This is a genomic window from Occultella gossypii (assembly GCF_019947135.1).
In the GTDB taxonomy this organism is placed as follows: domain Bacteria; phylum Actinomycetota; class Actinomycetes; order Actinomycetales; family Beutenbergiaceae; genus Occultella; species Occultella gossypii.
The window spans coordinates 227,385-340,956 of the sequence record NZ_JAGSHT010000012.1; the positions used below are offsets into that span (position 1 = coordinate 227,385).

Annotated in this window: 101 protein-coding genes (2 of these 101 only partly in view); 54 read left to right on the forward strand and 47 right to left on the reverse strand. The window is 70.8% G+C overall.

Annotated elements, in window-relative coordinates:
- The 16 genes from KCQ71_RS12830 to KCQ71_RS12905 all read left to right on the forward strand — a co-directional run.
- Positions 1–1,715 carry the 3' portion of a DUF11 domain-containing protein gene (locus tag KCQ71_RS12830; protein WP_223406436.1) on the forward strand. It extends 1,561 nt beyond the left edge of the window, so the window shows 1,715 of its 3,276 coding nt (coding positions 1,562–3,276); its start codon lies off the left edge, out of view; its stop codon occupies positions 1,713–1,715.
- A gap of 3 nt (positions 1,716–1,718) precedes the next feature.
- On the forward strand, positions 1,719–2,399 hold the full coding sequence (locus tag KCQ71_RS12835) for a Pvc16 family protein (RefSeq protein ID WP_223406438.1): 681 nt from the start codon (positions 1,719–1,721) through the stop codon (positions 2,397–2,399).
- A complete protein-coding gene (locus tag KCQ71_RS12840; RefSeq protein ID WP_223406440.1) occupies positions 2,396–4,633 on the forward strand; it encodes an ATP-binding protein in 2,238 nt (745 codons plus the stop codon). The genes KCQ71_RS12835 and KCQ71_RS12840 overlap by 4 nt, the downstream gene beginning before the upstream one ends.
- A gap of 199 nt (positions 4,634–4,832) precedes the next feature.
- Positions 4,833–5,618, forward strand: a complete 786-nt coding sequence (locus tag KCQ71_RS12845; protein ID WP_223406442.1) for an eCIS core domain-containing protein — start codon at positions 4,833–4,835, stop codon at positions 5,616–5,618.
- 237 nt (positions 5,619–5,855) lie between these two features.
- On the forward strand, positions 5,856–7,304 hold the full coding sequence (locus KCQ71_RS12850; RefSeq protein WP_223406444.1) for a phage tail sheath family protein: 1,449 nt from the start codon (positions 5,856–5,858) through the stop codon (positions 7,302–7,304).
- Positions 7,305–7,317: 13 nt separating this feature from the next.
- Positions 7,318–7,764: a phage tail protein gene (locus KCQ71_RS12855; protein WP_223406446.1), complete on the forward strand. Its 447-nt coding sequence runs from the start codon at positions 7,318–7,320 to the stop codon at positions 7,762–7,764.
- The gene (locus KCQ71_RS12860) at positions 7,764–8,213 is read left to right on the forward strand and encodes a hypothetical protein (protein WP_223406448.1); all 450 of its coding nucleotides are present in this window, start codon (positions 7,764–7,766) and stop codon (positions 8,211–8,213) included. The genes KCQ71_RS12855 and KCQ71_RS12860 overlap by 1 nt, the downstream gene beginning before the upstream one ends.
- On the forward strand, positions 8,210–8,368 hold the full coding sequence (locus KCQ71_RS12865; RefSeq protein ID WP_163541680.1) for a DUF6760 family protein: 159 nt from the start codon (positions 8,210–8,212) through the stop codon (positions 8,366–8,368). Before KCQ71_RS12860 ends, KCQ71_RS12865 begins: the two co-directional genes overlap by 4 nt.
- A 3-nt stretch (positions 8,369–8,371) precedes the next feature.
- Positions 8,372–11,551 (forward strand): hypothetical protein, encoded by a 3,180-nt coding sequence (locus tag KCQ71_RS12870; protein WP_223406450.1) that lies wholly within the window; start codon positions 8,372–8,374, stop codon positions 11,549–11,551.
- 13 nt (positions 11,552–11,564) lie between these two features.
- Complete coding sequence (locus tag KCQ71_RS12875; protein ID WP_223406452.1) at positions 11,565–12,002, forward strand: phage tail protein; 438 nt, start codon at positions 11,565–11,567, stop codon at positions 12,000–12,002.
- Positions 12,003–12,009: 7 nt separating this feature from the next.
- Positions 12,010–12,807 carry a CIS tube protein gene (locus KCQ71_RS12880; protein ID WP_223406454.1) on the forward strand — a complete coding sequence of 266 codons (798 nt, stop codon included), beginning with the start codon at positions 12,010–12,012 and terminating at the stop codon, positions 12,805–12,807.
- On the forward strand, positions 12,794–14,629 hold the full coding sequence (locus tag KCQ71_RS12885; RefSeq protein WP_223406456.1) for a VgrG-related protein: 1,836 nt from the start codon (positions 12,794–12,796) through the stop codon (positions 14,627–14,629). Before KCQ71_RS12880 ends, KCQ71_RS12885 begins: the two co-directional genes overlap by 14 nt.
- A gap of 13 nt (positions 14,630–14,642) precedes the next feature.
- Positions 14,643–15,053, forward strand: coding sequence for a GPW/gp25 family protein (locus KCQ71_RS12890; RefSeq protein WP_223406458.1), 411 nt, complete (start codon positions 14,643–14,645; stop codon positions 15,051–15,053).
- Position 15,054: 1 nt separating this feature from the next.
- A complete protein-coding gene (locus KCQ71_RS12895; RefSeq protein WP_223406460.1) occupies positions 15,055–17,004 on the forward strand; it encodes a putative baseplate assembly protein in 1,950 nt (649 codons plus the stop codon).
- A 10-nt stretch (positions 17,005–17,014) separates the two neighbouring features.
- The gene (locus KCQ71_RS12900; protein WP_223406462.1) at positions 17,015–17,548 is read left to right on the forward strand and encodes a phage tail protein I; all 534 of its coding nucleotides are present in this window, start codon (positions 17,015–17,017) and stop codon (positions 17,546–17,548) included.
- Positions 17,548–19,254, forward strand: a complete 1,707-nt coding sequence (locus KCQ71_RS12905; RefSeq protein WP_223406464.1) for a zinc ribbon domain-containing protein — start codon at positions 17,548–17,550, stop codon at positions 19,252–19,254. Before KCQ71_RS12900 ends, KCQ71_RS12905 begins: the two co-directional genes overlap by 1 nt.
- Here KCQ71_RS12905 and KCQ71_RS27645 read toward each other — a convergent pair.
- Both KCQ71_RS27645 and KCQ71_RS12915 read right to left on the reverse strand, forming a co-directional pair.
- Positions 19,199–22,348: an AfsR/SARP family transcriptional regulator gene (locus tag KCQ71_RS27645; RefSeq protein ID WP_223406466.1), complete on the reverse strand. Its 3,150-nt coding sequence runs from the start codon at positions 22,346–22,348 to the stop codon at positions 19,199–19,201. The genes KCQ71_RS12905 and KCQ71_RS27645 overlap by 56 nt on opposite strands.
- 173 nt (positions 22,349–22,521) lie before the next feature.
- Complete coding sequence (locus KCQ71_RS12915; protein WP_223406468.1) at positions 22,522–23,868, reverse strand: MATE family efflux transporter; 1,347 nt, start codon at positions 23,866–23,868, stop codon at positions 22,522–22,524.
- A 398-nt stretch (positions 23,869–24,266) separates the two neighbouring features.
- On the opposite strand from KCQ71_RS12915, the gene KCQ71_RS12920 reads away from it, so the two are divergent.
- From KCQ71_RS12920 to KCQ71_RS12930, 3 genes are all read left to right on the forward strand, one after another.
- Complete coding sequence (locus KCQ71_RS12920) at positions 24,267–26,882, forward strand: replicative DNA helicase (protein WP_223406645.1); 2,616 nt, start codon at positions 24,267–24,269, stop codon at positions 26,880–26,882.
- 330 nt (positions 26,883–27,212) lie between these two features.
- A complete protein-coding gene (mraY, locus tag KCQ71_RS12925) occupies positions 27,213–28,310 on the forward strand; it encodes a phospho-N-acetylmuramoyl-pentapeptide-transferase (protein ID WP_223406470.1) in 1,098 nt (365 codons plus the stop codon).
- Positions 28,311–28,580: 270 nt separating this feature from the next.
- Positions 28,581–29,423 (forward strand): phosphotransferase family protein, encoded by an 843-nt coding sequence (locus KCQ71_RS12930; protein WP_223406472.1) that lies wholly within the window; start codon positions 28,581–28,583, stop codon positions 29,421–29,423.
- A gap of 176 nt (positions 29,424–29,599) precedes the next feature.
- On the opposite strand, the gene KCQ71_RS12935 is transcribed toward KCQ71_RS12930, so the two are convergent.
- The 5 genes from KCQ71_RS12935 to KCQ71_RS12955 all read right to left on the reverse strand — a co-directional run bounded on the left by KCQ71_RS12935 (position 29,600) and on the right by KCQ71_RS12955 (position 33,777).
- Positions 29,600–30,049: a GNAT family N-acetyltransferase gene (locus KCQ71_RS12935; protein ID WP_223406474.1), complete on the reverse strand. Its 450-nt coding sequence runs from the start codon at positions 30,047–30,049 to the stop codon at positions 29,600–29,602.
- Between the two features lie 313 nt (positions 30,050–30,362).
- A complete protein-coding gene (locus tag KCQ71_RS12940) occupies positions 30,363–31,196 on the reverse strand; it encodes an alpha/beta fold hydrolase (protein ID WP_223406475.1) in 834 nt (277 codons plus the stop codon).
- A 61-nt stretch (positions 31,197–31,257) separates the two neighbouring features.
- Positions 31,258–31,566, reverse strand: a complete 309-nt coding sequence (locus KCQ71_RS12945; RefSeq protein ID WP_223406477.1) for an EthD domain-containing protein — start codon at positions 31,564–31,566, stop codon at positions 31,258–31,260.
- 43 nt (positions 31,567–31,609) lie between these two features.
- The gene (locus tag KCQ71_RS12950; RefSeq protein ID WP_223406647.1) at positions 31,610–33,190 is read right to left on the reverse strand and encodes a dihydrolipoyl dehydrogenase family protein; all 1,581 of its coding nucleotides are present in this window, start codon (positions 33,188–33,190) and stop codon (positions 31,610–31,612) included.
- 2 nt (positions 33,191–33,192) lie between these two features.
- Positions 33,193–33,777, reverse strand: coding sequence for a hypothetical protein (locus KCQ71_RS12955; RefSeq protein ID WP_223406478.1), 585 nt, complete (start codon positions 33,775–33,777; stop codon positions 33,193–33,195).
- A 129-nt stretch (positions 33,778–33,906) separates the two neighbouring features.
- Between KCQ71_RS12955 and KCQ71_RS12960 the strand changes: the two genes are divergently transcribed.
- A complete protein-coding gene (locus KCQ71_RS12960) occupies positions 33,907–34,488 on the forward strand; it encodes a TetR/AcrR family transcriptional regulator (RefSeq protein WP_223406479.1) in 582 nt (193 codons plus the stop codon).
- Positions 34,489–34,706: 218 nt separating this feature from the next.
- Here the strand turns inward: KCQ71_RS12960 and KCQ71_RS12965 are convergent, their stop codons facing one another.
- Complete coding sequence (locus tag KCQ71_RS12965) at positions 34,707–35,555, reverse strand: alpha/beta hydrolase (RefSeq protein ID WP_223406481.1); 849 nt, start codon at positions 35,553–35,555, stop codon at positions 34,707–34,709.
- 101 nt (positions 35,556–35,656) lie between these two features.
- Entirely contained in the window at positions 35,657–36,289 is a 633-nt protein-coding gene (locus KCQ71_RS12970; protein ID WP_223406483.1) for a ribonuclease FAU-1 family protein, read from the reverse strand.
- A gap of 63 nt (positions 36,290–36,352) precedes the next feature.
- On the opposite strand from KCQ71_RS12970, the gene KCQ71_RS12975 reads away from it, so the two are divergent.
- The 3 genes from KCQ71_RS12975 to KCQ71_RS12985 all read left to right on the forward strand — a co-directional run bounded on the left by KCQ71_RS12975 (position 36,353) and on the right by KCQ71_RS12985 (position 38,185).
- Positions 36,353–36,970 (forward strand): nucleotidyltransferase domain-containing protein, encoded by a 618-nt coding sequence (locus KCQ71_RS12975; RefSeq protein ID WP_223406485.1) that lies wholly within the window; start codon positions 36,353–36,355, stop codon positions 36,968–36,970.
- A complete protein-coding gene (locus KCQ71_RS27890; RefSeq protein ID WP_223406487.1) occupies positions 36,862–37,236 on the forward strand; it encodes a DUF4111 domain-containing protein in 375 nt (124 codons plus the stop codon). Before KCQ71_RS12975 ends, KCQ71_RS27890 begins: the two co-directional genes overlap by 109 nt.
- A 307-nt stretch (positions 37,237–37,543) precedes the next feature.
- Complete coding sequence (locus KCQ71_RS12985) at positions 37,544–38,185, forward strand: dihydrofolate reductase family protein (protein WP_223406489.1); 642 nt, start codon at positions 37,544–37,546, stop codon at positions 38,183–38,185.
- Here the strand turns inward: KCQ71_RS12985 and KCQ71_RS12990 are convergent.
- Positions 38,182–39,093 (reverse strand): phosphotransferase family protein, encoded by a 912-nt coding sequence (locus KCQ71_RS12990; protein WP_223406491.1) that lies wholly within the window; start codon positions 39,091–39,093, stop codon positions 38,182–38,184. The genes KCQ71_RS12985 and KCQ71_RS12990 overlap by 4 nt on opposite strands.
- A 124-nt stretch (positions 39,094–39,217) precedes the next feature.
- Here KCQ71_RS12990 and KCQ71_RS12995 point away from each other — a divergent pair, with 124 nt between their 5' ends.
- Complete coding sequence (locus KCQ71_RS12995) at positions 39,218–39,841, forward strand: histidine phosphatase family protein (protein WP_223406493.1); 624 nt, start codon at positions 39,218–39,220, stop codon at positions 39,839–39,841.
- A 30-nt stretch (positions 39,842–39,871) separates the two neighbouring features.
- On the opposite strand, the gene KCQ71_RS13000 is transcribed toward KCQ71_RS12995, so the two are convergent.
- On the reverse strand, positions 39,872–40,153 hold the full coding sequence (locus KCQ71_RS13000; RefSeq protein ID WP_223406495.1) for a P-loop nucleotide/nucleoside kinase family protein: 282 nt from the start codon (positions 40,151–40,153) through the stop codon (positions 39,872–39,874).
- Between the two features lie 138 nt (positions 40,154–40,291).
- Between KCQ71_RS13000 and KCQ71_RS13005 the strand changes: the two genes are divergently transcribed.
- Positions 40,292–41,521 (forward strand): nucleotide disphospho-sugar-binding domain-containing protein, encoded by a 1,230-nt coding sequence (locus KCQ71_RS13005; protein ID WP_223406497.1) that lies wholly within the window; start codon positions 40,292–40,294, stop codon positions 41,519–41,521.
- Here KCQ71_RS13005 and KCQ71_RS13010 read toward each other — a convergent pair.
- From KCQ71_RS13010 to KCQ71_RS13025, 4 genes are read right to left on the reverse strand one after another with little or no spacing between them, the layout of a single operon-like run.
- Entirely contained in the window at positions 41,514–42,278 is a 765-nt protein-coding gene (locus KCQ71_RS13010) for an ABC transporter permease (RefSeq protein ID WP_223406499.1), read from the reverse strand. The genes KCQ71_RS13005 and KCQ71_RS13010 overlap by 8 nt on opposite strands.
- Entirely contained in the window at positions 42,275–43,096 is an 822-nt protein-coding gene (locus KCQ71_RS13015; protein ID WP_223406649.1) for an ABC transporter ATP-binding protein, read from the reverse strand. The genes KCQ71_RS13010 and KCQ71_RS13015 overlap by 4 nt, the downstream gene beginning before the upstream one ends.
- 2 nt (positions 43,097–43,098) lie before the next feature.
- A complete protein-coding gene (locus tag KCQ71_RS13020; protein WP_223406501.1) occupies positions 43,099–43,461 on the reverse strand; it encodes a DUF1048 domain-containing protein in 363 nt (120 codons plus the stop codon).
- Positions 43,462–43,463: 2 nt separating this feature from the next.
- Complete coding sequence (locus KCQ71_RS13025; protein ID WP_223406503.1) at positions 43,464–43,814, reverse strand: PadR family transcriptional regulator; 351 nt, start codon at positions 43,812–43,814, stop codon at positions 43,464–43,466.
- Positions 43,815–43,962: 148 nt separating this feature from the next.
- Between KCQ71_RS13025 and KCQ71_RS13030 the strand changes: the two genes are divergently transcribed.
- The 5 genes from KCQ71_RS13030 to KCQ71_RS13050 all read left to right on the forward strand — a co-directional run bounded on the left by KCQ71_RS13030 (position 43,963) and on the right by KCQ71_RS13050 (position 55,492).
- Positions 43,963–44,613: an ATP-binding protein gene (locus KCQ71_RS13030; RefSeq protein WP_223406505.1), complete on the forward strand. Its 651-nt coding sequence runs from the start codon at positions 43,963–43,965 to the stop codon at positions 44,611–44,613.
- Between the two features lie 57 nt (positions 44,614–44,670).
- Positions 44,671–45,660 (forward strand): helix-turn-helix transcriptional regulator, encoded by a 990-nt coding sequence (locus KCQ71_RS13035; protein WP_223406507.1) that lies wholly within the window; start codon positions 44,671–44,673, stop codon positions 45,658–45,660.
- A gap of 186 nt (positions 45,661–45,846) precedes the next feature.
- On the forward strand, positions 45,847–52,593 hold the full coding sequence (locus KCQ71_RS13040) for a DUF5979 domain-containing protein (RefSeq protein ID WP_223406509.1): 6,747 nt from the start codon (positions 45,847–45,849) through the stop codon (positions 52,591–52,593).
- Positions 52,594–52,639: 46 nt separating this feature from the next.
- Complete coding sequence (locus KCQ71_RS27315; protein WP_223406511.1) at positions 52,640–52,849, forward strand: LPXTG cell wall anchor domain-containing protein; 210 nt, start codon at positions 52,640–52,642, stop codon at positions 52,847–52,849.
- Between the two features lie 108 nt (positions 52,850–52,957).
- A complete protein-coding gene (locus KCQ71_RS13050) occupies positions 52,958–55,492 on the forward strand; it encodes a polysaccharide lyase family 8 super-sandwich domain-containing protein (RefSeq protein WP_223406513.1) in 2,535 nt (844 codons plus the stop codon).
- A gap of 33 nt (positions 55,493–55,525) precedes the next feature.
- Here KCQ71_RS13050 and KCQ71_RS13055 read toward each other — a convergent pair whose 3' ends face one another.
- On the reverse strand, positions 55,526–55,915 hold the full coding sequence (locus KCQ71_RS13055; RefSeq protein WP_223406515.1) for a PLDc N-terminal domain-containing protein: 390 nt from the start codon (positions 55,913–55,915) through the stop codon (positions 55,526–55,528).
- Between the two features lie 221 nt (positions 55,916–56,136).
- Between KCQ71_RS13055 and KCQ71_RS13060 the strand changes: the two genes are divergently transcribed.
- On the forward strand, positions 56,137–56,463 hold the full coding sequence (locus KCQ71_RS13060) for a carboxymuconolactone decarboxylase family protein (protein WP_223406517.1): 327 nt from the start codon (positions 56,137–56,139) through the stop codon (positions 56,461–56,463).
- Between the two features lie 3 nt (positions 56,464–56,466).
- Here KCQ71_RS13060 and KCQ71_RS13065 read toward each other — a convergent pair whose 3' ends face one another.
- Positions 56,467–58,713, reverse strand: coding sequence for a winged helix-turn-helix domain-containing protein (locus KCQ71_RS13065; RefSeq protein ID WP_223406519.1), 2,247 nt, complete (start codon positions 58,711–58,713; stop codon positions 56,467–56,469).
- A gap of 227 nt (positions 58,714–58,940) precedes the next feature.
- On the opposite strand from KCQ71_RS13065, the gene KCQ71_RS13070 reads away from it, so the two are divergent.
- The gene (locus tag KCQ71_RS13070) at positions 58,941–61,307 is read left to right on the forward strand and encodes an arylsulfatase (RefSeq protein ID WP_223406521.1); all 2,367 of its coding nucleotides are present in this window, start codon (positions 58,941–58,943) and stop codon (positions 61,305–61,307) included.
- Positions 61,308–61,352: 45 nt separating this feature from the next.
- On the opposite strand, the gene KCQ71_RS13075 is transcribed toward KCQ71_RS13070, so the two are convergent.
- On the reverse strand, positions 61,353–61,838 hold the full coding sequence (locus KCQ71_RS13075; RefSeq protein WP_223406523.1) for an SRPBCC family protein: 486 nt from the start codon (positions 61,836–61,838) through the stop codon (positions 61,353–61,355).
- A gap of 1 nt (position 61,839) precedes the next feature.
- On the reverse strand, positions 61,840–62,154 hold the full coding sequence (locus KCQ71_RS13080) for an ArsR/SmtB family transcription factor (protein ID WP_223406651.1): 315 nt from the start codon (positions 62,152–62,154) through the stop codon (positions 61,840–61,842).
- A 232-nt stretch (positions 62,155–62,386) separates the two neighbouring features.
- On the opposite strand from KCQ71_RS13080, the gene KCQ71_RS13085 reads away from it, so the two are divergent.
- The 4 genes from KCQ71_RS13085 to KCQ71_RS13100 all read left to right on the forward strand — a co-directional run bounded on the left by KCQ71_RS13085 (position 62,387) and on the right by KCQ71_RS13100 (position 66,021).
- A complete protein-coding gene (locus KCQ71_RS13085; RefSeq protein WP_223406525.1) occupies positions 62,387–63,796 on the forward strand; it encodes a hypothetical protein in 1,410 nt (469 codons plus the stop codon).
- A gap of 67 nt (positions 63,797–63,863) precedes the next feature.
- Positions 63,864–64,430: a potassium channel family protein gene (locus KCQ71_RS13090; protein ID WP_223406527.1), complete on the forward strand. Its 567-nt coding sequence runs from the start codon at positions 63,864–63,866 to the stop codon at positions 64,428–64,430.
- A gap of 17 nt (positions 64,431–64,447) precedes the next feature.
- Complete coding sequence (locus KCQ71_RS13095) at positions 64,448–65,347, forward strand: phosphotransferase enzyme family protein (RefSeq protein ID WP_223406529.1); 900 nt, start codon at positions 64,448–64,450, stop codon at positions 65,345–65,347.
- Between the two features lie 110 nt (positions 65,348–65,457).
- Positions 65,458–66,021 (forward strand): hypothetical protein, encoded by a 564-nt coding sequence (locus tag KCQ71_RS13100; RefSeq protein ID WP_223406531.1) that lies wholly within the window; start codon positions 65,458–65,460, stop codon positions 66,019–66,021.
- 33 nt (positions 66,022–66,054) lie between these two features.
- On the opposite strand, the gene KCQ71_RS13105 is transcribed toward KCQ71_RS13100, so the two are convergent.
- The 7 genes from KCQ71_RS13105 to KCQ71_RS13135 form a co-directional block, all read right to left on the reverse strand.
- Positions 66,055–66,792 carry a DUF1345 domain-containing protein gene (locus KCQ71_RS13105; protein ID WP_223406533.1) on the reverse strand — a complete coding sequence of 246 codons (738 nt, stop codon included), beginning with the start codon at positions 66,790–66,792 and terminating at the stop codon, positions 66,055–66,057.
- A gap of 27 nt (positions 66,793–66,819) precedes the next feature.
- Positions 66,820–67,407 (reverse strand): TetR family transcriptional regulator, encoded by a 588-nt coding sequence (locus KCQ71_RS13110; protein WP_223406535.1) that lies wholly within the window; start codon positions 67,405–67,407, stop codon positions 66,820–66,822.
- A gap of 86 nt (positions 67,408–67,493) precedes the next feature.
- The gene (locus tag KCQ71_RS13115; protein ID WP_223406537.1) at positions 67,494–68,195 is read right to left on the reverse strand and encodes a DUF624 domain-containing protein; all 702 of its coding nucleotides are present in this window, start codon (positions 68,193–68,195) and stop codon (positions 67,494–67,496) included.
- 4 nt (positions 68,196–68,199) lie between these two features.
- A complete protein-coding gene (locus KCQ71_RS13120; protein WP_223406539.1) occupies positions 68,200–69,087 on the reverse strand; it encodes a carbohydrate ABC transporter permease in 888 nt (295 codons plus the stop codon).
- Positions 69,087–70,016 (reverse strand): carbohydrate ABC transporter permease, encoded by a 930-nt coding sequence (locus tag KCQ71_RS13125; RefSeq protein WP_223406541.1) that lies wholly within the window; start codon positions 70,014–70,016, stop codon positions 69,087–69,089. Before KCQ71_RS13125 ends, KCQ71_RS13120 begins: the two co-directional genes overlap by 1 nt.
- 73 nt (positions 70,017–70,089) lie before the next feature.
- Positions 70,090–71,394, reverse strand: coding sequence for an ABC transporter substrate-binding protein (locus KCQ71_RS13130; protein WP_223406543.1), 1,305 nt, complete (start codon positions 71,392–71,394; stop codon positions 70,090–70,092).
- 83 nt (positions 71,395–71,477) lie between these two features.
- Positions 71,478–72,485 carry a hydroxyacid dehydrogenase gene (locus tag KCQ71_RS13135; RefSeq protein WP_223406545.1) on the reverse strand — a complete coding sequence of 336 codons (1,008 nt, stop codon included), beginning with the start codon at positions 72,483–72,485 and terminating at the stop codon, positions 71,478–71,480.
- A gap of 185 nt (positions 72,486–72,670) precedes the next feature.
- On the opposite strand from KCQ71_RS13135, the gene KCQ71_RS13140 reads away from it, so the two are divergent.
- From KCQ71_RS13140 to KCQ71_RS13155, 4 genes are all read left to right on the forward strand, one after another.
- Positions 72,671–73,798: a LacI family DNA-binding transcriptional regulator gene (locus KCQ71_RS13140; protein WP_223406547.1), complete on the forward strand. Its 1,128-nt coding sequence runs from the start codon at positions 72,671–72,673 to the stop codon at positions 73,796–73,798.
- Between the two features lie 137 nt (positions 73,799–73,935).
- Positions 73,936–75,417: an FAD-dependent oxidoreductase gene (locus KCQ71_RS13145; RefSeq protein WP_223406549.1), complete on the forward strand. Its 1,482-nt coding sequence runs from the start codon at positions 73,936–73,938 to the stop codon at positions 75,415–75,417.
- 94 nt (positions 75,418–75,511) lie between these two features.
- The gene (locus KCQ71_RS13150; protein WP_223406551.1) at positions 75,512–76,801 is read left to right on the forward strand and encodes an APC family permease; all 1,290 of its coding nucleotides are present in this window, start codon (positions 75,512–75,514) and stop codon (positions 76,799–76,801) included.
- Between the two features lie 214 nt (positions 76,802–77,015).
- Positions 77,016–78,866 (forward strand): hypothetical protein, encoded by a 1,851-nt coding sequence (locus KCQ71_RS13155; RefSeq protein WP_223406553.1) that lies wholly within the window; start codon positions 77,016–77,018, stop codon positions 78,864–78,866.
- 31 nt (positions 78,867–78,897) lie between these two features.
- Here KCQ71_RS13155 and KCQ71_RS13160 read toward each other — a convergent pair whose 3' ends face one another.
- Positions 78,898–79,539 carry an NADPH-dependent F420 reductase gene (locus KCQ71_RS13160; RefSeq protein ID WP_223406555.1) on the reverse strand — a complete coding sequence of 214 codons (642 nt, stop codon included), beginning with the start codon at positions 79,537–79,539 and terminating at the stop codon, positions 78,898–78,900.
- A gap of 120 nt (positions 79,540–79,659) precedes the next feature.
- On the reverse strand, positions 79,660–80,469 hold the full coding sequence (locus KCQ71_RS13165) for an MBL fold metallo-hydrolase (RefSeq protein WP_223406557.1): 810 nt from the start codon (positions 80,467–80,469) through the stop codon (positions 79,660–79,662).
- Positions 80,470–80,512: 43 nt separating this feature from the next.
- Here KCQ71_RS13165 and KCQ71_RS13170 point away from each other — a divergent pair, with 43 nt between their 5' ends.
- The 6 genes from KCQ71_RS13170 (at position 80,513) to KCQ71_RS13195 (ending at position 85,653) form a co-directional block, all read left to right on the forward strand.
- On the forward strand, positions 80,513–81,157 hold the full coding sequence (locus KCQ71_RS13170; RefSeq protein ID WP_223406560.1) for a LysE family translocator: 645 nt from the start codon (positions 80,513–80,515) through the stop codon (positions 81,155–81,157).
- A 163-nt stretch (positions 81,158–81,320) separates the two neighbouring features.
- A complete protein-coding gene (locus tag KCQ71_RS13175) occupies positions 81,321–82,316 on the forward strand; it encodes an ABC transporter substrate-binding protein (protein ID WP_223406562.1) in 996 nt (331 codons plus the stop codon).
- Between the two features lie 10 nt (positions 82,317–82,326).
- Complete coding sequence (locus KCQ71_RS13180) at positions 82,327–83,238, forward strand: ABC transporter permease (RefSeq protein WP_223406564.1); 912 nt, start codon at positions 82,327–82,329, stop codon at positions 83,236–83,238.
- Entirely contained in the window at positions 83,238–84,029 is a 792-nt protein-coding gene (locus tag KCQ71_RS13185) for an ABC transporter ATP-binding protein (protein ID WP_223406566.1), read from the forward strand. Before KCQ71_RS13180 ends, KCQ71_RS13185 begins: the two co-directional genes overlap by 1 nt.
- A gap of 18 nt (positions 84,030–84,047) precedes the next feature.
- Positions 84,048–85,025, forward strand: a complete 978-nt coding sequence (locus KCQ71_RS13190; protein WP_223406568.1) for a hypothetical protein — start codon at positions 84,048–84,050, stop codon at positions 85,023–85,025.
- A gap of 25 nt (positions 85,026–85,050) precedes the next feature.
- The gene (locus KCQ71_RS13195; RefSeq protein WP_223406570.1) at positions 85,051–85,653 is read left to right on the forward strand and encodes a YdeI/OmpD-associated family protein; all 603 of its coding nucleotides are present in this window, start codon (positions 85,051–85,053) and stop codon (positions 85,651–85,653) included.
- Between the two features lie 84 nt (positions 85,654–85,737).
- Here the strand turns inward: KCQ71_RS13195 and KCQ71_RS13200 are convergent, their stop codons facing one another.
- Positions 85,738–87,114 (reverse strand): PA2928 family protein, encoded by a 1,377-nt coding sequence (locus KCQ71_RS13200; RefSeq protein ID WP_223406572.1) that lies wholly within the window; start codon positions 87,112–87,114, stop codon positions 85,738–85,740.
- A 183-nt stretch (positions 87,115–87,297) separates the two neighbouring features.
- Positions 87,298–89,625, reverse strand: coding sequence for a HelD family protein (locus KCQ71_RS13205; protein WP_223406574.1), 2,328 nt, complete (start codon positions 89,623–89,625; stop codon positions 87,298–87,300).
- Positions 89,626–89,832: 207 nt separating this feature from the next.
- Here KCQ71_RS13205 and KCQ71_RS13210 point away from each other — a divergent pair, with 207 nt between their 5' ends.
- Entirely contained in the window at positions 89,833–90,306 is a 474-nt protein-coding gene (locus tag KCQ71_RS13210; RefSeq protein WP_223406576.1) for a VOC family protein, read from the forward strand.
- Positions 90,307–90,368: 62 nt separating this feature from the next.
- Here the strand turns inward: KCQ71_RS13210 and KCQ71_RS13215 are convergent, their stop codons facing one another.
- Positions 90,369–90,761, reverse strand: a complete 393-nt coding sequence (locus tag KCQ71_RS13215) for a winged helix-turn-helix transcriptional regulator (RefSeq protein WP_223406578.1) — start codon at positions 90,759–90,761, stop codon at positions 90,369–90,371.
- A gap of 197 nt (positions 90,762–90,958) precedes the next feature.
- Here KCQ71_RS13215 and KCQ71_RS13220 point away from each other — a divergent pair, with 197 nt between their 5' ends.
- Positions 90,959–91,834: an SDR family oxidoreductase gene (locus tag KCQ71_RS13220; RefSeq protein WP_223406580.1), complete on the forward strand. Its 876-nt coding sequence runs from the start codon at positions 90,959–90,961 to the stop codon at positions 91,832–91,834.
- A gap of 57 nt (positions 91,835–91,891) precedes the next feature.
- Here KCQ71_RS13220 and KCQ71_RS13225 read toward each other — a convergent pair whose 3' ends face one another.
- The 8 genes from KCQ71_RS13225 to KCQ71_RS13260 form a co-directional block, all read right to left on the reverse strand.
- The gene (locus KCQ71_RS13225; protein WP_223406582.1) at positions 91,892–92,881 is read right to left on the reverse strand and encodes a DUF1266 domain-containing protein; all 990 of its coding nucleotides are present in this window, start codon (positions 92,879–92,881) and stop codon (positions 91,892–91,894) included.
- Between the two features lie 92 nt (positions 92,882–92,973).
- Positions 92,974–93,456 (reverse strand): nucleoside deaminase, encoded by a 483-nt coding sequence (locus KCQ71_RS13230; protein ID WP_223406584.1) that lies wholly within the window; start codon positions 93,454–93,456, stop codon positions 92,974–92,976.
- A 122-nt stretch (positions 93,457–93,578) separates the two neighbouring features.
- Entirely contained in the window at positions 93,579–94,448 is an 870-nt protein-coding gene (locus KCQ71_RS13235) for an ABC transporter permease subunit (protein ID WP_223406586.1), read from the reverse strand.
- On the reverse strand, positions 94,445–95,398 hold the full coding sequence (locus KCQ71_RS13240; protein WP_223406589.1) for an ABC transporter ATP-binding protein: 954 nt from the start codon (positions 95,396–95,398) through the stop codon (positions 94,445–94,447). Before KCQ71_RS13240 ends, KCQ71_RS13235 begins: the two co-directional genes overlap by 4 nt.
- A 239-nt stretch (positions 95,399–95,637) precedes the next feature.
- On the reverse strand, positions 95,638–96,294 hold the full coding sequence (locus KCQ71_RS13245; RefSeq protein ID WP_223406591.1) for a response regulator transcription factor: 657 nt from the start codon (positions 96,292–96,294) through the stop codon (positions 95,638–95,640).
- Complete coding sequence (locus KCQ71_RS13250) at positions 96,291–97,565, reverse strand: sensor histidine kinase (RefSeq protein WP_223406593.1); 1,275 nt, start codon at positions 97,563–97,565, stop codon at positions 96,291–96,293. The genes KCQ71_RS13245 and KCQ71_RS13250 overlap by 4 nt, the downstream gene beginning before the upstream one ends.
- 55 nt (positions 97,566–97,620) lie before the next feature.
- Complete coding sequence (locus KCQ71_RS13255; protein WP_223406595.1) at positions 97,621–98,490, reverse strand: hypothetical protein; 870 nt, start codon at positions 98,488–98,490, stop codon at positions 97,621–97,623.
- A complete protein-coding gene (locus KCQ71_RS13260; RefSeq protein ID WP_223406597.1) occupies positions 98,490–99,203 on the reverse strand; it encodes an ABC transporter ATP-binding protein in 714 nt (237 codons plus the stop codon). Before KCQ71_RS13260 ends, KCQ71_RS13255 begins: the two co-directional genes overlap by 1 nt.
- Positions 99,204–99,464: 261 nt before the next feature.
- On the opposite strand from KCQ71_RS13260, the gene KCQ71_RS13265 reads away from it, so the two are divergent.
- The 3 genes from KCQ71_RS13265 to KCQ71_RS13275 all read left to right on the forward strand — a co-directional run bounded on the left by KCQ71_RS13265 (position 99,465) and on the right by KCQ71_RS13275 (position 101,539).
- Complete coding sequence (locus KCQ71_RS13265; RefSeq protein WP_223406599.1) at positions 99,465–100,064, forward strand: hypothetical protein; 600 nt, start codon at positions 99,465–99,467, stop codon at positions 100,062–100,064.
- A gap of 109 nt (positions 100,065–100,173) precedes the next feature.
- Positions 100,174–101,073, forward strand: coding sequence for a sulfurtransferase (locus KCQ71_RS13270; protein ID WP_223406601.1), 900 nt, complete (start codon positions 100,174–100,176; stop codon positions 101,071–101,073).
- Between the two features lie 13 nt (positions 101,074–101,086).
- Entirely contained in the window at positions 101,087–101,539 is a 453-nt protein-coding gene (locus tag KCQ71_RS13275) for a SufE family protein (protein ID WP_223406603.1), read from the forward strand.
- A 26-nt stretch (positions 101,540–101,565) separates the two neighbouring features.
- On the opposite strand, the gene KCQ71_RS13285 is transcribed toward KCQ71_RS13275, so the two are convergent.
- The 5 genes from KCQ71_RS13285 to KCQ71_RS13305 are packed head-to-tail and all read right to left on the reverse strand — an operon-like array spanning position 101,566 to position 107,205.
- Positions 101,566–102,405: an HpcH/HpaI aldolase/citrate lyase family protein gene (locus tag KCQ71_RS13285; RefSeq protein WP_308116639.1), complete on the reverse strand. Its 840-nt coding sequence runs from the start codon at positions 102,403–102,405 to the stop codon at positions 101,566–101,568.
- Positions 102,402–102,908, reverse strand: coding sequence for a MaoC family dehydratase (locus KCQ71_RS13290; protein ID WP_223406605.1), 507 nt, complete (start codon positions 102,906–102,908; stop codon positions 102,402–102,404). Before KCQ71_RS13290 ends, KCQ71_RS13285 begins: the two co-directional genes overlap by 4 nt.
- The gene (locus KCQ71_RS13295; RefSeq protein ID WP_223406607.1) at positions 102,905–103,525 is read right to left on the reverse strand and encodes a biotin transporter BioY; all 621 of its coding nucleotides are present in this window, start codon (positions 103,523–103,525) and stop codon (positions 102,905–102,907) included. The genes KCQ71_RS13290 and KCQ71_RS13295 overlap by 4 nt, the downstream gene beginning before the upstream one ends.
- 46 nt (positions 103,526–103,571) lie before the next feature.
- On the reverse strand, positions 103,572–105,626 hold the full coding sequence (locus tag KCQ71_RS13300) for an ATP-binding protein (protein ID WP_223406609.1): 2,055 nt from the start codon (positions 105,624–105,626) through the stop codon (positions 103,572–103,574).
- Between the two features lie 7 nt (positions 105,627–105,633).
- On the reverse strand, positions 105,634–107,205 hold the full coding sequence (locus tag KCQ71_RS13305; protein WP_223406611.1) for a carboxyl transferase domain-containing protein: 1,572 nt from the start codon (positions 107,203–107,205) through the stop codon (positions 105,634–105,636).
- Positions 107,206–107,283: 78 nt separating this feature from the next.
- On the opposite strand from KCQ71_RS13305, the gene KCQ71_RS13310 reads away from it, so the two are divergent.
- Complete coding sequence (locus KCQ71_RS13310; RefSeq protein ID WP_223406613.1) at positions 107,284–108,006, forward strand: SACE_7040 family transcriptional regulator; 723 nt, start codon at positions 107,284–107,286, stop codon at positions 108,004–108,006.
- Positions 108,007–108,263: 257 nt separating this feature from the next.
- Here the strand turns inward: KCQ71_RS13310 and KCQ71_RS13315 are convergent, their stop codons facing one another.
- Positions 108,264–110,090 carry an HNH endonuclease signature motif containing protein gene (locus KCQ71_RS13315; RefSeq protein ID WP_223406615.1) on the reverse strand — a complete coding sequence of 609 codons (1,827 nt, stop codon included), beginning with the start codon at positions 110,088–110,090 and terminating at the stop codon, positions 108,264–108,266.
- Positions 110,091–110,459: 369 nt separating this feature from the next.
- Here KCQ71_RS13315 and KCQ71_RS13320 point away from each other — a divergent pair, with 369 nt between their 5' ends.
- Complete coding sequence (locus tag KCQ71_RS13320) at positions 110,460–110,783, forward strand: MFS transporter (protein WP_223406655.1); 324 nt, start codon at positions 110,460–110,462, stop codon at positions 110,781–110,783.
- Positions 110,784–110,855: 72 nt separating this feature from the next.
- Here KCQ71_RS13320 and KCQ71_RS13325 read toward each other — a convergent pair whose 3' ends face one another.
- Positions 110,856–112,454 (reverse strand): multicopper oxidase family protein, encoded by a 1,599-nt coding sequence (locus KCQ71_RS13325; RefSeq protein ID WP_223406617.1) that lies wholly within the window; start codon positions 112,452–112,454, stop codon positions 110,856–110,858.
- The gene (locus KCQ71_RS13330) at positions 112,451–112,999 is read right to left on the reverse strand and encodes a hypothetical protein (protein WP_223406619.1); all 549 of its coding nucleotides are present in this window, start codon (positions 112,997–112,999) and stop codon (positions 112,451–112,453) included. The genes KCQ71_RS13325 and KCQ71_RS13330 overlap by 4 nt, the downstream gene beginning before the upstream one ends.
- 156 nt (positions 113,000–113,155) lie before the next feature.
- Here KCQ71_RS13330 and KCQ71_RS13335 point away from each other — a divergent pair, with 156 nt between their 5' ends.
- Positions 113,156–113,572, forward strand: partial view of a sensor histidine kinase gene (locus tag KCQ71_RS13335; protein ID WP_223406621.1) — the 5' portion only. It continues 750 nt past the right edge of the window; 417 of the gene's 1,167 nt are visible here — the first part of the coding sequence; the start codon lies at positions 113,156–113,158; its stop codon lies beyond the right edge, outside the window.

Here is a 113,572-nt window from a genome sequence, read left to right on the forward strand (position 1 = left end):
CCCCGGTCACGGATACTTCCGCGGAGTGGTACGTCGGTGAGCCCGACTGGTCGCCGGACGGCCGGTACCTGGTGGGTACCAGTGGAATGGGGCTCGTCCTGATCGATCCAGAGACCACCGACCCCGCGAACTCGGCGATACCGCTCCTCCACTACCCGGAGGGCTGCCTGCCGGAATCGTGTTCACCCTCCACGATCGAGGGCCGGGCGCCGACGTGGTCACCGGACGGGACCACGATCGCTGTCGCCGATGCCTACATCCCGACGAACATGTCCAGCGCGGCGATCGCGGCGGTCTCGGTGCCGTTCGATGTGCGTGGCGGCATCGCGCTCATCACGTTGGATCCGGAGGACCCAACCGCGCCGTTCATCGACGCCGTCCCTGTTGTTGGGTTCGACGACGAGGGCGTCCCAACCGCGAGCCGCTTGGAACTGTCGGCGGCGACCGATCCCGCCTGGTCCTCGGACGGCTCCGAGATCTACCTCGCCGGTAAGCCCGCCGGGCTCGCGGACGACTGGGGAATCTACGCGGTCCGCCCAGACGGTGAGGGCCTGCGCGAAGTCGCCCAGGGTCCCGGACCGGAGACGGAGCCGACCGTCCAGCCAGACGTGGACCTGTCCCTGACGATGGCGGCGAGCCCGAACGTGGTGCCGGTCGGCGGCGCCAGCGAGCTCACCCTCACGGTGCGCAACGAGGGCCAACGCCCCGTCGGCACCTACCGGGTGCTGCTGGAGGTGCCGGCGGAGCTGCAGTTGGGTGAGCCTCCGCCCGGCTGCACGCTCGACGACCTGATCCTCACGTGTCTGCCGACCGAGCCGATCGGCCCGCTCGGCGTGAGCATCCTGACCCTCACCGTGCTCGGGCGCGTGCCGGGCACCACCGCGGAGGTCACCGCCGTGGTGCTGCCCGGCGGACCGGACCGGGACGCCGGCAACAACCGCGCCGCAACCTCGATCACCATCACTGGCAGCAGCGACCAGCAGACCGACCTCGACCTGACCCTCGCGGTGAGTCCCCCGACCGGGTACGTCGGTGGCCAACCGATGATCGCCAGGATCACGGTCACGAACAACGGGCCCGCGGCGATCACGAGTGCCACCGTCACGACCGGGTTCCCGGCCGGTGTGGTCCCGACCGCCCTGAACATCTCGTCCACGGCCCCGGACGATCTCGCGCCACCGGTGGACCTGACGGACCCCGCGACCGTGGCGTGCCTGACCGGAGCCGGGTCCTGCCCGATCGGCCCGCTCCTGATCGGCGACTCCGTCGTGCTGGAGGCGAGTCTGCTCCCGGTCGGGCCCGAAGGGACCGGCCAGCTCACCGCAACCGTGGCGCTGGAGGCGACCGCGGCGCATGTGGACGTGGACCCCACGAACGATGCGGCCACTGCCGTCGTGAGTGTCCTTCAGCCGGAGATCCGGTTGCTGCCGTCGGTGGCCCGCCCCGGTGACGCGGTCCTGGCCTACGGTGAGGACTTCCCGCCGGGGCAGGCGGTGATGCTGACCTGGAGCCAGGGCATCACGGTCAATCCGGGACCGTACGTGGTCAGTGCGGAGGGCCGGCTGGTCATCCCGCTGGTGCTCGTCTCCCGCGACCTCCTCGGGGAGCGGGACGTCATCGCGACCTCGCCGGCCGGCGCGTTCGGCGAGGTCCGCGGCCCGCTGCTGGTGGTCGCACGGTCCATCCAGGCACCCAACTTCCTGTTCAGGGGCTGAGGCATGATCACCGAGGTGGACACCGCCCTGCGCGCCATGGTGCGTGCGGCGCTCGGCGGCGCCGAGGCGGACGTGGTCCTCGACGCGCCGACGACCGAGTGGGCAGCGCGGCGCAACGCCCCGACGGTCAACCTCTACCTCTACGACCTGCGCGAGGACCTCCGCCGGCGGACGAGAGGAATCATCGAGACGCGGACGCCGGAAGGGGTCACCCGGTCCCACCCGCCGCGGTACTTCCGCATGTCCTACCTCGTCACGGCCTGGACGCAGCGGCCCGAGGACGAGCACCGGCTGCTCGAGGTGGTGCTCGCCCACCTCGTCCAGCACGAGGTCCTCCCGGACCATGAACTGCCGCTCCCGCCGGGTGCGGACCCGCTCATCCAGCTGCTCGTCGGTCTGCCGCCCCCGGAGGACCGTGGCTTCGCCGACGTGTGGAGCGCGCTCGGTGGGGAGCTGAAGCCGTCGATCGACGTGGTCGTGGTGGCGCCGCTCGCGGTACAGCCGGGCGAGGCGGCCGGCCCGCCCGTGCGCGAACCGCTCGTCCTCGATGCGCGGGACGTGCTGCCCGACGGCGGAGCGGACGTCGGGCGGAGCAAGCACAGTCCGCCGCCGCGCACCGAGGCGACCGCGGCTGCCGGCGCGCAGGAATCGTCGCCGAAGGCCAGGGCGCGGCGGCGCCGGTGACGACGACCCAGGACCCGGCCCGGGTCGAGTCGCCGCGGGCATCAGGCCCGACGGCCGATCCTGAACGGCTCCCGGCGGCGGGCGCGGGTGGGCCGGGCGACCGACCAGAGGGGGAGGCCAGCATCACGCACCTGCTCGGTCGACTCGGGGTGATCGAGGAGCGGATCCGCGGCCTCGTGACGCAGCGGCGGGCCCATGACCCGCAGCCCGACGATCCGTTCCGGGGGCTGTACCTCAGCGACGAGGCGGTCGAGGCGATTCTCGAGCGCCGCCCGGAACTGCCGCTCTCGACCACGGCATCCGCGCGCCTGACGGACTGCGAGCGTACGGCGGACACTGCGCAACGGTCCGGGGCTCGGCTGCGCCTACGGGAGGTTGCGGACCGGTTCGGCCTCGATGCCCTCGACGTCGACCTGCTCCTGCTCGCGCTGGCCGCCGACGTCGACCCTCGGTTCGGGCAGCTCTTCGGCTACCTCAACGATGACGTGACCCGGCGGCGGCCGACCGTTGCGACGGCGCTGACGCTGTGTGGCCGGCCGCTCGGGTCCGGAGCGGCCCGGGCGCATCTCGTGCACGGACCGCTGATCAGCGGACGCCTGGTGCAGGTTGACGACGCCGACCAGCCGCTGCCGGTGCGGACCCTGCGGATACCGGATCGGGTGGCCGCTCATCTGCTCGGCGACGACAACCCGGACCCGGCGCTCGTCGGCGCCCTGGTGTCGGCCCCGGATGCCGTGTGGGGGGACGTGGGACCGGTGGCCCGAGCGCTCGCCGCGGGTGTGGACCTCATCCACGTGCGCGAGGCGGCCACGGGTTCGGGGCGGCTGCTCGCCATCGGTGCGCTGCGCGAGCTCGGTCGGGACGCCGTCGTGCTCGACCTGCAGCACCTGGCCGAAGGTCCGGAGCCGGCCGAACTCGTGGACCTGGCGGTGCGGGAGGCGATGCTCGGCGGGGCCGGACTGGTGGCCGGTCCCGTGGAGGCGCTCGGCGAGGTGCCGTCGGCGCGAATCGCGCTCACCGGCCTGGCCGGGCGCCGCGGCCTGCCGGTACTGCTCGTCGGTACCGTCCCGTGGGACCCGGCGTGGGCGCCCCGGACGCCGTTGCTGGTCGATGCGCCGGCCAGTACCGATGCCGAACGTGCCCAGTTGTGGGCGCTCGCCCTGTCCGAACCGGGTGCTCCGGTGAACGCCGACGCTCCATCGGTCGCAGGCGACGCCGAGCCGGACGCCGACGCCACGTTCGAGGAGGAGGCGCTGGATGTCGCGGCAGCCACCTCGCAGTACCGGCTGAATCCCGAACAGGTGGTCCGGGCCGCGCGGGCGGCCCAGGTCCAGGCGCGGCTCGACGGCGGCCGGCTCGCGGCCGAGCACCTGCGCCGGGGTGCCCGGGCGGAGAACGGCACCGCGCTCGACCGGCTCGCCCGCCGGATCGAACCGGCCGTCGGCTGGGAGGACCTGGTGCTACCGTCGGCCACCCTGACCGGGCTGCGGGAACTGAGCCTGCGCGCGCGTCACCGCGAGCGCGTCCTCGGCGACTGGCGGATGCGGCCCGGTGGTGGCCGCGGACACGGGGTGGCCGCGCTGTTCGCCGGGGACTCCGGCACCGGGAAGACGATGTCCGCCGAGGTCGTCGCCGGGGACCTCGGCCTGGAGCTGTACGTCGTGGACCTGGCCACCGTGGTGGACAAGTACATCGGCGAGACGGAGAAGAACCTCGAACGGATCTTCGCCGGCGCGGCCCGGATGAACGCCGTGCTGCTGTTCGACGAGGCGGACGCCGTCTTCGGCAAGCGTTCCGAGGTCAAGGACGCCCACGACCGGTACGCGAACGTCGAGAGCGCCTACCTGCTCCAGCGCATCGAGAGCTTCGACGGCCTGCTCATCCTGACCACGAACCTGCGTGCCAACATCGACGACGCGTTCACCCGACGGCTCGACGTGCTCGTGGATTTCCCCCTGCCGGACCCCACCCACCGGCTCGCGCTCTGGGACCGCTGCCTCGGCACCGTGGTGCCCCGGGCGGACGACCTCGACCTAGCCTTCTGCGCGGACGCGTTCGCGCTCGCGGGCGGGGCCATCCGGTCCTCGGCGGTCACCGCCGCCTACCTCGCCGCCGCCGACGGCGCACCGCTGGGGATGGGCCATCTCGTCACCGCCGTCCAGCGTGAGTACCGCAAGATGGGGCGCCTGAGCCTACCCGCCGAGTTCGGTAGGTACTGGGACCTCATCGGCTGATGCGTGCCGCGCCCGGCGTCCGCTGGACCCCGGTGCCCCAGCGGGCCGCCGACCGCGCTGAGCGACCCGGCCGGCCTGCCCGGACGGTCCCCCCGCGGTGCCCGATCGGGCGCACCGGCGACCATGTGCCGCAGGGCCAGGAGATGGCAGCATCGCAGTCCACCGACCCAGGACTCCCGCGTCTGAAGAGGGGTGTGCGATGCACAGCCACGACCACGCCGACGAGATCGGCCCGGTCCGGCCGGGCTCGACCAGGCGCACCAGCGATGAGTCCGGCGCATCCCCGGGCGCCGCGCGACCTGGCCGCCCGGACGTGCTCGGTTCGGAAGGACTGCTCCGTCTGCAGCGCGCCATCGGCAATGCGGGGGTCTCCGAGCTGGTCGAGCAGGAGCGGTCCCCGGTCCTCGACGTGATCGGGTCGGGTGGCGGGAGCGCCCTCGACGAGGGCGTCCGCACCGACATGGAGGCGCGCCTCGGGCACGACTTCAGCGACGTCCGGGTGCACACCGACGGGGCCGCCAGCGACTCCGCAGCGGCCGTCAACGCCCACGCCTACACGGTCGGCTCCAATGTGGTGTTCCAGCGGGACCGGTACGACCCGGCCTCACAGGCCGGCCGCACGATGCTCGCGCACGAACTCACGCACGTGGTGCAGCAGCGCGGCGGCCCGGTGGACGGCACGCCCACCGGTGACGGGGTGCGCGTCAGCGACCCGTCCGACCGGTTCGAGCAGGAGGCGGCGGCGAACGCGGAGCGGGTCATGTCCGGGCCGGCGCCGGTGCAGCGCGAGGCCGAGGAGGAGGAGCTCCAGGGTGCGTTCGTGCAGCGCGAGGCCGAGGAGGAGGAGCTCCAGGGTGCGTTCGTGCAGCGCGAGGCCGAGGAGGAGGAGCTCCAGGGTGCGTTCGTGCAGCGCGAGGCCGAGGAGGAGGAGCTCCAAGGAGCCTTCGTGCAGCGCGAGGCGGAAGAGGACGCGCTCGACGCGTGAACCGAGGGTGCCCGTTCGCGCACCCGCTGCTTCCCGACTGCTCGTCCGCGCGGACACTGTGCCCGCCCTCGGTGCCCGGCAGGCTGGCCTTCCCACCATCGAAGCGCCCGAGGAGGCGACATGCCGACGTATCTCTCGCCAGGCGTATATGTCGAGGAGGTTGAGGCTGGGTCACGACCGATCGAAGGGGTCGGTACCTCAGTCGCAGCTTTCGTCGGCCTGGCTGCGAAGGGCCCGGTGAACGAGCCGACGCTCGTATCCAACTGGACCCAGTTCTCCGAGACCTTCGGGGACTTCATCTCGGGGTCGTACCTGGCCCACTCCGTGTACGGGTACTTCCTGAACGGCGGCGGCAACTGCTACGTCGTCCGGATCGGCGCGAACGGTGCCGACGGTGCCAAGTCGGGACGGTCGCGGGCACCGAAGGCGCTGCCCGCAGGGCCCGCCAATGCCCAGATCGGCGGCTACCGCGTGGTGGCCAAGGACGACGCACCGAAGGGCAAGAAGGTCAGCGTCGAGGTCGCCGACGCCGGCGGGGAGAACCCGCCGGACGACCAGTTCAAGCTGGTCATCAACGTCGAGGGCAAGGAGACGGAGACCTTCGACAACGTCACGACCAAGCGCGGTGCGGACAACGTCGCCACGAAGGTGAACCAGCACTCCAAGCTCATCACGATCGAGGAGGTGGCCTCCGGGAGCGCCCTCGCCAAGCCGGACAAGGGCACCGTGGCCCTCGTCGCGCCCGAGCCCGAGCCGGAGCCGCCGTCGACCACGGACCTCGGCGCCGACGACTACATCGGCGACGCCGCCGACCGCACCGGCTTCAGCGGCCTCGAGGCCATCGACGAGGTCACCATCGTGGCCGTCCCGGATCTGGTGGCCGCGCTGGAGCAGGAGGCGATCGATCTGGAGACGTTCCAGGCCGTGCAGCTGGCGATGATCGCCCACTGCGAGCTGATGGGCGACCGGATGGCGATCCTGGACCCACCGCCGAACCTCAACGCGCAGCAGGTCAAGGACTGGCGGGTCGGCGGAGCCGGCTACGACTCCAAGTACGCGGCGCTGTACTGGCCCTACGTCAAGATCTTCGACCCGGGTGACGGATCGACCAGGTTCGTGCCGCCGTCGGGCCACATGGCCGGCATCTGGGCCCGCAGCGACGGTGAACGTGGCGTGCACAAGGCCCCGGCGAACGAGGTCGTGCGCGGCGCCATCACGCTGCAGACACAGATCACCAAGGCCGAGCACGACCTGCTCAACCCGGTCGGCGTGAACGCGATCCGGACCTTCCCGGGCCGGGGCGTGCGGGTCTGGGGTGCGCGGACGCTCTCCTCCGATCCGGCGTGGCGGTACATCAACGTGCGGCGGCTCTTCAACTACCTGGAGGAGTCGATCCTCGGTGGCACCCAATGGGTGGTCTTCGAGCCGAACGACCGAGCCCTCTGGGCCCGGATCCGGCGCACGATCTCGGCCTTCCTGGTGAACGAGTGGCGCAAGGGCGCACTGTTCGGCAGTACCCCCGACGAGGCGTACTTCGTCAAGTGTGACGACGAGACGAACCCGGCGGAGGGCATCGATGCCGGCCAGGTCGTCTGCCAGATCGGGATCGCGCCGGTCAAGCCGGCCGAATTCGTCATCTTCCAGCTGTCGCAGTTCTCCGGCGGCACATCACTCGTGAGCGAATAGAAGGAGCCGAACAATGCCACTCGCAGACCCACTCGACTCATCATCCGCCTACGCCTTCAGGGTCACCATCGACGGCATCGAGATCCCCAAGGTGATCGAGGTCGGCGGCCTGAAGTCCGAGGTGGACAAGATCGAGATGAAACAGCAGATGAAGGACGGCAAGTACGTCGTCCGTCAGATGGTCGGCCGACCGAAGCCGGGGGAGTTCACCGTCACGCGGGGCCTCACCGACTCGAAGACGATCAGCGACTGGCTGAAGACCGTGATGCAGGGCGATATGGCCGGGTCACGCAAGACCGCCGCGGTCGAGCTGCTCGACTACCAGGACGGGCTGCTCATGACCTACAACTTCACCAACTGCTGGGTCCGAAGCCTCGAGGTGACCTCCCTCAAGGCCGGGGCCACGGAGCAGGCGACCGAGAAGGCGACCGTCTGCTACGACGAGGTCGCGATCGTCTGATGCAGCGCACACACGCCACGTTGGCGCCGGCCGATCCGGATCAGGAGGCGCTTGAGCCTGCTGCTCCGGATCGCTCGGCGCTGCGCACCGAGTTCGACTTCGAGTTGCCGCGCGGCTTCATGGACGGCGACGGAACGGTGCATCGTCGGGGCACGATGCGCCTCGCCACGGCGCGTGACGAGCTCCTGCCGCTCTATGACGCGCGGGTTCAGGAGAACCCGGCGTTCACCACCGTGGTCCTCCTGGGCCGCGTGATCACGTCGCTCGGCACCCTCGGGGTCGTCAACGCGAACGTGGTCGAGAACATGTTCGCCTCCGACGTGGCGTTCCTCCAGGACTTCTACCGGCGGATCAACGCCGAGGGGCACACCCGGGCGGCGGTCACGTGTCCGTCGTGTTCGCACCGGTTCACCCTCGACCTCTCGGGTGGCCGCCTGGGGGAATCGTGACGTACGCGGCCGATCGCATCTACCAGGAGGTCGCGTACGTCGCCTACCACTTCCACTGGTCCCGTGACGAGATCCTCGATCTGGAGCACCCGCAGCGGCTGCGCTTCGTGTCCGAGATCGCGGACATCAACCGGCGTCTTTCCGAGGACAGGTGAGCCATGCGATGGCCCTGGCAACGAGCGAAGGAGACGGCACCACCGACACCGGCGTCGCCCTCGCGCGGGCCGGCCGGCCAGGCGGCAGCTGAGCCCGGGCCGGCCGGGTGGGCGTTCCTCCCGCCCCTGCAGCGCACCATCGGGCCGGTCCAGCTGGTGCACCGCCCGACGGCGTTCCCGCACTCCCTGAGTTCCTGGTCGTCGCCGTCGTTCACGGGGGCGATGACGCACCTCGTGGACGCGTCCGCGCCGTCGGGGGTCGTCGACGGCGATCGTCGTGGCCTTCCAGGCACCGGTGCGCCGACCCACCGCGCCGCCGCATCGGAACTCACGCTGCTGCCACCCCCACCGCCCTCGCCCCGGGTCCAGCGGGCCGCCCTCGGCGCGGCGGGCCCCCTGACCCGGGCCGGCGCCGACGTGCGGGGACTGCCGGTGCCCCACCCCGTCGTCGTTCCAGACACGCCCGCCCGGATCGATCCAGGGCCGGACGCCGGGCCCAGCGATGACGGCGGGAGTGACCCGGTGGCGCCCGCGGCTGGACCCGAGGAGCCCGAGCCGGTCGCCGACGACCCGGTCGGATACTCCGAGGGCGGTGCGACGTTCGTGCCGATCGTCGCCGCCCCGCAGCCGCCGTCGACCCACGAGGGGATCGGCGCCGCGGGCATGCCCCTGCAGCGGACCGGCCCGGCGGCGCCCGCGCCGCTCGCGCGCCCCGCGTCGGAGGTGGTGCCCCCGCGCCTCGGGCTGGGTGCACCGCTGCCGACGGCGGATGTGCGGGACACTGTCGTCGCGCCTTCGGCCTCGGCCGGGTCGAGCTCATGGCCGACCCCGGCACAGGTGCCGGGCGCGGTGTCGTCCCCGGCGCGGCCACCCGGCAGCGGGTCGTCGCCGACAACCGCGCCGACCGCAGCCCGGGGAGAGGCGACCCAGGCAGTCGGTCCACCGACCCCGGTCGAGCCGAGCGTGGCGGAGGCGTCGGCGGCCGCATCGCCTGCGACGGCGGGCCTCCTGGGGCCGACGCCGGGCACGCTCGGGCCGCGACCGGGTGGCGCCACGAGCGGTCCGGCCCTGGGTTCTAGTGACCTCGCGGATTCGGTAGGTCCCGCCGCGACACCGCTGCCACTCCAACGGTTCACCCCCGGACCGGGGCCTATCGGTCCGGATGGCGGACCCACGCTCGGCTCGCCGGGCCCGGAGCCGGTGGGCTCGGCGACCCCGGACGACCCGATATCGACCACGGCACCGGGCCTCGTCGCAGCGCCGACGGAGGTACCCATCGTGGGCGGCATCGGTCCCGAACCGCGTGCGGTGGATCCGCCGATCGTCCCCTCGGTCGATCCACCGCACGCCCCCATGCCGCTCGCGTCGCCGGCCGTCACGGAGGCTCCCGGCAACGTGCCGAACGGGCCTGGAACCGTCGGCCTCGGAGCTGTCGTACCAGGTCCGGAGCCCCAGATCGACGCGGGGCGGACGCCCTTACAGCGTCTCCCGGAGCCGGGCGCCACGCCGGCGTCGAGTGTGCCGGCGGCGGGCACGACGAGCCGAGAGCCGGCATCGGCCGCCGTGCCCGCACCGGTCCTCGATGACGCGACCGGCGTCGGGTTCAGCGCGGGCGTCGGGTCCGGCACGGGTGCCGGGTCAGCAACGGGTGCAGGAACCGGGACGAGCGCCGGGCGCGCGGCAGATCGGCCGACGCTCGCGCCGCTGCAACGCGTGGCCGAGCAGTGGCACAGGGTCGCGGGCGCCGTCGGAGCCGGCGCGCCGCCCCAAGGTCATCCGGTGCCGGGCCACGCCGCGCAGCCCCCGCTGGTCCAGCGAGCAGCGGTGTCCCCAGGTTCCGCCGCCTCGGGTACCGCAACCCCGGGCGCTGCGGGCTCGGGCACCGCGGGCTCGGCCGAGGCGCACCACGCAGCACCGGTCCGTACCACCGGCGCCGCCGGGACCCCGGACACCCGAACGGATCCGGGCCCGGCCTCGGCGCCCGGCACCGCCCACGCGGCGAGCCCTTCCGACGAGGAGTCGGGCGGCGGCATGGACTCGAGTGCGCCAGTACCCGGCGACCCGATGACCACGTTCACGGACACCGGGATCCTCTCGCAGCGCACCGGGGCCGGCTCGATCGGGACGGATGCTGCACCCGACCCCACGCCGGGCCCGATCTCCGGCGGCCCCGGGGTCGGTGGGCCGGGGGTGGACCTGCCCGTCGCGTCGGTCGGCGGGCCGGCAGCCCCTGGAGCCGCGTCCAGTCAGGCGTCGGTCGGGACAGAGTCGTCAGTGGGGTCGTCGGTCGAGACCCAGTCGTCGGTGGAGACCCAGGTGGCGGTGGGCGCCCAGCTTTCGGGAACCCAGGCGCCGGCACCGACCCGAGCGCCTGGGGGAACACCGGCGTCGATGCCCCCGGTGGTCGCCCGAACCGTCGCCTCGGGGGCGGCCCTCGCCGGTACGCGGCCGGCAGGGCTTGTCCTGGCTGCGCCGCGGCCTGCGCGGTCGCCGCGGCCGGTCGGCCTGATCGGAGACACCGGCCGCGGTCCGCTCGCCATGCTCACCCGCACCTCCGACGGGATGGCCGCCGCCGGCCCGCGTGCCCCCGACCAGGCTCGGACTCCCAGCGCCGAGGCGGCCACGACTCTGGTCGCGCCGGACTGGGACCCGGCGTCAGCCGACTGGGCATCGCCCACCACGGTCGGCGACCCGGTCGTGTCCCGGACCGCGGTCGACGCCGAGGAGCTCCCCGTCGCGCGGGCGGTCGGCATCGATGGCATCGAGACCAGCGTCGCGCCGAACCGACCCCGCAGCCGTCCGTCCCCGCGTTCCCGTGGCGGATTCCTCGGCCGCCACCGCGGGCCTGGCGCGACCGCGCCTGGCGACGGCTCCGACGCCGCCCGGTCCGCCGCGATGCCGCTGAACCAACCCGCGGCCCAACCCGGCCCGCCGTCGACCGCCGCACCCGCGGCGAACCCGACCCCCGCCGTCGCCCCGGCTGCTGCCGCAGCCACGCCCGTGGTGACCACGGTCTCCCGCTCGGACCCACCGCCCGACGGCGGTTCGTCGGCCCTGCGCGACCTGTCCGCGGGAGCCGTCGACGAACTGGCAGATCGGTTGGCCGGCCCGATCCTGCGACGGCTTCGGACGCAACTGCTCGTTGACCGCGAACGCCGCGGGATGCGCACGGACCTCCGGTAGGGAGAGGACGAACATGCTCGAAGACATCGAGACCGGCATCGGGGTCCAGTACACCGTCAAACTCGACGGCGTCGACCTCGGCGCGTTCAGCTCGTGCAGTGGCCTGGGCTGCGAGGTGGTCATCGAGGTGCGCGAGGAGGGCGGCAACAACGGCAACCCGTGGCAGTTGCCGACCCGCCTGAAGTACCCGAACATCACCCTGTCCCGCCCGCTCGGCAAGGACACCACGAAGGTCGCCGAGTGGTTCTCCTCCATCGCGAAGGGGTACAAGCGCCGCACCGGCGCCATCGAGGCGAAGACCGTGGACGGGCGGGTGATCGCCAGCTGGGGGCTTATGGACATCGTTCCGGTCCGCTGGTCCGGCCCCACGTTCAACCCCGACTCCCCTGCCGTGCTGACCGAGTCGGTGGAGATCGCCCACCACGGGTTCCTCGCCCCCGGGTCGAAGTGAGGACGTCATGCCTCCCGCACCCGTAGCGTTCGAGGCCGCCGGGGCCGGCGGTGCCGGCTCCCCGGCGCGGCTCGAACACGCCTACCTGCAGCTGCACGAGCCGTCCATGGACGGGTCGCTGTCCAAACCCGGACCGAAGCTGGACCGCATCGACTTCCAGTTCAACCCCAAGGAACTGAGCCTGTCGAAGCGGGCGGTATGGAAGGAGAGCCCGGCCACCGGCAACAAGAAGGCGGGACCGCCGCAGTACACCGGGCCGCAGCCGACCTCGCTCACCCTGGAGATGTTCTTCGACGCCTCGGACACGCTCGACTCCTCGGTGGTGAAGAAGGTCGAGCGGTTGTTCTCCTGCTGCGTGCCGACGTCGGCGTCGTTCGGGCAGAAGAAGGCCTCCCCTCCTTGGGTGCTGTTCCGGTGGGGCGCGCTGACCGGGTTCCTCGCCTACATCGAGTCCGTCACGGCGACCTACACCCTGTTCACGTCCGCCGGGTTGCCGGTTCGGGCCACGTGCACGGTGACGCTGAACGAGATCGCCGGGGAGCAACCCGGGCAGAACCCCACGTCGGGCGGGCTCGTGCCGCGCCGGGAGCACGTGCTCCGGGCGGGGGACACGCTCGCCGGCATCGCCTATGCCGAGTACGGGGACCCGTCGCTCTGGCGGGCGGTGGCCGAGCTCAACGGGGTGGACGACCCGGTCCGGCTCCGGCCCGGGCGTCGGCTCCTGCTGCCTGCCGTCGACGAACTGCCGCGCGTGGCCGTGCCTCGCGGTGACCGAGCGCGGGAGGTGGCCCGTGCCGGCGACTGAGACCTTCACCTCGAGCCTGATCGTGACCGTGGACGGGTCGCCGCTGACCCCGGTCCTCGCCGCCGCGCTGGTCTCCGGCTCCATCGAGGACGCGATCCGCCTGCCGGCCGTCTTCTCGCTGCGGTTCGCCGACCCGCAGGCAGACCTGATCGACAAGGCGGGACTGAAGGTCGGGTCCAAGATCGCCCTGAAGGTGCAGTCCAGCGGCACCGGTGGACCCGACGAACTGCTCACCGGCGACGTCACGGCCCTCGAGGCGGAACTCGGGCCGGCCGGCATGTTCGCGGTCGTCCGGGGACTCGACGTCTCCCACAAGCTCCAGCACGGCACCCGGATCAAGGCCTACTTGAATGTCGGTCCGGGTGACATTGTGCGCACCATCGCCGGGGCACACGGGCTCGGCGTCGGAACCGTCGACGTGAGCACCCCGATCTTCACGCACATCACCCAGGACGGGATCAGCGACTGGGAGTTCCTCGCCAGGATCGGGGACCGGGTCGGTGCCCGGCCAGGTGTCCGAGCCGGGAAGCTCGACTTCCTCGCCCCGACCGACTCCTCAACCGCACCCGCGCCGGGTGGTCGCGACAACCCGCTGGTCATCGAGCGGGGCGTCGACCTCGAGTGGGTCCGGGCGACGGTGACCTCCACCGGTCAGGTGACCGGTGTCGAGGTCCGGGGCTGGGATCCTGTCCAGAAGCGGGAACTCGTCGCACATGCCCCGGCAAAGACCAAGGTGGGCAAGGTCGGCGCCGGGAACCAACCGAGCACGTTCGCATCGAGGGTGGGCGCATCCAGCCACGTGGTCTCCCGCGCGGCCTTGCGCACCCAGGCGGAGTGCGACGTCGAGGCGGCGGCGCTCGCCGAGCGGATCAGTGGTGGGTTCGCGGAGATCGAGGGCGGCGGATACGGTAACCCGGCGCTCGCGGCCGGGGTCGCCGTGCGCGTGGTCGGGGTGGGGAAGACCTTCGAGGGGACGTACACCCTCACCCAGGTCCAGCACGATTTCACCGCGGAGGGTTTCCGGACCTCGTTCACCGCCTCCGGCGCCTCCGAGCGGTCCCTGTACGGCGTCACTCGCGGTGCGGACCACTCCGCGGTTCGCTCGGGCGTGATCCCGGCGATCGTCACGAACCTCAAGGACACTGACGGCCGCGGGCGGGTGAAGGTCAAGTTCCCCACCTACTCGGGCGACTACGAGAGCGAATGGGCCCCCATGGTCCAGGTGGGCGCGGGCTCGAAACGCGGCACGGTGGTGCTGCCCGAGGTCGGCGACGAGGTCCTGGTCGCGTTCGCCGAGGGGGAGTTCGGCTCCCCGTACGTCCTCGGGGGCCTGTACAACGGCCGCGACCTGCCGGACAAGGCCTGGAGCGCGCACATCGGCAGTGATGGCAAGGTCACCCGGCGGGCGTTCGTCTCCCGCACCGGGATGCTGGTGGAGTTCCTCGAGGACCCGGGCGGTGAGTCGCTCGTGATCAGCACGAACGCCGGCCAGCAGCGCATCACCCTCACCCAGAAGCAGCAGGCGGGCATCGAGATCTTCTCCGAAGGGCCCGTGACCATCAAGGCGAAGCAGGACGTGGCCGTCGAGGCGCAGAACAACATCTCGGTGAAGAGTGTCGGTGGCGACATCACCATGGAGGCGATCAATATCAAGCTCAAGGCCACGGCAGGATTCGAGGCCGCAGGTGCCACTGCGAAGGTCGCCGGCCAGTCCACGGCGGAGGTGACCGCCGCCAACGTGAAGGTGAGCGGCCAGGCCCAGGCCGAGCTCTCGGGTGGCGCCATGGCCACCATCCGCGGCGCCCTCGTGAAGATCAACTAGGCGGGAGGCAGGCATGGGTCAGGAGTTCATCGGGGCCGGCTGGTCCTTCCCGCTGCGGCTGGACCGGACCGGCCGGGTCGCGCTGGTACGCGAGACCCGCGAGATCGAGGAGGCCATCCGGCTCATCCTCGCGACCTCGCCCGGGGAACGGCCGATGCGCCCGGAGTTCGGGTGCGCCATCCACGATTACGTCTTCGCACCGGCGAACGCCGCGACGGCCGGCGACATCGCCTACGTCGTGCGGGTCGCGCTCGAGCGGTGGGAGCCTCGCATCGACCTCGAGGACGTGGTGGTGCGGTTCGACGCCGTCGACGACGGCGTCCTGTACGTCGACGTCGTCTATTCCGTCCGCGGCACCAACGAGCCGCGCAACCTGGTCTTCCCGTTCTATGTGATCCCCACCCATGACGAGGCCGGAGCCTGACATGCTGCCCACCCCGAACCTCGACGACCGCCGCTTCCAGGACCTCGTCGACGACGCCAAACGGATGGTCCAACGGCACAACCCGGAGTGGACGGACCACAACGTGTCCGACCCCGGCGTGACCCTCATCGAGACGGTCGCGTTCATGACCGACGAGCTGTTCTACCGGCTCAACCGGGTCCCCGACCGGCTCTACCTCACGTTCCTCGACCTGCTCGGCATGAGCCTGCTCCCACCCACGGCTGCCACGGCGGACGCCACGTTCTGGCTCTCCGCCGAGCAGCCGGAGACGGTCGTGGTGCCGGAGGCGTTCGAGGTCTCGACGCTGCGTACCGAGGACGACCCGGCCACGAGGTTCGCGACCGTCCGCCCGCTGGAGGTGCCGCCGCGTCGCCTCGCGCATGTGCTGACCCACGGTGCCGAGGGCGAACCGCTCTCGCGCGACGATGACCTGCTCGGCGGGGACGGGTTCGACGTCTTCTCCGGGAAGCCGGTCGAGGACGACGTGCTTCTCCTCGGCCTCGACGAGCCGGCGCCGTCGTGTGCCGTGGTGCTGCGCTTCGAGTGCGACGTGCAGGGCGTGGGCGTCGACCCGCGGAACCCGCCGCTGGTCTGGGAGGCGTGGGACGGTCGGCGCTGGGTCGGGTGCGACGTGGACAGTGACGGGACCGGCGGGCTGAACCGGGCCGGGGACGTCGTGGTGCATGTCCCCGAGACCCACACGGCCTCGGTCATCGGGCGGATCCGTGCCGGCTGGTTGCGGTGCCGGGTGATCCCCGCGGACGAGGGCTATCCGTTCTACAGCGCGTCCCCGACGATGAGTGCCGCGAGCGCCTTCACGATCGGTGGCACGGTTGCGGTGGTCCACGCGGAGACCATCGACGAGGAGGTCCTCGGCCTGTCCGAGGGCACGCCCGCGCAGGTGTTCCCGCTCGAGCACCGCCCGGTCGTGGCGGGCGGCCCGCCGATCGAGCTCGATGTGGCCGACGGCGGTGGCTGGCAACGCTGGACGGAGGTGGACTCGTTCGCCGGTGCCGGCCCCGACGACCACGTCTTCTGGGTCGACCGGGCGCAGGGGGCGGTGCACCTGGGTCCGGCGGTGCGTCAGGTGGACGGTTCGCTGCGTGGGTACGGTGCGGTGCCGCCCAAGGGCGCGCCGCTGCGGGTCCGCAGCTACCGCACCGGGGGCGGCCCGGCCGGCAACGTCGGCGCCAGGACGATCGGCGTGATGCGTGCCACGGTCCCGTTCGTGGACCGGGTCGAGAACCGGCGCCCGGCGCTCGGTGGAGTCGCGGCGGAGTCGGTGGCCGAGGCACGCCTACGTGGACCGCTCGCGCTGCGGACCCGGGACCGGGCGATCACGGCCGAGGACTACGAACAGCTCGCCCGCGCTGCGGCGCCCGGCATCGCGAGGGTCCGGTGCGTGCCCGCCGTGGGTGACGACGATGCCGGTGGCGTGCGCGTGCTCGTGGTGCCCTCGGCAGTTCCGGACGACGAGGGCCAGCTCCGGTTCGAGGACATGGTGCCCTCCACCGATGACCTTGCCGCCGTGGCCGCCTACCTCGACGACCGGCGGCCCGTGGGCGTGCGCGTGCTCGTGGAGCCACCGTTCTATCAGGGGGTCACCGTGGTCGCCCGGCTGAGTCCGCGACCACGCACGACGGCGCACGTGCTCGAGCGGGACGCCGTCCGGGCCCTGAACAGGTACTTCGACCCGCTCACCGGAGGGCTCGACGGCCAGGGGTGGCCGTTCGGGAGGCCGGTCCAGGCGGGCGAGGTGTACGCCGTGCTGCAGCGGCTGCCCGGCACGGAGCTGGTCGAGGACGTCAAGCTGTTCGCGGCGGACCCGATCACGTCCCGCCGTGGGGAGCCGGTGCAGCGGATCGAGCTGGACCAGCACGCGTTGGCGTTCTCCTACCGTCACCAGGTCCGCGTCACGGCGGGGGACTGAGATGCGCGGCATGATCCCAGGGCTCGTCCCGGTGGTTCCGATCGGCTCACGGCTGCCCGGCGTCTACGGCGACGACGAGACGATGCAGCTGTTCGCCCGGGCGTTGGACGAGGTGCTCGCGCCGACGTTCACCACGCTGGACTCGCTGTGGACCTACATCGACCCGCACGTCGCGCCGGAGGACTTCCTGGACTGGCTCGCGGACTGGGTGGGGGTGGAGGTCGACGACTCCTGGTCCCTCGAGCGTAAGCGCGAGATCGTCGCGCAGGCCGCCCAGATCCACCGCCGCCGCGGCACCGTGGCCGGAGTGGAACTGGCCGTGCGGCTCGTCACCGGTGGCGAGGTCACCGTCACGGATTCCGGCGGCACCATCTGGTCGCGAACCCCCGGCGCGGACCTGCCCGGGCGGGCGCCGGCGGAGCTGACGGTGACGGTGGAGGTACCCGACGTCGACGCCGTGGACCTGCGCCGGGTGGATCGCGTGGTGCGTGACGTCAAACCTGCGCACGTGCCACACGTCGTGGAGATCGTGGAGGTGGCCTGATGGTGATCTGTCCCGAATGCGGCACCCGCAACGAGGTCGGGGAGCAGTTCTGTGGTGGCTGCGGCACCTACCTGGAGTGGGAGGATCCCGCGGCTGCCGAGCCCGAAGCCGGACTCGAGGAGCCCGAGCTCGAACTCGAACTCGAGCAGCCCGCGCCGGAACCGGAGCCCGCACCGGAACCGGCGCCTGCTCCTCCGCCGAGACCTCTGCCGGTTCCCGACCCCGAGCCGGGACCTGTGCCGGTTCCCGAACCGGAGCCCGTCCCCGAGCCGGCGCCGCGGGCCGAGCGGCGCACCGCCGTCGAGTCGCCTCCCCGGACCGGGCAGCACGCTGCGGCGGCCACCGCCGCTACCGCCGAGACGGCGCCGGCAACGCAGCCGGACACGGCTGCCACCGCCGAGATGGCGCCGGTGACCCAACCCGCCGGCGAGTCCACGGCGAACGCGCCGACCGAGGCTGCGCCATCGGGCAGTGGCGAGGCCGCGCCGTCGGGCGCCAAGGAGGCCGAGCCGTCGAGCTCCAACCAGGCTGCGCCGTCGAACGCTGGCGAGGCTGCGCCGTCCAGCACTGGCGAGGCCGCGGCTTCGGGCCACGATGACGGTGCGTCGTCGGGCAGCGGCGAGGTTGCGCCGTCGGGCGTCGCGGAGGTCCCGGCCCGCCGGGCCGACCAGCCGCACCCGAACGGCACCCCGACCCGGGAGACCATCGAGCAGGCGAAGCCGGCGGCGGCGATCGCGCCCGCGCTCGTCGCGCCTCCGGCGCAGCGCCGACGCCGAACCACCAGGTCCGCAGGCGAACCGACCTCAGCCGCCGGCGGGCAACGCCCCGGCGCGCCCCGCCCGACCGCCGCCGGCGCGGACGAGCCGTCCGCGCGGACGCCGGGTGCCCCGATGGCGGTACGGCCGGGGGCCGCGAAACCCCGCCCGGCGCCCCGACCCGTCCCCGAGGACGAGCCACCGCCCGCGCCGGGTGACCTCATCTGCGGCAGCTGCGGCACCGGGAACGTGCCCACCCGCAAGTTCTGCCGCCGGTGCGGTACCAGTCTCGCCGAGGCGAAGGTGCAGCCGAGCCGGTCCTGGTGGCGGCGACTCCTGCGGCCCGACGCCAAGCCCGGGCCGGTGGCCGGCACCCGGCCCAAGACGCGACGGCGCCGGTTCCCGACGAAGCTCGTCAGCACCGTCGTCATCCTCGGCCTGCTCACCGCCGTCGGGCTCTACTTCCGGCCCGAGCTCGAGCGCGCCTACGAGGCCGTGCTGGACCGTGCCCAGGGCAACGCCGCCGTGAACCCGACCGGATTCACGGCCTCCAGTGAAGGCGCCGAGACACCCGTGACGAACGTGGGCGACGGCACCTTCGACCGGGCCTGGACACCCGCGGCGCCGGGAGCCGGCGCGGGCGAGTGGGTGGACCTGACGTTCGCTCAGCCGTTCCGGCTGGTCCGGATCCTGATCACGCCGGGCGCGTCCACCGTGCAGGAGGACTTCCTGGCCGCGGACCGGCCACAGACCCTGACCGTCACCACGACCACGTCCACCGGGGCCCAGGAGAGCGAGGAGATCGTCCTCGAGGACCGGGCGGGGGCGCAGAGCGTCGAGCTCGTGACGGAGAACGTGGTCGCCGTCCGGCTGACCATCGTGGACACGTTCGCGCCTAGCCCGGAGTCGTTCGTGGCACTGGCAGAGGTAGAGTTCCGAGGACGCGAGTAGTGCCCGCGGGGACGCCGAGGGTGGCGAGCATCCGGGCGTAGTCACGTTGTGCGCGCTGGGCCTCGGCGGCTGCGCCCGAACGGTGCAGGGCGTCGATCAGCAGTTGCCAGGACGCGTCGCGGAAGGTGTTGAGCTCGATACTGCGGTTGGCCGCGGAGACAGCCGCCTCGAGGTTCCCGGCGGCGAGTTCCAGAGCGCCGAGTGTCGCTGCGGCCTCCGCGGCCTGACTGCGGTAGCGGTCCCTGGGGCCGGTCACCCACTCGGCCGGGCCGTCCTCCGGGAGCAGGTCGTCGGCGTACAGGTCGAGGGCCCGCCGCAGCGCCGCGGCCTGCGCGGCCGGGTCGGTGCGGCGGGTCTTGTTCGCGGTCCGGAGCGCGGCCTCGAACTCGACGACGTCGCAGCGTGAGGAGCTGCGCAGGTGCAGCGCATAGGCCTCGCCGTCCCGCACCAACAGGGTGCTGCTACGGGCCGGGCGACCCGGTTCCAGGCAGCGCCGGATCGTGGACACGCTCACCTGGAGGTTGTGCATCGCGGCGGCCGGGTCCAGGTCGCGCCAGAGCGCTTCGGCCAGTCGTTCGCGGTGCACCGGGCGACCGGCGCTGAGGGCGAGGATGCGCAGCACGGCACGGGCCCGGGGACGCATCTGACCCAGGTCGACGGCGCGGCCACGCACCGTGATCGAGAACGCACCGAAGCAGCGCACGTCGAGCTCGGCCACGACGTGTGATGGCGGTGCGGACCGGTCCGGCGGGCCGGCCGATGCACCCACGCCCGGCGCACCGACACTCGGCGCGGGCTCAGCGGCGTGGCGGAGCCTGGACTTGGCGTCCTCGGTGGGGTAGGCCTCGACGGCCGCGGGAGACAGCCACTCCCACGGCCGGGCGAGCAGTCCTTCCGCCTCGGCCGTCGACGTCGCCAGGTGCATCATCTCGGCGGCGTGGGCACTGTCGGCGCCGGCGCTGCGGGCCAGCGTCGCGTACGCGACCGCGAGGGCGCCGGGCACCGCGAGGGTGCGGGCGAAGGACTCCGCCGCCATCGCGTCGGCCGCCGCATCCGGGAGCCGGGCGGCGGTGGCGGTGAGCGCGTACAGGGACCGTGCCCACGCCTCGAGCGACGTGGCGCCGAGGGTCCGGAAGCGCAGACCGAGATCGTCCCACTCCTGCGGATGCACGCCACCGGCGCGTAGGCAGGACAGCGCCAGTGACCAAGCGATGATCGCCGCGCCCCAGGCGTCGCCGATCCCGTCGCAATGGCGGGTCAACTGCTGGGCGCGGCGATGGGACCGCTCGTCGCCGTCGAAACTGACGATCGCGCCGTGCGCGAGCCGGGCCAGCCACGTGTGTCCCGCCTGTTCGGCGGCCACGTATACCCGGTCGATCGCGGCGAGGGTCGGCAGTGTTGGGCGGGTGGAGGCCATCGAGACCTCCACCAGCCGGGCGGCGAGCGCCATCTCGTCCGGGGCCTCCGGGTCGGACGCGCACCGGTGCAGTACTTCTGTCGCCGTCCGCTGATCCCCGGCGATCAGCAGGCTGATGCCCTCGGCGAGTGCCGCGCCGGGGCCGCGTTGCCGGGCCGCTCGCCGGGCGGCCTGCAACGGGTCGCGCCTGCTTGCCTCGCGGACGCAGTGCTCCCACCCATCGGAACGATCCCGGGCCGGCACCGTCGACCAGACTCCGGCGCCTGCCGAGATCAGCCGGGTCGCGGCACGTTCCGCGGGGCTCGTGGAGTCGCTCAGATCGTTCAGGAGATTGCGCACCCGGTCGAACCGTCCCTCGAGGTGCGCGGCGCGGGCGCGCGCGATGGTGCGCCAGGGCGGGGGACCGATCCGGTCCACGGGCAGCGGGTCGGTCCACAGCCGACCCTGGATGTCGACGGATCCGGGGCCGATCTCCTCGAGGAGGTCGGTGAGGTGTCGCCAGTCCTCGGCCAGGCAGAGCGCTCGTAGCGCCTCGTGGGTGGCGCCCTCGGTGCGCAGGATCGCGGCGGCTCCGGCGAACCAGGCGGAGGTCCGCACCGGACCGAGCTCGGCACGGGCGGCCGAGATCAGGTGGCGGCGCAGCACACGGTGCATCCGGAAGCGGCCGTTGCCCACGTCGATCAGCAGCGGCACGGAACGAGCCATGGCCCGAAGGTCCTCATGCCCGGTGCTGGTCCCTCGGTGGGCGTCCACGCGGGCGGCGCTGAGGTTCTCGAACACGGCCACGTCCGACAGGAAGTCGCGCTGGTGCGCGGGGAGCCCACGAAGCACGGTCGCGTCCAGGTAGCCGGCCGCGTAGTCGGCGTGCATCGCCAGGGCATGCACCGCGCGTCGGCGCTCAGCGGGGAGGCGGCCCTCGATGGAACGTTGGAACAGCCGCACCGCGGCGGCCCAGCCCTCCGTCTCCCGCGTGATCACGACCAGGTCGTCGAGCGGGAGCGGCTCGTCCCCGGCCGAGCGCATCAGGGCGTCGGTGTCCCAGATGCGGAACCGCAGATCGCGCCCGCTGAGCACGACCGGCGGAGGGATCTCCGAGCGGGTCAGGTTCAGGGTGGGCATGGACCGGGACCCGAGCAGGATCCTCAGACGGTCACCGGTGCCGAGGATGAGGGTCTCCAGCTCGGCCTCGGCCGGGGTGCCGACGATGTGGTGGACGTCGTCGAGGACGAGGAGCAGTGGCGCCGGGAGCAGGTCGACGAGGTGGAGTACGTCGTGGGCGTTGGCCGGTTCGGTGACGAGGTGTCCGCTGGCGCCTTCGCCCGCCCGGTTCGCGGGCCCGGCCACCGGGCCCGGCTCGGGTCCGGCCAGCGCGCTGGACTGGGGTGCGCCGGTCATCCCGGCGCTGCGGACGGCGACCTCGAGGGTGCGGATCAGCGCGCGCGGGTCCGCATCGGCAAGGGTCAGCCGGCACCAGGCCACGAGTCCGCCCTGGCCTCGGGCCCAGCGCGCCATCAGGGTGGTCTTGCCTGTTCCCGGCCATGCCACGACGAGCCCGAGGCGCGTCGCCCTGATCCCGTCGAGGGCTCGCAGCAGCGCCGGCCGCGGCACTCCGCCGGCCGTGGGGATGCGCGACATCGAGGCCTGTGCCAGGTCATCGAGTCGGACGCCTTCGGCCACGTGTAGCCTCCCGGTCGGAACGTTCTGAGCATAGGCCGGTCGGGCCCGCCGAGGTGCCCGTTCGGGCGGCTCGTCTCACCCCGGGAAGAGGCCGAACCGGCTGTCCTGATACCCGGCGCTGTGCGGTCGTCAGAACCGCCGTGGGCCAGGGCGTGTCGGCGGTTGCTCTCGCGTTACGCGCCCAGCACCATCCAGGCCGTCCCCCGTGCGCGCAGACCTGTGGTGATGGCGCGCGCCCCGATGAACCCACCGGCGAAGGCGACCCACAACCACGCGAGCCCCGCCGCGCCGTCGGGCGCCCACAGCCACACCGCACCGACCATCGGGAGATACGCCACCAGCGTGATCACACCTGCCCACGCGAGGAACCGGCCGTCGCCCGCGCCCATCAGCACGCCGTCGAGCACGAACGGCCACGCGGCCAGCGGCAGCAGCAGACCTATCACCACGAGCGAGATGGCCGCGGTCCGCTGCACCTGCGGGTCGGTGGTGAACAGCGGCGTGACGAGCCATCCGAGGCCGGCGATGACGACGCCGATGACTGCCCCGGCGCCCATGCCCCATTGCAGGCAACGCCGGGTGACCGCGCGGACCTGACGGACGTCGCGGGCGCCGAGGCCGTGGCCGACCAGTGCCTGCGCGGCGATCGCGAGGGCGTCCAGAGCGAACGCGGTCAGCCCCCAGACCGCGTTCACGATCTGGTGTGCCGCAAGCGTGGCGTCGCCGAGCTTCGTGGCGGTGGCCACGGTGAGCAGGATCGCCGCGCGCAGCGTGAGGGTCCGGATCAGGAGCGGGGTGCCGGCTCGGGCGTTCGCCATGATCCCGGCCGGGTGGGGCCGCAGCCCCACGCCGCGGGCCCGGGCGCCCCGGAGCACGATCCCGGCGAGGACCACCCCCATGCCTATCTGGGTGAGCGCCGTCGCCAGGCCGGACCCGGCGATGCCCATGTTGAACCCGTACACGAGCGTGATCGACCCGATCGTGTTGACGACGGCGCCGATCACCGCGACGACGAGCGGGGTCCGGGTGTCCTGGAGGCCGCGCAGCGCACCGGTCGCAGCCAGGACCACGAGCATCCCCGGGATCCCCGGCGCCGACGAGCGCAGGTATGCGACCGCGTGGGGAGTCACGTCCGCCGAGGCGCCGAGTGCCGTGACGATCGGCTCGGCGACGCCGATCGCGACGGCGCAGGTCACCGCACCGAGCCCGAGTGCCAGCCAGATCCCGTCCAGCCCGACGGCGAGCGCACCCTTCGTGTCGCCCGCGCCGAGGCGCCGGGCGACGGCGCCCGTGGTGGCGTAGGCCAGGAAGATGAAGATCGAGACGATCGTGACCAGGACCGTCGAGGCGATGGTCAGGCCGGCGAGCTCCGCGGTGCCCAGGCGGCCGACGACGGCGGAGTCGATGAGCACGAAGAGCGGCTCGGCCACGAGGGCGCCGAGCGCGGGGACAGCGAGGGAGAGGATGCGCCGATCGAGGGCCCGCCGGTCATCGGCGTGTACGCCCGGCGTGTCGTCCACCGATCCTCCGAGTATTTGTTATGCACACCTTGGGTACAGCGAGTCCGTTGCAATGCCGCCGATGTCGGACGTTATCCACACCAGTGGATGAACCCTGTGCACAACCTTTTCCGCCGTGATCCACATGCTGTCCACAGCCTAGGGGGTCTTCGTCCCCAGGCTGGAGCGCCATCGAGTTGTGGGGGGCATGGTGGGAGGCATACGGTCACGCGGGTGTGCCGGAGTGGCCATCGCCGTGGGCGGTGAGGCAGGCGTTGTCGGTGGTCGCCGATACACATGTTCGACAGGGCTCGAAGAGCCGGTATTGAAGAGGCAGGGGAGGCGGTCCACACGATGGCATCGGCACCGTTCGTCGGAGTTGACCAGGCTCGGGCGGTGACCCGGTGAGCGTCGCCGAGATGTCGCCGTCGCGGGAGAGCTTCGAGCGAACCCCGCCGCAGGACGTGGCCGCTGAGCAGAGCGTGATCGGCGGCATGCTGCTGTCCAAGGACGCCATCGCCGACGTGGTCGAGGTGCTCCGCGGCACCGACTTCTACCGGCCCGCGCACGAGGTCATCTACGACGCGATCCTCGACCTGTACGGTCGCGGCGAGCCGGCCGACGCCGTCACGGTCTCCGCCGAACTGACCAAGCGCGGCGAGCTCACCCGCATCGGCGGCGCCCCTTATCTGCACACGCTGCTGTCCTCCGTGCCCACGGCCGCGAACGCCGGCTATTACGCCCGGATCGTGCGCGAGCGCGCAGTGCTGCGGCGCCTGGTCGATGCCGGCACCCGGATCGTGCAGCTGGGCTACGCCACCGACGGCGGCGACGTCGACGAGCTGGTGAACACCGCCCAGGCCGAGGTGTACGCGGTCACCGAGCGGCGCACCGCCGAGGACTACGTCCCACTCAAGGACGTCATCAATTCCACGATGGAGGAGATCGACGCTGCCTCCCACCGTGGTGAGGGGATGGTGGGGGTTCCCACAGGGTTCGCCGATCTGGACGCGCTCACCAACGGTCTGCACCCCGGGCAGATGATCGTGCTGGCCGCCAGACCAGCTGTGGGCAAATCGACGATGGGACTCGATGTCGCCCGTGCGGCGTCGATCAAGAACGGTCAAACCTCGGTCATCTTCTCCCTGGAGATGAGCCGCAACGAGATCGCGATGCGCATGCTCTCCGCGGAGTCACAGGTGCCTCTGCAGAACATGCGTAAGGGAAACATGCGCGACGAGGACTGGACCCGGATGGCACGTGCGATGGGCCGGGTGTCCGAGGCGCCGCTGTTCATCGACGACAGCCCGAACATGTCGCTGATGGAGATCCGCGCGAAGTGCCGCCGGCTCAAGCAGCGCCACGACCTCAAGCTCGTGGTGATCGACTACCTGCAGCTGATGAGTTCTGGCAAGCGCGTGGAGTCCCGGCAGCAGGAGGTCTCGGAGTTCTCCCGTGCTCTGAAGCTGCTCGCCAAGGAGCTCGAGGTCCCGGTCATCGCGATCTCGCAGCTCAACCGTGGCTCCGAACAGCGCACCGACAAGAAGCCGCAGATGAGTGACCTTCGCGAATCGGGCTGCCTGACCGCTGACACCAAGATCCTCCGGGCGGACACTGGCGCCGAGGTCACCATGGGTGAGCTATTTACCGACGGCGCCAAGGACATCCCCGTCTGGGCACTCGACGACCGGCTGAAGTACGTGCGGCGGCACCTCACCCATGTGTTCTCAACAGGCACCAAGCGCGTCTACCGCCTCAAGCTGACCTCCGGTAAAGAGATCACCGCCACTGCGAACCACCCGTTCCTGACATACGAGGGCTGGAAGCCACTGGGTGATCTGGAGCCGGGCTCGCGGATCGGAGTGCCCCGACACGTTCCCGCTCCCGAACAGGAGGCCGCCTGGGACGACCGAAGGGTCGTGATGCTGGCCCACATGCTCGGTGATGGCTCCTTCGTCGCCCGTCAGCCGATTCGATACGCCTCCGTCGACGAGGCAAATCTGAAGGCGGTCTCCAACGCGGCCGCGGCGTTCGGCATCACACCGGTCCGCGACGAGTACGCCGTGGCGCGGTGTACAACCCTCCGCCTACCCGCTCCGTTCAAGCTCGCTCGCGGCCGCCGCAATCCGATCGCCGCGTGGTTGGACGAGTTCGACCTCTTTGGGCGTCGTAGCCATGAGAAGTTCATTCCCGGTGCTGTGTTCCATCTCCCGAAGCGACAGATCGCCCTCTTCGTTCGACACATCTGGGCAACGGACGGTTCGGTCACCGTGAACAAGAACGGTCGAGGCGGTCGCGTCTACTACGCCTCGACGTCTCGTGAGTTGGTTGACGGACTGAGCCGCTTGCTCTTGAGGTTCGGGATCTCGACCCGGACCCGGAAGGTCGTGAAGGGGGACTATCGGCCCGGCTACACACTGGATCTCTCAGGTATGGACGACCAGCGTCGGTTCCTCCAGGAGATTGGCGTCCACGGCGAGCGCGGAGAGAGTGCGGCGGCCTTGCTCGGCATCATTCGGGACCAGCAGTCGAACCCCAACGTGGACACCGTTCCGACGGGGGTCTGGCAGGACGTCCGACGTGTTCTGGCTGAACGGGGTATGTCGCACCGAGAGTTTGCTGCGGCGATGGGTACTCAGTTCTGCGGAAGCACGATGTGGAAGCACGCACCTTCACGTGCACGTCTCGGCCGGATCGCCGACGTCCTGGAGGACGAGGACCTTGAGATCATGGCGGTCAACGACCTGCTCTGGGACTCCGTTGTCGCCATCACCGACGAGGGCGAGCAGGAAGTCTTCGACGCGACGGTCGTTGGCACGCACAACTTCGTTGCGAATGGGATCGCTGTCCACAACAGCATCGAGCAGGACGCGGACGTCATCATCCTGCTGCACCGCGAAGATATGTACGAGAAGGAGTCCCCGCGCGCAGGTGAGGCGGACATGATCGTAGCCAAGCACCGTAACGGCCCCACGGACACGATCGTCGTGGCCTTCCAGGGGCACTACGCGCGGTTCGTCGACATGGCGCAGTAGCCTGCCGAAGGGTTGTCGAGATGTAGCGAGGCTTGCGCGACCCAGTCGTATGTCCGAGTTGGCGAGATTCCGGGTGTGATGGCGAAGCCGCAGGTCACCGAGGTTCTCGCCTGAGCAGGCAGATCTTGCCGCGTACGAATCTCATTCGGCCGTGGGTCAGTTTGCGGGGTGTCTGCGCTGGATCGGACCGTGTCGTCGCCTAACCTTGCTTGCGGCGGTCAGGAGCGCGACCGCGCAAGGGACGGTGAGCGAAGGGGACCAGAGGACGATGCGCTGGGACTCGCGGAGCCAGTTCACGAGTAGGTCGCTGACCTGTCGGAGCGTCCGCCTGTGAGGCTGGTCGTCATCGGCGCCCTCGTGGCGTTCTTGATCGGACTGCTGGGCACCCGTTTCTACATCACGCTCGCGACGCGCCGGGGATGGGCCCAGTTCATCCGCGAAGACGGGCCGACCAGCCACCACACCAAACGCGGCACCCCTCAGATGGGCGGGCTCGTCATCATCGGTGGCTCTCTCGTCGGCTACGCGGCGGCGCACCTGCTCACGTGGACACTGCCAACCGTCTCAGGTCTTCTCGTCCTGTTCTTGATGGTCGGTGTCGGATTCGTCGGGTTCCTGGACGACTGGACCAAGATCAGGCGCGAACGTTCGCTGGGGCTTCGGTCGTGGGAGAAACTGATCGGACAGACCGTCGTCGCGGTCGTCTTCGCCATCCTTGCCTCCAGGTTCGCGCGTGACGGCGTCACGCCCGCCAGCTACAACATCTCGTTCGTCCGCGACACTGCGGTCGATCTCGCTCACTTCGGTCCGCTCATCGGTGTGGCCCTGTTCGTCGTCTGGGCGAACCTCATGATCGCCGGAGCGAGCAATGGCGTGAACCTGACGGATGGACTCGATGGCCTGGCGGCCGGCGCCTCGGCCATGGTGTTCGGCGCCTACGCGTTGATCGCGATTTGGCAGTACAACCAGAGTTGTCGTCTGGACCCGTCCGCTCAGTGCTACGAGGTCCGTGACCCGCTCGATCTCGCTGTCGTCGCTGCGTGCGTGATGGGCGTGTGCTTCGGGTTCCTGTGGTGGAACGCATCGCCGGCGCGTCTGTTCATGGGTGACACCGGCTCTCTCGGCCTGGGCGCGGCGCTGGCTGGGTTGGCCATCATGACCCGCACTGAGCTGCTCCTCGTCATCCTCGGCGGACTGTTCGTTATCCAGACGACTGCCGTGATGCTTCAGGTGAGCTACTTCAAGCTCACCAAGCGCAGCAATGGCGGCGTGGGCAAGCGACTCTTCCGGATGACACCTATCCACCACCACTTCGAGCTGCTCGGCTGGGAACAGATCACCATCACGATCCGCTTCTGGATCATCTGCGGACTGTGCGTAGCCAGCGGACTCGGGATCTTCTACGCAGAATGGCTCATCGTCAGTTGAGCACCCGAGACGGTCACCGTGCCGAGGGGTGTCCAGGTGCAACTGGACACCCCGTGTCGATTCGACAGAACGCCGGAACGGATGCTCGGCGGAGCGATACTGGCGCACGTTCTTCCCTGCACGATGCCGAGCGGTGGCGAGCCCACGTCGCCGCCGTCGAGGCCGCAGCACGGAAGGCGAGTTCAGCGGCGGCAGATGCGACCTGACCTGGCAGCAGGGAGAACGGCACGCCCGCTACCAGTCACGGACTCACTCTCCTAGATTGACCGCATGGTTCTCGCGCAGACTCAGCAGCAAACCGTCGACCGGTGGTTCCCTGGTGCCGAAGTCGTTGCAGACATGAGCTGGGGCCTGGTGGACACGGTCGTCCTGCACCTGAAGACCCATGTCGGTGAGGTGGTGGTCAAGGCAGCCGGACCAGGCAACCACCACATCGGCCGCGAGATCAGCGGGCACCGCGAGTGGGCCGGGCCGTGGCTGGGCGGGGGGCATGTCAACCGCCTCCTGCACGCCGACCCTGAGGGCAATGTCCTAGCCCTCAGCTATCTTCCTGGCACGCTGGTCCAGGGCACTCCCGCTGCAGGTGACCCGAAGATCTACCGGCAAGCGGGCGAGCTGCTCGCGGCCTTCCATGGGCAGGCCTCGACGGTCAGCGAGGATTACGAGGCCAGGATGGACGCTCAGGCGCCCCGCTGGCTCGACGGCGAGCATCGCATCGGCGCCGAGACCGAGAGTGACTTGCGGAGCATCATCGCCACTCACGATCACGCACCCGCCGTGCTCGTGCCAACGCACGGCGACTGGCAGCCACGCAACTGGCTGGTGGACGACGAGGGGTGCGTCCGCGTCATCGACCTTGGGCGTGCGGCGTGGCGCCCAGCCTTGACCGACCTTGGCAGACTCGCGCGACAGGAATGGGAGGCACGGCCAGACCTCGAGGCGGCCTTCCTCGATGGCTATGGCGGCGACCCCAGAGAGCAAGCGGCCTGGCAACGCACTCTCGTTCGTGAGGCCATCGGCACGGCCGCCTGGGCCTACCAGGTGGGCGACGAGGCTTTCGAGCAGCAAGGGCACCGCATGATCCTGCAGTGTCTCGAGTTCACCAACGCCTGAACGGCGCGGGCCGAGCGTGCCGGCACGGACCTCCGCATGCTCTCGATCGTGCAGTGGTGGCTGCATCTCAACGACCAATGACAGCACGCGCGCTCAGCCAACAGATGAATGAGTTTGGCTGCCATCCAAGCGACGTCGGCGATGCGCTCTTCGGAGCAGATCCCGAGTGGGAGTCCCTACTCTGATTCGAACGACCCGTTGCCTTCGGGCGGCGATCCGCCTAGGAGTTCCGCCGTCGTGAGAGCGACTGACTTCCTGAATCTCAGATCGTCGGCTGCGCTGCTGAACCCCAACCGCTCGTAGAAGGCGCGTGCGCCCACAGGGTCATCGCCCTCGGTCTCCAGATGAACGCGACCTATCCGACGCCGTCGCGCCTCAGCGAGGATGCGTGCGAGGAGGAAGGTGCCGATTCCCTGCCGACGCTGCGCGGGACCGACCTGGATATCGTCGATGACCAGTTCACCCTCCTGCTCGAAGGCTGCGACGTAACCTGCGAGGCCGTCGCTGGTGCTTGCTAGGAGGAAGAGCGCAGGATCCGATTCGCGGACCCAGGCACGACACGACTCGAGCGACGGCATCACGAAGTAGCTGCGGCCACCCCACACGGTCTGCGTCAACTCGTGCATCGCTGTTGCATCGGCCGGCTCAACCTTCCGGATGGCGACTCCGGATAGCTACCAATCGCTAGCAACCGCCGCATAACAATGACAGGAACCCTGTCCGAGAAACGCCCGGCAGATCAAGGTTGCGAGTATCTGAGCCGGCACGCTTCCCGACTTCAAGAGCGGTCCCCTCGCGTCCGTAGCACCCAGCCCGACTCACATCAGTGGATCCGTGCCTGGACCTGTAGTTGCGGTCCGGGCGTCCGGGGAACCGAGCGTACGAGTGAGTGACGGGTTGCTCGACCCGCCCGCCGCGGCGGGCGGGTCGGTGGGTCGGTCAGCTGCTCACGCGGGCTGCCGTCTGGATGAGGTTCGCGGTCTGGGTCGGGTCCGATACGTACCCTGCGTGCGACGCATTGATCGAGGTGGTGTGCGCGCCCATCCGCTGGGCGAAGAAGCGCTGCGCGACCGGCGACAGGGCCTTGTCCTGGTTGGAGACCTGGTACCAGCTGGGGATCGTCTTCCACGCCGGCTCGCCGGTCTGCTCCTCCAGAACCGCCACGTTGGTCGGGCGCTGGGTCGCGGCCATGATGTCGGTCTGTCGAACGGGCAGGTCCGCGGCGAAGATCTGCCGGAACCGCTCAGGGTCGATGGTGGCGTCGAGCCCGCCGGGGTAGGGGCGCAGGATCAAGGAGTCGGGCGTCAGCTCGGAGCCCGGGTACTTCACCGGGTCATTGAACTGGCCGATGATCTCGCCCTCGTCGGGCGCGAAGGCCGCCACGTAGACCAGGGCGCTGACGTTGTCGGCGCCGGCGGCGGCATTCGTGATGACCCCACCGCCATAGGAGTGGCCGACGAGAACCACGTCGCCGTCGATCGAGTCGACGATGCTGCGGACGTAGGCCGAGTCGGACGCCAAGCCGCGTAGCGGGGTGGCGACGGCGAGCACCGGGTAGCCATCCTGCTCGAGCGTGGTGATCACACCGCCCCAGCCGCTCGCGTCGGCCCAGGCGCCGTGTACGAGAACGACCGTGGGCTTCTCGGCCGGCTGCTGCGCGGGGTTGTGGCCGGCGTCGGCCTGCGCTCCGCTGGCGACGGGTCCGGAGGCGGGCGCTGCGGTCACTGCGGTGCCGGGGACCTGGGTGCGGCGCTCGGAAAAGTGGGTGTTCATTGGACTTTCCTTTCGGGTGTTTTCGTGGTGGATGGTTCGCCGGGCGATCCCCGGACGCGGCTCAGGAGTCTTCGACGTCGGAGAAGAGTCCCTTCATTCCACCGGTGGCAAGTTCGATGGCGCGCGAGAAGAATGCCGCCATTTCTGGCGTGCCCAGAGGCGCGTTCGCTGCCTCGTAGTCGCGGAAGTACAGGTCGATCATGCGGTAGGCCGGAGTGGCGGTGCCATCTTCCTTGGGCCAGACCTTGGAGGTCTCCAGCTTCAGGAGACCGGGAACGTTCCGGGCACCGACGATCAGGTCGGGGTAGGCGGACTCGAATGCGGTGGGGTCGATGGGGTTGTCGATGATGAGAGTGATCTTCGTGGACATGTGGAACTCCTTGCGTTGAGTGGTGAGGTGGATGGTGGGATGGTCAGGCGACTGCCTCGTCGGTCGCGGAGTCGGCCGTGGCAACGAGGGTCCTGTCGCGTGTGGCGGGGGCGTGATCTCGGCCGTCTGTCTCAAGCAAGCGGAGCCAGACTTCGTTGATGGTCGGATAGGCGGGGACGGCGTGCCAGAGCCGGTCCAGCGGGACCTCGCCCGCGATGGCGATCGTCGCGGCATGGAGGAGTTCGGCGACGTCCAGGCCGACGGCGGTGAACCCGATCACGATGTTGCGGTCGGCATCGATGACCATGCGGGCCCGGCCGCGATATTGGTCTGCGTGCAGTGCGGCGCCGACGACCTTTCCGAGGTCGTAGTCGACGACCCGTGTGTCTCGTCCGGCTGCCGCAGCGTCCTGTGCGGTAAATCCGACGGTGGCGACCTCGGGTGCGGTGAAGATCACTTGTGTGAGAGCCAGTTCGTCTGCGGTCACGGCGTGGCGTCCCCACGGATCCAGGCCGAGTTCTGCGCCGGTCGCTCGTGCTGCGATGGCATCGCCCAGCGCGCGGGCCTGGTACTTTCCGTGGTGCGTCAGCGGTGCACGATGGTTGACGTCGCCGGCGGCAAAGAGCCAAGCTTTGCCTGGATCGGCGGCGGTGTCGTCGCCGATCGGCTTGCCGTTGCGGTCGAGGACGGCGAGGGTGTCGTCGACCGTCAGCCAGCTGCCCGGCTCCAGGCCGATCCGGTCCAGGCCGATGTCCTTGGTGTTCGCCGTGCGTCCGGTGGCGACGAGAACGTCGTCCGCCGCGACGGTGCTGCCATCGGACAGGGTGATCTCGAGGGTGCCGGATACGGTCCGTCGAGCCTCGATGGCATCGACATTCAGGTGCAGTGCGACACCGGCTGACTGCAGTTCCTCGGTCACGTGCTCGCTGGCGAACGGCTCGGCTCGGGGAAGCAGGCGCGTCCGGGAGATCAGGGACACCTGGGACCCGAACGCATTGAATGCAGTCGCCATCTCTGCACCGACGGCTCCGCCACCGATGATCGCCAGACGGTCCGGGACCTTGTTGGTGGCCACGGCTTCGCGGTTCGTCCACGGCTGGACGTCCGCCAGTCCTGCGATCGGGGGCATGTGTGCGCTGCTGCCGGTGGCGATGACGACGGCATGGCGTGCCCGCAGGGTCGTCGTCGTGCCGTCGCCGGTGTCGGTGACGGTCACCGTGCGAGGACCTGTGATCCGTCCCTGTCCGCGGACGAGGGTGATGCCGGCACTTCGCAGCCACCCGACCTGACCCGAATCGTGCCAGTGCTCGGCGAACCGGTTCCGACGGGCGAACACGGTGGCCGGGTCGAGGATGCCGCTTGCGGCCTTCCCGGCGGCGGGAAGAGCACGGGCAGCTCGGAGGGCGGCGGCATCGCGGAGGAGTGCTTTGGTGGGCACGCAGGCCCAGTACGTGCACTCACCGCCGACGAGTTCGCGTTCGACGATGGTCGCGGTCAGACCACCTTGCACGACTCGGTCGGCGACATTCTCGCCGGTCGCTCCGGCACCTATGACGATCACGTCGACGACGGGATCCACGTCTACGTCGGATGCGATGAGGGACGGTCGGGTGGCTTCGATCATGCTCACTTCACCGCCTTCCGGATCGTGAGGTGCAACTGGATCGCCGAGACCAGGAAGAAGATGCCACCGAGGATCGCGTAGCCGCCCACCGTGGTCAGCGCGGCATTCGGACCGCTGGCAACCATGAGGAAGCCGACACCCGCGAGCACGGAGAGTCCACCGCTGAGGATCTGTGCCAGTTGGCCGCCGATGCGCCAGCGCAGAATCGCGACGATCAACTGGACGACTCCCGTGGCTATCGCCCAGCCACCCCACACCCGCAGGACATTCGGGGTGCCGGAGCCGACGACCGCGGCGAGGGCGATCGCGGCCGCCAGGCTCAACGCGATGTTGATGTAGAGCGGGGCCTTTGGCCGACTGGAACCGGAAGAGCGGAAGTCGATGATCGCTGCCACGACGTCGAACAACGGGTAGATGACGAGCAAGGCGATCGCGCCGGGGTTGATCGACTTCGCGGTCACGATCAGCAGGATCGCCCAGATGAGAGCGAACCCGAATCGCAGGAAATACAGGTCTCGCAAGGCCTTCGTGTTACTGGCGGCGTCCGAGGCAACCGCTGTTGCGCCGGTGTGGACTGAAGCGGACATGTGCTACTCCTCATAGATAGAACGATCGGTCCACTTGAGCCTGCATGAGTTCGCTCTGGATGTCAAGACCGATCGTTCTATCTGTCTGTTAACCTCGGGACACCGCACCTAGTCAGGAACGAGATACACATGTCTGAGGCACGAACCCGACTGCTCAACACCGCCAGCCGGCTCTTCTACGCCGACGGGCTACGCGCCGTCGGGATAGATCGCGTCATCGCCGAGGCACAGGTCACCCGCGCCACGCTCTATCGGCACTTCCCTAGCAAGGACGACCTCCTCGTCGCCTACCTAACTCAGGTCGGCGAGGCGATCCGGACCCGGACGGACGCCGCGCGAACCTCCGGCGCGGACCCCGACGCCATCATCCGAACGATCGCCCAGGCCATCGCCGACGAGATCCAGGGCGCCGGCTTCCGCGGGTGCGCATTCCTCAACGCCGCGGCCGAATACCCCGACCCCGAGCACCCGGTCCACCATGCCGTCCTCAAGCATCGGCAATGGTTCCTCACGACGATGTCCGAACTCTTCGCCCAGACCGGGAAGATCGACGCAGAACCCGCAGCGCGGCATTTCGTGATGCTGCGAGATGGTGCGATGGTCTCCGGCTCTCTGACCGACCCGCGACCCATCTGCGTGACCTTCCTGCGGGGCGTCGAGGGACTCCTCGTCTACCGCAGCGGCCTGGAAGCCGACACCGACGAGGCGTGACCAGGCTCATGACGCATGTGCGGCCCGCGGGCGCGCTGGGTACCGCGAACTCGCGCTCCAGGCCGTTCGCCTGGTTCCGGCAGGAGCATCGCTTCGATACGGGTGACGGCACGCTCATGCTCGTTCGCGTCCCGTTCGCGACACCGGCTACTTACACCACCCCAGGGGACTCACTCTCGGGCGATCCCGACCGGTTCAGTTGGTACGGGGATCGGACCTCAGTTGCGCCAGACCCAACGCAGCGCGTCCGGGAGCAGCACGCCGCCGTGGTTCGTGCTGTGGCCGCCGTCGCCGACGACCAGGCGGTGGTCATAGCCTGCCTCGTCCAGGGCCGCTGAGACGCGGAGGTTCTCGGCATACCAGTTTCGATGCGGCTGGTGGTGCCCGAGGTCGTATCGCGCGGTGTGCATGAAGACGCGTAACGGCTTCGGTGGTGTGTCCGGGATGAGGTCGGGGTAGGGGTTTCCGTTCGGCATCTGGGCGAAACTGGACAGGTACGCGACTACTCGGCGGAACCTGTCTGGTCGGGTCCATGCCGCCGTGAGCGCGCAGTTGCCGCCGCTGCTGCCGCCACAGATTCCCCACCCGTCGGGCTCCTCGGTGATGCGGACATGCTGGCGGACCAGCGGTGCGATCTCCTCGATCAGGAACGTCGCGTAGCGATCATCGAATGCGTCGTACTCGACATTGCGGTTCTTGCGCAGCTGGGAGTCATCGACGTCGACCCGGAGTCCTGGGTCGACGAAGACACCAATGGCGGGCCGGATGGCTCCGGTGCTGGTGAGGTTGTCCAGGACGATCCCGGCCCGGACTTGGCCGGTGGGGTCGAGGTACCACCAGCCGTCCTGGAAGAACATCACCGCTGATGGTTCGCTCGCCGCGCACGCAGCGGGAACGTGGATCCACACCGATCGTGTGGTTCCCGGGTAGACCCTGCTGGAACGATGCGTGACCTCGATCGTGCTTCCGGGCAAGACTCCGACGCGAGGGACCGAGTCGTCCCCATGCTCGTACACGATGCCGTCGATGTCATACGGCAGTGCGGCGTACGGCACGACGTTGTCCATGGCTGAAGCCTAGATCCGTCCTCCGGTCTCATCGCCGTGGGCCAAGCCGGGGTCTGGTGGCCTCGGCACGGGACCGACGCTTGGTCGATGGACATCGCCGGCTACAGCGTTGTGCATCCAGGCGGGAGCGACGGCAGTTGCCACGACGGGTCGGGACGCCACATCTCCCAGGGCTCCGTGAAGGGCTCGGCGCCCCGTTGGGCGTCGGCGGCCACACGGGTACCCGTGTCACGAACGACCTTGGCAAGGTCGGGTTCGATGATGCCGTCCGCGCATGCCGCGTCGAACTCGGCCTCGTCCTTCCAACTCCACGACCGCCGGTCCGGGGTGACGATGACGTCGAGAATCAGATCCTCCAGATCGAATCCGAAGGAGGTTCGCCGCAGAGGCGTATGCAGGTTGACGTACCAGTGGTCCAGCGATCGGTCCGCTCCGGCGTCGGACCAGGAAGCGCGCACCGAGTGCCAGTCACCCTGCGGCCAGACGAACACCGGGCCACCCCACGAGTTCCAGGACACCTCGGTCAACCGGTCCACCCGTTCGGTCTTCACGGGTTGGCCGTTGGCATCCCCGGGCAGCAACAGTGGGCTGCCCAGGGGAATCCACGTGACAAGGCGTTCCTGCGAGTACTCGACGACGACGGCTGCTGAGACCGCGCGCACCACACCACCACGAACGTCCCGTAACGCAACGGAGTCACCGGGCACGAAGCGCTCTGCGTCCTCGACCGGCATCCGAGCACCGTAGCGTGCCAACGCCCGGGTCAGTTTCCTGGGCCGCTCCATTACGGTCGGCAGATGAACGTCTCGATCTCGGAGCCGTGGCACGCTCAGGCCGTCGCGATCAGCGGCCTACTCACCGCCGAGCTGACCACGGTGGTTGGGATCTACCTGCACGGGTCCGCAGTGTTGGGCGGGTTCGGTCCCACGTCGGATCTCGACGTGCTGGTCGTGGTCCGCGACGAACCTGACCTCGATTGGGACTCGGTGGGCAGTGCACTGCTGCGGGCGGCTGACGGCGGACGTGCACTTGAGCTCTCCGTGGTCCGGTCGAGCGCCGCTGCCGCTCCGGCGCCGCCGTGGCCGTTCGTGCTCCACGTGAACAGCGGTGCGCGCCGCTGCGTCCTCGGTGGGGACGGCGGTGACCCGGACCTGATCGCTCACTACGCCGTCGTGCGCGCCGCCGGACTGCCGCTCTACGGCCCTGGCCCCTCCGCCGTCGTGGGTCGCATCGAACGTGACGTCCTCATCGGCACCTCATGGGGGAGCTGGAGTGGGGGCGCGACGAAGCGGATCAGCGGTACGCGGTGCTCAACGCATGTCGTGCGGTCGCGTACGCGGATCACGGGGCCTTGCTGTCCAAGATCGACGGCGGCCGGTGGTGGCTCGAGCGGTTCGGGCCGGCTCCGCTGGTGACCTCCGCCCTGGCGGCACAGGCGGCCGGCGTGGCCCTGGGCTCGTGCTCCCCGAGCGCTCGCGCGTTCGTGGAGGCGGCGATCGCGCGCCTCGGCCCGCGCCGGTCGTTATCGGCTTCAGCCCCCGGGCCTCACTCGAAGGCGACTCCGGTCAGTTGCTCCGAGACCGTCCAGATCCGCGACGCGTTCTCGCTACTGCGCAGCGGAACCCAGAGTGTCTGCGGACCCGGGGGCCCACCGACGTTTCCGGGCCACTGCGGTCCGTAGAGCGTGCAGTCCTCGGCGCCGGGGTTGCTCTCGTCGAGACCGTGGACCGGATCGGCCGCGCGGTACCAGGAGCGGACGGAGTCCTCGGTGACCTCGGCCGCGAGCGGCTTGGTGCGGTGCCGGCGCAACGTCTCATCCAGGTCGAGGTCGTAGCGGTAGCAGCGGGTCACGCCCGGTGCTCCGCACGCAGGCTCCGATGATGTGCGCCGGTGCCCGACGGTACCGGGGCCGATGAGTTTCGCCCTCGCCGCGGGTCGGACACGTCGGAACACCCGCAGCGGGAGCTACGAACCGAGGAGTACCCGAAATGTCTCTCACCCGGATCCACAACTTGTCGATCTCCCTCGACGGCTTCGCCACCGGCGAGCCGCAGTCCGCCGACGCACCGTTCGGCCATGCGGGCGAGCGGCTGCACGAGTGGATGTTCGCGACCCGGTTCTGGGACGCGGGCGGGACCGTCGGCGTCGACGACGCCTTCGCCGCGCGCCACAGTGTCGGCTTCGGCGCCGAGATCATGGGCGCCAACAAGTTCGGTCCACCCGGATGGCAGGACGACCCGGACTGGAAGGGCTGGTGGGGACCGAACCCGCCGTTCCACACGCCGACCTTCGTGCTCACCCACCACCCGCGGCCGCCCATCGAGATGGCGGGCGGCACCACCTTCCACTTCCTCCAGGCCGCGCCGGCCGAAGCACTGGCGACCGCCGCCGAGGCCGCCGGAGGCCTGGATGTTCGGATCGGTGGCGGCGCTACCGTCGTCCGGGACTTCGTCGCCGCCGGGCTCGTCGACCACATGCACCTGGTCCAGGTCCCGATCGTGCTCGGCCGAGGCGTCCGCGTCTGGGATGGGCTGGAGGTCCTCGAGGACACCTATGACATCGAGGCCGTGTCATCCCCGAGCGGGGTCACGCACCTCACCTTCGCACGGAGGGCCGGGGCCAACATCTAGCGGGCGGCTCGACAGAGCACCAGTTCCGTCAGCGAAGGATCGACCGGCCGCTGCAGGCTGAGCGCCCAGTGCACGCGGCTCGTGTGGGTCAGCGCGAGGGCGATCTGGTAGCCCCGGCGGACCGATTCGGTGGTGAAGGCGTTGCCGAGCCCTGCCAGGTAGTCGTCGAGCAGCCAGACCCCGGTGCTGAGGGTCAGAGAGGCGAGGTCGGCGCCGACGGGTCCGACACCGAACGTGGCCCAGTCGATGGCGACCGTGGTGTCGGCGTCGGCCGCGCGCAGGTTCCCCGCCGAGTAGTCGCCGTGCACCACGGTGGACGGCAGCGTGGCGAGTTCGGCGAGCATCTCCTCGCGGCGCCCCCACAGGTCCACCAGACGTGGGTCCGCGTCGACGTCCTCCCAGTCGAGGTCGGTGACGGCGATCCGCTGGGCCAGCTGGTTCTGGGCGAGCCAGGGCGCGTTCGGCACCGGCGTCGCAGCCTGCCATCGCCCGAGGCGACGCGCCGCCACCCAGGGGTCCTCCGGTGCCCCGTCGACCTCGCTCGTGTAGACCACGTCGTCCTCGACGGCGAGGACAGGCGGTGCCGAGAGTCCGGGTCCGGTCGGAAGGACGCCGCTGGCGTAGGCGAGCGACTCCCGGCGCCAGTACGCCCAGTGATCGGCGCTCCGGGACGCGAGAGCGTGCCGTCCGCTGGTGAGGGGCCGGAGGGTCTTGCGGACGACGCGATGCGTGCGCACCGTCCCGGCCGAGTCTCGGATCCGAAGCGTGAGCCGCTCTACCGCGGCGGTCGCGGCACCGGTGCTCCCGGTCAACGGGGTCGGCACCTGGTCCACAAGTTCCGCTCCGCTGCCACCCAACGCGGCGGTCACCGCGGGCGGCACCGCATTCGCCGTCATGGGGCTCGTCATCCAGGCAGGGTATGAGGAACAGCGCCCACGGCCGAGCAGATTTCACGAGCGGTCGTTCCGAGACCGACTCCGAGGGTGACCGGGGCGGTCGACACCTGTAGCGACGGCACGGGAGGCTGTGGCCGTGAACATCTACGTGGTGACGCACCCGCAGGCGACACATCATGTTGACGGGCTGGTCGGTGGGTGGTTCGACTCGGACCTGACCGACCTGGGCCGGCGTGATGCTGATGCGATCGCTGCCGAGCTCGCGCAAGCCATCGCCGGGGACCCCGTCGACGTTGTGTGCTCCGACCTGCGCCGCGCGAGCCGGACCGCGCGGATCATCGCCGACCGGGTCGGCACCGAACCGAGGCATGATGGCGACCTGCGTGAGAAGTCCTATGGCGACGCCGAGGGCAGACCACAGTCGTGGCTACGTGAGCGGCAGATCCCTCTTCCGGCCGTCGGTGAGCGACTGCGTCACGATGAAGGGATCCCCGGCGCCGAAACCAGGTGGCAGTTGGCCGAGCGGGCGTACGCGGCCATGCGCAGGATCGAGACCTCGACGGCAGCCAACACCATCGTCGTCACCCATGGTGGAACGGCGACCCTGCTGCTGGCCGCGTGGATCGGCATGCCGATCGAGGCGTCCGGTCGGGTCCGCTTCGACCTCACCTCGGGCGCAATCACGAAGCTCCACCTCGACGAGCGCACCCACAGCCATGCGATCGCCTACCTGAACCGGACCGCCCACCTCACGGCGTAGCGTCGATCTTCGAGGTCGCTCGCCGGGGTGTCAGAGCTCGACGATCTGAACGCCCTCGTCCGGCGACGGCTCCTCCATCAGCGCGGCGAGGTGCTCGTTGCCCGCGGCGGTGACCGGATGCGCGTAGCTCTGGCCGCTACGAGCCCGGGCCAGGGCGCGGGGGACTGAAGCCGAAATATCCGGGTAGAGGCGGAGCATCCACTCGTCCAGCGTGAACCGGACCGCGCGGCCGTCTGCGGCGAGCGCCCGAGCCAGCGTGGACTTACCCGAGCCCGCGAGCCCGTAGAGCAGGTGGACACGCACTGCACTCACCGCGTCAGGGTATCCGTACGGCTCCCGGCCGTGCGTGGCGTCGTTCGAACCTGCCCGACGGCGGAGCCTGGGCCGGTCTCACGGGCGTCCCGTACCGCTTCGGTACAGCACGTAGGCTCGTTCGCGGAGGAACACCGAATGGCGACCGTCATCTTCTGCCCGATCACGTTCAACCTCGCCGAGGTGACCCGGATGATCGAGGTCGCCCGCGCGCTGGATCCGCGGCACACGGCTGTCTTCATGGGCTATGAGACCGACTTCGCCGACCTCATCACCGACGCCGGTTTCGACTACCGGGCCAGCGATCCCGCCTTCACACGTGCCGAGCGCGATCAGGCCATGCGCTTCGACCAGGGCAAGACGCTGCGCTCACCCTTCACCTACGACCTCGTAGCCGAGCGAGTGCGCGCCGAACGCGAACTCATCCGCACGACCGGTGCGGCCGCCGTCGTCATCGGAACGAACCCGACCTCGATGATCTCCGCACGCGCCGAGCGAGTGCCGCTGCTCTACCCGGTGCCGTTCGCGCTGACCCGGCCGCAGGTGGAGCAGACCCGGCGGCTCGGGCTCATCCGGGGCACCGGTCCGTCCGCCCGGGCGAGGGACGCGATCGCGTCGACGCTGCTGCGCTGGGCCTACAACCACGCCCCGCTGGCGCCGCGGGCGTTCACGCGCGTCGCCCGCGAGAACGGGGTGGCGCCGCTGCGCAACGTGGTGTCCCTGATCGAGGCCGACCAGAACCTGCTCACGGTGATGCCATGGGAGCTCGACGGGTACACACTGCCGCCCGGCTACGAACGGGTCGGCCCGATCTTCGCGCGCCTGGACACGCCGTTGCCCGAGGTGGTGGAACGGCTCGCCGCCGCCCCCGAACCGCTCGTCTACCTGGGACTCGGCTCCTCGGCGAACCGTGAGCTCGCGCTCGCCGCGGCGCGCCGGCTGGGCTCACTGCCGGTCAATGTGATCGCCCCGATCAGGCATTACGTCGCCGAGGGCGACCGGCTGCCGGCCAACGTGTACGTCACCGGTCTGATCCCCGCGCACCGGCTCGGCGGACTCGTCGACGCGGCGGTGCTCCACGGCGGCCAGGGCACCGTCCAGACCGCCTGCTCCGCCGGGATCCCGTTCGTCGGCATGGGACTGCAGCCGGAGCAGGTCTGGAACGTGGACGTATGCGTCCGGCAGGGCAACGCCCTCGCCCTGACCCCGAAACAGGCGGACACCCCGGACCTCGCCCGCGCCGTGACCCGACTTCTTGAGGAACCCGCGTTCCGGCATGCGGCCGAACGCATCCGCGTGGCGTTCGGCACCGAGGACGGTGCCCGCGCGAGCGCACGGGCCATCGACCGGGCGGTCGGCGTCAGCTGATCCGGCGCCGGTACTTGGCGATCGCAAGGGCGTAGGCGACGACGAGGATACCGACGAGCCAGGCGACGGCGATCCAGATGTCATTGCCGACGGGCTCCTGGGCGAAGAGGGCGCGGATGCTGTTCACGATCGAGGTCACCGGCTGGTTCTCGGCGAACCAGGCGACCGGGCCCGGCATCGACTCGGTCGGCACGAACGCCGAACTGATGAAGGGCAGGAAGATGAGCGGGTAGCTGAACCCGCTCGCGCCGTCGACGGTCTTCGCCGACAGCCCGGCGACCACGGCGAGCCAGGTCAGGGCGAGGGTGAACAGGATCAGGATGCCGGCCACGGCGAGCCATGCCCCCACGGACGCTCCGGTGCGGAAACCCATGATCAGCGCGACGCCGATGACGATCGCGACCGAGACCAGGTTCGCGACCAGGGAGGTGAGCACGTGTGCCCAGAGCACGCTCGACCTCGCGATCGGCATGGACTGGAAGCGCTCGAAGATGCCGTCCTGCATGTCCAGGAACAGCCGGTACGCGGTGTACGCGATGCCGGACGCGATCGTGATGAGCAGGATGCCGGGGAGCATGTAGTCGATGTACGACTGGTCGGATCCGGTCTCGATCGCGCCGCCCAGGACGTACACGAACAGCAGCATCAGCGCGATCGGCGTGATCGCCGTGGTGACGATCGTGTCCGGGCTGCGGAGGATGTGGCGCAGCGAGCGGCCGGTGAGGACGCCGGTGTCGCCGAGGACGTGCGCGGTCATCGGGTTTCCTTTCCTGCTGGGGCGGAGTCGGCGGTCCGGTCGGAGGCGTCGCCGGCGGTGTCGGTCGCACCGGTGTCGCCGACGAGCGCGAGGAACACGTCCTCGAGGGAGGGCTGCTTCTGCACGTACTCGACCTCGGCGGCCGGAAGGAGTTGCTTGAGCTCGGCCAGGGTGCCGTTCTGGATGATCGTGCCCTTGTGCAGGATGGCGATCCGGTCGGCGAGCTGCTCGGCCTCGTCGAGGTACTGCGTCGTCAGCAGTACCGTCGTGCCACCGTCAGCCAGCTTCTTGATCGTCTGCCACACCTCGATGCGGGCCTGTGGGTCGAGCCCGGTCGTCGGCTCGTCGAGGAAGATGATCGGCGGGTCGCCGATCAGGCTCATGGCGATGTCGAGCCGGCGGCGCATGCCGCCCGAGTAGGTGGCCGCCCTGCGGGTTCCCGCGTCGGTGAGCGAGAACCGGGCGAGCAGCTCGTCGGCGATCGCACCCGGGTTCTCCAGGTGCCGCAGCCTGGCAATCAGCACCAGGTTCTCCCGGCCGGTGAGCACGCCGTCGACCGCAGCGAACTGACCGGTCAGGCTGATCGACGCGCGCACCTCACCGGCACTTGCGGCGACGTCGAGCCCGTTGACCGTCGCCGTGCCCGCATCGGCCTTCAGCAGTGTCGACAGGATCCGCACGAGAGTCGTCTTGCCTGCGCTGTTGGAGCCGAGGAGCGCGAAGATGGAGCCCGCCTTCACGTCGAAATCGACCCCCCGCAGCACGTGCAGGTCCTTGAACGACTTCTCGATGCCCTGCACCCTGATGGCTGAGTCCATGGTCACCTCTGTTCCTTCCGCTCGGCGTCCGCCTTGGTCAGGCGCGAACGCTCCTTGTCGATCCACCGCTGACCGGCGTATGACTGCGCGAAGGTCTCGGCGAACTCGACCGGGTCGTCACCGACGATTTCCCGCACCGGCGTCCCGTCGACGGCGGCGCGCTCCCACAGGTCGGCCAGGTCGCCGAACATCGTGATGAGGGTGTCGCCGTCGGTGACGCCCCCGTAGTACATGAAGTAGCGGTGCATCGCCTTCGCCGCGGCTGCATACGGTTCGGGGAGGGCGTCGATTCGGGCCTTGTCCTGCTTGTACTGCTTCTTCTGCTCGAGCGACCCCGTGAGGGCCTCGATCCATTTGGCGACCATGATCATTCTCCTTCTGTGTGTGGCTGTTCGGTGTGGTGGTGAAGCTGTTCGATCCGTTCTGCGAGGAAGTTCCAGGTCCTCCAGAACTCGTCGAGGTACTCGCTGCCCTGTGCGTTCAGCGAGTAGACCTTGCGTGGCGGGCCCTTCTCGGACGGGACCTTCACCACGTCGACGAGGCCGCGCTGCTCGATCCGGACCAGCAGCGCGTAGACGGTGCCCTCGACGATGTCGGAGAAGCCCTGCTCCCTCAGGCGCGCCGTGATCTCATATCCATACGCCGGCTGCGCGGCCAGGATGCCGAGGACGATGCCCTCGAGCGTGCCCTTGAGCATCTCGGTCATCTGTCTGCCCATGGAGTTCCTCCTATCGCTACTCAGTGGTGCTGACTACCGGTAGATAGTAGCACTCAGTAGCGAGCGCGCAAGGGGCGGATAGGGTCGGCTTTCAACGTCGCTCGACCGCCTCGGGCGGCGTGGGCGCGAGCGGCAGAAAGGGGTCCGCATGAACGACCGCCCGGACCAGTGGAAGGTCACGACGCACGACTGGTCGGTCGCCGTCGACCGCGCCCACCTGGCCACGATCCGGGCGAACGCCCGGACCTACCTCGCGGGTGGCCTGCAGCACTGCGTGCTGGAGGTGCTCGCGTACGCGGACGAGGAGGCCGAGGCCCTCGGCCGCACCGGGGCTGCGGTGATCACCCGGCACCGCGACGGGTCGATCTCCGTGGCCGACGACGGACGTGGCACCGAGACCCGCCGGGACGACCGCGGCCGGATGATCCGCAAGCCCGTCATGGCCACCGAGGACGTCAGGTTCTTCGACGCGGCGCATCCGCCGCTCCTGCCGGACGGACTGCCGCGCCGCGGTATGTCCACCGTCGCGGCCCCGAGCCGGTGGCTCGAGCACACGAACCGTCGCATTGCCGGGTCCTGGACCCAGCGCTACCTCCACGGCGTCCCGTCGAACGACCTGGTCGAGCTGCCGCCCCGGCCGGGTGCCGGGACCACCGTCCGGTTCCTGCTGGATCCGGATCTCGGCATGGCGACCGAGCTGGACACCGGACTGCTCGAGCGCTACGCCCACCTCACCGTGGAACTCCGGGATGAGACCGGTGCCCCGGACGGAGGTCCGGCGTCGGGCGACTCGGTGTGAGGCGGCTCACACCAGAGATCGCCCACCGGTACGTCAGCGATCGGAAGCGTTCATCGGATGTGCGCACGGGCAGGGCGCGCCGTGCCGTCGTGCACGGCCGAGATCGTCGAGGTCGGCACCGCCGTCCGCTGGCACGAGACCTGCCACTGTAGGGGCGCCGCTCCGTGCGCGGACTGGCTGGACGTCTCGATGCGCGCGCTGCGTCCGATGGACGGGTGGGCCGTTGAACTCCACGAGCCCGACGGCGCGGAGGCGGCCGGCCGTCATCTCCGCGGCTATCGCTCGGCGCAGCTGTTCGTCGCCCGGTACGCCGGCGATCCCGTCACCCTGACCATGTTCCCCACGGAAGGGCCGCACCGGCAGATCGCCATGACCATCTACCTCGCCGAGGGCAGCGCACGGGTGGTCGGTGACGGTGGAGCCGCGGACCTGCACCCTGGGGATCTCGTGGTGGTACCCCCGGACGGCATCTGCACGATCCGCTTCGGCGAGGCCAGCAGGGTCCTGTTCATCGGGGTACCGCACCCGGAGCCGGACCTCGTCCGCCCGGGTCTGCATCGGTTGGTGCCGCTGGCCGACGCCGGCCGCGCGCTGGCCGATGCCCTCATCGAGCCACCGGTGCAGCCCTTCGACGTCGCCGCGGCGGCCTGGGCCGAGGGCGCGTTGCGCGACCTCGTGATGGGTGTCATGGCGGTCGATGCCGCACCCGCCGACCTCCGCGGCGGCGTACGTGCCCGGGCTCGGGCGTATGTCGACGTCCATATCGCCGATCCGACGCTGAGCGCGCCGGACGTGGCGCGTGCGCTCGGGATGAGCGTCAGGTCCCTGCACGAGGCGTTCGAGGGGACCGACGAGACGGTGGCGCGAATCGTCCGTGCGCGACGGGTGGTGGCGGCAAAGGTGCTGCTCACCGCTCGGCCGAACCTGAACCTCGCGGGGGTGGCCCGGCGCTGCGGATTCGGCGGCCCGGACCAGTTCCGGCGGGTCTTCCGCGCCGAGGCCGGCCTCCTGCCCGGCGAGTACCGCGCCGGCACCCTCGCCCTCTAGTCCGCGCCGGGGCCGCACTCAGCGACTCTGCGTGCGCGAGTGGGCGACACTGCATGCGGATCGGACCGGCACCACCGGTGACGCGGCCGACAATCGGCCTTGGACCCGGTCCCAGTCGTGCCATCGCGCCGTGGGGCCCATCGGCAGGGGGCCCGCCGTCGCGGGCACGACCAGAAGCGAGAAATCATGCAGGGACACCGTTCACGTGCCATCAACAGGTGGCGTCTGATCTGGGCTGCGGTGCTTGCCGTCGTGCTCGCCGCGCCGCTGGCCGGCCTTGGCATGGGCGCCGCGCTCGCGGCCCCGGGCGACCCGCAGTACCTGACCGTCAACAAGACCGTCGCGCCGGAGGTGGTCTCCCCGGGCCAGACCTTCACGTACACGATCAGCGTGAACTGCTCCGAGGCGTCCTGCCTGGAAGCCCAGCTCACGGACTCGTTGCCGCCCGAGCTGGCCGGCTACGCCGTGCAGGACGTCGCGATCGCGCCGAACGAGACGTCCATCCCGCGCGAGGTCACCTGGACCGTCGACGGAGCCGCGAGTTCCGTCGCGCCCGCCGAGGTCACCGCCGACACCCACCTGCGGGTGGACTTCACCGGCCCCGTCGTCAGCCCGGTCGGAACCGGCCTGGAGAACGGCCTGACCCTGTCCATCACCATCACCCTGCAGGTGCCCACCACCGTCGCTCCCGGCGACCACGTCATCACCAACACCGCGCACACCGAGGCCACGAACTCCAACCCGGACACCGACGACGCGACCGTGACGATCCGGGTGCCGGAGATCATCGACGTCGATGTCACGAAGGCATGGAGCCCGTCCGAGCAGACCTTCCAGCCCTGGGCGCCCTCGACGATCGACCTGAGTATCACGAACACCTCGAACGGCCCGGTCGAGACCCTCGTGCTCACCGAGCCCGCCGCCGCCGTCGACGGCGCGGCCACCCTCGATCCGAGCAACCCGTTCACCATCACCGACTTCACCGCCTTCACCGACGCGAGCCTGCCCGCGGGCGCCGACACCGTCCAGGTGGACGTCTACGTCCAGCAGGGCTACGGGACCTGGGCGTGGCAGCTCGGCACCCCGGCCGGCACCGCCGAACTGCCCGACGGCGTGGACCCGGCCGATGTCGGTGGCGTCCGGCTGACCTATGTCGGAGCCGCCATCGAGGAGGCCGCGGTCGCCACCGTCGCCCTCGGACTGTCCCAGCGCGCGACCGACCGCAACAGCGGCGACGACCTGTCCACCGCCACGCACACGGTGACCAACGTGGTCGGTGCCGAAGCCGCCGTCGAAGGCCGGGAGCCGGCCACCGACACTGCGAGCGCCGACTACCTCCTGCGGCCGCTGCAGCTGGGCGTCGACACCGTCAAGGACATCAGCCCGAGCCGGATCGCCGCGGGCGACGAGGCCACCGCCAGGATCGGCGTCACGAACTCCTCCGCCGGGGGCGTCAACGAACTGCGCGTCTCCGACCTCGGCTACTTCACGCAGACCGTCACGTTCGGCGGTTTCACTACCGCGCCCTCCTGGCCGGTCGGCGCCACGGCCGCTCAGGTCATCTACCACCCGCTCGACGGCGGTGACCCCGAGACGGTCGCGTTCACCCAGGGCGCCGTGCCCGCGGGTCCGAGCGGCTCGATCTCCGGGTTCGAGGTCGTCTTCACCGCCGAGGCCGGTGGCATCACCTCCGGAGCGACCAGCGTGTTCGACGTCCTCATCCAGACCTCCGAGGACGCGGTCGCCATGGGCGAGACCCTCGCCACCACGAACACCGTCGATGCCCAGGTCGTCGCGCCGAACGGCCTCACCGAGACCGACTCCGACTCCTCGGTCCTGACCCTGGTCTACCCGGCGATCGACATCACCCTGGCGAAGTCGGTGCGCCCCTCGACCAGCGTGCAGCCCGGCGAGAGCGTCGTCACCGCACTCGAGGCGAACCTGACGACCACCTCCGACTACGTCACCGCGACCCAGATCGTGGTCGAGGACGCCGCCACCGGCGCCGACGGCGACTTCTGGGACGCGTTCGACCTCTCCTCCGTCGCACCGACGCAGGTCCCGGGCAACACCGCCCTGACCATCGAGGTCCAGGACGCGGACGGGAGCTGGATCGAGCTCCGGGTCTTCGCAGCCCAGGACGGCCCGTTCCTCGCCTCGATGACGACCGCCGAGATCCAGGCCGCGCTGCCAGCCGGCACGGACCCCACCGACCTGACCGGGATCCGGTTCACCTTCGACAACGCGACCGGCTTCCCGTCCGACACGACGGTGACGCCGTACTTCTCCGCGCAGGCCCGGGACACGCTGCGGTCCGGCGGCGACATCCCCGAGGACGCGACCGACTACGCGAACGTCGCCACCGCCGACGGTTCGGGCAGCACCGAGGCCGGCACCGAGATCTCCGACTCTGAGATCGGCGAGGGCTCCGCGACCGTCGAGCCGGACCCCGGCACCGGACCGGTCGGGATCGAGAAGGCGTGGAACCTGGACTCGGTGCCCGCGCAGTCCAGCGAGCGACGCGCCACCGCTCTGTCCTGGTCCGTGGGCAGCGGCTACGAGACGGTCCAGATCAGCGATCCGACGAACCCCGCCGAGCCGTCCGAGTCGGTGTTCGAGGCATTCGACCTCGTCCGGATCGAGGGCATCGGGGCGAGCAGTGAGCCCTTCAGCAACGGCTGGCAACTGCGCTACGACCTGATCACCGACGTCGAGCTGTACGGAGACGGCGCCTGGGTCAGCGTCCCCGCGCCGGGAAGTGGCTGGATCCAGAACGGCGCGTTCGTCGGTCACACCCTCAGCGACGCCGAGCGCGCCGACACCACCGGGGTCCGGCTGACCCTCACGGAGAACGGCCCCGCCCGGGCCGCGGCGGGCCAGGCAGGGCCGGCCTACGACCCGTACGCCCCCGCCGTCGGCTCCGGTGTCGGCTTCGCCGGGCCAGACCGGGTGTTCACGATGTCCTGGCAGGTGCGCGACCAGATGCGCCCCAGCGGCGAGTGGGTCACGGGCGAGGCGACCTACAACACCCCTGACGCCGGCGTGGTGAACAACACCGCCCTGCTGGCGGCCATCCCGACCGGCGGCGGCACTGCTGCCACGGACACCGCCGATGACACGATCGTCGTGGTCGACTACGCCCCGGGTGTGGCCGTCGCGAAGACGGCGGAGCCCAATGCCGGCCTGTACGTGCCGGTCGCCGGCACACCCGCGGACAGCTACCCCTCCACGACCTTCACCATCACCGCGAACAGCAACTCGGTGGCGCGGGCCTCCTACGTGCGCGTCACGGACCCGCCCGCCTGCACCGACGCCGACGAGGTGTCCGTGTGTCAGAGCGCGGGCACCGCGGCCGGCGCCACGGGGGACCCGTTCACGGCCGACGTCGACTGGCTGCGCGAGGCCGGGATCGGCAACCCGTTCGACCGGTTCGACCTGACCGCGGTCCGCATCGGGGCCTCCCTTCCGGACCAGGTCGACCTGTCCGCCAGCGTCGTCTGGCTGCTGCGCTACGACGGCGCCGGCTACTCGAGCGAGCAGAGCACCGCCGCCGCGGTGAACGCGATGAGCGCCGCGGACCTCGCGGACGTCGTCGGCATCTCGGTGACCTTCCAGGGGACCGATCCCGCCTCGACCGGTGGCACGATCACCGCCGCGAACCGGCTCACGGTGAGCCTGGACGCACGGGCCCGCACCACCCTGCGCAGCACCGGGGCCGACCAGGTGGTCGCCGCCGGCGAACGGGTGGACGTGCCGAACCGCGTGTTCGCGCAGTCCTACGACCCGATCCTGGCCGACGGCGTCCGCACCGGCGACCAGGCCGTCGCCCCCGTGCAGCTCACCGGTGGCGACATCAACGTGGGTCCGACGAAGACCGTCGCCCCGGCGGCACTCACCGAACCCACGCGGGACGCCCCGGTCACCGTGACCCTCGGCGCCAACCAGGGCGTGGACCCGGCCAGCACCCTCTCCCCGGCGCAGGTCACCGTGACCGACGACGTGACCACGTCGCCGGAGTTCTGGAGCGCCTTCGCGTTCACCGGGCTCGGTGACATCGTGGCTCCGGCCGGTGCTGATCGCGTGCACGTCGACGTCTACGGTCCGTTCGGACCCGACGGCGAGAACACCTGGATCGAGGGCGAACCAGCCGCGGTCGCCGAGGCGGCGCTGCCGGTCGGGGCCGACGCCCACGCCGACGTGCAGGGCATCCGGTTCGTGTTCTCGCGGGCCGACGGTGCGTTCTTCTCCGATCAGCTCCCGGCGCCGCAGTGGTCGGCCACCGCCGCGTTCACGGTCCAGCTGCGGGCGAACCACTACGGCACCGAGGATCCGGTGCTGCTGGAGGGCACCGTCACCAATACGGTGACCGCCGTCAGCGACCGCCTGAACGGGGAGGTGTCGCCGGAACGGACCACCGACGCCGTCATCTCACTGTCCGCCGGTGTCCACCAGATCGCCGTCAACAAGCTGGCCAACAACGGCGACCGGTTCGCGAGCCCCGGCGCGCTCGTGCCGTGGGACCTGACCTTCACCAACACCGGCACCGGCTACCTCACCGTCACTGAGCTCCGGGACACGCTGCCCTCCTCGTTGCTGTACCTCGGCGACGAGCCGGTCTACACCCCGGACCCGGACGGCCTGCTCTCCGGCGACGTGAGCGTCACCCAGGACGGGCAGGAACTGGTCTTCACCTGGCCGGACGGCGGCAACCGGATGACGCCGGGCGAGACGTTCACGATCAGGCTGCTGCTCGAACTGCAGCCAGGCCTGTCCGCCGGCCAGCGGGCCGAGAACACGATGACCGTGCAGACGGCCGAGGAGCTGGCCTCCTGCGCGAACATCGTGCCGGGCGTGCCGATCACGGACGCCTGGGCGCAGGAGCGCACCACCTGCGGCACCACGGACTACGTGTCCCCGGCACCGGGACCGAACCTCTTCACGGTCAAGGGTGTGCGCGGTGAACTGGCCGGAGCAATCAACCCGCTCAACCCCAGTGCCGTGTGCGGCCAGAACCTGAGTGCCACCGGCGGGGACTACTTCCGCACCCCGTGCGCAGCGAACTCCATGATCGGCGGCACCGACGAATGGGTGCTTCGCACGCTGAACGCCGGCACTGTGACCGTCGAAGAGCTCACGATCTTCGACCAGTTGCCGAACGTGGGCGACCAGCAGCTGATCTCGGGCTCCTCCCGTGGCTCCGTCTACCGTCCCGAGCTTCTCGACGACCTGCTGGTCACCGCGCCGGAGGGGGCCACCACCACCGTGGAGGTCACCACCAGCGCCGGGGTCTGCGTCGGCACCTGGAGCAACCTCGCGAACCAGGAGGTCTGCGAGCAGAACGGTGAGCAGTGGACCCCGGCCGCGGACGGCACCGACTGGGCTTCCGTCACCGGTCTGCGGATCGTCGTGGACTTCTCGACCACGCCCGCCGGGGTGTTCACCCCGGGTCAGTTCGTGGACGTCACCTACTCCTCGGTGAACGTGCCCGCGTCGGCGGACAACACGGACGGCGCGCCGTCGGACGTCCCCGCGACGGACTCCTTCGCGTGGAACCAGTTCGGCGTGAAGTTCCTCAACACCGGGGCGAGCGCCTACAGCAAGGTCGCACCGTCGCGCGTCGGGGTGCACCTGATCTTCGGTGCCATCGAGATCGACAAACTCGTCACCGGCCCGGCCGCGGGCTACGCCCCGGAGGAGTTCACGGCGGACCTGGTCTGCACCGTCGAGGGTGTCGAGCTCGGTCTCGGCGAGCACGAACTCGTGGAGCTGAACGACGCCAACGGCTACACCCAGCGCATCGACGGCATTCCCGTCGGGGCCGAGTGCACCGTCACCGAGACCGGTGAAGTGGGCAGTTACGGCGAGACCAGCCGCACCGGCACGCCGGTGACGCTCGACGTGAGCGCACCCACCGCCGTCGGGCAGGAGATTCCCGCCGCGCAGATCGCCACGATCACCAACGACTACCAGTTCGCCGGCCTGTCGGTGACGAAGCTGGTCGAGACCGAGGCGAGCGAGGGCGACTTCGGGCCGTTCGACTTCACCCTCACCTGCGAGAGTGCGCTCGGCACCCCGATCACCTTCGACTCCGATGCCACCGAGGTGGCCTTCACGCTGGCTGCCGGTGAGACCTACGTGGCCCCGGACAACACGATCCCGGCCGGCGCGCTCTGCGTGGCCACCGAGGTCGGCAGCTCGCTTGCGGACAACATCGTCATCGTCGGCACCGGCGTCACCGACCACGGTGACGGCAGCGCCGAGGTCGAGGTCGGGACCACGCCCGGTGAGGTCACCTTCACCAACGGCTACGACGCGGGCATCCTGCGCGTGGTCAAGGTGGTGGACGGCGACGGGGCGGACGCCTACGGCGCCGGACCGTTCACCTTCACGGCCGTGTGCACCTACGCGGGCGACCAGGTGCTGCTGGACACCGAGTTCCAGCTCGACGCGAACGCAGACCGCACGTTCGGAACGTACCCGGCCGGTACCGAGTGCGTGGTCACCGAGACCGCGACCGGTGGCGCGAACGCGACCGTGATCGACCCGGCGGACGGCGTCACCACGATCACCGCGGGTGACGACGACGGCGTGGGCGAGTCCGTGGTGACCGCCACGAACACGTTCGTGCTGGGCACGCTCGAGATCGTCAAGGTCGTCGAAGGGGCCGGGGCCGAGGTCTGGGGCGCCGGACCGTTCAACGCCCAAGCCGTCTGCACCTGGGACCGGGACGGGGACCGGGTCACGATCGACCTTCCGAACGAGGGCATCGTGACCCTGAGCGCGGCGAACGGGTACTCGGCGACCGTCGAGAACCTGCTGGTGGGCAGCGAGTGCGTGGGTCACCGAGACGGCCACCGGCGGGGCGACCAGCTCCACGATCGCGCCGGCCGGCGGGCTCGTCACCATCCTCGACCCGGCTGCGGCCGGCGATGATGACGAGGCCGAGGTCGCCACGGTCACCCTGACCAACGTCTTCGACGTGACCTCGGTGGAGGTCGTCAAGGCCCTGGTCACCGTCACCAACGCCTTCGACCCGGTGCCCGTCCCGGTCGAGCCGGGCGACTCCGGCCAGGCCGTCCCGGGCATTCCGGTGACCGGTGCCGACGCGGGCTGGCTGGCTGCGGTCTCGGCACTGCTCATCGCAGCCGGCGCGCTCGTCCTGGTGCGACGCCGTCGGAGCAGCCACTGAGGCCGACCGGGGGGCATCCGCGACGGGTCCGGAGCGAATGCCCCCTCGACTCCTGCGGCTGAGGCTGCTTGACTGCTCGGACGACTCGATGTCTGGAGCAGACCCGTTATGCCTGAGTTGTCCCGCCGCCATGTGCTTGCCCTGATCCCCGCCACCGGCCTGCTGACCGTCGGCCTGCCGCTGCGTGCGCTTGCCGATCAGGCCACCGATCACGCCCGGTTGCTTGCCAACACGGTTGCGATCCTCGCCGGCACGGCGGAGGTGAACGCCCGTCCGGAGGCGGCCGTGAAACTCGCCGCGATCCACACCGCGGCACGGACCTACCTCACCCAGCTGGACCAGGCCGGCCCCGACGAGCTGTTCGCGGGCGTGCCGCTCGGCGAGAACGACTCCAACATCACCCAGTCCTACAACCGGCTGCTCCAGATCGCCGTGGCCACCCGGACCGATGGCGTGGACTCGGACCTGGTCGCGAACGTGGAGGTGCAGCGCCGCGTCATCGACGGGCTCGAGTGGCTGCACGGGAACTACGTCGAGGACCAGGCGGCCGGCTACTACGGCAACTGGCACAACTGGGAGATCGGCTTCCCCTCCCACGCGACCCGCACGTTCGTGCTGCTCGCCGAGCAGGTCGCCGGATACCGCCCGGAACTCGTCGAGACGTACGTCGCCACCATGGACGCCTACCTGCGCAACGGCATCGACGGCGACGTGGACCTGGACTCCCGGTTCCACACGGGCGCGAACCTGGCCGACATCACCACCAACCGCTTCCTCCAGGGCGCGCTGCTCGGCGACGACGCCAGGATCAGCAAGGCCATCGCGGACCAGTCGACGGTGTTCGCGACCATCGACCCGTATCACCTCCAACATGGCAACACGGACGGCTACTACGCCGACGGGTCCTTCATCCAGCACCACTCGGTCGCCTACACCGGGTCCTACGGCAAGGTCCTGCTCGGGCGCATCGCGCAGACGATCAAGATGCTCGACGGCGCAACCTCAGCGGGCGGCGCCGATCTGGTCTCCGTGGTGCAGGCCTGGGTCACGAACGGCTTCGCGCCGCTGATCTTCGAGGGCTGGATGATGGAGGTCGTCAAGGGCCGGGCAGTCTCCCGGACCACGACCGGCTACGTCGACGTGCGCGCCGTGGCCGAGGCCGTCGTCGACCTCGCCGGGTACGCCGTCGGCGACGACGCGGCCGCCCTCAAGGGCTACCTGAAGTTCCTGAACGACTCCTCCCCGGTCTCGCTCGAGCCGAACTCGTTCGCCTCGCCCGTCAGCGTGGTCCGGTTCGCCGACATCCTCGCCGACGCGACCGTCCCGGCCGCGGACCTGAATGCCGCGGAGCGCAACGTCGCGTTCAACGCCATGGACAAGACGGTGCACCGGCGCCCCGGCTACGCGTTCGCGCTCGCCCGCTCCTCGGACCGGATCAGCAAGTACGAGTACATGAACGGCGAGAACCTGATGCCCTGGTTCCAGGGCGACGGCGCGCACTACCTGTATCTCTCCGGCCAGGACCAGACCCGCGCGTTCGGCGTCGACTACTACACCGCCGTCTCCCCGTACCGCCTGTCCGGCGTGACCGCTCCCGATGGCGAGCGCAGGACCGTCCCGGACCTGTACGGGCAGTTCTGGTACTCCAACCCCGATCACCCGCTCGAGTTCACGTCCTCGTCCGAGTCCCAGAACACGTATGTGTACTTCCCGCGCGGGACGAACCCCCAGTCCGGGGGAGTGACCCTCGGCGCCTACGGGGCGGCCGCGATGGTGCTGTCCGACGACGTCGCCTACGTGGACAAGCAGGCCGGGATCCTCCCCGACGACTTCGTCACCTACCCGAACGCTGGCGCGACGAAGTCATGGTTCATGCTCGACGACGAGATCGTCGTGCTGGCCGCGGGCATCTCCGGCCGGGCCGGGCGGTCCGCGGTGACCACGCTCGAGAGCCGGATCGCCGACCCCGCGGACGGGGTCGCAGTCACCGGCGCGCTCGCGGACGGCACGGCGTGGACCGGCGACGGCGTCGGGCGGCTCGCGTGGGTGCGGTGGGAGAACCCGGGCGAGCAGACCGCGGTCGGGTACGTGCTGCTCGACGAGCAGGAGGTGACCGTCGACGTGGAGCGGGTGACCCGCAGCCGCCGCGTGGTCCGGGTCTCGAACCCGAACACCTCGGTGACCAAGGACGTCGTCACGGTGTCGGTGGCGCACCCGGCCGACGGCGAACACACGCTCGCCTACGCCCTCGTGCCGAACGCGCAGGCCGACCAGCTGGCCGGCTATGCCGACGGCCCGCTGCAGGTCCTCGTGAACACGACCGACGTGCAGGCGATCAAGCACGCCCACCTGGGCGTCGTGGCCGCGAACACGTTCACGGACGGCCGGCATCAGGCGGAGCGCCTGACGATCGACGGCCCTGCCTCGGTGCTCCTTCGCCAGAGCGGTCGCCGCCTCGAGATCGCGATCTCCGACCCGACGATGACGCGCGATCGGGTGCAAGTGGTGATCCGCGGTCGCGACCGTGGCCTGGAGAGCGCCGACGACGGCGTCACGGTGGGTCAGGTGACCGGAGGCACCTCGGTGGTCGCGGACACGCGTGAGGCCCATGGGCGGACGTTCACCGCGGTACTGCGGGTCTGAACGCCGGCATGGCGATGGCAGCCAAGGGCGGGGTCAGGCGAGCGCCTTCGCCTTGAGTGCGGCGAACTCGCGTTCGTCGATCGCCCCACTGTCGAGTAGCGCCTTCGCCTCGCTGACCTGTGCCGTCGGAGAAGTCGCCGGCGTGGAACTCGCCACGGTGCGGATGTACGCGTCGGTCTCGGCGCGGGCCTGGGACATCTGCTCGGCCTGCCGCTGGCCCATCCCACGCCCCCGAGCGATGAGGTAGACCATGCCGGAGAGGAACGGGATGACGATCAGCGCGATCATCCACAGCGCCTTCGCCCAGCCGCTGAGCTGTCGGTCTCGGAAGAGGTCCGCGACGATCTGGAAGAGGACCACCAGGTACATCACGAACGCGAACCACCAGACCATCAGCCAGAACCAGTCCATGAAACTGTTCACCGGAGTGCCTTTCGTCCGTCTGCGGTGCGGCGTCGGCCGCGTGAGCCAAGGTTCGACCGGGCCGGGCCGGACTGTCGTCATGCAGAACACATGAAGTTGCCGCCTGCTCGTTCATCTGATCGGCGTGATGCGGTGTGGCGGTCCGTATGGCTGAATGCCTGGACCGGCCAACGTGCGGACCTGGGTCCGGCACCCGAACCAGGGGCAGGAGGGAGCCAGGAATGAGTTACACCGACCGATTACGCCGCTTCGCCCTCAATGACGCGAAGCTCGAGGCGGAGCTCGCGGTGCAACCGACCACGCTGGAATCCAGGGAGGTGGCTCTGGTCCGGCTCGCTGCCCTGATCGCCGTCGGCGGGGCCGAACCGAGTTACGGCACCGAGGTCGATGATGCGGTCTCTGCTGGTGTCACGACTGCCGAGATCGTGGACATCCTCGCCACGGTGACCCCGATCGTCGGGCTTCCGCTCGCGGTGGCCGCGGCCTCGAAGGTGGCCCTCGCACTCGGACTCGACCCGTTGGACATGGACGGCATGGACCCCGCGTGAGGTCTACTCGCCGAGCAGGCCGCGGGCGATCGCCTGGCGCACGGCGTCGCCGCGCGAAGAGACACCGAGTTTGCGGTAGATCGCCCCGATCTCGGTACTGGCCGTGTTCCGGGAGATGAACAGCCGCTCCGCGATCTCGCGGATCGTCAGATACGTCTGCAGGTAGGGCAGCAGGCGAAGCTCGGCCGGGGACAGTGGTGACGTCCGCCCGTCGGAGGTTGCGCTGGTGGGACCCGCCTCGAAGTCCCGGCGGAACTCGAGGACCTCGTCGCCGAGCACCCCCAGGTCCGGCCGATGCAGCATCACGTCGTCGATCTCGCGCAACAGGTGGCGCACCGCGGCGTTGTCACCGAGGGCCCAGCTCGTGCGCGCGAAGTTCAGCCGGGTCCGTACCGCGAGCGTCGGGAACGCGTACGTGCAGGACACCCGCACGCGCATGCCACGCGTCAGCTCGCGGCGCGCGGTCGTCAGGTCGCCGTCGTGGACGGCGAGCCGGGCGGCCGCGGCGAACACCGGCGCGCTGGTCGGGTAGTCATCCATTCGGTGCGTGGCGATCTCGCGCAGCGCGTGCGCGACCCGCAGCCGGGCGTCCTCCCAGCTGCCGGCGTCCATGGCCAGCTGGGCGAGCCGGCCCTCGCTCAGGGCCAGGGTGTCGGCGTTGCCAACGTCGTCGGCCGCGGCGACGGCCGACGTGAAGTGGTCGGTGGCGGCGGCGACGTCGCCGACCAGTAGCGCGGCCTCGCCACCGAGCGCGAGAGCGGTGTCGCGCCACACGCTCAGCGGCGGTTCGCTCTCGATCGCGAGCCGGGCGTCCGCGAGCATCTGCTCGGGGCCCTGCGGGCATCGGGTGGCGCGGTACATCGCCCGGGCGGATGCGAACGAGGCAGTGCCGTCGAGGCTCTCGCCCTCGAAGGAGGCGCGTTCGACGACCGCACCCCAGCGCTCGGCCTCGGCCGCATGTCCCTGGTACACCGCGACGTATCCGGCGAGAACCGCGAGCGGCGGGTACCCCGCGATGGCGTCGGCGCCGAGGACACCCAGCCACCGCTCGACCGTCGAGAGCCTTCCGGATTGGAACAGGGACATCACGATGCGCGTCACGAGCCGGATGCAGCGCTCCCGGTGCGGGGTGGGCAGGAGGACCTCCACGGCGCGATGAGGGAGGCCGTGGGCCTCGTACCAGTCGGCCGCGCGGAGCCTGAGGGTGTCGCTCAGGTCGGGTTCGGCGGTCATGAGCTCACCGAGCAGGAACTCACGGAACAGAGCGTGATAACGGAACCACTCACGGTGCCGGTCGAGCGGGACCAGGAACAGGCTTGAGGCCTCGAACTGGCGCAGCATCCGCCGCGCGTCATGCCCGCCGAGCACGGCGTCGCACAGGGGTGCGGACAGATGCTCGAGCAGGGCCGTCCGACGCAGGAACCGCCGGGTCTCCGCCGGGAGCCGCAGATAGGCCTCGCGCTGCAGGTAGTCCGCGACATACGGGTCCTCACCCGAGACCATGGCGGCCTCATCGCTGTCGTGCCGCGCGATCAGCGCCGCGAGATAGATTCCGACCGGCCACCCCTCGGTCCGTTCGGTGACGGCCTCCAGGACCTCGCGCGAGGGGGCCACCTGCGTCGTCGCAAAGATCTGTTCTGCCCCGGCCACGTCCAGGGCAAGGTCCTGGGCGGCGATCTCGACCGTGCTGGCCTGGGCGCGCAGCCTGGGCAGATGGGGCTGGACGGAACGGCTCGCGATGACCACCTGCGACCCGGGTGGGACCGCATCGATGACCAGGCCGAGCACGTCATGGCAGGCCGGGGAACGCACCACCTGCAGGTCGTCCAGAAGCAACAGGAACGGCTCGCTGAGGTTCGCGATCGCCGCTGCGAGGCGCGGAGCGGCGCGCCCGAGGACCGATGGGCCGGCCCTGATCATGTCCTGGACCAGGTCCGGAGGAGCATCGTCCAGCGTGGTGAACGCGGAGGCCAACATGATGAGGAGACTGAGGGGGTCGTCGTCCCAGCTGTCGAGGGAGACCCAGGCCACCGCGCGGTCGTCGCGGTGGGCCCACTGGGCCAGGAGGGTCGACTTGCCGTACCCGGCGGGCGCGGTCACGCTCACGACGCGTCGCCCGCTCCGGATCGCGGCGTCGATCAGCCCGGCTCGGCTGACCGCCGCCACCGGCCGGCGCGGCACGTCGAGCTTGGCTTCGTGCAGCAGGCGTTCGAGCCCCCCTCTGGCCGCCGTGCCCGGCTCCTGGCTCACGCGTCAACGATAGGGCGGCAGAGCAGGTGTGCGGAGCGACTTGACCGCCGAGTTCATATTGACGTCGCAAGGTCACGCGGGAGCGCGCAGGGTCACGGGGGAGGGCGCTGGGTCACGCGGGCGGTGTTTCACCTGGCCGCCCGTTTCACGCGGTCCGCGTGATGTGGCCCCCGCGTGGGCTCCCTACCGTCTGAGGCACCCACCCGGCTACCAGCGGAGGAACCGCGATGCGTCCCGACCGGCATGCCCGAACCATGCTCCCGATACCGGACCGCCCGGGGCCCGGCCTCACGACCTACGACGCGAAGGATCCCGCGACGTCCTACCCGCCGATCGAGCCCCTCCTGCCTCCCGAGGGTGCGCCGAACGTGGTGGTGATCCTGCTCGACGACGTCGGCTTCGGTGCGTCGAGCGTCTTCGGCGGTCCGTGCCGCACGCCGACCGCGGAGCGGCTGGCCGCGGGCGGGCTGCGGCTCAACCGCTTCCACACGACGGCGTTGTGTGCGCCCACCCGGCAGGCACTGCTCACCGGCCGCAACCACCACTCGGTCGGCATGGGCAGCATCACCGAGACGGCCACGTCGGCGCCCGGTAACAGCTCGCTGCGCCCGAACACGAAGGCCCCGCTCGCCCTGACGTTGCGTCTGAACGGCTATTCGACGGCGCAGTTCGGCAAGTGTCACGAGGTTCCGGTCTGGCAGACGTCGCCGATGGGCCCGTTCGATGCCTGGCCCACCGGCGGTGGCGGATTCGAGAAGTTCTACGGCTTCATCGGAGGGGAGAACAACCAGTGGGATCCCGCGCTCTACGACGGGACGACGCCGATCGAGCCACCGGCCACGGCCGAGGAGGGCTACCACCTCACCGAGGACCTAGTCGACCACGCGTGCGCCTGGGTCAACCAGCAGAAGGCGCTCATGCCGGACCGCCCGTTCTTCGTCTACCTCGCTCCCGGTGCGACGCACGCACCGCACCACGTCGCGCCGGAGTGGATCGAGAAGTACCGCGGCCGCTTCGACGACGGCTGGGACGTGCAGCGTGAGCGCACGTTCGCCCGGCAGCGGGAACTGGGAGTGGTTCCGGCCGACGCGGAACTCACCGCACGGCACGACGAGATCCCCGCCTGGAGCGAGATGCCCGAGGACCTCAGGCCGGTACTGGCCCGGCAGATGGAGACCTATGCCGGCTTCCTCGAGCACACCGACACCGAGGTGGGCCGGCTGATCGACACGCTCGAGGACCTCGGGATCCTCGACGACACGATCGTCTACTACATCATCGGGGACAACGGAGCCTCCGCGGAGGGCACCGTCAACGGCGCGTTCAACGAGATGGCGAACTTCAACGGCATGGCGGCCCTCGAGACCCCCGAGTTCATGCGCAGCAAGATCGACGAGTTCGGTTCACCCGCCTCCTACAACCACTACTCCGTGGGCTGGGCGTGGGCTATGGATACACCACTGCAGTGGACGAAGCAGGTCGCCTCACATTGGGGCGGCACCCGCAACGGGACGGTCGTGCACTGGCCCCGCGGGATCGAGGAGGCCGGCGGCCTGCGGTCGCAGTTCACCCACGTGATCGACATCGCGCCCACCATCCTGGAGGCCGCCGGGATCCCGGAGCCGACCTCCGTGAACGGGGTCCTGCAGTCACCGATGGAGGGCACCTCGATGCTGTACGCGTTCGGGGACGCCGAGGCGCCGGAGCGCCACGACCTCCAGTACTTCGAGATGTTCGGCAACCGTGGCGTCTACCACCGCGGCTGGAGTGCGGTCACGAAGCACCGGACGCCCTGGGTGATGACGGGCGCGGCGGTTCCCGCGTTCGACGATGACCTGTGGGAGTTGTACGACGGCGGAAGTGACTTCAGTCAGGCTCACGACCTGGCCGCGGAGCGTCCGGAGGTGCTCGCCCGGTTGCAGCGCCTGTGGCTCATCGAGGCGACGAAGTACAACGTGCTGCCGATGGATGATCGCGTCGCGGAGCGCATCGAGCCGAGCCTGGCTGGGCGGCCCACCCTGGTCCACGGGGACTCCCAGCTCTTCTATCCGGGCATGGGCAGGCTGAGCGAGAACAGCGTGGTCAGCATGAAGAACCGGTCCTTCTCGCTCACCGCGGAGATCGACGCACCGGCGTCGGGTGCCCGCGGCGTCATCATCGCCCAGGGCGGCCGGTTCGGCGGATGGAGCCTGTTCGTACGCGATGGTCGGCTCGTCTTCGCCTACAACGTGCTCGGGATCCACCTCTACACGACGGCCTCCGACACGTCGCTCCCGTCCGGCACGCATCAGGTGCGAATGGAGTTCGCCTACGACGGCGGTGGGTTGGGCAAGGGTGGAGGGGTCACGCTCTACCACGACGGGACCGACGTCGGGACGGGCCGGATCGAGTTCACCCAGCCGCTGGTCTTCTCGGCCGATGAGACGACCGACATCGGATACGAGTCGGGCACGCCGGTGTCCCCCGACTACAGCGCCCGCGAGAGTGCCTTCACCGGGAGGATCCACTGGGTCCAGCTCGATGTCGGGGCGGAGGACGACGACCACTTCATCAGCCCCGAGGAACGCCTCAGGGTCGCCATGGCCCGGCAGTAGGCACCCGGCCGGCGCACCCGCGCCGGCCGGTCCTGCCGCCGGTGTTCAGGCGGCCAGCAGGTCGTCGATCTGGTTGATCGCGGAGGTCGCGCCCTCGACGACGCCCATGTCGAGCACCTGCTGCAGTGCCTCCGCGGTGGCGTAGGTGGAGACGTACGTCGCCCGGGTCCCGCCGTCGGTGGCCTCGAAGGCGTAGGAGTTCTGGCTCACCGGCAGATCGGCGGTCACGTTGAAGTCCGCGTCCGAGAACGCGTCCTCGAAGGTGAAGCCGGACGGCTCGGCCACGGTCTTGATGTCCCAGATCCCCGCGTGCTTCTCACCCTCCGGGCTGGTCATGTAATACGTCGACCGGCTGCCCGGGGTCAGCGAGTGGTCCACGAACGTGGCCGGGTACGTGGGCGGTCCGAACACGCGCTCGAGCTGGCGCGGGTCGGCGTACACCTCCCAGACGCGCGAGACGGGGGCCGCGAACTCAGCCACGATGGTCAGGGTCAGGTTGTTCATGTCGTGCTGGACGTCGGTGACAGGCATGTCACTGGTTCCTCTCGGTAGGTCTAGGTTGTGCGATCAGTTCGTCGATGCGGGCGATCCGCCCGCGCCAGAGGGATTCGAGTTCGGTGAGCATCGAGCCCACCGACCGGATCGCCTCCACGTCGCCACTGGCGAGGGCCTCCCGGCCCGCGCGCCGCTTGCTGATCAAGCCGGCCCGCTCCAGTACCGCGACGTGCTTCTGTACCGCGGCGAAACTCATGTCGTACTTCGCCGCGAGGGTCGTGACCGAGTGCTCCCCGGCCAGCACCCGGCGCAGGATGTCGCGCCGGGTGCGGTCGGCCAGCGCGTGGAACATGGCATCGGCCCTGTCCTCGTTCTGGTCCTCGGTTCCGGTCACACCCACAACCTACAACTAATTGGTTGTAGGTTGTCAAGCCTTCTGGGCACGTAGCTTCCTCACCCACAATGGGTGGGGCTCCGCCGGGCGGCGAGAGCTAACGTCCTACCTGTAGGGACCGGGAACCGCTGGGTCGACACCTCAGGTGCGCGCTCGCCGGCCGCGCCGAGTTCGAGGAAGAGGGGCACGGATGGACACCGACCACGATCGTCCGGGCGCCACCGGGGCAGTTCCGGACGCCGACACGTCGGCGCTGGCCGAGCGCCTCCGGATCCTGGAGGAGGAGAACGCGGTCCTGCGGCAGCGCCTCGACGCGACGGGCTCAGCGCTCGGGACCGCCACGGCCGCGCCGACTGGCGCCCGGGCGCAGGGGCGGCTACGCGCGGTGGGTGCCGTCGTGCTCATCGCGTTGGGTGCCCTATTGGCGCCCGCCGCGGTCATCGCCGCATGGGCGGAGCGGACCCTCACGGATACCGACCGCTACGTCGCCACGGTCGCCCCGCTCGCCGCCGACCCGGTGCTGCAGTCCGCCCTCTCCGGCCGGCTCACCGGCCTCGTCATGGAGCAGATCGACGTGGGGGCGCTCCTCGACGAGGTCTCGACGGCCATGGACGAGAACGGCATCGCCCCGCGCGCGTCCGCTGCCCTCGGTGCCCTCGAGGCGCCGCTGACGAGCGGTGTCCAGAACTTCGTCCGGGAGGCGGCGGACCGGGTCGTGCAGAGCGATCAGTTCGAGGCGGTCTGGGAGCAGGCGAACCGGACGGCCCACGAGCAGATGGTCGCCGTCATGCAGGGTGCCGACGGTGCGTTGCTGCAGATCGGCGACAACGGGCAACTCTCGGTCCAGCTGGCGCCGATGATCGAACTGGTGAAGGAACGGCTGGTCGAGGCGGGTCTCGGTATCGCGGCGAGCATCCCCCAGGTGAACGCGTCGTTCACGATCATGCAGACCTCGCAGCTGGTCGAGGTTCAGAACCGGTATGCGCAGGTCGTCGCGCTCGGGACGTGGCTGCCCTGGGTCGCGCTGATCCTGCTGGCCGCCGGCGTCCTGGTGGCGAACAGGAGGATGCGAACCCTCGTCGTGGCCGGGCTCGCGCTCGCGGCCTCGATGCTCGTGCTCGGGCTCGCGCTCACCATTGCGCGTGGGCTGTACCTGGACGCCCTTACCGGCATCGTGCTCCGGCTGGACGCGGCCGAGGTCGTGTTCGACCAGGTCGTGTCCTTCCTGCGGGTCACGCTGCGCACCGTCGGCGTGCTCGGCATCGTCGTCGCGATCGCGGCCTACCTGGCCGGGTCGAGCCGGTCCGCGCGGGCGATCCGGGCGGGTGTGGGCCGTGGTCTCGACGGCGCCCGCGGGTACGCCGAGGGGCGGGGCGTCTCGAGCGGGCCCGTCGGGCTCTGGCTCGGGCGGCACAAGGGCGTCCTGCGCGCTGTCGTCGTCATCGTCGCGGCACTGGTGATCCTGCTCGCCGGCAACCCGACACCGGCCCTCGTCCTCTGGGTCGCGATCGTGGCCGGGCTGCTCCTCGTGCTCCTCGAGTTGCTCAGTCGTCAGGCACCCGAGATGAGTGGCGACCCAGATGCGCAGGCGTCCACCTGACGGCGTCGGGAGTGGGGACCGGGCGGACCTCCGAGCGCGGAGCCGGTGGGCACTGCTGCGGCCGGCGATGTCGGCTGTCGCGGTGCTCGTCGTCTACTACGCATTGCCCCTCGACGGGCCCTCGGTGGGCGCGCTGGTCGCACTCGGCCTCGGCCTCGCCGCCCTGGCCGGGATGCTGGTCTGGCAGATCCGAGCAATCGCGCGCTCGAGGCGACCGAGGCTGCGTGCCATCGAGGCGCTCGCGACGGCGATCCCCTTCTTCCTCGTGCTGTTCGCGGCCGTGTACGTGGGTCTGTCTCGCGGTGACCCGGCCGCATTCACCGAGTCACTCGACCGTACCGATGCGCTCTACTTCACCGTGACCACGTTCGCGACGGTCGGGTACGGTGACATCGCGCCCGTCGTCAACGAGGCTCGCATCATCGCCACGGTGCAGATGCTCACGGGTATGGCGCTCCTCGGTGGCGGCTTGAAGCTCGTCCTCGGCGCGGTGCGAGTGGGTCTGAACCGTGAAGCCGGCCAGCCTGGTCCGACCGACGCGACCGACGCGACCGACGCGTCTGGCGCGACCGGCAGCGGCGGTGCCCGGCCCTCGTCGCCCGACTTATCCGCTCGCCCGCGACCACGGACCTGACGTACGTTCCGGGGACGATGGACGCGCTCACCGACGACGAGCTCGCGGCCGTGCTCGGGCAGGCGTTGCCGCAGTGCTGGCCGCAGATCGGCAGCGCCGTCGTCGAGCCGCTCGGCGGCGGAATGAACTCGGCGACCGCGCGTGTCCGCGGGAGCGCGGCGCGATATGTGGCCAAGTGGGTACCGGACGGTCTCGGTGCGGCCCTCCGGGCCGGTGGCGAGCGCGCGCTCGAGGTACAAAGGGTGACCGGGATCCCGACCGGACCGCCGGTGCCCACCGCCACGGGCGAGGTGGTGGCCCGGACCCACGGCGGCTGGGTCAGCCTGCTGACCGAGGTCGACGGCGCCCCGTTCGACGGTGCCACGGCGGTGGAGCAGGAGCTGATGGCGAGGACTCTCGCTGCCGTGCACGGGGCGACCACGCTCGGCCCGCGTCGGGGCGGTTTCCTACCCGAGGCACCCTGGCACGGACCACAACTGGACGTCGAACCTTGGGTTCGCGCCGCCGTCGGGCAGGTCCGGGCCGAGTACGAAACGCTCGCGCCGCAGCCCTGGGCGACCCTGCACACCGACCCGGCGCCCGAGGCGTTCCTGCTCGACGGCGACCGGCCGGCGCTCATCGACTGGACCGGCGCCACCGACGGACCGGTGCTCTACGACGTGGCCTCCGCCGTCATGTACCTCGGCGGGCCGAGCCGGGCGGAGGCCTTCCTGCGCGCCTACTCCGACCGCACCGGAGCGGACCTGACCCACCTCGGCGCCATGCGCCGGTACCGCCAGGCGGTCCAGGCGGCCTACTTCGCGCAGCGGCTGGCGGCGTCCGACCGGACCGGGCTCACCGACCCCGCGGGCAACCACAAGGGTCTGGATGACGCGCGGCGCGGCCTGGTCTCGCTCGGGGTGATCGACGGGCCGTGACTCGGCGGCGAGGGGGCGTCCCTGGCCGCATGACGACGTCGCCCGGCATCGAACGCGCCATATCGGACGGTTTCTTGAGAGCCAGGCACCGGAGGCTCTAGGTTCTCGAGATGGGACATTTCGAGTGGGGGCCGCCGGGTGATGACGACGCGCCGACCGCCGTCATGCTCCCTGGTGGCCTCTACTCCGTCCAGGGTCCGCTGCTCTACTGGTGCGCTGAACTGCTGGTACAACGAGGTTGGCGGGTGATCGCGGTCGAGTGGCCGCCGGAGGTTACCGCTGCGGCGGACCCTCGTCGCGAGGTCGAGGCGGAGCTCGAGGCCGTCACCGCCGCGGTCGGTGGATCCGTGGACCTCGTCGTCGCCAAGTCACTGGGAAGCCACGCGCTCCCGTGGGCGATCCGTCACGGCGTCCCTGGGGTCTGGCTCACCCCCGTACTCACCGACCCCGCCGTGCATGATGCGCTGGCGCGCGCGGGGTCGAGCCACCTCGCGATCGGAGGTGCCGTCGATCCGATGTGGGCACCCGCGGCCACCCTGACGACGCACGCCCGTCTCGAAACCATCGACGGCGCCGATCACAGCATCCTCATCCCGTTCGACTGGCAGGAGTCCATGCGGACCCAGCAGGCTCTCATGACCGTCATAGCGGCACACATCGACGGCGCACGCTGACGGGGCGATCCGGAACCGGTCGGTCTCCGTCCGTCACGCGCCCAGGAGCAGCGAGACCACGACGGCGAGGATCACCGTGTTGAACACGAACGCCAGCAGTCCGTGGGTCATCGTGACCCCGCGCATGCGATCGGTAGTGATCTCCACGTCGGTGGTGCCGAAGGTCGACTGCACCGCCAGCGCCACGTACAGATACCGCAGGAACGACGGCTCGCCGGCGCCCGGGAACGCCATGCCGGGCTCGCGCAGGTCGCTGCGCGCGTACTCGATCGCGTAGCAGACCACCACGTTCAGCCAGGACAGCACGACCATCACGAGTCCGGCGGCGACCAGACCGGGCTCGGAGCGGACGCCGTCGAGGAAGGCGAGCAGCGCCACCACCACGAGGGCGAGGGCGGACAGCTGCACGGTGGTCCGGGAGAGGTCAGCCTCCCGGCGCCGCAGAGGACCGGTGGTGCCTGGTTCGGTCTCTGGTTCGGCCCCGGGTTCGGTCCCGGGTTCGGTGCCGGGGTCGACGCCGAGCGCGCGGACCAGGTCGGCGCCGCGGAGTCGGCGGAACGTGGCATGGGCCAGCGCCGCGTTGATCCCGGAGAGCAGGGCCCAGGCGACGATGCACCCGATCACGAACGCGAACGGGACCATGTCCGGATCGAGGCTGACCCAGGTGGTCACCACCACGGCGGTCAGCACGGTCGCGCCGATGGCGCTGACGCCGATCCGGCTCGAGTCGCTACGCGCCATGGACGCCAGGCGGCTGGGCTCGCTGGTCATGCCCCGATCATGGCAGGCGGGCCGGTGTCAGGGCCTGGGCCGACCCGCCCCGGGCGCGAACGCATTGTGCAGGATCGTCCGGATGCGGTGCGCCACCGCGTCGCGCTGATCCGGATCCGTGCGGGCGATCTCGGTGGCCATCATGCCGGTCGAGATCGTGATGTCCTCCGGCTCGACGTGGTCACCCAGGCGCCCCGCGGCCTGCTCCCGCGCGAGCAGGCGCTCGACGACCTCCAGGAAGCGCGCCCCGAGTGCCTCCACCCGGGGATCGTGGCGGTCGCCGTCGATGAGCGCGATGATTCCCATGGAGCTGGACGCCTGGGTGATCGCCTTGTCGAACAGATCGTCGAGCGTGATCTGGCCCGACCGTGCGTACTCCTCCAGCTCGGCGAGGTTCTCCTCGTAGACCGCAACGGCGAGCGCGGTCCGGTCCGGGAAGTGCCGGTACAGGCTGCCCTGACCCACGCCGGCGCGCTTGGCAACGGCACTGAACGGCGCGTTCGGGCCATTGTCGGCGTAGATCTCCCGGGCTGCGGCGATCAGCGCACGCCGGTTCTCGGGTCCGGCCGCGGGACCCCGGTTGGTCCGTGGCGAGGCGGTCTGCTGCAGTGGCACAGACGCAGTGTAGGACCGCACCCTGGCTCCGCCCCGGGGAATCGGTCCGCCGTCGAAGGCAAGAGGCGGTAGCAGGCCGGTCCGGGTCAGACGGCCACGCTGGCGCCGCGGGGTAGGACGGGGCCGAGCGTGTATCGGGAGTTCGCCCAGGCCGCGTACAGCAGCGGGGTGGCGGCCAGGCCGAGGGCGATGGCGGGGTGCAGACTGAAGAGTCCGGCGAGCAGGCCGAGCGTGACCAGCGAGATGAGCGTGAGGTACCAGCGGCGCACGCCCAGGTACAGGCTTGCCTTCAGCACGTCGCGCAGGCGCGCGTCCGGCCGCTCGACGCTCGCCACCAGCGCGAGCAGCGCGGTGATCAGGGCGAGCACGAACAGCACCACGAGCAAGGGTGTGAGCACGGCGCCCGGACGCGTCCCGCTGATGGCGACGACGTCCACCCAGAGCACCACCGCCGTCGAGATCAGCAGCGTTCCGACGGCGAGCGAGCGCCGCAGGTGCCGCGCCCAGGCCCGCCAGAACGTGCGGACCACCCCCGCGTCGCGGGCCAGGGTGTGGGCGCGGAAGACGGCGAACGCCGCGGTGACCGCGGGCGTCGCCGCCACGGCCGCGACCGCGAGCGCCGGCCAGGAGGAGACCGGATCGGTGGTGATCAGCAGCAGCACCAGCGGCAGGGCGCCGAGGACGAGCATCACGTTCGTCATCGCGACCAGGTAGGCGACGCCGAAGACGGTCTCCCAGGTGTCCGCCGAGAGGCGAGGCAGCCGGGGTCCCTGGGCCTTGGGGGGCACGGTCTCAGCCCTTCAGCCCGGCGGTGGCGATGCCCTGCACGAAGTACCGCTGCCCGAGCATGAAGATGATCGCGATCGGCAGCACCGAGAGCACCGACCCCGTCATGATCAGCGCATACTCGGCGTTGTACTGGGACACGAACGTCTTGAGGCCGATCTGGATCGTCCACAGGTCCCGGTCGCGCAGGTAGATGAGCGGGCCGAGGTAGTCGTTCCAGGTGTTCACGAACGTCAGCAGCGTCAGCGTCGCGACCGCGGGCCCGGAGAGCGGCAGCACGATCCGGCGCCAGATCGAGTACTCGGACAGTCCGTCGATGCGGGCCGCCTCGGACAGCTCCTCCGGGATCGAGTCGTAGTACTGCTTCATCAGGAACACCCCGAACGCGCCGAACGCCTGCAGCGCGATGATCGCCCAGAGCGTGTTCGAGAGGCCGAACTTCGACATCAGGATGAACTGGGGGATCATGTACGCCTGCCACGGCACAGCGATCGTGCCGATGTAGGCCAGGAACAGCACGTCCCGGCCCGGGAAGCGCATCTTCGAGAACCCGTACGCGGCGAAGCTCCCGGTGAACACCTGCAGGAACGTCACGGCCACGGACAGGATCAGCGTGTTCCGCAGCCAGGTGCTCATGTCCGACTTGGCCCAGATGTCCACGTAGTTGCTCCAGACCACCGGGTCCGGGAACCACTGGATCGGGACCGTGAAGACCTGGTTGTTCGTCTTCAGCGAGGACGTGACCATCCAGAAGAACGGCAGCATGATCACGGCCGCGGCACCGATCAGCACCACGTACAGCACGATCGTGCCGATGATGCTGCGCCGCTTGCGCGCGTCCCGCTCGGGACGGGGCGTCGCCGCCGTCGGGCGGTCGAGGGTGAGCGTGGCCATCAGCGATTCCTCCGCTTGTTGACGAGGAACTGCACCACGGTCACGGTGATGCAGATCAGGAACAGGACGATCGCCACGGCGGACGCGTAGCCGAACTGCTGTTCCTCGAAGCCCTTGCGGTAGATGTACTGGGACAGGACGAGGGTGGCCGTGCCGGGCCCGCCGTCGGTCATCACCAGGATCAGGTCGAAGACCTTGAAGCTGCCGATCGTGAGCATCACGGTGACGAAGAACGTCGTCGGCCGCAAGCTCGGGATCGTCACGTTCCAGAACCGCTGGATCTTGTTCGCGCCGTCCACCCGGGCCGCCTCATAGAGCTCACCGGGGATCGCCTGCAGCCCGGCGAGGAACAGCAGCATGTAATAGCCCATGTCCCGCCAGGTGCTGACCAGTGCGACGGCGGGCATCGCCCAGGTGGTCGACGTGGTCCAGCCGGGCGGGTTGTCGATGCCGAGGGCCATCAGGAACTGGTTGACCGGCCCGGACTCGGGCGAGAACAGCATGTTCCAAACCACCGCGATCGCCACGATCGAGGTGATGTAGGGGAAGAACGCGACCGTGCGGAAGAAAGCGACGCCGCGCAGCTTCGTGTTCAGCAGCAGGGCCAGGCCGAGGGACACCGCCAGCGTCAGCGGGATGTGCAGGAGCGCGTAGTAGCCGGTGTTGAGCAGCGCGGTGTGGAACGTGCGGTCGGAGATCAGGTCCCGGAAGTTCTCCAGGCCGACCCAGTCGGCGCTGCCGAACACGTTCCAGGACGTGAACGCCATGTAGAACAGGATCACCACCGGCACCAGCGTCAGCACCGCGAAGCCGATGAAGTTCGGCAGGATGAACGTCCAGCCGATGAACGTGTTCCGGAGTTTCAGGCGGCTCCCGGGTGGGCGCTGCCGCGGTACCCGCGTGGGCGCCGGCGCGACGGTGGTCGCCATGGGGGTTCTCCTCAGCGGTTGCGGACCCGGTGCCGCCCGTTCGGGCGGCACCGGGTCGTGGGTGCGGGTCGGGTCAGCCGAGCTCGGCTGCGGCGCGGTCCATCGCCTCGGCGATGCCGTCCGCCGGCGAGACGCTCCCGGACATGATCGCGGTGTGGGCGTCGCCGAGGATGTTCTGCAGCACGACCGTGTTGACGTCCACCGGGTTCTCCGGGCGCACGTCGTGGTTGGCGAACGTGAACTGCGAGAGCTCGTCGGTGGGCACGCCCTCGATGCCGAAGAAGGTCTCGGTGACGACGTCGTTGGTGATGGCGGGCGTGATGCCGATCTCGGCCAGCGCGGACGCCGCCTCCTCGCTGCCCACGAATGTCAGGAACTCCATCGCGGCCGCGGCCACGTCGTCGTCGACGGCGGGGTTGATGCCGATGCCGGTCGGGTCGGCGAACGTGACCGGCTCCTCGGTCGTGGAGTCGTCGAGCTGCGGCGCCGGGGCGAAGCCCCAGTTGAACGTGTCCGCCTCGCCCGACGCCTGCTGTGCGAGCAGGGTCGCGACGTACCAGGAGCCCATCGGCATCATCGCGGCCAACTGCGTGCCGAACTGCGACTGGTAGGTCAGGGAGTTGGTGGTCAGCGTCCCGAAGTCCACCTGCGCACCGGCGTCCTGGAGCGCGACCGCACGCTCGTAGTAGGGCACCAGGTACTCCCACTCGCCCGAGAGCAGGTCGGCGCCGTCGGCCTGGGCGTTCGCGAAGCCCTGCACCACCGACTGCCAGCCGTGCTGGTAGGTGCCGGTGGCGTCGCTGCCGGCCGCGCTCAGCCCGGCCGCGAGGTCCTCGGCGGCGGTGGCGTAGTCGTCCCAGGTCCACGAGCCGTCCGGGTGGGCGACGCCGGCCGCGTCGAACAGGTCCTTGTTGTAGTACAGGTACCAGGCGTCCTGGCGGTACGGAATCGCGTAGGTGACGTCGTCGACCGTGTAGGCCTCGACGCCGTCGACGTCGTCGCCCAGCTCGGCGGCCACGCTGGAGACGTCCAGCAGCTGGCCCCCGTCCTGGTAGGTGACGAAGTTCTTGAGGTTCTTCTGCACGTACATGTCCGGCGCGGTGCCCGCGGCGAGGTCCGCGATCATCTGGGTGTCGTACTCGGTCGCGTCGTACTCGAGGACCTCGACCGTGATGTTCGGGTTCTGTTCGTGGAAGGCGTCCGCGAGGATCTGGAACTCGGGCGTGGTGCTCAGGCTCCACCCGGCCAGGGTGATGGTGACTTCCCCGGTGACCTCGCCGTCGCCTCCGGAATCGTTGTCCGTGCCGCTGCTGCAGCCGGCCAGGACGAGCGTCGCGGCGGCAACGGCCGCCGCGCTCATCATGATGGTGCGCTTCATTGCGTTCTCCCTCTCGAGGGTCGTGCCCAATGGGCTGGGTGTGTCTGGTTCTCAGGTGCCGTCAGGGGGCGACGGCGGTTGGTTCAGGCGCTCAGTTCGCTCGCCTCCGGGGTCACGGCGCCCGGCAGCGGCTCGCCCGCGGCGTACGCGGCCAGTCCGTCGAGGGCGAAGTGGGACAGCCGGCGCGTCTCGGATCCGAGCGAGCCGGCCAGATGGGGGGTCACCGTCACATTGGCCAGCGACAGCAGGGGATGGCCCACGGGCAGCGGCTCGGGATCGGTGACGTCGAGGATCGCGTCCAGGCGGCCGCTCGCGCACTCGGCGAGCAGTGCCTCGGAGTCGACGATGCCGCCGCGTGCGGTGTTGATGAGCGTGGCCCCGTCGCGCAGCAACGCCAGTTCGGCGCGGCCGATCAGGTGATGCGTGCTGGGCAGCAGCGGCGCGTGCAGCGAGAGGATCTCGGCACGGGCGAGCACTTCCGGCAGCGGACGGAGCTCGCCGCCGGCGGCTCGGACCTGGTCGGGATCGGCGAACGGGTCGGCCACCAGGACCGGGCCGGTCTCGAGCACCTTCAGGAGCTCGAGCACCCGGCGCCCGATGGTGGAGAAGCCGACGATCCCGATCGTGCGTCCGAGGTTGGACAGGCTGCGGGTCGCGAACGAGTTCTGCCATCCGGTGGGCTGCGCCCGGCTCACCTGGGCCAGGGGCAGGGCGCGCTTGCCGGCGAGGATGACGGCGGCGAGCGTGTATTCGGCGACCGGTACCGCGTTCATCGTCGCCGCCGTCGCGACCTGCACGCCGCGCGCGTGGAAGTCCGGCGGCACGAGGCCGCGCACGCTGCCCGCGGCGTGCAGCAGCACCCGCAGGCGAGGCGCGGCGTCAAGCTGCGCCGCCGTGATCGGGGGGCACCCCCACGAGGTGATGAGCACCTCGGTCTCGGCGAGACGAGCCGGGTCGACGGTGGCCAGGTCACCGACGACGATCGGGTCGCCGAGGGTGGCCAGCCGGGCGAGGCGCGCCTGCTCGTCCGGGCCGAACTGCAGCGCGAAGGTGGCCTGGTCCATCACCAGCAACACGCGCGGCCGCGTCATCACGGGGGCAGCTCCCTAGTCGAAATGCTCAGGCACTGATCGAATGTTGATCGATTGTGCGTTACGATCGAAAACAGTAAGGTGGCCCGCGTTGAATGTCAACACGCGAGCATCGTGGCTGGTCAGCGCCAACTGGCACGTGATCGAATTGTGATCTACTTTGCTGACGCATCGAAGGGACTCACATGGACGTAGTCGGGCAGCTGGGTCGACCGGTCGCCGGCTCCCGCCGCGCCGAGGTACTGGCGGCGGTGGCCGAGCGCGGGATGATCCGCGTGACCGACCTCGCCCGCGAACTCGGCGTCACGCCGGTCACGGTGCGGCGCGACGTGGCCGAGCTCGCCGAGGCCGGGCTGGTGCGTCGCGTGCACGGTGGGGCGACGGCGATCGACGCCGCAGACCAGCACCGGTCGATCGCACCCTCGTCACGGGTGGGGTCCGGGCGGGTGCCGGTCGTCGGGGGCGCCGTGGGCATGCTCGTGCCGTCCCTCGACTACTACTGGCCCGATGTCGCCCGCGGGGTCGAGGAGGAGACCCGGGCGCTCGGCCTGCGGATGGCGCTCCGGGGGTCGGTGTACGAGGCTGCCGACGAGCGCGGCGACGTGCAGCGACTCCTCGAGGGTGGCGCCGACGGCCTGCTGCTCGCCCCGACCGTCACCGGACCGGGCGGAGACCTGATCCGGGCCTGGCTCGCCGAGACCGACGTGCCGGTCGTGCTCATGGAGCGCAACGCCGTCGTAGGGGACGAACGGCGCGCCGTGGAGTCCGTGACCACCGACCATCAGGGTGGCATCGCGATGGCGGTGCACCACTTCACCAGCCTCGGTCACCGCCGGATCGGGGTGGCGCTCAGCCAGCACTCACCGCACGTGGGCCAGCTCCACGCCGGCTGGCACGCGGCGTGCACCGACCTCGGGCTGGACACCGCCGGTGTGGTCGACCTGCCCGTGCCGGACCGGCCGGATCCCGGCTTCGCGGCCGCCATCGAGGCGGTCGTGGATGCCGTGCTGGAGACCGGGACGACGGCGCTCATCGTCCATTCCGATCCCGAGGCGCTGCGGGTGGTGCAGCGGGCCGCGGAGCGTGGGCTGAGCGTGCCCGGAGACCTCTCGGTGCTCGCCTACGACGATCAGGTGGCGCCGCTGGCCACGCCGGCACTGTCCGCAGTCCGCCCGCCGCGGCGGACCATCGGGCGCACGGCCGTGTCCCTCCTGGCAGCACGGATGGCCGACCCGGGCCGGCCCGTGCACCGGGTCCAGGTCAGCCCGACGCTCAAGGTCCGGTCCTCCAGCGGCCCACCCCGCTCGGCGTAGTTCACCGCGTCCCGCGCGACACCCAGCCCAGGGTCGGGTTTTGCCACATGTGAAACGTTCGATCTGCACGTTCGGTGGCAGCTCCCCGCTGCCCGCCGTAACGTCACCCCTGGGTATGAGACGAGGGAGCCACACACGTGACAGCCGAACCGGACCTGACCGCAGACCTCCTCGTGATCGGGTGGGGAAAGGCGGGCAAGACCTTGGCCGGAGCACTGGCCCGGCAGGGCCGCCGCGTGGTCATTGTGGAGCAGTCGTCGCGGATGTACGGGGGCACCTGCATCAACATCGGGTGCGTACCGTCGAAGTCGCTCATCCACCGGGCCGAGACACGCGACCCCCACACCGGTCCTGACGACGCCTACCGCGAGGCTGTCGCGTCCACGGCGACGCTGACCGGGGCGATGCGGCGCAAGAACTTCGAGATGCTGGACACGCTGGACTCGGTCACCGTCATCACCGGTCAGGCCACTTTCACCGGGCCCGACACGATCGAGATCCGGCCCGCCGCCATCTCCGAAGGGTCCCCGGTCTCCGCCGAGGAGGAGCCGCCGGCCGACGCGCTCGCGCGCCTGACCGTGCGCGCCGAGACGATCGTCATCAACACCGGCGCCCGGCCGGCGCTGCCCGGCATCGACGGCCTCCACGGCCCAGGCCGCAGCCGGGCCGTGGTCACCAGCACCGAACTGCTGTCCCGCCCGGGCAGACCCCGCCACCTCGTGGTGCTCGGCGGCGGCTACGTCGGCGTCGAGTTCGCGGCCATGCACGCCGGCTACGGGACCCCGGTGACGCTGATCGCCCGCGGCCCGAGCATCCTCGCCCGCGAGGAGCCCGACGCCGTCGCGGCCGCGGTCGAGATCCTCACCGAGGCCGGCGTCACGATCGTCACCGACGCCCAGGTCACCAGCGTTCAGGACGAGGAGCCCGACGGCGGCGCCGGCAGCCCCGATTCCGGCGGCGGCTGGGCGAACGTCAGCTACGAACGCGCCGGCCTCATCGAGACGGTCCGCGCGGACGTGGTGCTCGCCGCGCTCGGCCGACAGCCGGACACCGCGGTCCTGGACCTGTCCGCCGCCGGCGTCGAGACCGACGCGCGCGGCGCCGTCGTCGTCGACGACCGGCTGCGCACCTCGGTGCCGCACGTGTACGCCGTCGGCGACGTCAACGGTGGGCCGCAGTTCACCTACGTCTCCCTCGACGACCACCGGATCGTGCTCGACCAGCTCACCGGCACCGGCGCCCGGTCCACCGCGGACCGACGCGCTGTGCCGAGCACCGTGTTCATGACCCCGCCGCTGGCGCGGGTGGGCCTGACCCGGGCGGAGGCCGAGGCGGCCGGGCACCGGGTACGCGTGGCGACCCGGCGGGTCGCAGACATGGCCACGGTGCCCCGGGCGAAGATCGTCGGCGAACCACGCGGGCTGATGATCGCCGTCGTCGACGCCGAGACCGATCTGATCCTCGGCGTCACCATGCTCGCCCACGACGCACACGAGACGATCAACACGGTGGCCCTCGCGATGCGGCACGGCATCACGGCGCGCCAGCTGCGGGACGAGATCTACACCCACCCCTCGATGACCGAGTCCCTGAACGACCTGTTCGCGAACCTCGCGTGAACCGTGGGTGAGCGGCCGGTTGCCGCTTGACCCCCGACCCGCCGAGCGCGAGGCTCGGCGGGAGCGGCGTCTCCCGCTCGGGCGGGAGCTGGTGATGGGTACGGATTCCACGGCGGGCGCGCAGCCCGCCCTGGCGCGTCGGCTGGGTACCGCCGACGCGATGATGATCGGGCTTGCGTCGATGATCGGCGCGGGGGTGTTCACGGTGTTCGCCCCGGCAGCCCAGGCCGCCGGGGCCGGTCTGCTCATCGGCCTCGGCATCGCGGCGGTGGTGGCGCTGGCCAACGCGACCTCGTCCGCGCAGCTGGCTGCCGTCTACCCGACGTCGGGCGGTACCTACGTCTATGGCCGCGAGCGGCTCGGGCCGTGGTGGGGCTTCGGGGCCGGCTGGGCGTTCGTCATCGGCAAGACGGCCAGCTGTGCCGCGATGGCGCTCGCGGTGGCCGAGTACGTGGCGCCGGAGGCGTGGCGCAGGCCGGTCGCCCTGGCGGCCGTGATCGTCCTCGCTGCGCTGAACTATCGCGGCATCACGAAGACGATGCGGGCCGCGCGGGTGATCGTCGTCGCGGTCCTGGCCGTGCTCGTGCTCGTGCTGGCGGCGACCCTTGGTGCGGGCGACCCGGACGCCGCCAATCTCGACGGGTGGGCCTCGCCGTCCGCCGGCTGGTACGGCGTGCTCCAGTCCGCGGGGCTGTTGTTCTTCGCGTTCGCCGGGTACGCGCGGATCGCGACCCTCGGCGAGGAGGTTCGCGACCCGACCCGGACGATCCCGCGCGCGATCCTCGGGGCGCTCGCGGTCGCCGTCGGGCTGTACGCGCTCGTCGCGATCGCGGTGCTGACCGTACTGGGGCCCGACGGCGTCGCCTCCTCGGTAGCGCCGCTCGCCGCCGCCGTCGACGCGGGTCCGTGGTCGGCCGCGGTGCCGATCGTGCGGGCCGGGGCGGCCGTCGCCGCGCTCGGGGCGCTGCTCGCGCTGCTCACCGGCGTCGGCCGCACCACCTTGGCGATGGCGCGGAACGACGACCTGCCCCGGTGGCTCGCCGCCGTGCATCCCCGGTACCTGGTGCCCCATCACGCGGAGGTCGCGATCGCCGTCGTGGTCGGCGTCCTGGTGCTCACCGTGGACCTGAGGGACGCGATCGGCTTCTCCTCGTTCGGGGTGCTGTTGTACTACCTGATCGCGAACCTGTCCGCCTGGACGCAGACCGGCGCCGACCGCCGGTATCCGAGGTGGCTGCAGGGGATCGGCGCCGGAGGCTGCACCGTGTTGGTGGCCACGCTGCCGCCGCCGACGATCGCGATCGGGGTCGGCGTGCTCGCCGTCGGCGTGGCCTACCGGGTGCTCCGGCACCGGGCCCTCCGACGGCCGCGCGGCGCCGCCTGAACCGCCCTGCGGGGCTCCCGGCACGCGAGCGAGAGCCTCGAACATCGCGGTGATCGCAGCCATCGGACGCGCCTGTCGTGGCGACCCTCACGGGTGCTGGTGCGGCGCTGGGGGGCGAAGGTCCATAGGGTGGGAGCCGAATGCCCGCCTACGATGCTTGTGGATGCCCGCGGATCCCGGCAGACCGGGGGAGAGCGACCGCCGAGGAGCACCGATGAATTTCGACAATGTCCCGCCGCACCCTCGGGTGTCGGCGACGATCGACCCCGACGGTGCGGCCGAGGTGATCTTCGACGGCGTGCCTCACTACCTGCGCAGCGGATCCCTGCCCGGCGCCCGTCGGGACGTCACCACCTACGTCGCCCAGCGAGCCAGGGACGTCCTCGGCCGCGCCGTGCTGGTGCACGTGAGTGAGCCGGAGGGACGCTTCGAGCTGGCCGTGCACCCCGACGGCAGCGTCGACGAGCGGGCGAGCCACGACCAGGCGCCCGAGCCGAGCGACCCCGAGTCGGACGTCACCGTGATGACCCGGGTCCGTCCCCCGGCCAGGCCGGAGAGCCAGGAGTCCGCGCCCGAGCCGGCGGGAGCCGTGGAACCGGCGCAGCCGCAAGCGCGAGCGGAACCGGCGGGCGCGGTGGAACCGGCGCAGCCGCAGGCACAGGCGCCGCGATCGCCGGCATCTCACGCCCCGGCGGCTGCGCCGGATCACTGGGCGCCCCCGCCCCGACCCGCCGAACCCGAGCACGAGCGACCGCCGGCACCGCAGGCGCCTCCACCGACGCGCCAGCCGGCCGCGGTCCAGCAACCGACACCGGTGACCCAGCCGCAGCAGCCGGCTCCGGTGACCCAACCGGCCCAGAGATCTCAGCAGGCCCAGTCGCAGCAGCAGGCGCCCACCCCGCACCGGGCCCAGCCCGGTTCGTACCCGGCGCAAGCCGCCCACCAGGTGCCGTTCCCAGCGCCCCAGCAGCCGCCGTCGTCCATGCCTTCGTTCTCACCATCCGCACCGCAGCCCGGGGGGCCCGCGTACCCGCACCAGTCCGGCGGCTCCGCGTCCGTGCCGCAGCCCGGTGGCCCGGCGTACCCGCCGCAGCCCGGCGGCCCGGCGTACCTGCCGCAGCCGGGTGAACCCGCGTTGACCCGACGGCAGCTGCGCGAGTCCTTCCTCACCCAGGAGCAGGTGGAGGCGCCCGCCAGCACCGGGCTGCGCGGCGTTCTCGCCCGAGCCGGCATCAAGACGTCCCCGAGCGCCGCCGAACGCTCCGAGCGGTCCGACCGCAACACCGTCTCCCAGCACTGGCCCGGGGTGCGCACGATCGCCGTCGTGAACGGCAAGGGCGGGGCGAACAAGACCCCCACCACCGCCCTGCTCGCCGCCGTGTTCGCGCGGAACTCCGGGGCCGCCACGCTCGCCTGGGACAACAACGTCACGCGTGGCACCCTCGGCTGGCGCACCGACCAGGGCCCCCACGAGGCCACGGTGCTCGACCTGCTGCCCGAGGTGGACAACCTGCTCTCCCCGGGCGCGAAGGCGGGGGACATCTCCCACTACGTGCACCACCAGCCAGCGGACAAGTACGACGTGCTCCGCTCGAACCCGAACCTGCTCTCCTCCGAGACCCGGATCAGTGCACCGGACGTGGACGCGATCCACGACGTCGCCGGTCGCTACTACCGGCTCGTGTTCGTCGACTCCGGCAACGACGAGTCCGCCGAGAACTGGCTGCGGATGATCGACAAGGCCGACCAGCTCGTGGTCGCCAGCATCGCCAAGCCCGAGCACGCCGAGGCGGGTGCGCTCCTGCTCGAGGAGCTCGTCGCCCGTGGCGGCCGGTCCGCGGAACTCGCGCGCGGCGCTGTCGTGGTGGTCTCCCAGGCCCGGGAAAAGGACACCAAGCCCGCTGCCTCGGACATCGCCCAGGGCTTCACGGGCTGGGTCCGCGAGACGGTGACCATCCCGTACGACCGGGCCATGGTCGAGTCCGTGCTGCGCTTCGACGCGCTCGCCCCGGCCACCCAGCGCGCCTGGTTGCGCGCCGGAGCGGCCGTGGCGGCAGGGCTGTGAGCGGTGCGTCGCTCGGCTCGTGCCGCCGTGGTCAGGGCAGCCGGTTCGCCTTGGCGAGGTTCTCCGCGAGCTCGACGGCGTTCTGCCGCGCCCCATAGGCGGGGCGGTCTCGCTCGACGCGCCAGGACTCGTCAAGCGATCCGATGTTCACGGTGTCGAAGCCGAGCTGGTCGTAGAGCGCGGTGACGAACTCGACTGCGTCGGGATCGTCGCTGGCGGTGGCGAGCGCCCGGCGGTTCGGGGTACCGGCCGGGCTGCCGTCGGTGTTGATCTGGTCGGCGACGATGTGGTTGAACGCCTTGACGACCCTGGACGTCGGCAGGTGCTGCTGGAGCAGGCCGGAGGTCGTTGCCTCGCCGTCGTCGAGCGATTCGATGTGTCCGTCGCGTTCGTAGTAGTAGTTGTTGGTGTCGAGCACGATCTTGCCTGCGAGGGGCTCGACGGGGATCTGGTCGATCGCGTGCAGCGGCACCGTGACCACGGCGACCTCGCCGGCCGCCGCTGCTTCGGCGGCCGTTCCCGCACGCGCCCGCGGCCCCAGGTCGTCGACCAGGCCGGCCAGGGTCTTCGGGCCGCGGGAGTTCGCGATCACGACGTCGTGGCCGGATTCGATCACCGCCCGAGCCACGTTGCTGCCGATGTTGCCTGCGCCGATGATTCCGATCGTTGTCATGCCTTTCCCAACGCCAGGTCGAGCCATTCATTCCGACCGCCTGCGCAGCCCTCGGAGACGCCCGCGATGTGAGATCGCGACGGCTGGGACGCCCAGCCACCACCCGCGGGAGCTGGACCTCTAGGTGAGGTGGTCGAAGTCGCCGCGCACCCAGGCGATGTGCCGGTCGGCGCTGCGGCGCAGGATGGCCCGGGCGTCGGTGTCGATGCGGTTGTCGAAGTTGCCGATCAGGCGGTCGAACGTCAGCGTCTCGAGCGCTCTCGTGAGCCGCTCCACCACCGCGCCCGAGAGCGGGATCTTGTTCGGGTAGCTGCGCAGGAACCCGATCGAGGTGCGATCCGGGTTCGGGAACACCGAGTCGCCCGTGAGCAGGACGCCGCGCCCGTCGGCGCCGTCGGCCCACAGGGCCACCGCGCTGCCGACGAAGTGGCCACCGACCTGGTGCAGCGTCAGCGAGTCGGTGATCGCACGCTCGCCGGACCAGAACTCGATCCGCTCGTCGCGGCGGCCGAGCCACTGCGCGTCCGCCTCGTTCACGAGCACCGGCGCGTCCAGGGCCCGGGCCCAGTCGACCTGTACCCCGAACATGTGCGGGTGGCTGGCCGCGATCGCCAGGACCGGCCCGCGCTCGCGCACCCGGGCCACCGTCTCGGCGTCCAGGTACCCGGTGGGATCCCACAGCAGTGATCCCTGGGGTGTGGTGACCAGCTGCGCCGTCTGCCCGATGCCGACCCTCGGGTCGGTGGCGATGCTGACCAGGCCCGGTTCGGTCTCGGTCCAGGTGAGATGCTGCCCGGCCGCGGCGAGCTCGGCCAGGCTGGTCCAGTGCTGGCCGTCGGCCGGCACCCACTGGCGCTCGTCAGCGCAGATCGGACACACGTCGGGAGCCGGCTCGTCGTACTCGACGGCGCAGGTCGCACAGATCACCATGGCGTTCCTTTCCTCGGAGGACCGGCCGATCTACGCTGACCCGGTGGTGACCACGACAGCGGTTCTCGGCATGGCCCTGGTGGCACTCGGCATGGTACTCACGCCGGGTCCGAACATGATCTACCTCATCTCCCGCAGCATCGGGCAGGGGTGGCGCGCGGGCATGGTCTCCCTGGGCGGGACGATGGTCGGCTTCGTCGTCTACATGACGATGGCCAACGTGGGTCTGTCCGCGGTGTTCCTGCTGGTGCCGGGCCTGTTCGTCGGGCTGAAGGTGGTCGGTGCCGCGTACCTGCTCCACCTCGCCTGGAAGACCCTGCGCCCGGGCGGGCGGTCCCCGTTCGAGACCGTGACCCTGCCGAAGGACTCCAGGTCGAAACTGTTCCGGATGGGTCTGGTCACGAACCTGCTGAACCCGAAGGCGGCCATCATGTACCTGGCCCTGATCCCGCAGTTCGTGGATCCGGCCCGCGGCGCCGCGATGGCCCAGGGCTTCGTGCTGGGTGGCGTGCAGATCACGGTCAGCGCCGTGGTGAACACGGCGATCGTGCTCGCCGCCGGTGGCATCGCGGCGTTCCTCGCGGGCCGGCCGGCCTGGATGGTCTGGCAGCGTCGGGTGACCGGCACGCTGCTCGGCGCGGTCGGGGTCAAACTCGCCCTGGATGCGCCGGCGCCCGCGAACGCCTGATCCCACGCCTCGGCTCGCCGCGGGCCGCGCCGGCCCGCCGCGCCACGCGAGTCCAGCCCACACGATGCGCGCCTTCCGCCCGCCCGCTGAGACAGGAATGCTCACACCCCGGCCATTGTGTGTAGCCTCGATGCGATCGCCGTCGCCGAAAGGATCCCCCACGATGAAGCGTTCCTCCGTACTGACGGCAGCCGCCACGCTCGCTGCCTCCGCGCTCGTCCTGGCCGCGTGCGGCAACGGTGACGGCGGCGACGATGGCGGTGACGACGGCGGCGCCCAGGAGTCCTACTCGATCGGCATCACCCAGATCGTCTCCCACCCGTCCCTGGACGCGGCGCGCGACGGCTTCAAGCAGGCACTCGCCGATGCCGGTCTCGACGTGGAGTTCGACGAGCAGAACGCTCAGGGCGACCAGGCCACCGCCACGTCCATCGCGACCACGTTCGCCAACGGGGACCATGACCTGATCCTGGCGATCGCGACACCCACCGCGCAGGCGACCGCCCAGGCGATCACCGACGTGCCGATCCTGATCACGGCCGTCACGGACCCGCTCGAGGCCGGTCTCGTGGACAGCTGGGAGGCCCCGGGTGGCAACCTCACCGGCACCAGTGACCTGAACCCGGTCGAGGAGCAGCTGGGTCTGCTCGCGGACCTTGCTCCGGACGCGCAGACCCTTGGCATCGTGTACAGCTCCGGTGAGGTGAACTCGGAGATCCAGGTGGAGCTCGCGCGTGAGGCCGCCGCCGGCCTCGGCCTGGAGGTTGAGGTCGCGACCGTGACCAACTCCGGTGAGGTGCAGCAGGCCGCTGACTCCCTCGACGTGGACGCGTTCTACGTGCCCACCGACAACACGGTCGTCTCGGCGCTCGAGTCCATCCTGCAGGTCGCGGAGTCCCGCTCGATCCCGGTGATCGCCGCGGAGGGCGACAGTGTGGAACGCGGCGCCGTGGCCACCTACGGCCTCGACTACACCCAGCTCGGGTACCAGACCGGCGAGATGGCCGTGCAGATCCTCACAGAGGGCGCGGACCCGGCGGAGATGCCCATCGAGACCCAGACCGAGCTCTCCCTCGTGATCAACACCGCCGCCGCGGCACGGATGGGCGTCGAGATCCCGGCCGAGCTGATCGACTCCGCCGACACCGTCTTCGAGTGATGCGCCAGCCATGATCGGCGCAGTCGAACTGGGCCTCATCTATGCCGTGATGGCGCTCGGGGTCTACCTGACGTTCCGCATCCTCGACTTCCCCGACCTCACGGTCGACGGGAGCTTCACGACGGGTGGGGCGACGGCGGCGATCCTGATCGTCGGCGGCGTCAACCCGGTCCTGGCGACCGCTGCCGGCGGAGCCGCCGGGCTGGTCGCCGGCACCATCACCGGGCTGCTGCACACCAAGGGCGGCATCAACCCGTTGCTCGCCGGGATCCTCACCCAGGTCGGGTTGTACTCGATCAACCTGCGGATCATGGACGGCGCGAACGTGCCGCTGCTGCGTTACGACACGCTGCTCACGCCGCTGCGGGACAACGACCTGCTCGGCACCGCCGCCTCGATCGGGATCTTCGCAGCCCTCGTGCTGGCCATCAAGGTGGTGATGGACTGGTTCCTGAACACCGACCTCGGGCTCGCGGTGCAGGCCACCGGTGACAACCAGGGCATGATCCGCAGCTTCGGGGTCAGCACCCACGCGACGAAGATCCTCGGCCTGGCGCTGTCCAACGGACTGGTCGCCCTCTGCGGCGCCCTCATCGCCCAGTACCAGGGGTTCGCGGACATCTCGATGGGGATCGGTCTCATCATCGCCGGCCTGGCGTCGGTGATCCTCGGGCAGGCCCTCATCCCGCCTCGGATCGTCGTGATCGCGACGTTCGCGGTGATCCTCGGTTCGATCCTCTACCGTGTTGCGATCCAGATCGCGCTGCAGGTGGGCCTCGATCCCAACGACATGAAGCTCGTCTCGGCAGTACTCGTCGTGCTGGCCCTGGTCCTGCCGAAATGGTCCGTGCTGCGCCGAGTGCCCTCGATACGTTCCATCCGCCGCTCCGCGGCGGTCGAGCCGACGGCGGGTGATCGGTGATGCTGGACCTCACCTCGGTCTCCAAGACGTTCTTCGCCGGCACGGTCAACGAACGACGTGCGCTCACCGATGTGTCGCTCTCGCTGGCGCCCGCGGAGTTCACGACGGTCATCGGCTCCAACGGCGCGGGCAAGTCGACCCTGCTGAATCTTGTGGCCGGCGCGCTCCTTCCCGATTCCGGCACCATCGGGATCGACGGCGCCGACGTGACCCGGCTGCCCGACCATCGTCGCGCGGCGTACATCGGCCGGGTCTTCCAGGACCCGATGGCCGGCACGGCGACGACCATGACGATCGAGGAGAACCTCTCGATCGCCCTCGCGCGCGGGCGGGGCCGGGGACTGCGCATGGGCGTCACGCGGGCGAAGCGGGCGTTCTTCGAGGCAGAGCTGGCGTCGCTCGAGCTCGGTCTGGAGCGGCGTCTGAAGACCGTCGTCGGCCTGCTCTCCGGCGGCCAGCGGCAGGCCCTCTCGTTGCTCATGGCGACGTTCAGCGAGCCGAAGATCCTGCTCCTGGACGAGCACACCGCCGCCCTCGACCCCTCGCGGGCCGAACTCGTCACCCGGCTGACGTCGGAGGCCGTCGAGCGACACCACCTGACCACCCTGATGGTGACGCACAACATGGACCAGGCCCTGCGGCTCGGCACCCGGCTGATCATGATGCACGAGGGCCGGATCGTGGTGGACGTCGCCGGTGAGCAGAAGCAGCGGGCGACCGTGGCGGACCTGCTCGGGGCTTTCGAGAAGGTCAAGGGTGCCGGGTTCGACGACCGCACACTGCTGCAGTAGACAAGTAGGCTTGAGCGGGTGGAACAGCTCTGGGACTTCGTCGGCTCGTTCTGGTGGTTGGCCTTCCCGCTGGCCGGCATCGTGGGCGGCTGGGTCAAGGGCGCCCAGAAGTGGGACGAGAGGCGCCGCCATGAGCGCTACCAGCAGGAGCTCGAGCTGGAGCGGATCCGGCACGGACAGGTGGGGCCGGCAGGTCAGGGGCCGGCCGGGCAGCCCGGGCAGGCCGGGCATGGTCAGGTCGGGCACGGCGGGCACGGCGGACACGGGCAGGGACACGCCGGTAACGGCCCGGGCGTGGCGGCCGGTGGTCAGCCGCCCGCAGGGCCGGCTGGTGCGGCGGGCGTGGGACGGGCGAACGCGGCACTGGTGTTCCAACGCGACGTCGACCGGATCGTCACCGCGCATGACGAGGTGAACCGGCGCTGGCTGGACTACGAGCTCGACGTCGCCAAGCTCATCGACTTCCCACTCATCTCGGACATGCGCGAGCCCTTGACCGTGGACTTCCACAGGGCCAAGCGGGATGCGGACTTCCTCCGGCCGGAGGACCCGGCGCACCCCGAGGAACTCCGGGACCCGGCCCGGCTCACGGAGTACCGCGAGGCGGTCCGCACGTTCGAGGTCGCCTTCGACGTCGCCGAGCGCGAGGCGAAGCGACGCCGGCTGTCCGACTTCAGCGAGTCCGAGCGGTCGTCTCTGGCGCGGGCGCGCAAGCTCATCGCGATCGCGGACGACAACGGCGCCACGCACGCCGAGCGGCAGGTCGCCTACCGACGCGCAAAGAGCGAGCTGGAAGGGCTGATCGTGCTCCCGGACGTCGCCATGGACGCGATGGAGCAGCGCATCGCCGGCGCCCTCGACGCGGCGCCCGCCAGGGGCGGCACGAGTCCCGTGGACCTCGGCAACCTCTCCGGGCAGGACCCGCAGGATCCGACCACCGAGTCCCTCATCGACCCCGGGTCGGCGCACCAACGCCGCCGACCGACCGCCGGTTAGGCGCTCCAGCACGGAAGCGAGCACGATGGCCACCGAACTTCCCGATCTCCTGCTGCCCGACGCTGCGGCCTGGCGCGACTGGTTGGCCGCCAACCACGACTCCTCTCCCGGTGTGTGGCTGCGCCTGGGCAAGAAGGGCGGCGACGCCACCTCGCTGACGTACGCCGCCGCCGTCGAGGAGGCGCTCTGCGTCGGCTGGATCGACGGCCAGGCAGCCCGGCGCGACGAAGCCACCTCCGCGCAGCGGATGACGCCGCGGACCTCGCGCAGCCGGTGGTCGGCGGTGAATGTCGCGCGGGTGGCCCGGCTCGAGGAGGAGGGGCGGATGCAGCCGGCCGGCCGGGCCGCCGTCGAGGCCGCGAAGGCGGACGGCCGCTGGGAGGCGGCCTACGCCGGACCCGCCACCGCACAGGTGCCGACGGATCTGGCGGAGGCCATCGCGGCGGACCCGGCGGCACAGGCGATGTTCGACGTGCTCACGTCCGGCAACCGGTTCGCGCTGATCCACCGGCTCGGTGCCGTGAAGCGGGAGGAGACCAGGACCCGCAAGATCGGTGAGTTCGTGACCATGCTCGCCCGGGGCGAGACCTTCTACCCGCAGAAGCGGCGTCCCGCCGAGCCTGAGTAGCAGCTCCGGGCCGGGTGGACGATCCCGCGCGTGGCGGGCCGGGCTCGGTCGGACCGGCCAGGCCCTTCGGCAGGCCACGCCCTGTCAGGCCCTTCGGCCGAGCAGGTCGGGCACGCCCACCTCGACCAGGCGGACGGTGCCGTCGGGGGCGATGAGCACGAACGAGTCGGCGTAGAACTCCTCGCTGGAGGCGACCACGACGGTGGTGCCGCCGGGCGCCGTCATCACCCGGGTCGCCTCGTCGCCCATCGGTGTGGACCCGACGACCTCCCCGGTGGCGGCGTCGAGGACGTCCAGCCGATACTCGCTCCCGTTGGCCGTCTCCGTGCTCTGCAGCAGCACGAACCCACCCGCCCCGCCGGCCGGGGCGTAGCTCAGATAGCTCTGATCGCTCGACGTCGACATCTGCGCGCGCTGCTCCGGGCTCAGCAGGCCGGCCGGAGTCTTCGTCACCTCGAGCAGGAATGCGCCGTTGTAGACCGGTCCGGGCAGCTCGACGGTGCCGTTCGGCCCGGTCAGCCGGACGATGCCGCCCGGCACGCCCGGGGACAGCGGGCCGTAGTCGAACCGGTTCTCACCGACGATCACCGAGTCCGTGGTCTCGTTCCAGTCGGAGTCCAGGTACATCCAGGCGCCGCTCGAGTCCGCGAACAGCGACGACTGCCAGGCGTTGACGGTGGGGGCGTCGGACGGGGTCGCGGTGACGCCGTCCACGGGCAGGGTGCGGTACTCGCCGAGGCTGGTGATCAGGACGATCGCGTTCAGGTTCGCGTCGTACCCGTAGGCGCCGTACGAGGCGATGTAGTCCGCGCCGAGACCATCGATGTCATCCGGCCCGGCCACCCGGTGGCCGTCGGCCACGGAACGGATCTCGAGCCCGTAGTCCGTCACGACGTACAGGTACTGGCTGCCGGCGGCGATCACGCCGGCCGCACCGATCAGGTCCTCGTTCAGCTGGACGTCCCAGATCGGCTCCCCGGCCACCACGTCCACGGCGGCCAGCCGGATCTGGAACACGTCGTCCCAGATCCAGACGCCATCCGCCTCGTACGGCATCAGCACCACGTCGCGCCCGTCCACCTGGGTGAACGCGCCGACCGGCAGCAGCTCGCTCGAGCTGGTCGAGGACATGGCGATCCGAGGTACGCCGAGCACCATGAAGGCGACGAACAGGATCGGCAGCAGCGCGCCGAGCCAGCCGAAGCGGAACCGGCGGCGCCGGCGCGGCGTCACGGGATCACCGAAGCCGCCGAGACCGGAGGCCGAGGAGAAGGCGGTCGTCGGCGGCGCCGTGCCCGACGCGCCGGAGCTTGCCGTACCGAAACTGCTCGACGGCGAGGGGTACCCGCCCGCGCCGCTCGCCCCGGACCAGCTTCCGCCGGTCCCGGTGGTGCCCCAGCCGGGCATGGGCGCCTGCTGGCCCTGGCTGCCGCTGTGCTGGCTCATCCCTGGGATCGACATGGTGCCCTCCTCGGTCCGGTGCGTGGCGGCTGGGCCCGGTGCCCGGCACGTCCACGGTCAGACCCAACCACGTGGGCTCGGCGCAACCGATCTCAGGTTGGGGCCTCCAGTCGCGCGACCTAGCACCTGCCGCGCTGAGATCGGACCCTTGGAGCGTGCGATTTCAGCGTGGCAGGTGCGATGTCAGCGCGGGCGCTCCGGCAGACCTGCGAGGACCTCCGGCGCCGGCCCGAGGTGGATCAGGCCGAGCCGCGTCGTCGGCCGGGTCATCGCCACGTACAGCGCTCCGAGGCCGCGAGGACCGGAGGCGACCGCCGCCACGTCGACCACCAGGACGCCGTCGAACTCCAGGCCCTTGGCCTGCTCCGGGGTGAGCACCACCACCTCGGCCGTCAGCTCCGGACCCGCGCCGAACGAGACGGAGGTGGCATCGAGCGCGGCGGCGATCGCGCCGCCGAGCTCGCCGGTCCGTGCCGCGGGGGCGATGACGGCGAGGTGTCCGCCGTCGAGCGCCGCCAGTTCCGCTCTGGCGAGGTCGACGACGTCCGCGGTCAGCGTGTCGGGCGTCGAGCGCACCCGCCACGGAGCCTCGCCGCCGGCGCGTGCCGCGACCGGGGCGGGCGCGTCGGGATCCAACGCCCGCAGCACCGGGGCCGCCGCGTCCAGGACGGCCTGCGGCGTGCGGTAGCTGACGCTCAGGTCCACGCGCCGCCACCGACGCCGGGGGTGGGCCGCCACGAGCGTGTCCCAGGAGGTGGTGCCCGTTGCGGCGGACGTCTGATGGACGTCGCCCACCACCGTCAGGGAACCGGACGGAACCCGGCGTAGCAGCATCCGCCACTGCATCGCGGACAGTTCCTGCGCCTCGTCGACGATCAGGTGCCCGTACGCCCAGGTCCGGTCCTCGGCAGCCCGCTCGGCCAGGGAACGGGAGTCCCGCTCGCGGAACCGGCCGGCCAGGTCCTCGGCGGAGACGCCCTTCACGCCGGACGCGGCGAGCACCTGCTGGGCGTACCGCAACTCCTCCCGACGGCGGGCCGTCAGCCGGGCGTCGGTCACGGTGTCATCGACACCGAGGAGCTCGGCCGCCTCGTCCAGCAACGGCACGTCCGCCGCGCTCCACCCCGCCCCGCGCTCGCGGGCGAGGGCGAGACGGTCCGCCCCGGCCAGCTCGGGGGCAAGTTCCGGATGGTCGGCGATCTGCTCGAACAGGTCCTCCAGAAGGTCCTCCGGGGTGAGCGCCGGCCAGAGCCGGTCGACGACGGCGGCCACGGCTGGATCCTGCTCGAGCTCACGGCGCACGTGGGCCACCTCGTGCTCACCCGCGGTGCCGGTGACCTCGGTGCCGGCGCCCTCGACGGCGGACGGCAGCCGGTCCGCCTGCTTCGCGATGGCGGCGTCGACGCTGCGCAGCTCCGCCTCGAACCCGCGCTCGGTGTCCGCGAGGAGCTGCCGGTCACGCTCGAGCACGAGATCGGTCAGGTGGGACCAGAGCTGCTCGGCGAACACCAGCCGGGCCAGGTTGTGGCCGAGTCCGGTGCGCCGGGCGTGCTCGGCCGCGCCGGCCAGCACCGGACCGGCCACCCGCAGCACGTCACCCGCGAAGGCGACCTCCACGCCGTCGGGCATCTCCTGCCGCGCCCGCACGGCCGAGGCGACCACAGCGGCCATCGCGACGTCGCCCTTGACGACGGCCGCATCCGGGTCCTCGGCGGTGGTCACGGTCGTGCCCGGCAGCAGCGTGTTCGGCGTGGCGAGCACCACCTGGGTCTCACCGAGCGAGGGCAGCACCTGCTCGATGTAGGCGAGGAAGACCGGGCTGGGGCCCACCACGAGGACGCCCTGCTCCGCGATCCGCGGGTAGGTGTAGAGCAGGTAAGCCGCCCGGTGCAGCGCGACCGCGGTCTTGCCCGTGCCCGGACCGCCCTGGACCACGAGGACACCGTCGACGTCGGCGCGGATGACCTCGTCCTGCTCGCCCTGCAGGGTGGCGACGATGTCCCCCATGCGCCCGGTCCGGTGCGCGGTGAGGGCCTCCATGAGAGCGCCCTCACCCACCAGATCACTGGCGTGGGCGTGGTCGAGGTCGAGCAGCTCGTCGTTCACGCCGACGACGGTGCGGCCCGTGGTGCGGATGTGCCGGCGCCGCTGCACGTCGGTGCCGGATGCGGCCGTGGCGGTGTAGAAGTCGGACGCGACGGGCGCGCGCCAGTCGACGAGCAGCGGGTTCAGGTCCGCGTCCCGCAGCCCCATCCGGCCGATATAGGTCACCGAACCGTCCCGCCGGTCCAGGCGCCCGAAGCACAGGCCGTGCTCGGCCCGGTCCAGACTGGCGCGACGCTCACTCAGCCGGGCGGCGTGCGCGTCCCGGTCGACGAGGCCGCGAGGGCCGTCGGCGCCGGCCAGGTTCGTGGCGGTCAGCGCGGTCAGAGTCTCCTCCCGCAACTCCTCCACTCGGGCGTAGAGCCCATCCAGGTACTGCTGTTCGAGCCTGATCGCGTGGGACGGCACGGATCCCCTTTCCGGTCTGTCGGGTGGACTCGTTGACCAACGACGGCGGCGCCGCGGTTGTTCCCGACGGCGGAAGTCGGGTTCGGCTGCTTCGGCCACCGATGAATTCGGGCACCCGCGGGCGTCTGTCGGAATTGAGCGAACCCGTTCACCTGCGCGTGGATCGCGATCCGAGTGCGGGAGGTACCAGCAGTGAGGACGCCCATCATGCCGAACATCACCCCGAATCTCTGGTTCGAGAGCCAGGCCGAGGAGGCAGCGGAGCTCTACACGTCGATCTTTCCGAACTCCTCGATCGACCACGTGGAGCGCTACGGGCCGGGGGCGCCGCTGCCGGAGGGCACCGTGATGACGGTCGCCTTCAGCCTCGACGGCAAGCGGTTCGTGGGCCTGAACGGGGGACCGGCGTTCGCGTTCACCGAGGCGATCTCGTTCATCATCGAGTGCGTCGACCAGGCCGAGGTGGACCACTACTGGGGTGCGCTCACGGCCGACGGTGGTCAGGAGAGCCAGTGCGCATGGCTCAAGGACCGGTTCGGCGTCTCCTGGCAGGTGGTGCCGCGGCGACTGATGGAGCTGCTCGGCGACCCTGATCCCGAGCGGGCGGGGCGGGCCATGGAGGCCATGCTGTTGATGCGCAAGATCGACATCGCGGCGGTGGAGCGCGCAGCGGACGGCTGAACTGCGGCTGAGCGGCCGGCGAACGGGGGCCGAGCGGCTGGCGAGCGGGGCCGAGCGGCGGGTCAGTCGCGAGCGTCGTAGTTCTGTTGCGCCGAGGTCACCTCGGGAACGGAGTCCTCGAGCACCTCGATGAGGCCGATGAGCCGGTCCGCGATCCGCTCGCCGAGCTCGGAGAGCCGGTACTCGACGTGCGGTGGCAGCGTCGCTCGGGCCTCGCGGATGACGATCCCGTCGCGCTCGAGTGCCTGCAGGGTCTGGGCGAGCATCTTCTCGCTGACGCCGTCGATGCGACGCCGGAGCGCGTTGAACCGGATCGCGCCGTCGCGCAGGCCGGCGACGGTCAGCACGCCCCAGCGGCCGGTGACGGTCTCGAGCACCTGGCGGGAGGTGCAGCCGCGCTGGAACACGTCGGCGATGATCTCCGCGGACGGTCCGGTGTCGGGCTGCGTGGCCATGGCGGCAAGCGTAGTCGGGCGACCTCGCGTTGACACTGTGAGATACACCGCACTGTGGAATCCATTGCACTAACAAAAAGTTAGTGCCAACATGGGCGAGTCCAGTCGGACCGACGCCCGAGGGCAGGTCCGGACCACCGCACGTCCCGATCGCAGCACGTCCACACCACACACCCATGTCCCAGGAGGATTCCCACATGATCGCTGTCACCGGAGCCACCGGCCACCTCGGCCGGCTCATCGTCGAGGCGCTGTTGCAGCGGGGCGTCGAGCCGGCACAGGTCGTCGCCGCCGTGCGCACCCCGGCCAAGGCCGCCGAGCTGGCCGACCGTGGCGTCACCGTCCGGGAAGCGGACTACGACCGCCCGGACACCCTGGCGCCGGCGCTCGACGGCGTGGACGTGCTCGTGCTCGTCTCCGGCAGCGATGTGGGCCAGCGGGTCCGTCAGCACGGCGCCGTGGTCGACGCCGCGAAGGCCGCCGGCGTGAAGCACCTCCTGTACACGAGCATCGTGCACGCGGACACGACTCCGGTGCTGCTCGCCCCCGAGCACAAGGCGACCGAGGAGCTGATCGCCGACGCCGGCATCCCCGCCACGTTCCTCCGCAATGGCTGGTACATCGAGAACTACCGGGCCAACCTCGACCAGGCCCGCGAGAGCGGCGAGATCCTGGGCAGCGTCGGCGACGGCCGGGTGGCCGCCGCAACCCGCGCGGACTTCGCCGAGGCGGCCGCTGTGGCCGCGCTCAACGCTGCCGCGAACCCCGCGCAGGCGCGCGTGTACGAGTTGAGCGGCGACGAAGCGTGGGACTACGCGAGGCTCGCCGACGCCGTCGGGCAGATCATCGGGCGACCGGTCACCTACCGCGACGTGACCACGGCCGAGCACGAGGCGATCCTGACCGGGGCGGGCCTGGACGCCGGCACCGCCTCCTTCGTGGCCGGCCTGGACGCGAACATCCGCGACGGCCTGCTGGCCGAGACGAGCGGTGACCTCGCCCGGCTCATCGGCCGCCCGACCACGCCGCTGCTGGACGGCCTGACCGCTGCCCTCGAGGCGTCGAAGGTATGAGGGTCGCCGGGGTGGCGGTCGCGCGATGCCGTCCCCGTCCGGCCGGGCGAGCGGGTCTCAGCGCCCCTGGACCGGCCCGTTCATCGCGGCGGAGCGGACCGCCTCCCACAGGCCCGACTGCCACGGCTGCGCGGGGGCGAGCGGGAGGTTCGGCAGGACTCCTGCGCCGCCGAGCTCGCCGATGAAGCCGTAGGAGCTGGTCCGCAGCGGGGCATCCCACGGCACCACGGAGAGTGGTCCACCGGGTCCGTTCAGGACCGCCAGGAACTGTCGCGCGTGCTCGTCCGAGGCGGCCTCGCCGGCCCCGTCGACGCCCTCCCAGTACCAGCGTCCACGGGCGAAGTGGTCGTAGAGGCAGGCCCAGTCGCGGTAGGACGCGCGCAGCCCAGCGGAGGCGATCCACCCGATGTCGACCGCCTCGGCCTCGCTGAGGTAGCCGGCGCCGACGCCCGCGCGGGCGAGCATGATCGTCCGGACCAGGTCCCACGCTGTGAAGTCGATGGTGCGGGCACCACGGACGTCCTTGCGGACCCGGCGCAGGCGGAGTTCGGTCTCGGCGGCGGTGCCGGAGTGCTTCGCGTCCCGGTGCAGCCCGGCCGCGAGTGCGCGTTGTCCCGCGGGCGGCAGCGCGAGCCACGCCGCGCGCTCGGCGTCGAAGTCGGCGCGGTGCCCGGACACGAGCAGGGACAGCAGTTGCACGTACAGATCCAGCCGAGTCCGAACCGCCCAGGCCTCCGCAAGGATCGCCCGGCTGTGCTGCGGGTCGGTGTAGCCGAAGGTGTCGAGCGGTTCTCCGGCGGCGAGGGCGTACCAGGAGGAGGCGCCAAGCTGCCAGCCCGCCGGGTGGGTGGCGACTGCGTGCGGGCCGACCATGAACCGTGGCTGGTGGTGGGAGGCCACGTCCTTGCGCACGTCTTTACGCGCGCGTTGCCGGTGCGCCCTGGCGTGCGCCCGGTCGAACAGGCGCGTCATGGCGAGCCGCCCGGCGAGGATCACAGCGATGACGAAGACGATTCCGGCGATGTAGGCGGGATCCACATCGAACACTCCAGCACACGACGATGCTCCAGTAAAGCGCGCCATGGGTCACGCCGTACCTGGCGAGCGTGTTCGACGCGCGAACCGTCGGGATCGTCAGCTCAGCGGTTCGGCGTGAACGCCTCCCGGTAGAGCGCGCGCATCTCATCGGTCAACTCGGGGGCGGGACCGTCTACCTGCGCGGTTGGTACCACGGTCGTGATCGACAGCGTCGCGACGGGTGCGGGCGCGACGCCCCACTCGGCGAGCCAGCCGGCGAGCTGGGCGGAGGAAGCGGCGTAGACGATCCTGCCCAGACCGACCCAGCCGTGGGCGGCGGCGCACATCGGGCAGTGCTCGCCGGAGGTGTAGACGACGGCGGTGCGGCGCTCCTCGGGCGTGAGGTTCGTCGCGGCCCAGCGGGCGATCTCGAACTCGGGGTGGCGGGTGTGGTCACCGCCGGCGACATGGTTCTGGTCGGCGAACAGCTCGGTGCCGCGGCGGTTCACCAGGATGGAGCCGAACGGCTCGTCGCCGCCGTCGAGAGCCTCGGTCGCCAGGCTCACGCACCGGCGTAGTCGCGTCAGGTCGTCCGTGGAGATCATGCGCCCAAGCCTGACAGATGCGCGCCGCGGCCGAGGTGATCGGGCACGCGGCGGACGGCGACGAAGCGCTCAACCTCGGCCTGCCGAGCGCGCCCGGCGCGTGACGCCCGGTGCGGGGGCGCTCAGGCGTCCCGGCGTCGCAGCACGACCGCGGCAGCGATCATCGGGACGAGCGCCCAGGCCGCCACCACCGCGGCACCCTGCCAGGGCGTGAAGCCTCCCGTCCCGCCGAACGCCTCGCTGACGGTGACGAACGCCGTCGCGGCCGGCAGCGGAAGGTACTCCACCAGGGTCTGTACCCAGTCCAGCGTGATGAACTGCAGGATGCCCGGCAGCAGGAGCAGCACGGTGAGCGCGACCGTCACGGCTCCGGCGGTCGAGCGCAGAAGCGTGCCGACGCCGAGTGCGAACAGCGCCGCCGCGACCAGGAACGCCGTCGCGCCACCGGCGATCTGCCAGGTGGTGCCGTCCGTCAGGCTCGGCACCAGGTCGTGCTCGGAGAGGATCGGCATGGTCGCCGCATAGGCGGCCGCGAAACCGACGGCGGTCGTGATCACCGTGAGCACGGAGAGCGCGAGGGCCTTGGCTGCTAGGACGGGCAACCGCGTGGGCACTGCGGCGAACGTCGAACGGATCATGCCCGTGGAGTACTCGCCCGTGATCAGCAGGGCGCCGAGCACGGCGATCGTGAGCATGCCGAACTGGTAGCCGCCGGTGACGAGCTCGGCCCCGTGCACGTCGGCGAACACCGCGGCACCTTCCGGCGAGCCGAGACTGTCCGCGATCGCGGCCGCCTGGCCGAGGGCCATCAGGGTCAGCAGGACGACGGTGAGGCCGAGCGTCCACCACGTGGAGCGCAGCGAGAAGAGCTTGCGCCACTCGGCCGCGAGGACGCCGGCGAAGTCGAGCCGGGCCGGGACGAGGGGCCGCGCCGGGCGGACGGACGGCGCCAGTTGGGTGGTGGGCCGAGGGGTGCTGGTCGTGGCGGTCATCGGGACGCTCCGCTGTGGATCGGTTCGGGTGAGGTTTCGGGTGGGGCGGTCTCGGACCGGTACTCGACGGCGTCCTGCGTGAGGGCCATGTAGGCCGCCTCGAGCGACGCCTGCTGCGTGGCGAGCTCGTGCAGGGCGATGTGATGGTCCAGTGCGGTGTTGCCGATGAGCTCACCGGTCAGGCCCCGCACCTCCAGGGCGCCCGGCTCCGGCGAGGTGATCGTCCCCCCGGCCGCCTGGAGCAGCGGCGCGAGGTCCGCGGCCTGCGGGGAGCGCACCCGCACCGTGGTGCCAAGGACTCCGTCGATGACCTCCTGTACCGGACCGGAGGTGATGATCCGACCCTTGCCGATGACGAGCAGGTGGTCGGCGGTCTGGGCCATCTCGCTCATCAGGTGCGAGGAGAGGAAGACCGTGCGGCCCTCCGCCGCGAGCTGGCGGACGAGGTTGCGGACCCACTGCACGCCGTCGGGGTCGAGGCCGTTGACCGGCTCGTCGAGGATGAGGGTCTGCGGGTCCGCGAGGAGGGCGGACGCGATACCGAGCCGCTGACCCATGCCGAGGGAGAACCCGCCGACCCGCTTGTTCGCGACGGTGGACAGGCCGGTCATCTCGATGACCTCGCCCACCCGCTTCGGGCTGATGTGGTGGGTGGCGGCCATCACGGCCAGGTGGGCCCTCGCGGAGCGGCCCGGGTGCACGGCCTTCGCCTCGAGCAGGGCGCCGACCTCACGCAGGGGTGTGCGGTGCTCGGCGTAGCGTTTGCCGTTGACCGTGACCCGGCCGGAGGTGGGCTCGTCGAGTCCGACGATCATCCGCATGGTGGTGGACTTGCCGGCGCCATTCGGCCCGAGGAAGCCGGTCACGGTGCCCGGCCGGACGGTGAAGCTGATGCCATGCACGGCGGTCTTGTCGCCGTATCGCTTGGTGAGGTCGTGTGCCTCGATCATGGAGGGCTCTTCTCTCTGTGCTTTCACAGGCGGTCAAAAGCGGCCACTGGGGGTCAGATGGGGCCGTCTTCGACGCTAAGGCTCGGCGCACTGCGAGCGGATCGCGCTCGAGGCGGAACCGTCGGGGCCGACCATCCGCCGAACTGATGAAGGTCTGACCGCCCACCTCGGGGTGAACCCTGAGCCGAGGGACGGCGCAACTCAGGGTGCCACTCGTCACGGACGCACGTGGGGCTGACCTAGCCCGGTTCGGCGATGCCCCGTGAATAGGCCCAGACCACCAACTGCACCCGGTCCCGGGTGTCCGTCTTCGTCATGATCCGGGACAGGTGTGTCTTCACCGTGCTCGCCTCCAGGTGCAGCGCGGCGGCGATCTCGGCGTTCGACGAGCCCCGGCAGAGCAGCCCGAGGATGTCGTGCTCGCGTGCCGTCAGGAGCTGGGCGGCCGCGACGTCACGCGGCGTCGCGGACCGGCGCGTGGCGAACTCCCGCAGCACCCGCCTGGTCAGGCTCTGGTCCACCAGCCCTTCGCCGGAGGCCACCCGCCGGACGGCGTCGACGAGGACGTCCGGGTCGGCGTCCTTGAGCAGGAACCCGCTCGCGCCGGCCTCGAGGGCGCCGAACACATAGTCGTCCAGGTCGAACGTGGTCACCACCAGCACCGGGATCGGGTCGGCGACGTCCGGACCGGCGAGCGCGCGGGTAGCGGTGATCCCGTCACCGCCGGGCATCCGCACGTCCATGCAGACCACGTCCGGGCGCAGCTCCCGCGCGATCCGGACGCCCTCGACGCCGCCGGACGCCTGCCCGATCACCTCGATGCCCTCCGAACGCAGGATCACCTCGAAGCCGGCCCGAACCACGGCCTGGTCGTCGACGAGCACCACTGTTGTCATGAGGTTCCTCCTGGTCGGGGGATGGTCAGTCGGACCTGCCAGGCGCCGCCGGCAACCGGACCGGCGGTGAGCTCACCGTGGAGCATCTGGGCGCGTTCACGCATCCCGACCAGGCCGTGCCCGGTGGTGCCCGGCGTGCCGGCAGTGCTCTCGCCGGCTGGCGGTCGCGAGGGCGCGGGGTTGCGGACCGTCAACACGCAGGCCGACGGCGTGTACTCGCGGCGGAGGTCGATGCTGCGGCCGGGCGCGTGGCGCCGCGCGTTGGAGAGCGCCTCCTGCAGCACGCGGTACAGGGTGAGCTCCGCCGTCGGTCCCAGGTCCCACGGCTCGCCGTCGACCCGGTCTGTGACGCGCGCGCCCGCGGCTCGCGCGTCCTCGATGAGGGCGTCGAGGTCCGCCAGGCCCGGTTGCGGGGTCTGCTCGGCGCCGTCGGTCCCACGGAGCAGGCCGACGACCAGGCGGAGGTTGTCGAGGGTCTGGCGGCCCTGGGTCCGGATCCACTGCATGGACTCGCGGGCGCGGTCCGGGTCGGCTGCGATCAGGCGCTCCGCGGCCGCCGCCTGCACCACGATGCCGGAGAGGTGGTGGGCGGCCACGTCGTGCAGCTCGCGCGCGATCCGGGACCGCTCGGCGGCCACCGCCTGGGCCGCCCGGCTCTGCTGCTCGGCAGCCGCCGCGTCCACCTGGGCGCGCAGGGACGCGAGCAGTTCCCGGCGGGTGCCCACATACACCCCGATGAAGCACGCGACGGCGTAGACGGCGACCGCCGACGCGAGCGAGGCCAACAGGTTGACGGCAGGTCCGCCGTCGGGAATCGACTCCGGCCCGCCAAGGGCGACGGTGAGCAGCGCCTCGACCACGGCACCGACGCCGATGGCGATCGCGGCGACGCGTCGGGGTGCGTATGCCCCGACCGCGTACGCGGCCACCGGGGTCGCGAGCCCGCGGAACGTGACCAGGTCCGGCAGCAGCGGGGTCATCAGGATCTGGGCGAGGACGGTGAGGGCGAAGCACAGCACCGGCGCCCGGCGGCGCAGGATCAGTGCCGCGGACTGGGCCACCAGCAGCGCGTAGATGCCGGCCCGGGTCGGCCCGGTGATGGTGACGACGTCCAGGCCGAGCTCTGCTGCCATCCCGCCGGCGAGGAGAGCCTCGAGACCGGCGAAGCCGACGATGTTCAGCGCCGCGACGACACCGGCCACGACGGTGTCGCGGCCGGTGGTCGTGCGCGGGCGCAGCGAGAGGAGGCGAGCGCGCAGCGAATTGGTCACCTCATCCCCCTCGTCGATCCGATCGGCTCAGCGTAGTGACGTCCGGTGGTGTGGCTCACGCGAGGTCGCGGCGCCGGAAGGTCTGCAGCCCGCCGAAGCCGAGCACGAGCACCCACGCGGCCAGCGCGGCGAGTCCGCCGAGGGCTCCGAGGCTGGCCGGTCCGGCGAGCATGCCCGCGCCCGGGCCGACCGAGGCGAGCGAGCCGAGCCCGAGCGGTAGCCAGTCCGTGATGGCGGAGCCGCCACCGCCGATGAAGCTGACGATGCCGCGCAGGATCGGCTCGGCGATGATCAGGGCGCCGACGGTGATCAGGGTGGCGACCTGACCGCGGATGAGGGTGCCGATCGCCTGACCGAGCCAGGTGAACAGGACCAGGACGGCCAGGCCGCGGCCCCAGATGCCGAGGACCTCGCCCGGCGAGAGGGACAGTTCCGCACCCGGGGTGATGGTGATGGCGACGAACAGTCCGAGCGCGGTCAGGACGATCAACCCGACCCCGATGATGACGGCGGTCGTGGCGCCGGCGGCGGCCTTCGCGGCGAGGATCCGGGGCCGGGACGGGGTGATCAGGGCGGTCGGCACGATGCCGCCGGTCCGCAGGTCCGTGGTGGCGATGAGAGCGCCGAGGACGAGCATGGCCATCACGGTCAGCCCGACGTTCGAGCTACCGGGCCCGAGCGCGAGGAGGTCCAGGATCGAGCGTTGCAGGGCCGGGCTGCCGAGGTCGACGAGCGCGGTGAGGTCCGGGATGAGTTCGGCAGCGACGTCCGGCGGCAGGTCGCTCGATCCGGTGCCAAGGGAGTCGACCAGCCGCGGCAGCGCGACGGTGAGGGCCTGGACGGCGATCATCCCGATCCAGGCGACCGCGGCGACGATCCAGGCGGCCTTGGTGGTGCGGAGCTTGAGCAGTTCGGAGCGGTACATCAGAACATCCCTTCGGAGGCGGCGGTCAGGTCGAGATAGGCGTGCTCGAGGGTGTCGCCGGCCATGACGTCGGCGAGCGGGCCATCGGCGAGGACGCGGCCCTCACCGATGACCACGAGGTCGTCGGCCACCTGCGCGACCTCGGCGAGCACGTGAGAGGCGAGCAGGACCGTGCCCCCGCCGTCGGCGAACGAGCGCAGCATGCCGCGCAACCAGGCCATGCCGGCGGGGTCGAGCCCGTTCGCGGGCTCGTCGAGGACGAGGATCCGGGGTTCGCCGAGCAGCGCGGCTGCCAGGCCGATCCGCTGGCGCATGCCGAGCGAGTAGGTGCCGACGCGGCGGTCCGCGGCGCGGGTCATGCCGACCTTCTCCAGGGCGACGGCGACCGCGGCCTCGGGCAGGCGGGCGGCGGCTGCGAGGACGCGCAGGTGGTCGCGGCCGCTGCGGCCGCGGTGCAGGCCGCCCTGGTCGAGCAGGGCACCGACGGTGCGGGCCGGGTGGTCGAGGTCGGCGTAGGCGCGGCCACTGATGGCTGCCCTGCCGGACGCGGCCCGGGCGAGCCCGAGCAGGATGTGGACGCTCGTGGACTTGCCGGCGCCGTTGGGGCCGAGGAGGCCGACGACGCGACCCTCCGCGGCCGTGAAGCTGACGCCGCGCAGAGCCTCGACGGGTCCGTACGACTTGTGGAGATCGGTGATCTCGATCGGATGCATGGGGGTCCTCCGGCGATGGTGTGGTTGATGCCTTCAGCCTGTCCGGACCGGCGTGCGGAATCGTCTGGCGCAGGGGGGAACCTGGGCGCCAACCTTTGGGGGACCTGGGGTGGGGGAGGGTCCGCCGAGCGCTGACTGCCGGGCGCCGGGTGGTGGGCGCCGGGTGGGCATCCGTTACGATTCGCGACCGGAGGGGGCGTGATCAGGGGGCAGAACCGGACGTCCACCGCGCACCCTCGAACGACCCGGAGGTCCGTCACCGTGCTGCGCCGCTCGAAGAAGCTCACGCCGACCGCCTTTTGGTACTTCCTCGCTGCGGCCGCGGTCCCTTCGGTGCTCGGGCTGCTGAGCGCGCTGGCGATCCGGATCGCGGTGGGCTCGGGCAGCGTGTGGACGTACACGTTCGAGCTCAGTCGTCGCGGACGGCCGGTCGGGAACGCACCCGCGCAGGCGTCCGAGTTCAGTGCCGAACAGATCCTGTACTTCGTACCGTGGACGGCCATCATCGGGGCCGTCTGCCTCGCCCTGGCCGTGCTGTTCTGCATCCGCTGGCCGACGTCCCTGCTCGGGACGCTCGCCATCCTGCTGATCTCCCTCAGCGGCGTGAACGCGGGGATGTCCGCGCTGACGTCGCGGGCGTCCTGGGGCGGGTTCGGCGTGATCATGATCGGCCTCGCGGCCGTGGTCGGTCAGCGGATGCTGCTCGGCCTCGCCCAGAGCAAGCTCCGCGTCGTGGTGCCGGAGGGCGCGGCGGGGGTCCAGGGCCGGGCGCCCTCGCAGGGCCGGCCCGCGCCCTCCGTCCGGCCCGCGCCGCTCGGCCAGGCCGCCGACCTTCCCCCGGATACCCGACCGGGTCGGTGAGGACGGTCGGGCGTGCCCGCTGACCACTATGTGGACGTGGGCAGTCCGGCTGGGTCACCCCGGTGGGCGGGTGTCAGGATGGACACACCCACCCAGCAAGGAGTTCACGATGCCGCTGCCCTTTGACGACGACCCGAAGTTCACCGCCTACGCCAACCCGGAGCGGCTGGTGAGCACGCAGTGGCTCGCGGATCACCTCGGTGACGAGGGCCTCGCCGTCGTGGAGAGCGACGAGGACGTGCTGCTCTACGAGACCGGGCACATCCCCGGGGCCGTGAAGGTGGACTGGCACCTCGACCTGAACGACGCGGTCACGCGTGACTACGTGGACGCCGCGGGATTCGCCAAGCTCCTCGGCGGCAAGGGCATCACGCGCGACACCACGGTGGTCATCTACGGGGACAAGAACAACTGGTGGGCCGCCTACGCGCTGTGGGTGTTCGCACTGTTCGGCCACCCGGACGTGCGCCTGCTCGACGGTGGCCGGGCCAAGTGGGTGGCCGAGGGTCGCGAGTTCACCACCGACGTGCCGAGCCCGGCAGCGGTCGACTACCCGGTGGTCCAGCGCGAGGACGGCGGCGTGCGCGCCTTCAAGGAGGACGTGCTCGGCTTCCTCGGTGGGCAGCTCGTGGACGTCCGGTCGCTGCCGGAGTACACCGGCGAGCGCACCCACATGCCCGACTACCCGGACGAGGGCGCCCTGCGCGGCGGCCACATCCCCGGTGCGCAGTCGGTGCCGTGGGCCCGGGCCGCGAACGAGGACGGCACGTTCCGCTCCCGCGCCGAGCTGGACGCGATCTACCGTCAGGAGAAGGGCCTCACCCCGTCCGAGCCCGTGATCGCCTACTGCCGCATCGGCGAGCGCTCCGCGCACTCGTGGTTCGTGCTGCAGCACCTGCTCGGCTTCCCGAACGTCCGTAACTACGACGGTTCCTGGACCGAGTGGGGCAACTCCGTGCGGGTGCCGATCGCGCGTGGCACGGAACCTGGGGACGTTCCCGCTCCATGACAGAATTGGCTCCATGACCGACACGTCCGACCTGACGGCTGCCCTGGGGGGCATCGTTGACGACTTCAATGCGCTCACGACGGCGGACCGGTTGCAGTTGTTGCTCGAGTTCTCGACGGGTCTGCCGGAGCTCCCGGAGCGGTACGCGGCGCACCCGGAGCTCCTCGAGGGCGTGCCGGAGTGCCAGTCGCCGATCTTCCTGATCGTGGAGGTGGACGGCGCCGGCCCGGACGCCCCGGTGCACCTGTTCTTCTCCGCACCGGCCGAGGCCCCGACCACCCGCGGCTTCGCCGGAATCCTGCACGAGGGCCTGAACGGGCTCACCGCCGCCGACGTGCTCGCCGTGCCGAACGACATCTCCGACCGGCTCGGCCTCGCCGAGGCGATCAGCCCGCTGCGACTGCGCGGGATGGCCGGGATGCTCGGCCGCATCAAGCGGCAGGTGCGGGAGAAGTCCGGGATCTGAGCGGGCCGGCCGAGGGCTGGAGCTGGTCAGGCCAGCTCGCCGGTTCTGGCCAGGACCGTGCGCGCGTGGCGCAGGACGGGCTCGTCGACCATCTGCCCGCGATGCGTGAACACGCCCGGTTGCTCGGCCGCGGCCGCGAGCAGTTCTCTTGCCCACGTGATCTGGTCCGGGCTGGGCCGGTACGCCGCGCGGATCGTCTCGACCTGCCCGGGATGGATACAGGCGGTCGCGTTGAAGCCGCTCGCGTTGGCGTCCGCGGCCTCGACCGCGAGTCCGTCGAGATCGGCGATGTCCAGGTAGACGGCGTCGATCGCGCTCTTCCCATGCGCCCCGGCCGCGAGCAGCACCGCAGCCCGAGCATGCCGCGCCACCTCCCGGTAGCTGCCGTCGGCAGCGCGACTCGACGTGCCGCCCAAGGAGGCCAGCAGGTCCTCGGCGCCCCACATCAGGGCGCGCACTGCAGGGACGGCCGCGATCTCGGGCGCGGCCACCACGCCGAGCGCGGTCTCGCACAGGGCGATCACCTCGAAACCGCCGAGGCGGGCCACCTGCGCCGGCGACTCCGCCTTGGCGAGCATGACCGTGCGGTAGTCGGTGCCGACGAGCGCCTCGAGGTCGGCTTCGAACTCCGGGCTGTCGACGGCGTTGACCCTCACGATCGTGCGGGTCGGGTCGAGCGGCTCCGCGCGGAGCGCGGCCCGGGCCTGCGCCTTGCGCTCCGGGGCGACGGCGTCCTCCAGGTCCAGGATGACGGCGTCCGCTCGCTCGGCCGCCTTGGCGAACCGGTCCGGCCGGTCGGCCGGGCAGAACAACAGTGCCGGCCCCCAAGGTGTGCCGGTCCCAGCCGTGGGGCTCGTCGCGGTCACTGCGAACTCACACCGATCGCGTCCTCGCACCACACCAACGTGGACCGGACGGCGGTGGCGACGATGGTGCCGTCCTGGTTGCGGCCGGTGTGCTCGAGGGTCACGATGCCCTGCCCCGGGCGCGAGGACGACAGCCGCTTGGTGCGTACCTGCGTTTCCGAGTACAGGGTGTCGCCGTGGTAGAGCGGATGGGGGAAGGTGATCACCTCGAACCCGAGGTTGGCCACGATCGTGCCCTGGGTGAGCTGGGCGACGGACGATCCCACCAGGGTGGCCAGTGTGAACATCGAGTTCACCAGCCGCTGTCCGAACGGCTGACCCGCGGACCAGGCGGCATCGAGGTGCAAGGACTGCGTGTTCATGGTGAGCGTCGTGAACAGGACGTTGTCCGCCTCGGTGACGGTGCGGCCTGGGCGGTGCTGGTAGAGCACGCTCGTATCGAACTCCTCGTAGTACAGGCCCCGCTGCACCACGACGGCGCGCGGCTCGCTCGGTTCGCTCATGTCGAGGCTGACCTCCGCAGAGCCGGGTCCGCGGGGTCGTCCGACCCGGGGCGGCTGCCCAGGAGTCGCCAGGTGCCGGGCAGGAGGAGGGCGACCGCTGCTGCCTTGAGCGCGTCGCCGACGAGGAACGGGAGCACGCCCAGGGCGATCGCCTGAGGCAGGCCGACCCCTAGGGCAACCATGAGCCACGGGACGCCGAACAGGTAGATCACCGTGCCCGCCGCCGCATACATCGCGGCGGCTCGCCACACCGAGCGGTCCGCGCCGCGGGCGGCCAGCCAGCCGGCGAGGGCGGCGGCCGGCAGGTAGCCGAGCGCGTAGCCGAAGGAGGCGGCCTCCCATCCGGAGCCCCAGCCGGCGAACACGGGCGCGCCAACGATTCCAGCGACCAGGAACACGCCCAGGCTGAGCGTGGCGCGCACCGGACCCAGCGCGGCTCCGACGGCGAGCGCGGCGAACGTGCCGAGCGTCAGCGGGACCGGCGTGAACGGCAGCGGGACGGAGATCTGGCCGACCAGTGCGACGGTAGCCGCGCCGCCGACGACGAGGGCCGCATTGCGCAGGCGGGTCGCGGGGAGCAGATCGCCCAGCACGGGCGGACTGAGGGTCATCGACATTCGGTTTCTCCGATCGGGAGGGCGATACGCATGGACGTGTGGTCGATCATGGCGCAGGTGCGCCGGTGGCCACAGTGCCTGCGTCGTCCGTCTCACCATCGTCGGTGCCGCCGGCGGTGACGGTGAACAGCTCCTGCCCGGACGTGACCTGGTCGCCCGGGGCCACGGCGATGGCGCTGATGGTGCCGTCGTGCGGTGCGGTCAGCGTCACCTCCATCTTCATGGCCTCGAGCACGCCGAGGTGCGCCCCCTTGGTGACGGCCTGTCCCGGCCGGACGACGACGTCCAGGACGAGGCCGGGCATCGGTGCGCGGACGAGGTCCTCGGTGGGTGCGGCGTGTTCCGAGGCCAGGTTGCCGGCGGGCAGGATCGTGTAGTTCTGGCCGTGCAAACAGACGACGGCGGCCCCTTGGTCGAGCTCGTACGTCACCTCGTGAACGACGCCGTCGATCTCCAGCCGAGCGCGGCCGGGCGGGGCGAGCATCGGGCGCACGGTCACGACCCGATCACCGCGACCTCCGAGGTGCTCTCGCGGGCCGGGCCACCCGGCGTCTCGAGGGTGGTCGTCCTCCACACGCACCTCGTGCTGGCGTACGTCGACCCGGACGACGTGCCGACCGCCGCCCACGGCGAAGGTGCGGACGACTGGGGCTGCCGGTCCGCCGTCGCGCCAGCCGTCCCGCACCCGGAACGGGTGCGGAGGAGCCCCGCCGTCGGCCAGCAGCCACCCCGCCACGGCGAGCGCGAGGTCGGGCGACTCCGGCGGGAACGGTGCGTCGGTGCGGTCCAGCCACGCCGTGTCGATCTCGGCTGCGGTGAACTCGGGGCCGGCCACGAGGCGGCGCAGGAAGCCGAGGTTCGTGGTCAGTCCGATGACGGCGGAGTCGTCGATCGCCTCGACGAGCCGGTGACGGGCGACCTCCCGTGTCGCTGCGTGAGTGATGATCTTGGCGAGCATCGGGTCGTACCAGGTGCCGACCTGCTGACCGCTGGCCAGTGCTTCGTCGACCCGGGCTCGGGCGGACCAGCGCACCGTCCGGGCGAGCCCGGCCTGCGGGAGGAACTGGGCGTCCGGGTCCTCGGCGTAGACGCGGGCCTCGATCGCGTGCCCGGTGACCGTGACCTCCTCCTGGGTGAACGTGAGCGCCTCGCCCTGGGCGATGCGGAGCTGCTCGGCGACCAGATCGATGCCGGTGACGAGCTCGGTCACCGGGTGTTCGACCTGGAGCCGGGTGTTCATCTCGAGGAAGTACGCCTCCTCGCCCTGCACCAGGAACTCCACGGTGCCCGCGTTCACGTACCCGACCGCGGTCGCGAGCCGGATCGCGGCGCTGGTCACGCTCTCCCGCACGGCGGCGCTGATGGTCGGCGCCGGAGCCTCCTCGACGACCTTCTGGTGACGCCGTTGCACCGAGCAGTCCCGGTCGAACAGGTGCAGCACGTTGCCGTGCGAGTCCGCGAGCACCTGGACCTCGATGTGGCGGCCATGCTCGACGTAGCGCTCGATGAGCATCGTGTCGTCGCCGAAGGCCGCCTTGGCCTCGCGGCGAGCGGCGGCGAGGGCCGCGGGCAGCGCGGAGTCGTCACGGACGATCCGCATGCCCTTGCCGCCCCCACCCGAGACCGCCTTGACCAGCAGCGGGAAGCCGATCTCGGCGCGTGCGGCGGTCATGAGCGCTTCGTCGTCGTCGCCTTCGACCGCGGGCAGCATCGGCACGCCGGCAGCCGCAGCGATCCGGCGCGCCTCGTCCTTGCGACCCATGCGGTCGATCACCTCGGGCGAGGGGCCCACGAACACCAGGCCCGCGTCGCGGCAGGCAGCCGCGAACTCCGCGCGTTCGGAGAGGAATCCGTAGCCGGGGTGCACCGCGTCCGCGCCGGACCGGGCGGCGGCGTCGATCAGCGCGGGGATCGACAGGTAGGACTCGGCTGCAGGGGCTGGGCCCAGCCGGACGGCGGTGTCGGCGACCTGCACGTGCGGGGCGTCTCGGTCGGCATCGGAGTAGACGGCGACAGTCCGAAGACCGGCGGCGTGGGCGGCGCGCAGCACCCGTACCGCGATCTCGCCACGGTTGGCGACCAGGAGCGTTCCGAAGGTCATGTGCGCCTCACATGCGGAAGATGCCGTAGCCGGGCTCGGGGATCGGAGCGTTCGCGGCCGCGGCCAGCCCCATCCCGAGGACCCGACGGGTGTCGAGTGGATCGATGATGCCGTCGTCCCATAGGCGCGCCGTCGAGTAGTAGGGCGAGCCCTGTCGCTCGTACTGCTCGTGGATCCCGGCGACGAACTCCGCCTCCTGCTCGGCGGGCCACTCGCCGCCGCGAGCCTCGATGCCATCACGGCGGACTGTGGCCAGGACTGCCCCGGCCTGCTCGCCGCCCATCACCGAGATGCGGGCGTTCGGCCACGTCCACAGGAAGCGCGGGTCGAAGGCACGCCCGGCCATGCCGTAGTTGCCGGCGCCGAAGGAGCCCCCGATCACCACGGTGAACTTCGGCACCACGGAGCAGGCGACGGCGGTGACCAGCTTCGCGCCGTCCTTGGCGATGCCGCCGCGCTCGTACTCTCGTCCGACCATGAACCCGCTGATGTTCTGGAGGAACACGAGAGGGACGCCGCGCTGGTTGCACAGTTCGATGAAGTGCGCGCCCTTCAGCGCCGACTCGCTGAACAGGATCCCGTTGTTGGCCACGATGCCGACCGGGAATCCCCACACATGCGCGAAGCCGCAGACCAGACTCTCCCCGTAGAGCTCCTTGAACTCGGCGAACCGGGAGCCGTCGACGATCCGGGTGATGACTTCGCGGACGTCGTAGGAGATGCGGGGATCGGTCGGCACGAGGTCGAGTAGCGCTCCCGGGTCCTTCACCGGTTCCTCGACCGCGATCTGCCGGATCGACGGGTCCATCGGGCGCTGGAACGTTGTGACGATCCGCCGCAGGATGGCGACGGCGTCCTCGTCGTCGTCGGCGAGGTGGTCCACGACGCCGGAGACCCGCGCGTGCACGTCGCCGCCGCCGAGCTCCTCAGCGGTCACGACCTCGCCGGTCGCGGCCTTCACGAGCGGAGGGCCGGCCAGGAAGATCGTGCCCTGGTTCCGCACGATCACCGACTCATCCGACATCGCGGGCACGTAGGCCCCGCCTGCGGTGCACGAGCCCATCACGGCGGCGATCTGGGGGATGCCCTGGGAGGAGAGGTTGGCCTGATTGAAGAAGATCCGGCCGAAGTGGTCTCGGTCCGGGAAGACCTCGTCCTGGAGGGGCAGGTAGGCGCCGCCCGAGTCGACGAGGTAGATGCACGGCAGTCGGTTCGCCGCTGCGATCTCCTGGGCGCGCAAGTGCTTCTTGACGGTCACCGGGTAGTAGGTGCCGCCCTTGACGGTCGCGTCGTTCGCCACGATGACGCAGGTCCGCCCGGACACCTGGCCGAGGCCGGTGACGATCCCGGCGGCGGGGACGCCGCCGTCGTACAGGTCGTAGGCGGCGAGGGGGGATAGCTCGAGGAACGGGGAACCTGGGTCGAGCAGTCGATCGATCCGGTCGCGGACCAGGAGTTTGCCCCGCGCGAGATGCCGCTCGCGGGAGGACACGCTGCCGCCCATCCGGACCGTCGCCAGGCGGTCGCGCAGTTCGGCGGTGAGCGACGAGAGCGTCGGGACGGAACCGGTCCTCACCATGACTCCGCTCCTCCTCGAGTTAGCAGTCGATAACGACGACGTTAGCAGATGCTAACTACACCGTCTACACTCCCTGACATGAGCGCATCCGCGACGCCTGGCTCCGGCGGAGCGACGCCTGGCTCCGGCGGAGCGAGGGCTGGGTCCAGGGCGAGGGCTGGGTCCAGCAGAGTGGCCGGTGCGACGCCCGGTGCGGCGGCGGGCGGATCGGCCGGGAGCACGTCCGGCGGAGTGGCGGGCGGGTCCAGGCGCGACGAGATCCTTGCCGCCGCCGCCGACCTCTTTGCCCGCCACGGCTATCGCGGCGTCTCGATCTACGACATCGGCGCCGCCGTCGGGATCTCGGGGCCGGCCCTGTACCGGCACTTCCGGAGCAAGGATGCGCTCCTGGCCGAGATGCTGGTCTCGATCAGCGCTACGTTGCTCTCCGAGGGGCGCCGTCGCTCGGCGGCGGCCGCTGATGCGCCCAGCGGGCTGGCGGCGCTGGTCGACTGGCACGTCGAGTTCGCCCTCGACCACCTCCCGCTGATCACGATCCAGTTCCGGGACCTGGACAGTTTGGCCGAGGCGGACCGAGAAGAGGTCCGCAGGCTACAGCGGGAGTACGTGGAGACCTGGGTCCGGTTGATCCGCGAGATCCATCCCGAGGTGGGCGAACCGGCCGCGCGGGCCGCCGCACATGCTGTGTTCGGACTGATCAACTCCACACCGCACAGCGCACGACTCGCGCGGGCCGACATGGAGGTGCTCCTGCGAACGATGGCGCTTGCGGCACTGGGCAGCGTGGCAGCGACCGTCTGAAGCTGGAGGTGCTGCTGCGGGCGATGGCGCCTGCGGGAGAGGGGAGTGGCAGCGACCGGCTGACGTGGTGCCGTCTGCCCGGGGTCCTCATGCGAGAGCCGTGCGCTCGGTCCCGGTGCCGAGTGCTTTCGGTCTCGTGCCGGGAACGTGCTTTCGGTCTCGTGCCGGGAACGTGCTTTCGGTTTCATGGCGGGGCGGTTGACGCTCTCGAGTCGTGGGACAGCCCGGGTTGGCACGCCGGGTGGCGTGCGTGCTGGTTATGGTCCGGGGCCGTGGATCTGGTCGCCGTCTTTGGTGAAGAATTGCCATTCTCCGCCGTTCCAGATCATGGTGATTTGGTGGGTGTCGACGTAGCGGTGGTGGTAGAAGCATAGGAGGGCGCCGTTGTGCAGGTCGGTGTCGCCGCCGTCGGCCCAGTGGACGACGGAGTGGTGGCCTTCGCACAGTGGGGGTGGGGCGGCGCAGCCGGGGTAGGTGCAGTGCCGGTCTCTGGCGATCATGGCTCGGCGTCGGGCGTTGGTGAAGCGGCGGTGGGCGCGTCCGACGTTGATGATTTCGGAGTCGGGGCCGAAGATGACGCGGTAGATCTCGCCGCCGCAGGCGATCCGGCGTAGTACTGAGGGTGGGACGGGGCCGGTGCCGTCGGCCCAGGTCGCTGGGGGTTGGGACAAGATCGCGGCCCAGTCCACGCCCTCGAGGGCCTTGAGGGTGGTCAGCCCACTCGTGCCGGGCCGTAGCGGTGGCAGGTCCCGGCCGAACACCGGCCGCGCGTCACAGGGGTCGGCCGGGTCGGTGTCGGGGTCCAGGCGGGCCCAGTCGGGGATGTCCACCCCGACGGCCCCGGTGGGGTCGGCGCCGGGGTGCTCGGCCTCGGTGGCATCGGTGGTGTCCCAGCCGTGGTGGGCGCTGGTGGCGAGGATGTGTTCGAATTCGGGGGCGCTGATCAGCACGCCGATGTGTGGCCTTACGGATTGGCCGGTGCCGGCGAGGCCTTGGTTCAGGATGAGTTGTGCGGCGTCGGCGAGGGCTTGGGCGCGGCGTTGGCTGGCGGTTCGGGTATCACCGGCAGCCGGGACCGGGGTGAGGGCGGCGAGGGTTTCCTTGACCAGGTGGCCGTGCTCTTCGGTGAGGAACCCGGACAGGTGGAACCCGCCGGTCGTGGCGGCGAGGTCGAAGAACTCCCGCTCGCACGCTTCCCGGTAGCCGCGCTCGTCGGACTCGGCGTCCGAGAGCGCGGCGAAGTACTTGCACACCACCCGCAGGTCCTCGAACGACCCCGCACTCGCGAGCTTCAGGATCACCGACTCCGCGGTCGCATCATCATCAAACGCACTCTCGCCCGCGGCCCCGCCCGCCTCGCCATCGGCCGCGACCGCCTCCGCAGCCCCGCCCGACTCGCCATCGGCCGCCTCCGCGGCCGCGCCCGCCTCCGTGGATTTTGCGGCCTCCGGCCCTTCGCCAGCACCGATCTCCGGCCCTTCGCCGGTCTGCGGTGCGTCGCCGGCCTGGGTCGCCTCCGTTTGGGTCGTGGTGTCGCGGATGCCGCGTGCGGGGAGGCGTAGTGCGGCCCGGCGGGCTGGGCTCGAGGCCGCGAGGGTCGCGATCAAGCCGGCCTGTTCGATGCCGAGGTCGCCGGTTCGTAGCGCTGCGCGGACCTCGGGCAGGTCGTTGCTGAGCCGGTCCGCCAGGCGGACCTCACGGGCGGCGCGGGCGAAGGACATCTTGTGCGTGCGCGCGACGTGCTGGGGGTAGGTGCGGACCTTCCCGGACAGATCCCACATGCCCTCGGCGCGCTCGGCCGCGAGCCAGTCCAGACGCCGTCCGGTCAGGATCTCGATATCGCGGTGGGCCCGCACACTCGCCTCACCCAGGGCCCGCCCGGTGTGGTCGTGCTGCTCCTCGAACGGGTCCGCGTCGGCGAGCGCCGCGGACACGGCATCGAGCACGAAGAGCCGGTCATCCAGGGACCCGCCCAGCAGTGCGCCCAAGCTCGCCTCGCGCCGCGGGTCGGCGGTGAGGTCGACCGACCGGGCGCCCTCCTGGGGTGCGCCGTCGCCGGGCGTGTGACCCGTGGTCCAGTCCATGTTCCTCACCTCCCGTCCTCGAACGTGTGTGCTAGTGAGGTCCACGCTACGCGGATCCAACGACCATGCAAGGGGCTGTCAACCCACTGTGGACAACGAGGAATCAAGCCACCGATCAGCGCCCACAGCCGACCGAATCGCCCCTCAGATGCCACACCATCCACAGGACGCGCCACAGCATCCGGGAAGTGTCACCGGCGTCGTGTACCCGCGGTTGATCGATCTGCAACCGAGCAGCAATCGCCTGCTTCTACGTTCCTCCGAATGCCGCCGACGGGGTGGCCGGAGGAGGAGTTCACGATGGGACAGCCATCGATGACCGCGGGGACACGGGTTCGAGGACTGCGCGTCACGCGCATCTGCCTGGCGATGTTGGTGGAGGGCATGAGTTCGTCCAGCATCAACGTCCAGGTCGGCGCGCTCGACGAAGCATTCCACCCGAGCGGGCCGGAACTGGGACTGGTCGCGGCGGCATTCCTCGTCGCCTACGCCGGGCTGCTGCCCGACGCCGGTCGGCTCGTCGACGTGCGGGGCCGTGGCCCGATCTTCATAGCGGGAGTGACCGCGTTCGCGCTGGGGTCCCTGGTGTGTGCGGGAGCCGGCACGATCTGGCCAGGACGAGGCGTGCCGGAGGGCCCCCGAGCTCCAATTCCTCGTCCCCGCGCCTGGCGGTCAACCGCCCGAGCACCCTGAGGGTGAGCATCGAGTCAGACTACGGCTGACGTCCGCCCATGGCCACGACGAGATCGCGACCGGCGCTGCCCGTCAGTGCTCGTGCCCGCCCGATCCGCCGCCGGATGACATCCCGGCGGGCGGCTGTGCCACCTCACCCGGCGCCAGCACCACGAACTGCCCCATCAGGCCCTCGTCCTCGTGCCGGAGCAGGTGGCAGTGGAACATGTACGGCATCGCAGGATCGGTGTACTCCTCGAACCGCATCACCAGCCGGTACGTCCGCTGCGGCTCGGTGTAGATGGTGTCCTTGCGCCCGGCCAGCTCCGGCGGCGGGGCGTCGCCGTCGATGTCCACGATCTCGAACTGCACGTCGTGCACGTGGAAGTTGTGCGGCGACAGGTCCTGGTTGCGGACCTCCCAGATCTCCGTGGTGTCCACATACACGGACTCGTCGATCCGCCCCAGGTCCATCCGCTGCCCGTTGATCTCCCGGTCCTGCAGCTGGAAGGTTCGGGTCGTGGTCGCAGTCTCGGCATCCAGTCCGAACTCCGTGAATGCCGCCGCGGGTTCCGCGGACGGGGTGAGCGAATCGGCCGCCCGGAGCCGCAGCACGTCGAACTCGTCGTTCCCGCCTACGGCGAACGGCACCACCACGCGCCCGAGTTCCGGTTTGAAGGAGTGCAGCATCGTCTCCGTGCCCGGCTCCATCCGGACCAGGATCTCGGCGCGCTCGGCGGGCGAGAGGCGGATCCGGTCCAGCTCCACGGGCGCCCGCAGCAGCCCGCCGTCGGTGGCTACGAGCGTGAACGACCGGTCGTCGAAGCCGAACGAGTATGTCCGTGCCGTCGATCCGTTCAGGATCCGCAGCCGGACGATCTCGGTGGTGACGTCCAGGACCGCCCCGATCGTCCCGTTCACCATGATCGTCGACCCGAGCAGCCCCACCTCGTTGCCGCCGTCATCGATCGTGAGTTCGCCGTCGTCGAAGCTCTTGTCCTGGACGATCACCGGGATGTCGTCCACCCCGTACGCGCTCGGCAGCCCTGCCGCTTCGGTCTCGCCGTCGTCGAGCAGGAACAAGCCGGCCAGGCCCTTGTAGACGTGCTGCTCGGTGCGGCCGTGCGGGTGCGGGTGGTACCAGAGCGTGGCGCCCGGCTGGTTGATCGTCCACTCCGCCCGCCAGGTCTGGCCGGGCTCGACGCTCTGGTGCGGCCCGCCGTCCATCGTGGCCGGCAGGTGCATGCCGTGCCAGTGCACGCTCGTGGCCTCCGGCAGGGAGTTCGTGACCTCGACGGCGACCTGCTCGCCGCGCTCGGCCCGCAGCGTGGGGCCGAGGAAGTCCCCGTTGAAGCCCCACGTGGCGGTGGTCGCGTCGTCGAGGAACTGTGAGCTCCCCTCCCGCGCGTCCAGCGTGAAGACGCGGGTGCCGTCCGCGGCCACGGTGGACGCGGCCAGCGGCGGGATGGTCAGTGGCCGGTCGAACGACGAAGGCTCGGTGACGGGGCTGACGCTCGCCCCGCAGGCGGCCAGGCTGCCGGCTGTGACGACCGCCGGTGCCCCGGCGGCAAGGAGCAACAGGGTCCGACGGCGCAGGCTCCGTCGGGCGGGTGTGGTCGCCCCGGTCGGCGCGGCGGTTTCTGCCGCCCGACGGCGCAACGTCGCTCGGTCCGGTGTGGTCGCCCCGGTCATCGCTGCAGTTTCTGCAGGCCGAGGGCGATCAGGCCGGTCACGGCGCCGAACAGGGTTTGCGTCGCGAGGATCGGGATCGCCGCGAACGGGAGTGCGGTCAGGCCGCTGCCCAGCCCGGCGGGCGCGAGCAGGACGTCGACGCCAACGGTGATCACGCCGGCGGCGAGCCCGGCGAGCGTCAGGGTCGCCAGCGGCCGGGCGACCCGGGCGAGCAGGACCACCAGGATCCAGGCGATCGCAATGACCGAGCGCACCGCGATGGCACGTTCCGGCCCGCCGAACTGGTCGGCGATCGGAGTGGCCGCGGTCAGCGGCCAGAGCAGGGTCAGGGCGCCGAGGCCGATGATGAGCGCCCAGGACAACGGCGCCCTGGCCGGTGCCTGCGCTCCGGGCTGCGGAGCGCCGGGCCGGCCGGGGTACGTGGGCGTGCTCGGTGCGCCCTGGTGCGGCTGGCCGAAGTGCGTGGGCGCGGCGTCCGCAGATGTGGCCTGGTGCGGCGTCGGCGGGGTGGTGCGATGGGTGTGTCGTTCGGGCTGTGTGTTCATGCCTTCGACGCTAGGAACTCACGGGCCCGTGCACATCGGCCCCCGGGCGCGGGCGGCCGTCGCACGTTGTTGGCCGTGGGTGTCGCCTCCAGGCGACACGGATCCACGACCGATGCGGGATGTCCCCCAGGGGTGGTTCTTCCTAGGGTGGGGTCCATGCGAACCGGCAGCCCAACCGGCGACGTGGACCCGCGGGTCCTCGACGTGCTCCTCGGCGTCGGCATCGCGATGGGGGTCGCGCTCGTGATCCTGGCCGATCCGGGCAGGATCGACCCGGCCCCCGCCCCGGCGGCCGCGTACCTGTTCGCCGTCGGCTTCGGCCTGCTGATGGCCGTCCGACGGCGGCACCCCCGGCTGGTCCTGGTGCTCACCGTGATCGGCATCTTCGTCTACTACGCCATCGGCTTTCCGCCGATCGGGATCGCGCTGCCGGCCTCCGCCGCGCTGTACTCCGCCGCCGAGCAGGGCCACACCTCGTGGGCCGTGGCCCTGAGCGCCCTGCTGACGGGCGTGGCCGCCTACTTCCGGATCGCCGAGGGCCAGCCGACGGCGTACCTGCTCGGGTACGAGCTC

Bases quoted from the DNA above. Each gene is read 5' to 3' on its own strand.
- KCQ71_RS12835 (WP_223406438.1), top strand. From the start codon at position 1,719: ATGATCACCGAGGTGGACACCGCCCTGCGCGCCATGGTGCGTGCGGCG.
- KCQ71_RS12845 (WP_223406442.1), top strand. From the start codon at position 4,833: ATGCACAGCCACGACCACGCCGACGAGATCGGCCCGGTCCGGCCGGGC.
- KCQ71_RS12855 (WP_223406446.1), top strand. From the start codon at position 7,318: ATGCCACTCGCAGACCCACTCGACTCATCATCCGCCTACGCCTTCAGG.
- KCQ71_RS12860 (WP_223406448.1), top strand. From the start codon at position 7,764: ATGCAGCGCACACACGCCACGTTGGCGCCGGCCGATCCGGATCAGGAG.
- KCQ71_RS12870 (WP_223406450.1), top strand. From the start codon at position 8,372: ATGCGATGGCCCTGGCAACGAGCGAAGGAGACGGCACCACCGACACCG.
- KCQ71_RS12875 (WP_223406452.1), top strand. From the start codon at position 11,565: ATGCTCGAAGACATCGAGACCGGCATCGGGGTCCAGTACACCGTCAAA.
- KCQ71_RS12880 (WP_223406454.1), top strand. From the start codon at position 12,010: ATGCCTCCCGCACCCGTAGCGTTCGAGGCCGCCGGGGCCGGCGGTGCC.
- KCQ71_RS12890 (WP_223406458.1), top strand. From the start codon at position 14,643: ATGGGTCAGGAGTTCATCGGGGCCGGCTGGTCCTTCCCGCTGCGGCTG.
- KCQ71_RS12895 (WP_223406460.1), top strand. From the start codon at position 15,055: ATGCTGCCCACCCCGAACCTCGACGACCGCCGCTTCCAGGACCTCGTC.
- KCQ71_RS12900 (WP_223406462.1), top strand. From the start codon at position 17,015: ATGATCCCAGGGCTCGTCCCGGTGGTTCCGATCGGCTCACGGCTGCCC.
- KCQ71_RS12905 (WP_223406464.1), top strand. From the start codon at position 17,548: ATGGTGATCTGTCCCGAATGCGGCACCCGCAACGAGGTCGGGGAGCAG.
- KCQ71_RS12920 (WP_223406645.1), top strand. From the start codon at position 24,267: ATGTCGCCGTCGCGGGAGAGCTTCGAGCGAACCCCGCCGCAGGACGTG.
- KCQ71_RS12930 (WP_223406472.1), top strand. From the start codon at position 28,581: ATGGTTCTCGCGCAGACTCAGCAGCAAACCGTCGACCGGTGGTTCCCT.
- KCQ71_RS12935 (WP_223406474.1), bottom strand. From the start codon at position 30,049: ATGCACGAGTTGACGCAGACCGTGTGGGGTGGCCGCAGCTACTTCGTG.
- KCQ71_RS12940 (WP_223406475.1), bottom strand. From the start codon at position 31,196: ATGAACACCCACTTTTCCGAGCGCCGCACCCAGGTCCCCGGCACCGCA.
- KCQ71_RS12945 (WP_223406477.1), bottom strand. From the start codon at position 31,566: ATGTCCACGAAGATCACTCTCATCATCGACAACCCCATCGACCCCACC.
- KCQ71_RS12950 (WP_223406647.1), bottom strand. From the start codon at position 33,190: ATGATCGAAGCCACCCGACCGTCCCTCATCGCATCCGACGTAGACGTG.
- KCQ71_RS12955 (WP_223406478.1), bottom strand. From the start codon at position 33,777: ATGTCCGCTTCAGTCCACACCGGCGCAACAGCGGTTGCCTCGGACGCC.
- KCQ71_RS12960 (WP_223406479.1), top strand. From the start codon at position 33,907: ATGTCTGAGGCACGAACCCGACTGCTCAACACCGCCAGCCGGCTCTTC.
- KCQ71_RS12965 (WP_223406481.1), bottom strand. From the start codon at position 35,555: ATGGACAACGTCGTGCCGTACGCCGCACTGCCGTATGACATCGACGGC.
- KCQ71_RS12970 (WP_223406483.1), bottom strand. From the start codon at position 36,289: ATGCCGGTCGAGGACGCAGAGCGCTTCGTGCCCGGTGACTCCGTTGCG.
- KCQ71_RS12975 (WP_223406485.1), top strand. From the start codon at position 36,353: ATGAACGTCTCGATCTCGGAGCCGTGGCACGCTCAGGCCGTCGCGATC.
- KCQ71_RS12985 (WP_223406489.1), top strand. From the start codon at position 37,544: ATGTCTCTCACCCGGATCCACAACTTGTCGATCTCCCTCGACGGCTTC.
- KCQ71_RS12990 (WP_223406491.1), bottom strand. From the start codon at position 39,093: ATGACGAGCCCCATGACGGCGAATGCGGTGCCGCCCGCGGTGACCGCC.
- KCQ71_RS13005 (WP_223406497.1), top strand. From the start codon at position 40,292: ATGGCGACCGTCATCTTCTGCCCGATCACGTTCAACCTCGCCGAGGTG.
- KCQ71_RS13010 (WP_223406499.1), bottom strand. From the start codon at position 42,278: ATGACCGCGCACGTCCTCGGCGACACCGGCGTCCTCACCGGCCGCTCG.
- KCQ71_RS13015 (WP_223406649.1), bottom strand. From the start codon at position 43,096: ATGGACTCAGCCATCAGGGTGCAGGGCATCGAGAAGTCGTTCAAGGAC.
- KCQ71_RS13020 (WP_223406501.1), bottom strand. From the start codon at position 43,461: ATGGTCGCCAAATGGATCGAGGCCCTCACGGGGTCGCTCGAGCAGAAG.
- KCQ71_RS13025 (WP_223406503.1), bottom strand. From the start codon at position 43,814: ATGGGCAGACAGATGACCGAGATGCTCAAGGGCACGCTCGAGGGCATC.
- KCQ71_RS13030 (WP_223406505.1), top strand. From the start codon at position 43,963: ATGAACGACCGCCCGGACCAGTGGAAGGTCACGACGCACGACTGGTCG.
- KCQ71_RS13035 (WP_223406507.1), top strand. From the start codon at position 44,671: ATGTGCGCACGGGCAGGGCGCGCCGTGCCGTCGTGCACGGCCGAGATC.
- KCQ71_RS13040 (WP_223406509.1), top strand. From the start codon at position 45,847: ATGCAGGGACACCGTTCACGTGCCATCAACAGGTGGCGTCTGATCTGG.
- KCQ71_RS13050 (WP_223406513.1), top strand. From the start codon at position 52,958: ATGCCTGAGTTGTCCCGCCGCCATGTGCTTGCCCTGATCCCCGCCACC.
- KCQ71_RS13060 (WP_223406517.1), top strand. From the start codon at position 56,137: ATGAGTTACACCGACCGATTACGCCGCTTCGCCCTCAATGACGCGAAG.
- KCQ71_RS13070 (WP_223406521.1), top strand. From the start codon at position 58,941: ATGCGTCCCGACCGGCATGCCCGAACCATGCTCCCGATACCGGACCGC.
- KCQ71_RS13075 (WP_223406523.1), bottom strand. From the start codon at position 61,838: ATGCCTGTCACCGACGTCCAGCACGACATGAACAACCTGACCCTGACC.
- KCQ71_RS13080 (WP_223406651.1), bottom strand. From the start codon at position 62,154: ATGTTCCACGCGCTGGCCGACCGCACCCGGCGCGACATCCTGCGCCGG.
- KCQ71_RS13085 (WP_223406525.1), top strand. From the start codon at position 62,387: ATGGACACCGACCACGATCGTCCGGGCGCCACCGGGGCAGTTCCGGAC.
- KCQ71_RS13090 (WP_223406527.1), top strand. From the start codon at position 63,864: ATGTCGGCTGTCGCGGTGCTCGTCGTCTACTACGCATTGCCCCTCGAC.
- KCQ71_RS13095 (WP_223406529.1), top strand. From the start codon at position 64,448: ATGGACGCGCTCACCGACGACGAGCTCGCGGCCGTGCTCGGGCAGGCG.
- KCQ71_RS13100 (WP_223406531.1), top strand. From the start codon at position 65,458: ATGGGACATTTCGAGTGGGGGCCGCCGGGTGATGACGACGCGCCGACC.
- KCQ71_RS13105 (WP_223406533.1), bottom strand. From the start codon at position 66,792: ATGACCAGCGAGCCCAGCCGCCTGGCGTCCATGGCGCGTAGCGACTCG.
- KCQ71_RS13120 (WP_223406539.1), bottom strand. From the start codon at position 69,087: ATGGCCACGCTCACCCTCGACCGCCCGACGGCGGCGACGCCCCGTCCC.
- KCQ71_RS13125 (WP_223406541.1), bottom strand. From the start codon at position 70,016: ATGGCGACCACCGTCGCGCCGGCGCCCACGCGGGTACCGCGGCAGCGC.
- KCQ71_RS13130 (WP_223406543.1), bottom strand. From the start codon at position 71,394: ATGAAGCGCACCATCATGATGAGCGCGGCGGCCGTTGCCGCCGCGACG.
- KCQ71_RS13135 (WP_223406545.1), bottom strand. From the start codon at position 72,485: ATGACGCGGCCGCGCGTGTTGCTGGTGATGGACCAGGCCACCTTCGCG.
- KCQ71_RS13140 (WP_223406547.1), top strand. From the start codon at position 72,671: ATGGACGTAGTCGGGCAGCTGGGTCGACCGGTCGCCGGCTCCCGCCGC.
- KCQ71_RS13150 (WP_223406551.1), top strand. From the start codon at position 75,512: ATGGGTACGGATTCCACGGCGGGCGCGCAGCCCGCCCTGGCGCGTCGG.
- KCQ71_RS13155 (WP_223406553.1), top strand. From the start codon at position 77,016: ATGAATTTCGACAATGTCCCGCCGCACCCTCGGGTGTCGGCGACGATC.
- KCQ71_RS13160 (WP_223406555.1), bottom strand. From the start codon at position 79,539: ATGACAACGATCGGAATCATCGGCGCAGGCAACATCGGCAGCAACGTG.
- KCQ71_RS13165 (WP_223406557.1), bottom strand. From the start codon at position 80,469: ATGGTGATCTGTGCGACCTGCGCCGTCGAGTACGACGAGCCGGCTCCC.
- KCQ71_RS13175 (WP_223406562.1), top strand. From the start codon at position 81,321: ATGAAGCGTTCCTCCGTACTGACGGCAGCCGCCACGCTCGCTGCCTCC.
- KCQ71_RS13180 (WP_223406564.1), top strand. From the start codon at position 82,327: ATGATCGGCGCAGTCGAACTGGGCCTCATCTATGCCGTGATGGCGCTC.
- KCQ71_RS13185 (WP_223406566.1), top strand. From the start codon at position 83,238: ATGCTGGACCTCACCTCGGTCTCCAAGACGTTCTTCGCCGGCACGGTC.
- KCQ71_RS13195 (WP_223406570.1), top strand. From the start codon at position 85,051: ATGGCCACCGAACTTCCCGATCTCCTGCTGCCCGACGCTGCGGCCTGG.
- KCQ71_RS13200 (WP_223406572.1), bottom strand. From the start codon at position 87,114: ATGTCGATCCCAGGGATGAGCCAGCACAGCGGCAGCCAGGGCCAGCAG.
- KCQ71_RS13210 (WP_223406576.1), top strand. From the start codon at position 89,833: ATGCCGAACATCACCCCGAATCTCTGGTTCGAGAGCCAGGCCGAGGAG.
- KCQ71_RS13215 (WP_223406578.1), bottom strand. From the start codon at position 90,761: ATGGCCACGCAGCCCGACACCGGACCGTCCGCGGAGATCATCGCCGAC.
- KCQ71_RS13220 (WP_223406580.1), top strand. From the start codon at position 90,959: ATGATCGCTGTCACCGGAGCCACCGGCCACCTCGGCCGGCTCATCGTC.
- KCQ71_RS13230 (WP_223406584.1), bottom strand. From the start codon at position 93,456: ATGATCTCCACGGACGACCTGACGCGACTACGCCGGTGCGTGAGCCTG.
- KCQ71_RS13235 (WP_223406586.1), bottom strand. From the start codon at position 94,448: ATGACCGCCACGACCAGCACCCCTCGGCCCACCACCCAACTGGCGCCG.
- KCQ71_RS13240 (WP_223406589.1), bottom strand. From the start codon at position 95,398: ATGATCGAGGCACACGACCTCACCAAGCGATACGGCGACAAGACCGCC.
- KCQ71_RS13245 (WP_223406591.1), bottom strand. From the start codon at position 96,294: ATGACAACAGTGGTGCTCGTCGACGACCAGGCCGTGGTTCGGGCCGGC.
- KCQ71_RS13255 (WP_223406595.1), bottom strand. From the start codon at position 98,490: ATGTACCGCTCCGAACTGCTCAAGCTCCGCACCACCAAGGCCGCCTGG.
- KCQ71_RS13260 (WP_223406597.1), bottom strand. From the start codon at position 99,203: ATGCATCCGATCGAGATCACCGATCTCCACAAGTCGTACGGACCCGTC.
- KCQ71_RS13270 (WP_223406601.1), top strand. From the start codon at position 100,174: ATGCCGCTGCCCTTTGACGACGACCCGAAGTTCACCGCCTACGCCAAC.
- KCQ71_RS13275 (WP_223406603.1), top strand. From the start codon at position 101,087: ATGACCGACACGTCCGACCTGACGGCTGCCCTGGGGGGCATCGTTGAC.
- KCQ71_RS13290 (WP_223406605.1), bottom strand. From the start codon at position 102,908: ATGAGCGAACCGAGCGAGCCGCGCGCCGTCGTGGTGCAGCGGGGCCTG.
- KCQ71_RS13295 (WP_223406607.1), bottom strand. From the start codon at position 103,525: ATGTCGATGACCCTCAGTCCGCCCGTGCTGGGCGATCTGCTCCCCGCG.
- KCQ71_RS13300 (WP_223406609.1), bottom strand. From the start codon at position 105,626: ATGACCTTCGGAACGCTCCTGGTCGCCAACCGTGGCGAGATCGCGGTA.
- KCQ71_RS13305 (WP_223406611.1), bottom strand. From the start codon at position 107,205: ATGGTGAGGACCGGTTCCGTCCCGACGCTCTCGTCGCTCACCGCCGAA.
- KCQ71_RS13310 (WP_223406613.1), top strand. From the start codon at position 107,284: ATGAGCGCATCCGCGACGCCTGGCTCCGGCGGAGCGACGCCTGGCTCC.
- KCQ71_RS13315 (WP_223406615.1), bottom strand. From the start codon at position 110,090: ATGGACTGGACCACGGGTCACACGCCCGGCGACGGCGCACCCCAGGAG.
- KCQ71_RS13320 (WP_223406655.1), top strand. From the start codon at position 110,460: ATGTTGGTGGAGGGCATGAGTTCGTCCAGCATCAACGTCCAGGTCGGC.
- KCQ71_RS13325 (WP_223406617.1), bottom strand. From the start codon at position 112,454: ATGACCGGGGCGACCACACCGGACCGAGCGACGTTGCGCCGTCGGGCG.
- KCQ71_RS13330 (WP_223406619.1), bottom strand. From the start codon at position 112,999: ATGAACACACAGCCCGAACGACACACCCATCGCACCACCCCGCCGACG.